Origin of the sequence: Desulfovibrio sp. UIB00 (genome assembly GCF_022508225.1) — a bacterium.
Classification (GTDB): Bacteria; Desulfobacterota; Desulfovibrionia; order Desulfovibrionales; family Desulfovibrionaceae; genus Desulfovibrio.
This window is the reverse complement of record NZ_JAETXJ010000003.1, coordinates 288,358-403,700: the sequence shown is the minus strand read 5'-3', so window position 1 is coordinate 403,700 and position 115,343 is coordinate 288,358. Positions and strand designations below refer to the sequence as shown.

97 protein-coding genes, 2 tRNA genes and 1 pseudogene (1 of these 100 running past the window's edge) are annotated in these 115,343 nt (G+C 57.7%); 54 read left to right on the top strand and 46 right to left on the bottom strand.

Annotated features, from left to right (window positions below):
• Together argH and JMF94_RS07330 are read right to left on the bottom strand one after the other, a co-directional pair.
• On the bottom strand, positions 1–538 hold the 5' end (the start) of the coding sequence (gene argH / locus JMF94_RS07335; protein ID WP_240824494.1) for an argininosuccinate lyase. 863 nt of this gene lie to the left of the window's left edge; the window shows 538 of its 1,401 coding nt (coding positions 1–538); its start codon is at positions 536–538; the stop codon falls past the left edge of the window.
• Between the two features lie 218 nt (positions 539–756).
• On the bottom strand, positions 757–1,962 hold the full coding sequence (locus tag JMF94_RS07330) for an argininosuccinate synthase (RefSeq protein ID WP_192111948.1): 1,206 nt from the start codon (positions 1,960–1,962) through the stop codon (positions 757–759).
• Between the two features lie 279 nt (positions 1,963–2,241).
• Between JMF94_RS07330 and carB the strand changes: the two genes are divergently transcribed.
• The 5 genes from carB (at position 2,242) to JMF94_RS07305 (ending at position 8,498) form a co-directional block, all read left to right on the top strand.
• Entirely contained in the window at positions 2,242–5,484 is a 3,243-nt protein-coding gene (carB, locus tag JMF94_RS07325) for a carbamoyl-phosphate synthase large subunit (RefSeq protein ID WP_240824493.1), read from the top strand.
• A gap of 3 nt (positions 5,485–5,487) precedes the next feature.
• Positions 5,488–6,618: a glutamine-hydrolyzing carbamoyl-phosphate synthase small subunit gene (gene carA, locus JMF94_RS07320; protein WP_240824492.1), complete on the top strand. Its 1,131-nt coding sequence runs from the start codon at positions 5,488–5,490 to the stop codon at positions 6,616–6,618.
• Positions 6,619–6,868: 250 nt separating this feature from the next.
• The gene (locus JMF94_RS07315) at positions 6,869–7,303 is read left to right on the top strand and encodes a hypothetical protein (RefSeq protein ID WP_022659315.1); all 435 of its coding nucleotides are present in this window, start codon (positions 6,869–6,871) and stop codon (positions 7,301–7,303) included.
• Between the two features lie 39 nt (positions 7,304–7,342).
• Positions 7,343–7,582, top strand: a complete 240-nt coding sequence (locus JMF94_RS07310) for a glycine zipper domain-containing protein (protein WP_240824491.1) — start codon at positions 7,343–7,345, stop codon at positions 7,580–7,582.
• A gap of 157 nt (positions 7,583–7,739) precedes the next feature.
• On the top strand, positions 7,740–8,498 hold the full coding sequence (locus JMF94_RS07305; RefSeq protein WP_240824490.1) for a 4Fe-4S binding protein: 759 nt from the start codon (positions 7,740–7,742) through the stop codon (positions 8,496–8,498).
• 199 nt (positions 8,499–8,697) lie between these two features.
• Here the strand turns inward: JMF94_RS07305 and JMF94_RS07300 are convergent, their stop codons facing one another.
• A complete protein-coding gene (locus JMF94_RS07300; protein WP_240824489.1) occupies positions 8,698–9,747 on the bottom strand; it encodes an HD domain-containing phosphohydrolase in 1,050 nt (349 codons plus the stop codon).
• Positions 9,748–9,750: 3 nt separating this feature from the next.
• Positions 9,751–11,169 (bottom strand): pyruvate kinase, encoded by a 1,419-nt coding sequence (pyk, locus tag JMF94_RS07295; protein ID WP_240824488.1) that lies wholly within the window; start codon positions 11,167–11,169, stop codon positions 9,751–9,753.
• Positions 11,170–11,550: 381 nt separating this feature from the next.
• Between pyk and JMF94_RS07290 the strand changes: the two genes are divergently transcribed.
• From JMF94_RS07290 to JMF94_RS07210, 17 genes are all read left to right on the top strand, one after another.
• The gene (locus JMF94_RS07290; protein ID WP_240824487.1) at positions 11,551–11,997 is read left to right on the top strand and encodes a division/cell wall cluster transcriptional repressor MraZ; all 447 of its coding nucleotides are present in this window, start codon (positions 11,551–11,553) and stop codon (positions 11,995–11,997) included.
• Positions 11,998–12,005: 8 nt separating this feature from the next.
• Positions 12,006–12,989, top strand: a complete 984-nt coding sequence (rsmH, locus tag JMF94_RS07285; RefSeq protein ID WP_240824486.1) for a 16S rRNA (cytosine(1402)-N(4))-methyltransferase RsmH — start codon at positions 12,006–12,008, stop codon at positions 12,987–12,989.
• Positions 12,986–13,291 carry a hypothetical protein gene (locus JMF94_RS07280; protein WP_022659322.1) on the top strand — a complete coding sequence of 102 codons (306 nt, stop codon included), beginning with the start codon at positions 12,986–12,988 and terminating at the stop codon, positions 13,289–13,291. Before rsmH ends, JMF94_RS07280 begins: the two co-directional genes overlap by 4 nt.
• Positions 13,292–13,382: 91 nt before the next feature.
• Positions 13,383–15,524: a penicillin-binding transpeptidase domain-containing protein gene (locus JMF94_RS07275; protein ID WP_240824485.1), complete on the top strand. Its 2,142-nt coding sequence runs from the start codon at positions 13,383–13,385 to the stop codon at positions 15,522–15,524.
• A gap of 115 nt (positions 15,525–15,639) precedes the next feature.
• Positions 15,640–17,094 (top strand): UDP-N-acetylmuramoyl-L-alanyl-D-glutamate--2,6-diaminopimelate ligase, encoded by a 1,455-nt coding sequence (locus JMF94_RS07270; RefSeq protein WP_240824484.1) that lies wholly within the window; start codon positions 15,640–15,642, stop codon positions 17,092–17,094.
• On the top strand, positions 17,085–18,533 hold the full coding sequence (gene murF / locus JMF94_RS07265) for a UDP-N-acetylmuramoyl-tripeptide--D-alanyl-D-alanine ligase (RefSeq protein WP_240824483.1): 1,449 nt from the start codon (positions 17,085–17,087) through the stop codon (positions 18,531–18,533). The genes JMF94_RS07270 and murF overlap by 10 nt, the downstream gene beginning before the upstream one ends.
• Positions 18,534–18,685: 152 nt before the next feature.
• A complete protein-coding gene (mraY, locus tag JMF94_RS07260) occupies positions 18,686–19,762 on the top strand; it encodes a phospho-N-acetylmuramoyl-pentapeptide-transferase (protein ID WP_240824482.1) in 1,077 nt (358 codons plus the stop codon).
• A gap of 11 nt (positions 19,763–19,773) precedes the next feature.
• Complete coding sequence (gene murD / locus JMF94_RS07255) at positions 19,774–21,078, top strand: UDP-N-acetylmuramoyl-L-alanine--D-glutamate ligase (RefSeq protein ID WP_240824481.1); 1,305 nt, start codon at positions 19,774–19,776, stop codon at positions 21,076–21,078.
• Positions 21,075–22,253, top strand: a complete 1,179-nt coding sequence (gene ftsW / locus JMF94_RS07250; RefSeq protein ID WP_240824480.1) for a putative lipid II flippase FtsW — start codon at positions 21,075–21,077, stop codon at positions 22,251–22,253. Before murD ends, ftsW begins: the two co-directional genes overlap by 4 nt.
• On the top strand, positions 22,235–23,299 hold the full coding sequence (gene murG / locus JMF94_RS07245; protein WP_240824479.1) for an undecaprenyldiphospho-muramoylpentapeptide beta-N-acetylglucosaminyltransferase: 1,065 nt from the start codon (positions 22,235–22,237) through the stop codon (positions 23,297–23,299). The genes ftsW and murG overlap by 19 nt, the downstream gene beginning before the upstream one ends.
• Before the next feature lie 75 nt (positions 23,300–23,374).
• A complete protein-coding gene (gene murC, locus JMF94_RS07240) occupies positions 23,375–24,748 on the top strand; it encodes a UDP-N-acetylmuramate--L-alanine ligase (protein ID WP_240824478.1) in 1,374 nt (457 codons plus the stop codon).
• Positions 24,741–25,292, top strand: a complete 552-nt coding sequence (locus JMF94_RS07235; RefSeq protein WP_240824477.1) for an FAD-binding protein — start codon at positions 24,741–24,743, stop codon at positions 25,290–25,292. The genes murC and JMF94_RS07235 overlap by 8 nt, the downstream gene beginning before the upstream one ends.
• Positions 25,293–25,363: 71 nt before the next feature.
• Positions 25,364–25,630: a hypothetical protein gene (locus JMF94_RS07230; RefSeq protein WP_240824476.1), complete on the top strand. Its 267-nt coding sequence runs from the start codon at positions 25,364–25,366 to the stop codon at positions 25,628–25,630.
• Entirely contained in the window at positions 25,615–26,499 is an 885-nt protein-coding gene (locus JMF94_RS07225; protein WP_240824475.1) for an FtsQ-type POTRA domain-containing protein, read from the top strand. The genes JMF94_RS07230 and JMF94_RS07225 overlap by 16 nt, the downstream gene beginning before the upstream one ends.
• Before the next feature lie 69 nt (positions 26,500–26,568).
• The gene (gene ftsA / locus JMF94_RS07220; RefSeq protein WP_022659333.1) at positions 26,569–27,804 is read left to right on the top strand and encodes a cell division protein FtsA; all 1,236 of its coding nucleotides are present in this window, start codon (positions 26,569–26,571) and stop codon (positions 27,802–27,804) included.
• A 45-nt stretch (positions 27,805–27,849) separates the two neighbouring features.
• Positions 27,850–29,163 (top strand): cell division protein FtsZ, encoded by a 1,314-nt coding sequence (gene ftsZ / locus JMF94_RS07215; protein ID WP_240824474.1) that lies wholly within the window; start codon positions 27,850–27,852, stop codon positions 29,161–29,163.
• A 604-nt stretch (positions 29,164–29,767) separates the two neighbouring features.
• Positions 29,768–30,115 carry a DsrE family protein gene (locus JMF94_RS07210; RefSeq protein ID WP_240824473.1) on the top strand — a complete coding sequence of 116 codons (348 nt, stop codon included), beginning with the start codon at positions 29,768–29,770 and terminating at the stop codon, positions 30,113–30,115.
• A 447-nt stretch (positions 30,116–30,562) separates the two neighbouring features.
• Here JMF94_RS07210 and JMF94_RS07205 read toward each other — a convergent pair whose 3' ends face one another.
• Positions 30,563–30,829: an RNA-binding protein gene (locus tag JMF94_RS07205; protein ID WP_192111928.1), complete on the bottom strand. Its 267-nt coding sequence runs from the start codon at positions 30,827–30,829 to the stop codon at positions 30,563–30,565.
• Positions 30,830–31,142: 313 nt separating this feature from the next.
• On the bottom strand, positions 31,143–31,379 hold the full coding sequence (locus JMF94_RS07200; RefSeq protein WP_240824472.1) for a hypothetical protein: 237 nt from the start codon (positions 31,377–31,379) through the stop codon (positions 31,143–31,145).
• 359 nt (positions 31,380–31,738) lie between these two features.
• On the opposite strand from JMF94_RS07200, the gene JMF94_RS07195 reads away from it, so the two are divergent.
• Positions 31,739–31,942, top strand: a complete 204-nt coding sequence (locus tag JMF94_RS07195) for a dual CXXC motif small (seleno)protein (protein ID WP_022659339.1) — start codon at positions 31,739–31,741, stop codon at positions 31,940–31,942.
• Positions 31,943–31,981: 39 nt separating this feature from the next.
• On the opposite strand, the gene JMF94_RS07190 is transcribed toward JMF94_RS07195, so the two are convergent.
• On the bottom strand, positions 31,982–33,424 hold the full coding sequence (locus JMF94_RS07190) for an aminoacetone oxidase family FAD-binding enzyme (protein WP_240824471.1): 1,443 nt from the start codon (positions 33,422–33,424) through the stop codon (positions 31,982–31,984).
• A gap of 111 nt (positions 33,425–33,535) precedes the next feature.
• On the opposite strand from JMF94_RS07190, the gene JMF94_RS07185 reads away from it, so the two are divergent.
• Positions 33,536–34,537, top strand: coding sequence for an alpha/beta fold hydrolase (locus JMF94_RS07185; RefSeq protein WP_240824470.1), 1,002 nt, complete (start codon positions 33,536–33,538; stop codon positions 34,535–34,537).
• A gap of 64 nt (positions 34,538–34,601) precedes the next feature.
• On the opposite strand, the gene hrpB is transcribed toward JMF94_RS07185, so the two are convergent.
• Positions 34,602–37,382, bottom strand: coding sequence for an ATP-dependent helicase HrpB (gene hrpB, locus JMF94_RS07180; RefSeq protein ID WP_240824469.1), 2,781 nt, complete (start codon positions 37,380–37,382; stop codon positions 34,602–34,604).
• Positions 37,383–37,498: 116 nt separating this feature from the next.
• Between hrpB and JMF94_RS07175 the strand changes: the two genes are divergently transcribed.
• The 6 genes from JMF94_RS07175 to bioA all read left to right on the top strand — a co-directional run bounded on the left by JMF94_RS07175 (position 37,499) and on the right by bioA (position 47,080).
• Entirely contained in the window at positions 37,499–38,617 is a 1,119-nt protein-coding gene (locus JMF94_RS07175) for a sigma-54 dependent transcriptional regulator (RefSeq protein WP_240824468.1), read from the top strand.
• Positions 38,618–38,828: 211 nt separating this feature from the next.
• A complete protein-coding gene (locus tag JMF94_RS07170; protein WP_240824467.1) occupies positions 38,829–42,107 on the top strand; it encodes a tetratricopeptide repeat protein in 3,279 nt (1,092 codons plus the stop codon).
• A gap of 281 nt (positions 42,108–42,388) precedes the next feature.
• Entirely contained in the window at positions 42,389–43,129 is a 741-nt protein-coding gene (locus JMF94_RS07165) for a DUF4851 domain-containing protein (protein WP_240824466.1), read from the top strand.
• A 332-nt stretch (positions 43,130–43,461) separates the two neighbouring features.
• Positions 43,462–43,872 (top strand): MucR family transcriptional regulator, encoded by a 411-nt coding sequence (locus JMF94_RS07160; RefSeq protein ID WP_240824580.1) that lies wholly within the window; start codon positions 43,462–43,464, stop codon positions 43,870–43,872.
• A 177-nt stretch (positions 43,873–44,049) separates the two neighbouring features.
• Positions 44,050–45,000: a biotin synthase BioB gene (gene bioB / locus JMF94_RS07155; RefSeq protein ID WP_240824465.1), complete on the top strand. Its 951-nt coding sequence runs from the start codon at positions 44,050–44,052 to the stop codon at positions 44,998–45,000.
• A complete protein-coding gene (gene bioA, locus JMF94_RS07150) occupies positions 44,987–47,080 on the top strand; it encodes an adenosylmethionine--8-amino-7-oxononanoate transaminase (protein WP_240824464.1) in 2,094 nt (697 codons plus the stop codon). Before bioB ends, bioA begins: the two co-directional genes overlap by 14 nt.
• A gap of 51 nt (positions 47,081–47,131) precedes the next feature.
• Here bioA and JMF94_RS07145 read toward each other — a convergent pair whose 3' ends face one another.
• Both JMF94_RS07145 and JMF94_RS07140 read right to left on the bottom strand, forming a co-directional pair.
• Positions 47,132–47,341 carry a hypothetical protein gene (locus tag JMF94_RS07145; protein WP_022659350.1) on the bottom strand — a complete coding sequence of 70 codons (210 nt, stop codon included), beginning with the start codon at positions 47,339–47,341 and terminating at the stop codon, positions 47,132–47,134.
• The gene (locus tag JMF94_RS07140) at positions 47,329–47,697 is read right to left on the bottom strand and encodes a hypothetical protein (RefSeq protein ID WP_240824463.1); all 369 of its coding nucleotides are present in this window, start codon (positions 47,695–47,697) and stop codon (positions 47,329–47,331) included. The genes JMF94_RS07145 and JMF94_RS07140 overlap by 13 nt, the downstream gene beginning before the upstream one ends.
• A 255-nt stretch (positions 47,698–47,952) precedes the next feature.
• Here JMF94_RS07140 and JMF94_RS07135 point away from each other — a divergent pair, with 255 nt between their 5' ends.
• The 5 genes from JMF94_RS07135 to JMF94_RS07115 all read left to right on the top strand — a co-directional run bounded on the left by JMF94_RS07135 (position 47,953) and on the right by JMF94_RS07115 (position 56,674).
• Complete coding sequence (locus JMF94_RS07135; protein WP_240824462.1) at positions 47,953–49,731, top strand: formate--tetrahydrofolate ligase; 1,779 nt, start codon at positions 47,953–47,955, stop codon at positions 49,729–49,731.
• 230 nt (positions 49,732–49,961) lie between these two features.
• The gene (locus JMF94_RS07130; protein ID WP_240824461.1) at positions 49,962–52,016 is read left to right on the top strand and encodes an HD domain-containing phosphohydrolase; all 2,055 of its coding nucleotides are present in this window, start codon (positions 49,962–49,964) and stop codon (positions 52,014–52,016) included.
• On the top strand, positions 52,013–54,211 hold the full coding sequence (locus JMF94_RS07125) for an adenylate/guanylate cyclase domain-containing protein (RefSeq protein WP_240824460.1): 2,199 nt from the start codon (positions 52,013–52,015) through the stop codon (positions 54,209–54,211). The genes JMF94_RS07130 and JMF94_RS07125 overlap by 4 nt, the downstream gene beginning before the upstream one ends.
• A gap of 27 nt (positions 54,212–54,238) precedes the next feature.
• Complete coding sequence (locus JMF94_RS07120) at positions 54,239–55,288, top strand: FecR domain-containing protein (RefSeq protein ID WP_240824459.1); 1,050 nt, start codon at positions 54,239–54,241, stop codon at positions 55,286–55,288.
• A 75-nt stretch (positions 55,289–55,363) separates the two neighbouring features.
• Complete coding sequence (locus tag JMF94_RS07115; protein ID WP_240824458.1) at positions 55,364–56,674, top strand: tetratricopeptide repeat protein; 1,311 nt, start codon at positions 55,364–55,366, stop codon at positions 56,672–56,674.
• Between the two features lie 171 nt (positions 56,675–56,845).
• On the opposite strand, the gene JMF94_RS07110 is transcribed toward JMF94_RS07115, so the two are convergent.
• From JMF94_RS07110 to JMF94_RS07030, 17 genes are all read right to left on the bottom strand, one after another.
• The gene (locus JMF94_RS07110) at positions 56,846–57,277 is read right to left on the bottom strand and encodes an ACT domain-containing protein (protein WP_240824457.1); all 432 of its coding nucleotides are present in this window, start codon (positions 57,275–57,277) and stop codon (positions 56,846–56,848) included.
• Between the two features lie 29 nt (positions 57,278–57,306).
• Positions 57,307–57,516: a twin-arginine translocase TatA/TatE family subunit gene (locus JMF94_RS07105; protein WP_022659359.1), complete on the bottom strand. Its 210-nt coding sequence runs from the start codon at positions 57,514–57,516 to the stop codon at positions 57,307–57,309.
• A 160-nt stretch (positions 57,517–57,676) separates the two neighbouring features.
• Positions 57,677–58,972 (bottom strand): transcription termination factor Rho, encoded by a 1,296-nt coding sequence (gene rho / locus JMF94_RS07100; RefSeq protein WP_240824456.1) that lies wholly within the window; start codon positions 58,970–58,972, stop codon positions 57,677–57,679.
• Between the two features lie 183 nt (positions 58,973–59,155).
• Positions 59,156–59,671, bottom strand: coding sequence for a CarD family transcriptional regulator (locus tag JMF94_RS07095; RefSeq protein ID WP_240824455.1), 516 nt, complete (start codon positions 59,669–59,671; stop codon positions 59,156–59,158).
• A gap of 307 nt (positions 59,672–59,978) precedes the next feature.
• Positions 59,979–60,575, bottom strand: coding sequence for an aminoacyl-tRNA hydrolase (gene pth, locus JMF94_RS07090; protein ID WP_240824454.1), 597 nt, complete (start codon positions 60,573–60,575; stop codon positions 59,979–59,981).
• 21 nt (positions 60,576–60,596) lie between these two features.
• Positions 60,597–61,466, bottom strand: coding sequence for an alpha/beta hydrolase (locus JMF94_RS07085; RefSeq protein WP_240824453.1), 870 nt, complete (start codon positions 61,464–61,466; stop codon positions 60,597–60,599).
• A gap of 95 nt (positions 61,467–61,561) precedes the next feature.
• Complete coding sequence (locus JMF94_RS07080) at positions 61,562–62,152, bottom strand: 50S ribosomal protein L25/general stress protein Ctc (protein WP_240824452.1); 591 nt, start codon at positions 62,150–62,152, stop codon at positions 61,562–61,564.
• 109 nt (positions 62,153–62,261) lie between these two features.
• Positions 62,262–63,209: a ribose-phosphate pyrophosphokinase gene (locus tag JMF94_RS07075; protein WP_240824451.1), complete on the bottom strand. Its 948-nt coding sequence runs from the start codon at positions 63,207–63,209 to the stop codon at positions 62,262–62,264.
• Between the two features lie 147 nt (positions 63,210–63,356).
• Positions 63,357–63,431, bottom strand: a tRNA-Gln gene (locus JMF94_RS07070).
• Positions 63,432–63,436: 5 nt separating this feature from the next.
• Complete coding sequence (gene ispE / locus JMF94_RS07065) at positions 63,437–64,315, bottom strand: 4-(cytidine 5'-diphospho)-2-C-methyl-D-erythritol kinase (RefSeq protein WP_240824450.1); 879 nt, start codon at positions 64,313–64,315, stop codon at positions 63,437–63,439.
• A gap of 29 nt (positions 64,316–64,344) precedes the next feature.
• Entirely contained in the window at positions 64,345–64,878 is a 534-nt protein-coding gene (hslV, locus tag JMF94_RS07060; protein ID WP_240824579.1) for an ATP-dependent protease subunit HslV, read from the bottom strand.
• Between the two features lie 2 nt (positions 64,879–64,880).
• Entirely contained in the window at positions 64,881–66,290 is a 1,410-nt protein-coding gene (locus JMF94_RS07055; protein WP_240824449.1) for a M48 family metallopeptidase, read from the bottom strand.
• Positions 66,291–66,349: 59 nt separating this feature from the next.
• A complete protein-coding gene (gene cysS, locus JMF94_RS07050; protein ID WP_240824448.1) occupies positions 66,350–67,801 on the bottom strand; it encodes a cysteine--tRNA ligase in 1,452 nt (483 codons plus the stop codon).
• Between the two features lie 9 nt (positions 67,802–67,810).
• On the bottom strand, positions 67,811–68,254 hold the full coding sequence (rpiB, locus tag JMF94_RS07045; protein WP_240824447.1) for a ribose 5-phosphate isomerase B: 444 nt from the start codon (positions 68,252–68,254) through the stop codon (positions 67,811–67,813).
• A 142-nt stretch (positions 68,255–68,396) separates the two neighbouring features.
• Positions 68,397–69,182: an outer membrane lipoprotein LolB gene (locus JMF94_RS07040; protein ID WP_240824446.1), complete on the bottom strand. Its 786-nt coding sequence runs from the start codon at positions 69,180–69,182 to the stop codon at positions 68,397–68,399.
• Positions 69,179–70,963: a tetratricopeptide repeat protein gene (locus tag JMF94_RS07035; RefSeq protein ID WP_240824445.1), complete on the bottom strand. Its 1,785-nt coding sequence runs from the start codon at positions 70,961–70,963 to the stop codon at positions 69,179–69,181. Before JMF94_RS07035 ends, JMF94_RS07040 begins: the two co-directional genes overlap by 4 nt.
• Before the next feature lies 1 nt (position 70,964).
• Positions 70,965–72,227, bottom strand: a complete 1,263-nt coding sequence (locus JMF94_RS07030; protein ID WP_240824444.1) for an RNA polymerase factor sigma-32 — start codon at positions 72,225–72,227, stop codon at positions 70,965–70,967.
• A gap of 297 nt (positions 72,228–72,524) precedes the next feature.
• On the opposite strand from JMF94_RS07030, the gene JMF94_RS07025 reads away from it, so the two are divergent.
• Genes JMF94_RS07025 through JMF94_RS07005 form a run of 5 tightly spaced genes read left to right on the top strand, consistent with a single transcriptional unit; the run spans position 72,525 to position 77,248 of the window.
• Positions 72,525–74,921: a homocysteine S-methyltransferase family protein gene (locus JMF94_RS07025; protein ID WP_240824443.1), complete on the top strand. Its 2,397-nt coding sequence runs from the start codon at positions 72,525–72,527 to the stop codon at positions 74,919–74,921.
• A gap of 49 nt (positions 74,922–74,970) precedes the next feature.
• Positions 74,971–75,438 (top strand): TlpA disulfide reductase family protein, encoded by a 468-nt coding sequence (locus JMF94_RS07020; RefSeq protein ID WP_022659376.1) that lies wholly within the window; start codon positions 74,971–74,973, stop codon positions 75,436–75,438.
• On the top strand, positions 75,438–75,947 hold the full coding sequence (locus JMF94_RS07015) for an N-acetyltransferase (RefSeq protein WP_240824442.1): 510 nt from the start codon (positions 75,438–75,440) through the stop codon (positions 75,945–75,947). Before JMF94_RS07020 ends, JMF94_RS07015 begins: the two co-directional genes overlap by 1 nt.
• Positions 75,934–76,482 (top strand): hypoxanthine phosphoribosyltransferase, encoded by a 549-nt coding sequence (hpt, locus tag JMF94_RS07010; RefSeq protein ID WP_240824441.1) that lies wholly within the window; start codon positions 75,934–75,936, stop codon positions 76,480–76,482. Before JMF94_RS07015 ends, hpt begins: the two co-directional genes overlap by 14 nt.
• A 43-nt stretch (positions 76,483–76,525) precedes the next feature.
• A complete protein-coding gene (locus tag JMF94_RS07005; RefSeq protein ID WP_240824440.1) occupies positions 76,526–77,248 on the top strand; it encodes a zinc-ribbon and DUF3426 domain-containing protein in 723 nt (240 codons plus the stop codon).
• A 43-nt stretch (positions 77,249–77,291) separates the two neighbouring features.
• Here the strand turns inward: JMF94_RS07005 and JMF94_RS07000 are convergent, their stop codons facing one another.
• Positions 77,292–77,471, bottom strand: coding sequence for a hypothetical protein (locus tag JMF94_RS07000; RefSeq protein WP_240824439.1), 180 nt, complete (start codon positions 77,469–77,471; stop codon positions 77,292–77,294).
• Between the two features lie 81 nt (positions 77,472–77,552).
• Here JMF94_RS07000 and JMF94_RS06995 point away from each other — a divergent pair, with 81 nt between their 5' ends.
• Complete coding sequence (locus JMF94_RS06995; protein ID WP_240824438.1) at positions 77,553–78,953, top strand: amino acid permease; 1,401 nt, start codon at positions 77,553–77,555, stop codon at positions 78,951–78,953.
• 551 nt (positions 78,954–79,504) lie between these two features.
• Here JMF94_RS06995 and JMF94_RS06990 read toward each other — a convergent pair.
• Positions 79,505–79,580 (bottom strand) — tRNA-Lys (locus tag JMF94_RS06990).
• Between the two features lie 83 nt (positions 79,581–79,663).
• Between JMF94_RS06990 and JMF94_RS06985 the strand changes: the two genes are divergently transcribed.
• Together JMF94_RS06985 and JMF94_RS06980 are read left to right on the top strand one after the other, a co-directional pair.
• Positions 79,664–81,586 (top strand): cytochrome c biogenesis protein CcdA, encoded by a 1,923-nt coding sequence (locus tag JMF94_RS06985; protein WP_240824437.1) that lies wholly within the window; start codon positions 79,664–79,666, stop codon positions 81,584–81,586.
• 169 nt (positions 81,587–81,755) lie between these two features.
• Positions 81,756–82,232 (top strand): chemotaxis protein CheW, encoded by a 477-nt coding sequence (locus JMF94_RS06980; RefSeq protein WP_240824436.1) that lies wholly within the window; start codon positions 81,756–81,758, stop codon positions 82,230–82,232.
• 452 nt (positions 82,233–82,684) lie between these two features.
• Here the strand turns inward: JMF94_RS06980 and JMF94_RS06975 are convergent, their stop codons facing one another.
• From JMF94_RS06975 to JMF94_RS06960, 4 genes and pseudogenes are all read right to left on the bottom strand, one after another.
• Complete coding sequence (locus JMF94_RS06975) at positions 82,685–82,915, bottom strand: hypothetical protein (protein ID WP_240824435.1); 231 nt, start codon at positions 82,913–82,915, stop codon at positions 82,685–82,687.
• A gap of 9 nt (positions 82,916–82,924) precedes the next feature.
• Positions 82,925–83,509, bottom strand: a pseudogene (locus JMF94_RS06970) (GDSL-type esterase/lipase family protein); the annotation flags it as partial.
• Between the two features lie 40 nt (positions 83,510–83,549).
• A complete protein-coding gene (locus JMF94_RS06965; RefSeq protein ID WP_240824433.1) occupies positions 83,550–86,225 on the bottom strand; it encodes a TIGR03960 family B12-binding radical SAM protein in 2,676 nt (891 codons plus the stop codon).
• A gap of 163 nt (positions 86,226–86,388) precedes the next feature.
• Positions 86,389–86,730, bottom strand: coding sequence for a hypothetical protein (locus JMF94_RS06960; protein ID WP_192111886.1), 342 nt, complete (start codon positions 86,728–86,730; stop codon positions 86,389–86,391).
• 101 nt (positions 86,731–86,831) lie between these two features.
• On the opposite strand from JMF94_RS06960, the gene rnc reads away from it, so the two are divergent.
• Entirely contained in the window at positions 86,832–87,575 is a 744-nt protein-coding gene (gene rnc / locus JMF94_RS06955) for a ribonuclease III (protein ID WP_240824432.1), read from the top strand.
• A gap of 115 nt (positions 87,576–87,690) precedes the next feature.
• Here the strand turns inward: rnc and JMF94_RS06950 are convergent, their stop codons facing one another.
• The 5 genes from JMF94_RS06950 to JMF94_RS06930 all read right to left on the bottom strand — a co-directional run bounded on the left by JMF94_RS06950 (position 87,691) and on the right by JMF94_RS06930 (position 92,177).
• Entirely contained in the window at positions 87,691–88,599 is a 909-nt protein-coding gene (locus JMF94_RS06950; RefSeq protein ID WP_240824431.1) for a flagellin, read from the bottom strand.
• A 393-nt stretch (positions 88,600–88,992) separates the two neighbouring features.
• Positions 88,993–89,721 carry an amino acid ABC transporter ATP-binding protein gene (locus JMF94_RS06945; protein ID WP_192112092.1) on the bottom strand — a complete coding sequence of 243 codons (729 nt, stop codon included), beginning with the start codon at positions 89,719–89,721 and terminating at the stop codon, positions 88,993–88,995.
• A gap of 20 nt (positions 89,722–89,741) precedes the next feature.
• Entirely contained in the window at positions 89,742–90,419 is a 678-nt protein-coding gene (locus JMF94_RS06940) for an ABC transporter permease subunit (RefSeq protein ID WP_240824430.1), read from the bottom strand.
• On the bottom strand, positions 90,412–91,161 hold the full coding sequence (locus JMF94_RS06935) for an amino acid ABC transporter permease (RefSeq protein WP_240824429.1): 750 nt from the start codon (positions 91,159–91,161) through the stop codon (positions 90,412–90,414). The genes JMF94_RS06940 and JMF94_RS06935 overlap by 8 nt, the downstream gene beginning before the upstream one ends.
• Positions 91,162–91,265: 104 nt before the next feature.
• Entirely contained in the window at positions 91,266–92,177 is a 912-nt protein-coding gene (locus JMF94_RS06930; RefSeq protein WP_240824428.1) for a glutamate/aspartate ABC transporter substrate-binding protein, read from the bottom strand.
• An 864-nt stretch (positions 92,178–93,041) separates the two neighbouring features.
• Here JMF94_RS06930 and JMF94_RS06925 point away from each other — a divergent pair.
• From JMF94_RS06925 to JMF94_RS06915, 3 genes are all read left to right on the top strand, one after another.
• Positions 93,042–94,733, top strand: coding sequence for a bacteriohemerythrin (locus JMF94_RS06925; RefSeq protein ID WP_240824427.1), 1,692 nt, complete (start codon positions 93,042–93,044; stop codon positions 94,731–94,733).
• Between the two features lie 334 nt (positions 94,734–95,067).
• On the top strand, positions 95,068–96,510 hold the full coding sequence (locus tag JMF94_RS06920) for a diguanylate cyclase (protein ID WP_240824426.1): 1,443 nt from the start codon (positions 95,068–95,070) through the stop codon (positions 96,508–96,510).
• A gap of 246 nt (positions 96,511–96,756) precedes the next feature.
• Positions 96,757–100,092, top strand: coding sequence for an EAL domain-containing protein (locus JMF94_RS06915; RefSeq protein ID WP_240824425.1), 3,336 nt, complete (start codon positions 96,757–96,759; stop codon positions 100,090–100,092).
• A 145-nt stretch (positions 100,093–100,237) separates the two neighbouring features.
• On the opposite strand, the gene JMF94_RS06910 is transcribed toward JMF94_RS06915, so the two are convergent.
• The 4 genes from JMF94_RS06910 to JMF94_RS06895 are packed head-to-tail and all read right to left on the bottom strand — an operon-like array spanning position 100,238 to position 104,758.
• The gene (locus JMF94_RS06910; RefSeq protein ID WP_240824424.1) at positions 100,238–101,062 is read right to left on the bottom strand and encodes a lysophospholipid acyltransferase family protein; all 825 of its coding nucleotides are present in this window, start codon (positions 101,060–101,062) and stop codon (positions 100,238–100,240) included.
• 2 nt (positions 101,063–101,064) lie between these two features.
• Positions 101,065–102,288, bottom strand: coding sequence for a replication-associated recombination protein A (locus JMF94_RS06905; RefSeq protein WP_240824423.1), 1,224 nt, complete (start codon positions 102,286–102,288; stop codon positions 101,065–101,067).
• Positions 102,285–103,043, bottom strand: a complete 759-nt coding sequence (locus tag JMF94_RS06900; protein ID WP_240824422.1) for a 16S rRNA (uracil(1498)-N(3))-methyltransferase — start codon at positions 103,041–103,043, stop codon at positions 102,285–102,287. Before JMF94_RS06900 ends, JMF94_RS06905 begins: the two co-directional genes overlap by 4 nt.
• Complete coding sequence (locus tag JMF94_RS06895; RefSeq protein ID WP_192111875.1) at positions 103,040–104,758, bottom strand: hypothetical protein; 1,719 nt, start codon at positions 104,756–104,758, stop codon at positions 103,040–103,042. The genes JMF94_RS06900 and JMF94_RS06895 overlap by 4 nt, the downstream gene beginning before the upstream one ends.
• 275 nt (positions 104,759–105,033) lie before the next feature.
• Here JMF94_RS06895 and JMF94_RS06890 point away from each other — a divergent pair, with 275 nt between their 5' ends.
• From JMF94_RS06890 to JMF94_RS06880, 3 genes are all read left to right on the top strand, one after another.
• Positions 105,034–106,071 carry a GAF domain-containing protein gene (locus JMF94_RS06890; RefSeq protein WP_022659407.1) on the top strand — a complete coding sequence of 346 codons (1,038 nt, stop codon included), beginning with the start codon at positions 105,034–105,036 and terminating at the stop codon, positions 106,069–106,071.
• 3 nt (positions 106,072–106,074) lie between these two features.
• A complete protein-coding gene (locus JMF94_RS06885) occupies positions 106,075–107,100 on the top strand; it encodes a rod shape-determining protein (protein ID WP_022659408.1) in 1,026 nt (341 codons plus the stop codon).
• A 120-nt stretch (positions 107,101–107,220) separates the two neighbouring features.
• Positions 107,221–108,009 (top strand): inositol monophosphatase, encoded by a 789-nt coding sequence (locus JMF94_RS06880; protein WP_240824421.1) that lies wholly within the window; start codon positions 107,221–107,223, stop codon positions 108,007–108,009.
• 83 nt (positions 108,010–108,092) lie between these two features.
• On the opposite strand, the gene JMF94_RS06875 is transcribed toward JMF94_RS06880, so the two are convergent.
• Positions 108,093–108,608: an NUDIX hydrolase gene (locus JMF94_RS06875; RefSeq protein ID WP_240824420.1), complete on the bottom strand. Its 516-nt coding sequence runs from the start codon at positions 108,606–108,608 to the stop codon at positions 108,093–108,095.
• On the opposite strand from JMF94_RS06875, the gene rimI reads away from it, so the two are divergent.
• The 4 genes from rimI (at position 108,607) to JMF94_RS06855 (ending at position 111,412) form a co-directional block, all read left to right on the top strand.
• A complete protein-coding gene (gene rimI / locus JMF94_RS06870; RefSeq protein WP_240824419.1) occupies positions 108,607–109,065 on the top strand; it encodes a ribosomal protein S18-alanine N-acetyltransferase in 459 nt (152 codons plus the stop codon). The genes JMF94_RS06875 and rimI overlap by 2 nt on opposite strands.
• Positions 109,066–109,079: 14 nt before the next feature.
• A complete protein-coding gene (gene tpiA, locus JMF94_RS06865) occupies positions 109,080–109,844 on the top strand; it encodes a triose-phosphate isomerase (RefSeq protein ID WP_240824418.1) in 765 nt (254 codons plus the stop codon).
• A 51-nt stretch (positions 109,845–109,895) separates the two neighbouring features.
• Positions 109,896–110,279 carry a preprotein translocase subunit SecG gene (secG, locus tag JMF94_RS06860; RefSeq protein ID WP_209819245.1) on the top strand — a complete coding sequence of 128 codons (384 nt, stop codon included), beginning with the start codon at positions 109,896–109,898 and terminating at the stop codon, positions 110,277–110,279.
• An 80-nt stretch (positions 110,280–110,359) separates the two neighbouring features.
• Positions 110,360–111,412, top strand: coding sequence for a Smr/MutS family protein (locus tag JMF94_RS06855; protein WP_240824417.1), 1,053 nt, complete (start codon positions 110,360–110,362; stop codon positions 111,410–111,412).
• A 151-nt stretch (positions 111,413–111,563) separates the two neighbouring features.
• Here JMF94_RS06855 and JMF94_RS06850 read toward each other — a convergent pair whose 3' ends face one another.
• The 3 genes from JMF94_RS06850 to JMF94_RS06840 form a co-directional block, all read right to left on the bottom strand.
• On the bottom strand, positions 111,564–111,968 hold the full coding sequence (locus JMF94_RS06850) for a DnaJ family domain-containing protein (RefSeq protein WP_240824416.1): 405 nt from the start codon (positions 111,966–111,968) through the stop codon (positions 111,564–111,566).
• Positions 111,961–114,714, bottom strand: a complete 2,754-nt coding sequence (gene mutS / locus JMF94_RS06845) for a DNA mismatch repair protein MutS (protein WP_240824415.1) — start codon at positions 114,712–114,714, stop codon at positions 111,961–111,963. Before mutS ends, JMF94_RS06850 begins: the two co-directional genes overlap by 8 nt.
• Before the next feature lie 110 nt (positions 114,715–114,824).
• Positions 114,825–115,262: a LapA family protein gene (locus tag JMF94_RS06840; protein WP_240824414.1), complete on the bottom strand. Its 438-nt coding sequence runs from the start codon at positions 115,260–115,262 to the stop codon at positions 114,825–114,827.
• Between the last annotated feature and the right edge of the window lie 81 nt (positions 115,263–115,343).

The window sequence follows — 115,343 nt, the reverse complement described above, 5'->3', positions numbered from 1 at the left end:
GGCGGAACATCCAGGCATAGGCCAGCAGGTGGTGGGCAAGGCTTACGGGCTGGGCCGGTTGCAGATGGGTGCAGCCTGGCAGGATGTCCGTCTTGTGCGCAGCGGCCTTGTCGGCCAGCACGGAGCACAGCAGGGCCGCGCGCTGACGCCAGGTTTCGAGGCGGTCGGCCACAAAGAGGCGGAATGTCAGGCCCACCTGATCGTTGCGGCTGCGGCCCGTGTGCAGTTTTTTGCCCACATCTCCCACAAGCTCGGTGAGGCGCGCTTCAATATTCATGTGCACGTCTTCCAGCTCGGGCTTCCACACAAAGTTGCCAGCTTCTATTTCTTCGCGCACACGGTCCAGACCGTTGACCAGAATCCGCGCCTCGTTCTGGCTGATGACGCCCTGACGGCCCAGCATGCGGGCATGCGCCTGTGACGCGCGGATATCCTGGGCGTAGAGCGCCCTGTCGTAGGATTGTGAATCCGTATACTGGGCCACGGCTTCCTTGGGGCCTTCGGCAAAGCGGCCGCCCCAGCTCTGGTTGGTCTTCATGGTCTGTCCGTTTTCTGTAAAAAATGAATCGGGGGAAGCCGCGTTGCTCGTGGCGAACGCCGCTTCCCCCGGAACCTGTCCCGTCAAATCTCTGCAAAATATGCGGCAATGCCGCTAATGGCCGAGCCCGGGATGGCGCAGGCTCCGGGGAAAGCGCCCGATATACAACACCCCCGCATGCAGCTTTGCGAATACGCCGGCATGCGGGGTGTTTCAGTCTACTTGCCGAGCTTGCTCTGCACTGCGGCGTGCAGGCGCAGGCGCAGGCTGTTGAGGCGGATAAAGCCAGCGGCATCCTTGTGATCGTAGTTGCCGCCTTCAAAGGTGGCCAGATCTTCGGAGAAGAGCGAGTTGGGGGAGGTGCGGGCCAGGGGCCACACGCCGCCCTTGTAGAGTTTGGCGCGCACGGTGCCGGTGACGCATTCCTGCGACTTGTCCATAAAGGCCTGCATGGTTTCGCGTTCGGGCGAATACCAGAATCCATTGTACACGCACTGCGAGTAGCGCACGGCCAGCATGTCGCGGATGCCGAGCAGTTCGCGGTCCATGCAGATGCCTTCAAGGTCGCGGTGCAGGGCAAACAGCAGGGTGCCTGCGGGGTTTTCGTACACGCCACGGCACTTCATGCCCACAAAGCGGTTTTCGACCATGTCGTCGCGGCCAATGCCGTTACGTCCGGCCATTTCGCTGAGGGTCTTGATGATGGCGGCGGGGGAGAGGCGCTGACCGTTGACGGCCACAGGGTTGCCCTGCTCGAAATCCACACTGATGATCTCGGGGGTGTCGGGCGCTTCTTCCACGGGCACGCAGCGCTGATGGCACGAGGCATCGGGCGCGCTGCCGGGATTTTCCAGCTCGCTGCCTTCAAAGCTCGTGTGCATCATGTTGGCGTCCATGCTGTAGCGCTTGGCTTCGCTGGAGATATGGATGCCGTGCTTTGCGGCAAAGGCCGTGAGGGCCGTGCGCGACATGAGATCCCATTCGCGCCAGGGGGCGATGACCTTGAGGTCGGGCGCAAGAGCGCTGACGGCAAATTCAAAACGCACCTGATCGTTGCCCTTGCCTGTAGCGCCGTGGGCCACGGCGTCCGCGCCTTCCTTGCGGGCGATGTCCACAAGGGCCTTGGCGATGAGCGGGCGGGCGATGGAGGTGCCCAGCAGATAGCGGTTTTCGTAGCGGGCAGCGCCGCGCATCATGGGGAATACAAAGTCCTTGGCCATTTCTTCGCGCAGATCAAGCACGTAGGCCTTGGAAGCGCCGGTCTTGAGCGCTTTTTCTTCCACGCCCGTGAGGTCTTCGGGCTGGCCCAGATCGGCGGTAACTGCAATGACCTCACACTTGTAGGTCTCAATGAGCCATTTAAGGATAACGGAAGTATCAAGCCCGCCCGAATAGGCGAGGACGACTTTTTTTACATTCTGCATGTGGTGCTCCCCTTGTGGATTCAAGGGAAAAATTATTGCGCAAAAAAAACTGCGAGGCAAGGGCTTTGTGCCCACGGCATGCCGGCCGGGCAGGGTAAAACCCTCTGATTCAGGCTTGGCGGGCGCGCGGCGGCATGCCTGCAAGGGTGTGTATTCATTTGGCCGAAGGAAAAACTTGACTTTTATACCAGCTGTGGAATAAAAACAATCGTTTTATGCAAATCGGCGCGCCTGTGCCGCGTCATTACCTCTGATCTCCAAAATCCGCAGGAAAGTTCAATGCCCAAGCGTTCGGATTTACACAAAATTCTTGTCATCGGCGCGGGCCCCATCATCATCGGCCAGGGCTGCGAGTTTGACTACTCCGGTTCCCAGGCCGTGAAGGCCCTCAAGGAAGAAGGGTACGAGGTGGTGCTGGTCAATTCCAATCCGGCTACCATCATGACCGATCCGCATATGGCTGACGCCACCTATGTGGAACCCATCGAGCAGGAGACCCTTGCCGCAATCATCCGAAAAGAACGCCCCGATGCGCTCTTGCCTACGCTTGGCGGTCAGACGGCTTTGAACGCCGCTCTTGGGCTTGCCAAGAGCGGCGTTTTGGCGGAATGCGGCGTTGAGCTCATCGGCGCGCGCGCCGACGTGATTGAAAAGGCAGAAAGCCGCGAGCTTTTCCGCGAAGCCATGGAAAAGATCGGCCTTAAAATGCCCGCCAGCGGCATTGCCCGCACCATTGAAGAAGCGCGTCAGCTCGGCAACGTGCTGCCCTTCCCGCTGATCATTCGCCCGGCCTTTACGCTTGGCGGCACCGGCGGCGGTGTGGCCTACAACATGGAAGACCTGGAAGCCATTGCCGCCAGCGGTCTTTCGGCCAGCCCCACCTCTGAAGTCATGATCGAGCAGAGCGTGCTTGGCTGGAAAGAAATCGAAATGGAAGTGATGCGTGACGCCAAGGACAACTGCGTCATCATCTGCGCCATTGAAAACTTTGATCCCATGGGTGTGCACACGGGCGACTCCATCACCGTGGCCCCGGTGCAGACCCTCTCCGACGCCGAATACCAGAACCTGCGCGATGCCTCCATTGCCATCATGCGCGAAATCGGCGTGGAAACGGGCGGCAGTAACGTGCAGTTCGGTCTCAATCCGGCCAACGGCGAGATTGTGGTTATCGAAATGAACCCCCGCGTGTCGCGTTCGTCCGCGCTGGCCTCCAAGGCCACGGGCTTCCCCATCGCCAAAATCGCCGCCAAGCTGGCCGTGGGCTACACCCTTGACGAGCTGCGCAACGATATCACCCGCGAGACCGTGGCGAGCTTTGAGCCCGCCATCGACTACTGCGTTGTGAAAATCCCGCGCTTCACCTTTGAAAAATTCCCCGGCGCCAAGGACGAGCTCACCACCGCCATGAAGAGCGTGGGCGAGGCCATGAGCATTGGCCGCACCTTCAAGGAAGCCTTGCAGAAGGGCCTGCGCTCCATGGAAATCGGCGCAACGGGCCTGGGCTACAGCTTCCGCTCCGAGCTGCCCGACCGCGAAACCATTCTGGAATCCCTGCACCGCCCCAACTCCAAGCGTATTTTTTCGCTGCGGCAGGCCATTGTGGCTGGCATCAGCGAAGAAGAAATCTTTGCGGTTTCCGCCATTGATCCCTGGTTTATCCGCCAGGTGCGCGACATCGTGGAGATGGAAAAGCGCATCAGCAACTTTGGCCTTGCCAACGACATGACCACGGCCAACGCCGCTCTTGCCGACATGCTGCGCGAAGCCAAGGAATACGGCTTCTCCGACCGCCAGCTGGCGGAAATGTGGAAGATGCCCGAGGCCGACATACGCCGCATGCGCAAGGAAATGCACGTGGAACCCACCTACTATCTGGTGGATACCTGCGCGGCGGAATTTGAGGCCTACACCCCCTATTTCTACTCCACCTACGAACGGGGCGAAGAAATCAAGGTGGAAGACCGCCGCAAGGTGCTCATTCTTGGTGGCGGCCCCAACCGTATCGGTCAGGGCATCGAGTTTGACTACTGCTGCTGCCACGCCTCCTTCGCCCTGCGCGATGCGGGCGTGATGGCCATCATGGCGAACTCCAACCCCGAAACCGTTTCCACAGACTACGACACCTCGGACAGGCTCTATTTTGAGCCGCTGACCTTCGAGGACGTGATGAATATTGTGGAAAAGGAAAAGCCCGAGGGCGTCATTGTGCAGTTCGGCGGCCAGACCCCGCTGAACCTTGCCGTGCCGCTCATGCGCGCTGGCGTGCCCATTCTTGGCACCAGCCCGGACGCCATTGACCGCGCCGAAGACCGCGAACGCTTCCAGGCGCTCATTGAAAAGCTTGAGCTGCTCCAGCCGCCGAACGGTACGGCCATGAGCCTTGAAGACGCGCTTGAAGTTGCCGAGCGCATCACCTACCCAGTGGTTGTGCGGCCAAGCTACGTGCTCGGCGGCCGCGCCATGGCCGTGGTGTACGATGCCGCCGAACTGAAAGATTACTTCCATGTTCAGGTGCCGCAAAAGCCGGAACACCCCATTCTTATCGACAAGTTCCTTGAACATGCGGTGGAAGTGGACGTGGACGCCCTTTCGGACGGCAAGGAAGTGTACGTGGCGGGCATCATGGAACACATTGAGGAAGCCGGCATCCACTCCGGCGACTCGGCCTGCGTGCTGCCCTCGTATTCGCTTTCTTACGACCACGTGGCCCGCATTGCGGTTCAGGCCGAGGCCCTTGCCCGCGAACTCAAGGTCGTGGGCCTGATGAACATCCAGTTTGCCATCAAGGGCGATGATATCTACATACTGGAAGTAAACCCGCGTGCTTCGCGCACCGCCCCCTTTGTGTCCAAGGCCACGGGCGTTCCCCTGCCGTACCTGGCAACCCAGGTCATGCTGGGCAAAACGCTTGAGGAACTGGATCCCTGGAGCATGCGCAAGGGCGGATTCACCTGCGTCAAGGAAGCTGTGCTGCCTTTCCAGCGCTTCCCCGGCGTGGACGTGATTCTCGGACCCGAAATGCACTCTACCGGCGAAGTCATGGGCATGGGTTCCAACTTCGGCGAGGCCTTCCTCAAGAGCCAGCTGGGCGCCGGTCAGGTACTGCCGCAGGGGGGCAAGCTTTTCCTGTCGGTCAACGACCGCGACAAACCCTATCTGCCCGAAGTGGCGGATATGTTTGCCAAGCTTGGCTTCCACCTGCTGGCAACGCGCGGCACTGCTGCCGTGCTGCGTGAGCACGGGCTTGAAGTGGAAGAGGTGCTCAAGGTTTACGAAGGGCGGCCCAACATTGTGGATCTGCTCATCAATCATGAGGTGGCTCTGGTCATCAATACGGCTTCGGGCAAGCATACGGCCAGGGATTCCAAGGCCATTCGCCACGCGGCCCTGACATACAAGGTTCCTTACTGCACCACCATCGCCGCAGCGCGCGCCACGGCCACGGCCATCGGTTCGCGGCGGGCAGAGACCCATGTGGAAAGTTTGCAGGAATACTACGCGCGGGAAGCGCGGGGGTAAGTTATGAAAGCATTGCTGGTGCTGGAAGACGGATTCACGTTGGAAGGCAAATCCTTTACCGGAGACTTTGAAACCGGCGGTGAAGTGATTTTCACCACGGGCATGACTGGCTATCAGGAAGTGCTCACCGACCCCTCCTACTATGGGCAGATGGTCTGCATGACCTATCCGCTGGTGGGCAACTACGGCATTTCCGAGGCTGATATGGAATCGGCCCGCGTGCATTGCAGCGCCTTTCTGGTAAAGGAATGCTGCAAGCAGCCCTCCAACTGGCAGTCTGTCATGGCATTGCCCGCCTTTTTGCAGAAGTTCGATACGCCTGGCATGGAAGGGCTGGATACCCGCGCCCTGACGCGCCACCTGCGCATCAACGGGGCCATGCGCGGCATGATTTCCACCAGGGAGCTGAACCCCGCTGCCCTCAAGGAAAAAGTGCTTGCCCAGCCCACCATGAAGGGGCGTAACCTTGTGCCCTTTGTGGCAGCGCAGGAACCCTACGCATGGTTTGAAAACCAGCCGCAAAAGGTCGCTCTCGGCGCAGACGGCGCCTACGCCTGGCGCGGAACGGGCCTGCCCCTGCTTGTGTATGATTATGGCATCAAGTGGAACATTCTGCGCCGCCTGTGCGAGGCTGGTTTTGAGCCTCTGGCGGTGCCGCCGAACTTCAGCGCTGCGCAGGCCAAGGCCAGCGGGGCCAAGGGCGTGTTCCTTTCCAACGGCCCCGGCGACCCGGCCACCCTGACTGCCGAAATCGCTCTGGTGCGCGAACTTGTGGGTTCGTTCCCGGTCACGGGCATCTGCCTAGGGCATCAGCTTATCGGTCACGCCCTTGGCGGCACCACCGACAAGCTCAAGTTCGGCCACCACGGCTGCAATCACCCGGTCAAGGATTTGACCACAGGGCGCATCGAAATTTCGTCGCAGAACCACGGTTTCCATGTGGTGCTGGACGGCGTGAACGATGTGGAAGCCACGCATATCAACCTGAACGACAATACGCTTGAAGGGCTGCGTCACAAGACCTTGCCTGTCATGAGCGTGCAGTACCACCCCGAAGCGGCGGCTGGCCCCCGCGATGGACAGTACCTCTTTGGCCGCTTCCGTCAGCTTATAGGCGAGGCCGCAGGAGCGTAGGGCAGATTGCCCTGCCACCAAGGCATATAAGATACAAAGGCGCACCGTGCGCCACAGTGAATGAAAGCCCGGCTGCCTGTGTAAGACAGCCGGGCTTTTCGTACTTGATATCTCGGTGGTGTTTTGGGTAAACTGCAAGACAAGCTAAGGGCCATGCCCCGAAAATTCTTGCCGCTGGTGTATACCCTCCACGCGGCTGGCTGCCGCGCAAGCGGTATTGCAGAGGGTTCTTCAACTCAAGGAGCATATCGTGAAAAAGTCGGTTTTGTGTCTGGCCTTGAGCCTTGCACTTGTTCTGGCATTCGCTCCGGTTCGCGCTGCCGAAAATACGCCCGAGGCCGAAAATTCCAAGGCGAACCCTGTGGATCAGTTTACGGGTGCCGCGTGGCAAAAAACGCCTGAAGCTGAAAAGCTCGCCTTTCTTTTCGGTGTGGAAACAGCGATCACCGTTGAGTATTTTGTAAACGGAAAAATCGCGGAAAAAGCGACCAAGGAAGGCAAGCGCCCGGTGTACACGCTTTCACCCTTTGAAAAGGGCTGGATGAAGGCCTTCAAGGGTGTGAACCGCGCGGAAGTCGCCAAGATGGTGGACGCGTGGTACACGGCAAATCCGCAGCAGCTTGACCGCCCTGTCATGAGCGTGATCTGGCGCGAAATCATTGAACCCCGCCTGAACGCCAAGTAACAGCAAAATCCGCTACGCGGTTTTTTCAGGAGAGAAAATATGAAAAATTTGTTGATAATCACGTTGCTGGCCGCCTTGTTTGTCAGCGGCATTGGGTGCACCAATATGAGCAAGACCCAGCAGGGTGTTGCCAGTGGCGCGGCCCTTGGCGCGCTTGGCGGTGCTGGCGTTGCAGCCATTGCCGGTGGATCCGCTGCCTGGGGCGCTCTGGCTGGCGCGGGCGTGGGCGCTCTGGCTGGCGGCATAGTCGGGCACGAGCAGAGCAAGAAAGCCTGGTAAGGTCTGTTTGCGTAACGGCATTTGCGGCCTAGGCCGTATGAGGATGCACTCTTCAGGCGGGCTGTATCAACGGCCCGCTTTTTCATGAACAAAGGATATTGTCATGACCCCAAGGCTTCATACTGTCTTTTTCAGCCCAACTGGCAGCAGCCGCAGCATGGCGCAAGAGACTGCCCGTGTTCTGGAGCAGGAACTGACGCAGCATATGCCGCTGGCGCGCGGCGTTGACTGTGACTGGACGTTTCCTGAAGGGCGGGCGGCAGCCCACACGCTTGGGGCGGAGGATGTGCTGGTTTTTGCCTTTCCGGTCTATGCCGGGCGTATTCCCCCATTGCTGATGGAGCCGCTGGCAAAGTTGGCAGGGCATGGCGCGCGAGCGGTTCCGCTTGCTGTGTATGGCAACAGGCACTATGACGACGCCCTGCTTGAAGCGGTTGATCTGTTTGTAGCCAAAGGGTTTTCCGTTCCTGCGGCAGGGGCCTTTGTGGCAGAGCACAGCATGACGGCAAAGGTAGGGACTGGCAGGCCCGATGCAGAAGATATGGCCGCTATAGCGGAATTTGCCCGCAATGCAGCCAGCGTCATCTCCAGCGGAAAAAGCGCAACTGTGGCTGTGCCCGGCAACCGCCCTTACAAGGCGCTGCCCCCAGCGGCGGATATTCGGCCTCAGACCCTTGATTTATGTACGCAGTGCGGCTTGTGCGCCAGGGTGTGCCCTGTGCGCGTGATTGATGCCGACAATGCCGCGCAGGTGGCGCAGGGCTGTTTGCGCTGTTGCGCCTGCGTAAAAATCTGCCCGGAACAGGCAAAGTATTTTGACAATCCGCAGGTGGACAAAATCGTTGCCATGCTTGAAAGCAAGTACCGTGAACGGCGTGAGCCAGAAGTGTTTTTTGCCGCAGCGGGCAAAATGTAAGCAGGCCCGTCCAAGCTGGCAGGTGATTGTACACCGCGCAAGCAGGCCAAGAGGCTTACATAAAAAGCCGGTTCAGAACGCATGGTTCAGAACCGGTTTTTTATGTATCTGCTGGCAGCAGGACAAACTCCCTTGGGGTGGTTGATCTGCGACCAAATGAATTTTTCTTTTTCTTTTGCTGGCCAGCGCCTGGAGTTATCTATTCCGGCTGCGGCGTATCCACCACGGCGTCCATGTCGACCATTTGCCCTATGGTGCCAGCGGCAAAACCACCGAACAGCGCGTTGGCCATTTCCTGATCATAGCGCGGGTCGTTGGCAAGTTCCTTGGCAGACTGCACAATATCCTTGCCCTTTCTAAAAGGCCGATCGCAAATCATGGCGGCAAAAGAGTCGGCTACCGCTGCAAGGCGTCCAACCTTGGTGGTCTGGTTGCCCTTGGTGTGCTGGGGATAGCCCGAACCGTCAAGCCGCTCGTGGTGCTCAAAGCAGGCGCGCAGCAGTTCGTCAAAAGACACTTCCATCTTTTGCATCAACCGAACGCCCACAATGGGATGGGGAATGATTTTTTCCCTTTCTTCCTGCTTCAGAGGGCCAGCCTTGCTGAGCAGGAAAGGGGGAACCTTGCACATGCCCACATCGTGCAGCAGCATGGCAACTGCAATGCGATCCATATCTTTGCGGCGGAATTCACCCGTGCCCTGCAACCATATCCACAGGCCCACAATCATGCTGTTGATGGAATGCCGTGCAAGATTGTTTTTGCGAAACAGACGGCGCATGAATGTGTTGATGTGGTGTTTGTCGCTCCACAAGTACTCAGTAACAACCATAACATCGCGGTACAGCGGTTCAAAGAGCGTTTTGACAGGCTGTTCAAAAAAGTCGCTGCAACGCATAAGCAGGGCGCGGATGCAGATATCTGCGATTTCCGCTTCCTTGAGGTTGTTGTCCTGCAACACAAGGTCAAGCTGCTTGACGATGTGGCGTGAATAAATGTGGTGGTCGGAGCGGGAAACAAAAAGGTCGCCCTCCGCGCACAACTGCGCAACTTCGTCCACCTGATCGCTGGTCAGGCGGCTCCCCTTGACGCAGTAAGGAGCCAGCACCGCGATGTCTTCGCGAAACCTGAACAGATCTACCGGAGGCCGGAACTTGGGAAAGCTCGACAGGATTTCGCCGCTGATCTGATAATATTCCTCGTTGATGTTCATGGGAACATCAAGAACTTTCCTTTGCTCTGCGGCCATGAGCTACTTCCAGTAAATTTTGACAAGGTTTGTGCCACGGGGCGTGGCGGAAGACCCCTTGACCTGACCAGCGGTAATAACCGCGCAGTCGTCAGGTTCAAAATCCGGGCTGTTGTGAATAAAGCTCTCGGCCCGGATAAGGTGGCTTGGTTCTTCCTGCGGATTTTCCACAAAAACCGGCCTCACGCCCCAGACGAAGTTGAGCGCCTTGATGGAAACCGGGTCAGGCGTGAGCGCATAGATGCTTTGCGGGGGGCGGCGGGCAGAGACCTGCCGGGCCGAACTGCCCGAAAGACTGTGCGACACAATGGCCTTGGCCGAAGCCTTGTCTGCCAGCAGGCAGGCGGAGTAGGCCAGAAATTCCGGTATGCCCTTGTCGCTGTCCGGCTCTTCAAGCTTGCGGTTGAGCAGCAGCAGGCGTTCGGCTTCGTCCGTGATACGGCGCATGTAGCGCACCGTTTCAACGGGGAAGTTGCCCATGGCGGTTTCTTCCGAAAGCATCACGCAGTCCGCGCCGTCAAGCACGGCATTGGCCACGTCTGTGGTCTCCGCGCGAGTGGGGGCAGGGCTGTTGACCATGGAGAGCAGCATCTGCGTGGCAACAATCACCGGCTTGGAGGCCTTGTTGCATGCGCTGATGATGCGTTTTTGCAGCGCGGGCAGAAGGGGCAGGGGGCATTCCACTCCAAGGTCGCCGCGAGCCACCATGACGACGTCAGTCTCGTGCAGAATTTCTGCAAGGTTGTCCACGGCGCTCTGCCGTTCAAGCTTGACGACCACTGGCAGGTTTTTGCCGGCAGCGGCGATAAGCTCCTTGGCTTCACGCACGTCGTCCGCAGTCTGCACATAGGAGATTGCCACTGCGTCCACGCCAAGTTTGAGGCCGTCCGCAAGGTCTTTTTTGTCCTTTTCCGTCAGGGCGCGAACCTTGGTGGCCTTGCCGGGCAGGGCCAGCCCCTTGCGCGAGGTGACGATGCCGGAGTTGTCCGCCTTGAGCATCACGAGGCCGTCCGCGCGGCACTCAGTAACCACAAACTGAAGTCCGCCGTCAGCCAGCACCATGCGGTCGCCGGGCTCGAGGCTTTCAAGGATCACATCGTGGTCAAAGGGCAGATAGGGGAAATCGTCCACATGGCGGTCGCTGGGGCCGAGCAGCAGCTCCATGCCCTTGGTGACGGTTATGCTGGTTTCGGGCAGCACTCCAAGACGGATTTTGGGGCCGGAAAGATCCTGCATGATGGTGATGGGCCGCCCGATGGCCGCTTCCACCTCTCGGATGCTCTGGATGATGGCAACAAAGTCCGCCGCGCCGCCGTGCGAAAAATTAAGGCGAAATACACTGACACCGGCCTCTGCCAGTTCGTGCAGTTTTTCTTTGCTGTTGGAGGCGGGACCGATAGTAGCGACAATTTTCGTTCTCATATCTGTTCCTTTTGGCTGAAACCGGTGGCGCAAGGGCGCAAAAGTACAAAATTTACAGTTCCGGCTTGATCCAAATAGTCTTGGTTTTCCCGCATATTGTCAAGGCATTCGGCGCAAACGCGTTGAAACTGCGCCCATGTTGTCCGCCTGGTGGCTTTTTGCTTCTGCGGAAATGATGGGCGTTATTTTTTGCCCTGCATCCCTGAAGGGTTGGCAGTGGTAACTTGCCACTTATTACCACCGCAAAAATGGGCGGAAACTGGCTGGCTGATCGCCAGATAATTCGCAGATAAAGCCAATTTTGCGACATTGCTTGACACGGTGTGGGGCTTGGGGCATAAGTGGGAAAAAGTGGTAACAAGTAGTAAGAAGTGGGAAAAAGTGAAAAAACTGTTCACAAAAAGCCTTTCCCGCAGCCTAGACCCCAAGGGGCGACTCATGCTGCCGCCGGAATACCGCGAAGGACTCTACGCGGACGGCGGCTCTGGGACGTTTTGGCTTACCGCTTTTTACGGACGCCTGGTGGCATATCTGCCCGCCGACTGGGACATGGTTACAGAACAGCTTGGCAGTATTCCCATGCCCTCACCCAGGCTTTCGCACTTCAAAACAAAGGTTATGGGCCTTGCCCAGGAACTTGAACCCGATGCCCAAGGGCGGGTGCGTATTCCGCAGGTGCTGATGCGCGAGGCTGGTTTGCACAAGGATGCAATGCTTGTGGGCATGCTGAACAAATTTGAAATCTGGGATCAGGAACGCTTCAATGCCCTCCAGCTTGAGGATGTGTCCGACGAGCTTTCCGGGCTTGGCATAACTCTCAGTCTATAGGCCGCACCATGACGGAAATTTTGGATAACATCGCAGAACCCGTGCGGCACGTGCCGGTGCTTCCGGCGGAAACGCTGGAGGCTCTTTCGCCCCGCGCCGGGGGCCGTTATCTGGACGGCACCCTGGGGATGGGCGGCCATGCCTCGGCAGTGCTCGGCACCGCCAGCGACATCGAACTGTGCGGCCTCGACCGGGACGAAGACGCCATGGCTCTTGCGCGTCAGCGGTTGGCCCCCTTTGGCGACCGCGCTCACATTTTTCATTGCAATTACAGCAATTTTCCCGATGCGCTGGCAGAACTGGGCTGGAACAAGGTGGACGGCGCGCTGCTGGATATCGGCGTGTCTTCGCTCCAGCTTGATGAGGCCGAACGCGGTTTCAGCTTTCACGGCGATGGCCCGCTTGATATGCGTATGGATCAGAATTCCGGCCAGCCATCGGCCTGGCACTGGGTCAACCGCGAGAGCTTTGCAAGGCTCAAGGAATGTATCGCCATGCTGGGCGAAGAACCACAGGCCGGGCGCATTGCCCGCGTAATTGTGGAATCGCGTCAGAAGGCCAGCATAGACACCACCGCAGAACTGGCGGCCCTGGTGGAAAAGGCCTATCCCGCCGCTTGGCGGGCCAAGGCCAGGCGGCATCCGGCCACGCGCACCTTTCAGGCCTTGCGCATGGCCGTCAACGATGAGCTGGGCGAACTACGGCGTTTTCTTGATAACATCCTGGCATATCTGCCCATTGGCGGCAGGCTTGCCATCATAACGTTTCATTCGCTTGAAGACCGCATGGTCAAGCAGGCCATGCGACATTGGGCAGAAGGCTGCCGCTGCCCGCGCCATGTGCCGGTATGCGTGTGCCATCATCAGCCAGAAGTGCGCATTCTGTTTAAAAAGCCCGTGACCGCCACGCCCGAAGAGCTGGCCGTCAACCCGCGCTCCAGCAGCGCCAAGTTGCGCGCTGTGGAAAAAATAGCCGAGGCCACCGGATCATGAAGCGCAATACAACCATGAACCAGCAACACGGGGGCAGGGGATGGCTTCTGGCGCTGGTTTTGGGGCTTCTGAGCTGTATGGTCATGGGCCTTGTGCTGGTGTGGAGCAACATTGAGCGTATGGACACAACCTATTTCATCAATATTCAGCAAAATACCGTTCGCGAACGGCGCGCCCTGAGGGCCAAGCTTGAAGTTGAGCGCGAACGGCTGCTTTCTCCCTATGAACTGCGGCGCAAGGCAGATGAGTTCGGTATGCGCGAACCCAAGCCCGGCCAAATTCGACGTATGGAACTACAGTAAAAACTCCGGAACGCTCCAATGCCTGACCAGTCAATGCTCAGGCCCGGAAAAAGCCCGGCGTCATCACGGCGACGCCCAGTTTGGAAACGCCATGTTCAAACTCAGCTCTCGCAAACGCAATGTGTCCAGCGCTGGCCCTGCCCGTGCCACCAAGCCGCAGACCACCCGCAACCTTGTCTCTTCGGGCAAGGGCACGAGTTCTCCGGCCTGGATGGGTAATGTGGACTGGGGCCGCGCCCGCATCAAGATAGTTGTATGCATCTTCTGCTTGCTGTGGGTCGGGCTGTGGGGGCGCGCATGGTACCTTCAGATGATGGAGGGGCCGCGCCTTGCAGAGCGCGCCCGTCGGCAGCATACGGCAACGGAGCTGGTCACCGGGCGTCGAGGCATGATCTTTGACCGCAACGGTCAGGTGCTGGCCCGCAGTGTGGAAGCAAAGTCCATTTACGCCCGCCCGCAGGACATCACCGATTTTCAGGCCATGGCCAACACCCTCGGCCCCATTCTGGGCATGGAGCCGCAGAAGCTTTATGACGAACTGGCGCAGACCAAACGCCGCTTTGTCTGGCTGAAGCGCAAGGTGGACGACTATACCGCCGAGGCCGTGCGCAAGGCCAACATTACCGGCATAGGCCTGAGTAAGGAATATGACCGGGTTTATCCCTTCAAGCACATGGCCGGGCAGCTTCTTGGCTTTGTGGGCCTTGACGACAAGGGCCTTGAGGGTATCGAGCGCTCGCTCGATTCACGCCTTGGCTGCATTCCCACGCGCCAGATTGTGCAGCGGGATGCCATGGGCCGCCGTTTTTATCTGCACGAGGAAGGGCAGAGCGAGCCGGTGGGGCAGGATCTGACCCTCACCATCGATATGCAGATCCAGTTTTTTGTTGAAGAAGCAGTGGCGCGTACCGTGCGGGAATATGATGCCCGCTGGGGCGGGGCGCTGGTGGTGGATGTGGCCTCGGGCGAAATCATGGCCTGGGCGCAGTATCCTTTCTTCAATCCCAACAACTACAAGGATTTTTCGCCGCTCGTTTACCGCAACAGGCTGGCTGCCGATGCTCTGGAACCGGGTTCCACATTCAAGCCTTTTGTGATGGCCGCCGCCATTCAGGAACGCAAGGTCACGCCCAATACCCTTATCGACTGCGAAGGCGGCAAGTGGGTGACCAAGAACTTCACCATCCGCGACACCTCGCGGCAGGGAATATTGCCCGCTGCAAAGGTGCTGCGCTATTCGTCCAACATCGGCATGGCAAAAATCGGCCTGTCCATGGGCGCTCCTACCTTCTACAAGTATATGCATGCGTTGGGTTTTGGACAGCGCACCGGCGTACCTGTATCTGAAAGCCGGGGCATCCTGCGCGCACCGCGCGACTGGAGCGAAGTGGACATCATGTCCACATCGTTTGGACAGAGTATTTCGGTGACGGGCCTCCAGATGGCGCAGGGCTACCTGACCCTGCTCAACAACGGCGTGTACAAGCCCCTGCGCCTCACGCGCGAAGACGGCGCAGTGGATGAGGTGCGTCCCCGCATTTATTCTGAAACCGCCGTGCGCGAAGTCATGCACATGATGCGTGATGTTGTTGAAGAACCGGACGGTACAGGCAAACGCGCCCGTGTGGACGGCATTGACGTGGGCGGCAAGACCGGTACGGCCCAGAAGGCCGACCACAGGTCGGGCACCTACGGCAGCAAGCGTCTTGCTTCGTTCGTGGGCTTTTTCCCGGCAGACAAGCCCAAGTATTTTGTAATGGTCATGGTCGATGAACCTTCGCGCAACCAGTACGGCGGCGTGGTGGCAGCGCCCGTGTTCAAGGAAGTTGCCTCCCGCATGGTGTCGTATACGGGCATGTTTAACGAAACCAAGGTAGCGGAAGCGGATACAAAGGCAGCAACTGGCGAAGGCCCGGTCAACAAGACCCGTCAGCGTGGTCTCAAGCTTGCCGCGCTGGAGGTACCCTATGCCACCGACACCAGAAAGCTGGCCCCGCCGCAGCAGGCCGAAGGCATGCGTTTGCCGGGGCATCTGGCCAAGGCCAGCAGCCGGGTGCCGGACGTGATGGGAAAATCTGTGCGCAATGCGGTTGAACTTTTTGCCCGCGCGGGCGTTGTGCCTGAACTCAAAGGATCGGGCAGCAGGGTGGTCAAGCAGACCCCTGCCCCTGGTGTTGCCTGGCCTGAAGAAGGCAAGGACATCGAATATATTCTCTGGCTTTCCGAACGGTAAGAACGGCAGGTTGCTTCCGGCTGGCGCACGCATCGCGCGCGGGGTTGCGGGTTGAATTGCGCGCGCCGCCGGGACTAAATTGGGGTATTTGCCCCGGTTATGCAGTGAGGTTGATATGGAACGGGAATTTGCAGCCCTTCTTGAACAGTGCAGACGCGGCGGTATTGAAGTGCGCGTCGATTCTCGTCAGGTCAATTCCGGCGATATCTTTGTTGCCGTGCCTGGCGTTAACGAAGACGGGGCGCGTTTTATTCCCGCCGCAGTGGCCGCAGGGGCTTCCATTGTTGTTTGCCGCCCCGGCGGAGCGGAGGAAGCCGCAGCACTTGCTGGCGGTTGCCACGTTGTGCACCATTCCGACCCGCGCGAGGCGCTGTGGCGTCTGGCGGAGGCCCGCTGGCGCACCAGTGAACTGCCGCTCAAGATCGTGGGCGTCACTGGCACCAACGGCAAGACCACCTGCTCCTATCTGCTCGAACAGCTCTTTGCGCAGGCCGGGCACAAGCTTGGCGTCATGGGCACGGTCAGCTACCGCTGGCCCGGTCATGCGGAAGCCGCGCCCCTCACCACGCCCGATGCCCTGAGCGTGCACGCCATGCTGGCCGCCATGGCCAAGGCGGGCGTGGATGTGGCGGTGATGGAAGTGTCCTCCCACGCCATTGACCAGCAGCGCGTCTGCGGCGTGCCTTTTTCCGGCGCAGCCTTTACCAATCTGACGCAGGATCATCTGGATTATCACAAGAGCATGGAAAGCTACTTCCAGGTCAAGGCTCGTCTGTTCCTGGAACTGCCCCGGCCTGACAAAGCCATGGCTGTCAACGCAGATGACCCCTGGGGCCGTCGCCTGCTGGAGCTGTGTCCCACGGCGCTTTCCTTTGGTTTGCAAAAAGGCGCGCTGAACAAGCGTCACCTCTGGGGTGAACTGCTTTCTGCCGGAACAGACGGCTGCCACATGCGTATGCATCTTGAGGGCAGCAAGTGGGAACTTCGCTCGCCTCTGGTGGGCGCGTTCAACGCTTCCAACCTGCTGGCCGTACAGGCCGTTGCCCTTGAAATGGGTATTGAGCCTGAGGCCTTCAAATCTCTTGAAAGTTTTACGGGCGTGAGCGGACGGCTTGAACGTGTGGAAAATCCCCAAGGATTAAATGTATTTGTAGATTATGCCCACACGCCGGACGCGCTGGAAAACGTTTTGCAGGCCTTGCGGGGGGCTGGATTCAAACGCGTTGTTACTGTATTTGGCTGCGGCGGCAATCGCGACCGCACCAAACGTCCCCTCATGGGCGAGGCTGTCGCCCGCTGGTCTGACGTGGCAGTGCTGACCTCCGACAATCCGCGTTTTGAAGAGCCGGAAGCTATTTTGCAGGATGTTCTGCCCGGTTTGAAATCCGCCCGCGAAGTCGTGGTTGAGGTTGACCGCCGCGCGGCTACCATCAAGGCGCTGAAAATGCTCGGCAAGGACGATGCATTGCTTATTGCAGGCAAGGGCCATGAGGATTATCAGATCATCCAGGGTGTCAAACACCACTATAGCGACCAGGAAGTAGTTAGGGAGTTTCTTCATTGCGACTGACCTACAATGAAATAGCGGCCCATCTGGGCCTGAGCGCCCTTGAGAGCGACATTGCGCTGACCGCCACAGTGACGGACAGCCGCGAGGCCGCGACCGGGGCTCTCTTTGTCTGCATCCCCGGCAGCAGGGTGGACGGGCATGACTTTGTGCCTGCCGCCGTGGAGCTTGGGGCTTCTGCCGTGTTGGCCTCACGGGCTCTGCCCGGTGCGGGTGTGCCAGTGCTGGTGGTGGAAGATACGGTCAAGGCCCTTGGCAGCATCGCCGCCATGTGGCGCGACAAAACAACCGCCAGAGTTGTGGGCGTTACCGGCACAGCGGGCAAGACAACGCTCAAGGAAGTGCTGGCTCAGGTTCTTTCCGTGCGCGGCAAAACCGCCAAGAATGCCCTGAACAACAACAACCAGATCGGCATGCCCCGCGCCATGCTCGCCACTGACGGCGATGAAGATTTTTGGGTTATGGAGGCTGGCATCAGCCATGAGGGCGACATGGAAGAACTGTCGTCCGTTATGCGCCCCGACATTGGCCTTATACTTAACGTCGGCGCAGGCCATACCGAAGGCCTCGGCAGCAAGGGCGTGGCCTGGCACAAATCGCGCCTGCTCACCAACCTTGCCCCCAAGGGCATAGGCCTTGTGTGCGCCGATTATCCCGAACTTGTACGCGAGGCCAGAGCCACCGGCGCGGAACTGCATTTTTTCAGCGCCACAGGCAGGGCCGTGGAATACCGCGCCTCATACGCAGGGCCAGCGCCTGCACAGGCCGACAGCCGCGATGATGCCGCAACTGGCATTGATGCGCCGGACGACAGGCGCGGCCTGTACCACCTCTGGCTTGACGGCGCGCGGTGCGACGTTACCGCCCCTTTCAGGGGTGAGTACGGCGCGGAAAATGTTATAGCCGTTGCCGCCGCCGCCCATCTGCTGGGCCTGAGCACTGCGGAAATTGCGCAAGGTCTGGCCCAGAGCGAACTGCCCGTGCAGCGGTTCAATCAGACGCGCGTGGGAAAGTGGCTGCTTATTGACGATACCTATAATGCCAACCCGCTTTCCATGCGTCGTATGCTTGATGCAGCGGCAGAGCGCGCTGCTGGCAGGTTTTTTGTGCCTGTGCTTGGCGAAATGCTCGAGCTAGGGGCGCAGGCTGCGGCAGAGCACGAAGCCCTCGGCAAACACCTGGCTGAACTTAAACCTGCGGCAGTATTCTGGAAAGGCGGCCACGGCGAAAATATCCGCGCCGGGCTGACCTGTGGGGGCTATACAGGGCCATGGTTCGAGGTGTATGACGCTGCGGCTTTTGCTGCTGCATGGGCCCAATTGACGGCCAGTGCGTTTGCCGAAAACAAGACCGGCGGCGTAGCCCTGTTCAAGGGATCACGCGGCAACAGGCTGGAATGTCTGCTCCAGACTCTCACAGAGCCGGAGGCCGTGCGGGGCTGAGGGCCATGATCAAAAACGCCGCCTGCTGGAGCGTTGCTATTTGAAACAGGCATTGGCGGATTACTCCGCTCAAGCCCGGTTTCAGGGTTTAACTGCTTTAAAGAACGGGCATAAAACGGTCTGCACACGACCAAAAGAACGGATTACGCTGCATGTTCTATAATCTCTTTGTCCCCCTTGCGTCCGAATGGACGGTATTCAACGTTTTTCGGTACATCAGCTTCCGCTCGTTGGCCGCGCTCATTACTGCTCTTGTGCTTTCGATTCTCATTGGTCCCCGTTTTATCGGCTGGCTCCGCAGCCTCAAATGCGGCCAGTATATTCACGAAGACGTTGCCGCCCACGCCTGCAAGGCCGGCACCCCCACCATGGGCGGCCTGCTCATGCTGTTTACGCTCACTGTCAGCCTGCTGTTGTGGTCTGATTTGACAAATCCCTATATCTGGCAGGCTTTTCTTGTTTTTGCGGGTTTCGGAGCCGTTGGCTTCTGGGACGACATTACCAAGTTGCGTCACCACAAGAACAAAGGGATTTCCGGCAGGTCCAAGATGGCGGGGCAACTGGTCATTGCCTGCGCGGCAATGGTGCTGCTCTACATTAACCCCGATTACAGCAGCAAACTGACCATACCTTTTCTGAAAGAAGTTACCTTTGATCTGGGCTGGTTTTATTTGCCCTTTGGCGTGTTTGTCATGGTGGCCTCTTCCAACGCCGTTAATCTGACGGACGGTCTGGACGGCCTTGCAATCGGGCCTTCCATTGTGGCTTGCCTTGTTTTTTCCATCTTCATCTATATAACGGGCAACGCCCGCTTTGCCGGATACCTGCTGCTGCCCTACATGCCCGGCGTGGGCGAGGTCACAGTGTTCTGCGCGGCGCTTGTGGGCGCGGGCCTTGGTTTTTTGTGGTTCAACGCCTATCCGGCCCAAGTATTCATGGGCGATGTGGGTTCGCTTTCGCTCGGCGGCGTGCTGGGCTATCTGGCCCTGCTGTGCAAGCAGGAACTTGTTCTTTCAGTGGTGGGCGGCCTTTTTGTGGCCGAAACGCTTTCGGTCATTCTACAGGTCGGCTACTTCCGCTGGACAGGCGGCAAACGTATTTTCCGCATGGCACCCTTGCATCATCATTTTGAGCTCAAGGGCGTGCCTGAATCCAAGATCATCATCCGGTTCTGGATAACTTCCATCCTGTTGGGCCTTGTGGCGCTTTCTGTTCTGAAGCTGCGCTGAGGAGAGGGGATATGGCACTGGAGAAAAATCGCGGCAGACGTATTGAATCCGGCGAACTGGCAGTTGTTGTGGGGGCGGGCCGTTCAGGCCTTGCTGCCGCCAGACTGTTGCGGCGCGCCGGGGCGAGGGTTCGGCTACTGGACAGCAACCTCAAGGCGCTGGCCGGAAGGGAGGTGCTCGCCGCTGAACTTGCTGCCCTTGGTATTGACGTGCAGCTTGGCGAGCATTCTGCCGCGCAGTTTGCAGGCGCAGCCTTTGTGGTGCCCAGCCCCGGCATGCCTGTAGCCAGGCTTGCAGGGCTGGTGGACACGCAGGTTTCTGAAATTCTGGCCGAAATGGAACTGGCCTGGCGCTACCTTGATGATGAGCCAGTGCTGGCCATTACCGGCACCAGCGGCAAAACCACCACGGCCTCTCTGGCTGCCGCCATGCTGCATGAGCAGGGCTATTCCGTGTTTTTGGGCGGCAACATCGGGACGCCGCTTTCGGAATATGTTCTCGGCGGCAAAAAAGCCGATGTGCTTGTGCTTGAGATCTCCAGCTTCCAGTTGCAGGCCTGCACTACTTTTTGTCCGCGCGCGGGCATCCTGCTCAACATCACGCCCAACCATCTTGATTACCATAAGGACATGGCGGAATACACCGAGGCGAAGTTCCGCCTCTTCCGCTGTCAGGACGAAGGCGATCTGGCCGTGCTGGGCGAAGACCTGCAAGGGCTGGCTGACGCTCACCGCCTCAAGGCCCGCAAGGTTTTTGTAAAAGCCACAGACCGCTTTCCCACAAGCTGCCTCATGGGGGCGCACAACCGCATCAATGAAGAAGCCGCATGGCAGGCCTGCCGCCTTTTCGGCGTGACGGAAGCCAGCGCCACCAAGGCCGTTGAGCGCTTTCAGCCTTTGCCGCACCGCCTTGAACGTGTGCGCGAGCGTGGCGGCGTGCTGTACGTCAATGATTCCAAATGCACCACGGTTTCCGCCCTTCAGGTGGCGCTGGAGGCTTTTAACCGCCCAGTGCGGCTGCTCTGCGGCGGCAAGTTCAAGGGCGGCGATCTGGCCGGGCTTGCCGACCTGTTGCGCGCGAAGGTGCAGGAAGTTGTGCTTTTTGGCGCCAGCCGCGAGCATTTTGAAAAGGCCTGGCAGGGGATTGTACCCATAAGCTGGCACGAAACAATGGAACCGGCAGTGCGTTTTGCCTCGGCAAATGCCAAAAGCGGCGACGTGGTGCTGCTTGCGCCCGCCACCTCCAGCTATGACCTGTACAAAAATTATGAACAGCGCGGTGAAGACTTCAAACAGATCGTGGGTAAGCTGTCATGAAGAACATCTTCAGCGGTAAGGAAAAAGCGCCCAAGGTAAACAGCGCCATGGCGAGAGCCACGGAGGAGGGGCCGTTCGCGCCCTTTGACTGGTGGCTTTTCACCATCATGCTGATTATCCTTTCCATTGGTCTTGTGATGGTGCTTTCGGCCAGCGGCATCGTGGCGGAGCAGGTCAACGGCGACAAATACTTTTTCTTCAAGCGTCAGGTCATTTTTGCCCTCGGCGGCGGCGTTGCGCTGTGGAGCGCCGCACTCCTGCCAAGGCACTGGCTGTACCGCATGCAGTATCCTGCGCTCTTTCTTGCGCTGCTCCTGCTGCTGGTGACGCTCTCGCCCCTTACCCCTGCCATCAACGGTGCAAAACGCTGGATCCCGCTGGGTTTTATCTCCATTCAGCCCATGGAATTCGTCAAAATTGCGCTGGCGCTGTACCTTGCGTACTTTATGAGTTCCAAACAGGAACTTATCAAGACGTTCAGCCGGGGTGTCATTCCTCCCTTTGCCGTTACGGGGCTGTTTTGCTTTTTGCTGCTTTTGCAGCCTGACTTCGGCAGCGCCGTCGTTCTGGCAAGTATTCTGTTTTTCATGTGCGTGGCGGGCGGCACCCGCTTTGTCTATCTGTTCTTTTCGGTGGCGCTCGCATGCGGCGGCGCTATGGCGCTGGCCATTTCTTCTCCGTATCGTCTGCGCCGTCTGCTGGCCTTTCTTGATCCTTTTCAGGATGCGCACAACACAGGCTACCAGCTTGTGCAGTCGCTGCTTGCCATTGGTTCGGGCAGCTTCTTTGGCGTAGGCGTTGGCGCAAGCAAGCAGAAGATGTTTTATCTGCCTGAAGCGCACAACGACTTTATCATGGCCGTGCTTGCCGAAGAAATGGGCTTTGTGGGCGTAAGCGCAGTGATGATTCTGTTTGCTCTGCTTTTTTGGCGCTGCTACAAAATCATCATGGGCCAGCGCAATCTGCGTGACCGCTTTACCGCATTCGGCATTACCACCATTCTTGCAATGGGTTCGGTCATGAATCTGGCCGTGGTCATGGGGGTTGCGCCGCCCAAGGGCGTGCCTATGCCCCTCATGAGTTACGGCGGCAGTAACCTTTTGGCCACCATGCTGTGCGTGGGCCTGCTTATGAATTTTTCAAGGACGGCGGACACATGGACAACATCATCCTGACGACCGGCGGCACGGGCGGGCATATCTTTCCGGCATTGGCTGTGGCAGAGGAATTGCGGCGTCGCAATCCCAATGCCAACTTGCTGTTTGTTGGCTCGCTCTACGGGCCGGAAGAACGGCTGATGCGTCAGGCGGGCATTCCCTTTGAGGGACTGCCTGTGCGCGGTCTTTTGGGGCGCGGCTTCAAGGCTGTGGGCGCAGGCGCGCAGATGGCCCTTGCCGTGGGCAAGGCCGTGGGCATTCTACGCCGTTTCAAGCCAGATGTTGTGGCTGGATTCGGCGGGTATGCCGCATTTGCGCCCATGCTGGCCGCACGTATTCTTGGCGTGCCCGGCGTGCTGCACGAGCAGAACGCCATCGCCGGTGCCAGCAATCGTTTTCTGGCGCGGCTTGCGCGGCGCGTGTGTATTTCTCTGCCCAACACAAGCGGCTTTGATATGAAAAAATGCGTGTTTACGGGCAACCCTGTGAGGGCGGCCGTAAGCGCGGTGGGGCAGGTGGATCGCCATCGGCAGACGCGCCGTCTGCTGGTCGTGGGCGGTTCGCAGGGCGCACATGCGCTCAATGCCTTTATGCTTGAAAATCTGGCGGAATTTCGCGGTGCCGGGGTGGAGATTCGCCACCAGACCGGCATAACCGATGAGGGGAGTGCGCGCGCGGCCTATGTGGCGGCGGGGTATGCGCCCGAATGCGTTTCCGCCTTTATTGACGACATGGCCGGGGCCTATGCCTGGGCCGACGTGGCACTGTGCCGCGCCGGAGCCAGCACGGTGGCGGAGCTTTGCGCCGCAGGCCTGCCCTCGGTTCTTGTGCCTTTTCCCTATGCCATTCACGATCATCAGACCCGCAACGCCGAAGTGCTGACCCGTAGCGGCGCTGCCGTACTGGTGCCGGAAGGGCGCATGGCCGTACAGGGGATGTCTGACATCCTGCTGCGGCTCCTGACCATGCCCGGCGAACGCGAACCCATGGCCGCAGCCGCGCTTGCCGCAGCCCGGCCTGACGCGGCAGAGCGCGTGGTCGCCGTTCTGGAACAAACAGCGTAAACAGGGCTTCAGCTTTCAATATCCAAGGGTGGATTCAACCCTTTAAATTATCTAGACTTTCTTTAAAGGTAGAGCATGAACAGCAAGATTCGGCGTATTCATATGGTTGGCATTGGCGGCGCGGGCATGAGCGGCATTGCCGAGGTTCTTCTCAATCAGGGCTACGAAGTTTCCGGCTCTGACATGAGTGATTCTGCCGTTGTGCGTCATTTGCGCGACCTTGGCGCACACGTTGCCGTGGGCCATGCAGCGGAAAACGTGGGGGATGTTCAGGTACTGGTAAAGTCCACCGCCATCAACGATGAAAATCCAGAGCTTGTGGAAGCCCGCCGCCGTAATATTGCCATAATCCCCCGTGCCGAAATGCTGGCCGAGCTGATGCGTTTGCGGCAGGGCATCGCCATTGCCGGTACGCATGGCAAGACCACTACAACATCACTTACGGCATCAATCTTTGATACTGCGGGGCTTGATCCTACAGTTATTATTGGCGGCAGGCTCAATGCGTATGGTACCAACGCGCATCTTGGGCACGGCGAATATCTGATAGCCGAAGCTGACGAATCAGACGGCTCTTTTTTGTGCCTTCTGCCCATCATCAATGTTGTGACCAACGTGGACGAAGACCATCTGGACCACTACAAAACCCGGCAGGGCATTGATGACGCCTTTGTGCAGTTCATGAACAACGTGCCCTTTTATGGCCTGAATATCGTCTGCGGCGACGACCCCGGCGTGCGCGCCCTGCTTGCCCGTGTGAAGCGCCCTGTGCTTACCTACGGCTTTGCGGAAGACAACGTGCTGCGCGCCGTACCTCTTGACTGCGGCGTGCGCAACAACTTTGAAGTGTGGCGCAATGGCGTCAAGCTCGGTCAGGTCAGCCTGCCGCAGCCAGGCCGCCACAATATGCTCAACGCTCTGGCCGCCATTGGCGCGGCTATGGAAGTGGACATCAGCTTTGAAAAATGCGCCGAGGGCCTGAATGGTTTTGGCGGCGTGGGGCGGCGCTTTGAATTCAAGGGAGAAAAGGGCGGTGTGACCGTGGTTGACGATTACGGTCATCACCCGGCGGAAATTGCGGCTACTCTTGCGACGGCGCGGCAGGTTTTTCCCGGTCGGCGCATTGTGGCGGCTTTTCAGCCGCACCGTTTCAGCCGCACACAGGCCCATTTTGGCGAGTTCTGCAAAGTTTTTGACAGTGTGGATCAGCTGCTTCTCACCGAAATTTACGCCGCGTCTGAAAAGCCCATTCCCGGCGTTTCAGGCCAGAGTCTCGCTCAGGGCATCCGTCAGGTTTCCACAACTCCGGTGGAATACTACCAGACCCTTAATGACCTTGCCGCAGCCCTGCCCAATGTGTTGCGCGAGGGTGATGTGCTGCTGACCCTTGGTGCTGGCAGCATCACCCGCCTTGGCCCCGCGTGGCTGGAGGGACAAGACCATGCGTGAGATGCCCGCTCCTTTTCTTGCCCCCCGCACCACACTGAGAGTGGGGGGTACCGCCATTGCGGAGATAATACTCGAGCGGAGTGAAGACCTTTATCTGCTGCCCGATAAACTCAAGGCCCTTGGCGGCACACCTCTGGTACTGGGTGCGGGCAGCAATATTCTTGCACAGGACGGCGAATTGCCGCTGGTTCTGATTCGTCCTTTTTTCAATGACGGCCCGGTCATTGTGGGCGAGCACGAGGGCAAGGTTCTGGTTCGTGCAGGAGTGGGCGTTCCCATGGCCCGGCTGCTGCGTTTCTGCGCTGTAAACGGGCTTTCCGGCCTTGAGGGGCTGGTGGGAATACCCGGCAGCGTGGGCGGGGCTGTTGCCATGAATGCTGGCTCGCTGGCGCGGAAACATGTAAAAATATTTATAACATTCAGATATTTGCTGACAACACCATTGAGCGCATCAACGGAAATGCACTGCAGTACGGCTATCGTACCCTCAAAATTAACGGGAAAAAGAATGATTTTATCGTCTTGGAAGCCACATTTGGCTTGACCGTTGCTGAAAGGGATGGCATCTGTAATTGCATGCGTCACAACTTTTTTAAGAAAAAGTCTAAACAACCTGTGACGGCCTGGAGCGCGGGGTGCGTATTCAAAAATCCCACGCCGGAAATGTCTGCCGGGAGGCTTCTTGACGAGGCTGGTTTCAAGGGCAGACAGCTTGGGGGAATGGCTTTTTCAAGCCTGCATGCAAATTTTTTGATTAATGAAGGCAAAGGCAGCGCCACTGCGGCCTTGGCCTTGTTGCAAGAGGCCCGGCAAGCTGTGCGGCAACGGTTTGGCATTGAGCTTGAGCCGGAGGTCAGGATAGTGCCATGCCCCTTGCCCTGAAAAAAAGCGGACGCAAGGCCCGTAACTCCTACACACGAGCATCTGCCCCAGTAAAGAAAAGCGGCGGTGGATCAAAAGTGCGCGGGGGCGGTGTTATTGCGGGGATTTTCAAAAAGCTCAAGGGCTTTAGCGGGCTGAAAAGCCTTGCCGCACTGACAGTGCTGCTGGCCTGCCTGGGGATGATCCTTGCGGGTGTGTGTTATTCATCGCTCTGGCTCTACAACAAGGCCATAACCAGCGATTTTTTCACCACACGCCATGTTGACGTGACCGGCAATGTGCGCCTCTCGCACGATATGGTGCTGCAATACGGCGGCATACGCGAGGGCGACAACAGCCTTGCGGTCAGTATTGCCAAGGTTGAAAGAAACCTGCGCAAGACACCCTGGGTTGAGGAAGTTTCTGTTAAGCGCCTTCTGCCGGACAGGTTTGTTATACGGCTGAAAGAGCGGTTGCCTTCTTTTTGGGTGCATAAGGACGGGGTGCTGTATTACGCCAACGAGCTTGGAGAAATTATAGCGCCGGTTGAGAGCAAGAACTTTCTCTCGCTGCCCACCTTGCGTGTTGATCAGGGGGCAGAAGACGCCCTGCCGTACCTGACGCGCCTGATGAAGGGCATGCAAAGCGGTTTGCTTCCCATAGAGGCGGGGGCGGTTTCGTCCGTCAGCGTGAGCCCCGGCAAGGGCATCGAAATTTATCTTGAAGACAGGGAGATGCGGCTTTCCATCGCAACTGACGATTGGGAGGGCAATCTTTCCCGGTTGAGTCTGACCCTGGGCGATCTGGCCCGCAGACACGAACTGCGCAATGTTCGCGAAATTCGGTCTGTTAACGGCAATGTTTGGGTTTTACTTAACCAGCCAGCGTAAGAAACTTGCGGCATGCGCCAGAGTGGTATGCCGTTGCGACCCGGAGACAGGCGTTTTGAGGAGAATGGCATGAATAAGTCCGAGCTCATCGTTGGCCTCGACATCGGCACCACAAAGATATGCGCTGTGGTGGGCGAGCTGTCGGAGTCGGGTCTTGTAGATGTGGTGGGCATCGGCACCAGTGTTTCCACAGGGTTGCGCAAGGGCGTAGTGGTCAACATTGAACAGACCGTCCAGTCCATCCGCAAAGCTGTGGAAGATGCGGAACTTATGGCAGGCTGCGAAATCCACTCGGTATACGTGGGGATTGCGGGCAGTCACATCATGGGCATCAACAGCCACGGCGTCATTGCCGTCAAGGGCGGCGAGGTTGCACAGCGCGATATTGAACGCGCACTTGACGCAGCCAGGGCTGTGGCCATTCCTGCCGACCGCGAGGTCATCCACATTCTGCCTCAGGAATACATTGTTGATAACCAGCGCGGCATTGCCGACCCGCTCGGCATGGCAGGTGTGCGCCTTGAAGTGAAGGTGCACATTGTTACCGGTGCTGTTTCTTCGGCCCAGAACATTGTGCGCTCGTGCCACCGCAGCCAGCTTGAAGTTGCCGATATTGCCCTTGAATCGCTGGCATCGGCCAAAGCCGTGCTGACCGAAGAAGAACGCGAAATCGGCGTGGCTCTTGTTGATCTGGGCGGCGGCACCACTGATATCGCCGTTTTTGCCAACGATGCCATCAAACATACGGCTGTTCTGGCGCTTGGCGGGCAGAACCTTTCCAACGACATTGCCTTTGGTCTGCGTACTCCCATAGCCTCTGCCGAAAAAATCAAGCTCAAGTATGGTTGCGCCCTTGCCGACCTTGTGCGCAACGATGAATTTATTGAAGTTCCCAGCGTGGGGGGGCGCGAGCCGCGCAGGCTTTCGCGCCAGGTGCTGGCCGAAATATGCGAACCCCGCATGGAAGAAATTCTTTACCTTGTGGATCAGACCCTTGTGCGCTCCGGCTACAAGGACATGATCGGTGCTGGCGTGGTACTTACGGGCGGTACGGCGCTGATTGAGGGTTGCCAGGAACTGGGCGAACAGATTTTCAATCTGCCCACGCGCATTGGCTACCCGCGCAACATCGGGGGTCTGAAAGACGTGGTCAACAGCCCCAAGTTTTCCACAGCGGTCGGACTGTTGCGTTACGGCGCGGAAAAGGAACTTTCCGGCCAGAAAAAATTTACCACACGTAGTGAAAGCGGCGTTTTTGACGGCGTGCTTTCGCGAATGAAAAAGTGGTTTGCGGACATTTCATAACAACCTCAAGCGGGCATTTTGAGGATAGCACAGAGGAGAGGTGTAATGGCTCAGTCTATCGTTGATGATATCGATACCTCGTTGGCCAGCAATGCCAAGATCAAAGTTATTGGCGTAGGTGGTGGCGGCGGTAACGCAGTGCAGAACATGATTGCCTCTGGCCTGCGCGGAGTGCAGTTTGTTTGCGCCAACACCGATGTGCAGGCGCTGAACAAGAACGGTGCCTCCGTTAAGGTGCAGCTTGGTGAAAAACTCACCAAGGGTCTTGGCGCTGGCGCCAATCCCGCCATTGGCCGCGAGGCGGCGGTGGAAAGCGTTGGCAGCATTCGTGAAGCCATCGGCGATGCCGATATGGTCTTTGTTACTGCTGGCATGGGCGGCGGCACCGGTACCGGCGCTGCTCCTGTGGTTGCTCAGGCTGCCAAGGAAATGGGCGTCCTCACCGTGGGTGTTGTGACCAAGCCCTTCAGCTTTGAAGGCGCCAAGCGCAAGCGCGCTGCTGAAGCCGGGCTTGAAGAGTTCAAGCAGCATGTGGATTGCCTGATCACCATCCCCAACGACCGTTTGCTCGCCTTTGCCCCCAAGAAGGCTCCTTTCTCCGAAATGCTTCAGAAGGCTAACGATGTGCTGTACTACGCCGTCAAGGGTATTTCTGACGTCATTGTGGGTGAAGGCCTTATCAATCTCGACTTTGCAGACGTGCGCACCACGATGGCCGAAGCCGGTATGGCCCTGATGGGCACGGGCATCGCCTCTGGCGAAAACCGCGCCCGCGAGGCAGCCCAGCGCGCCATCATGAGCCCGCTGCTTGAAGATGTTTCGCTCGAGAGCGCCAAGGCGGTTCTGTACAACATCACCGCCCCCACAGACATCACGGCCGAGGAAATTGCCGAAATCGGCGACATCATCGGCGACGCTACGCCTGAAGAAGCCAACATCATCTTTGGTGTTGTGTTTGACGACAATATCGGCGACGAAATCCGCCTCACCGTTATTGCCACCGGCATTGATTCTCCTCAGGTTATTCAGCCCGTGCAGGCTCCTGCGGCCACTGTCACCAACTTCCGCAAGCCCGGCCCTGACGCCGTGGTTGCCGAACCGCGCCGCATGAATTCCCGCGCAGCCCAGCAGAGCATGATGGACGAGCAGGAACGCGCCGAGTCACGTTTGCCGCAGTCTGCCCGCCGCACTGAAGTGGAGCGCTGGTACGATGAAAACAGTAACCGTCCTCCCTATCTGCTCAAGCGTGAAGTTGTGGGCCAGCCGCGCCGCCGTGCGCATAATCCCGGCCACGAAGACTTCACCTACGATGAGGATGATTTTGAAATTCCTACCTTCATCCGCACCCAGGCAGACTAATACTGTTGTTGCCTGAGCGCCATGGCAGAGTGCTTTCTGCCATGAAGGCCCATGATTTTCAGGGCTTGCCTCTTCGGCCCTGAAATGCCCGCCGGGAGGCCCATTGGGGGCCTCCCAGAGCTGGGCGTAAATGTCCGCTATAGTCCGTGAGACCTAGGTTTCACGGACTTTTTTGTTGGGGAGCTGTCCACGGGATTCCGTCCACCATTTAAAATAGACTGGACTCGTGTTGCTCTCAGGATACATGATTTGCCAAAGAAGGACGGGAATCGGTGCTAATAACACCGTCCTTGCGCAGCATGATTGGCATTGCCATGTACCAGACAGACATTTGCGCGTCGCAAAGCGTAGATTTGCACGGCCGCCAGCCTGAGCGTTGCATGGAAAAGCTGCGGGCATGTAGAGCGGTAAAATCCACAACGTAGGCACAGCATTCCTTTTTACACCTGGCTAAATATTGGACTGTTGTTGTGCGTTAGCAAAAATGCGCTTGTGCACCTGTCGTGCTTGCCATATTTAGCTGGTATTGTGAGGTATGTGTTTCTTCTTGGGAGTGGTCCTTCTGACACTCCTCGCCCAACCCTTTGACCGATGGGGTATATTCATGAGTAAAAAGTGTCTGCATATACTATGGATTAACGATAATCCTGTCACCGCTGAGAATATGGTCTTCATGTATGCCACAAATTCCTTGCTTCAAGGCTGGTGGGGAGAAGTGCATCTGATTCTCTGGGGTGCAACCGTTCAATTGATTTGTGAAGACGTGAAGCTGCAGGGTCTTCTAAAAAAATTTCATGATGCTGGCGGGCATGTTTCAGCATGCAGAAAGTGCGCTGAAAACCTCGGCCTCTTTGAGCAACTAGAAACGCTGGAAGGTGTTGATGAAGTCTTTTACATTGGGGAGGCGTTTACGAAAATCCTTAAGGATGATGAAAAGCTTATTACCATTTAGCTCAGCCATATAATTAAGGCCTGTCCATGGAAAGGGTTCCATTGATCAGGCTGGCAGGTCTATATTTGTTTTTGCGGCGTGGCAGGTCTGGGAGACAGAACCTCATTATGCCAGGTGCGGATTTTTGCAGCGTATGGATTAAACCGTGTGGCTTTCATTACAAAAGGATGCTCTTGGTGGTTGCATGGCAATCAAGCATATTTTGACAATTTTGCGGTGTATGTTTTTGCCGCAGCGGCGCAATGCTTGTCCGCACTGCGGCGGCATCCGTTGTATCGGCGCATGTCAGTTCAACGCTTCTGATTCTGGCGCTGTGGTTGGGCAAGAGAGCAAAAAACAGAACGTGCCTGCCCAGAGCGAGGGCAAGAAAGGCTAGAAGTGGTTCGTTGCTACAAATAAAAAAAGCCGCTGCGTGAGCAGCGGCTTTTTTTCAAGGAAATTTGTGGTCTACCAGCGGCGGGGCGCGGGGCGACGTTCTTCGGCCTGGTTGATGCGCAGGGTGCGACCGCCAAAGTCAACGCCGTTCAGGGCTTCAATGGCCTTGTGGGCATCGGCTTCGTCCATTTCAACAAAACCGAAACCACGGGGGCGACCGGTTTCGCGATCCATGATGAGCTTGACGGAAAGGGCTTCGCCGTAGGGGGCGAACAGGGCTTCAACGCCTTCCTGGGTGGCGGAAAAAGGCAGATTGCCGACATAAATGGAAACAGCCATAACGACTCCGTTGTTGAGGTGGGTAAACTTTCCGCTTGAAGCCTTACCCACGCAAAGTCTCTGGCAAAAAGAAATACTGCACCCTATGAATAAGGGCGAACAGTACTGTTAAGCAAAAAAATCGTCAAGTATTATCTGCATTGGCTTCAAAAATGATTGCCAAACGATGAACTTTGACTAAATTGCTCCGCATTAGGTGGTATTTTTACATTCCCGCGCGTGCATTATTCTGCTGTTAGCTGATTATGCACTCAATAGCGCATTAATATAAACTGTAAAAGGCCGGTTTAACCGGCCTTTTTGACAGCAAGAACTAGATTGCCTGCGTCTTTTTCTTTGTAGGAGCTTTCTTTGCCTTGGCGGGAGCCTTGGCAGAAACTTTTTTTGCTTTGGCGGGAGCCTTTGCCTTGCTGGCCTTGCTGGCTTTGGGTGCCTTGGTTCCACTTGCAACAGTTGCCGGAGCGGTGTTAGCGGCGTTGGCTTCAGTGCTGAAGAGGCAGGGAGCAGTCATCAGCGAAAGGGCCACGGCAGCCATAAGGAGCTTTTTCATGTTCGTATCCGTTTCTTCTGGTTATGCCACATCTACAACAATATGGCTGTACGTCTATGGCATGAGCGGACGGCGGACGCAATAACAAATTTGAGCCTAGGGAGCCGGGCATTTGCGGGCATTTTTTATGGCCTGCCCAACATGGTGGCAGGGGGGTTGCTGCATCTGGCCCATGTTGACAAAAATATGGGGCAAATGCTCTAAGGATAAGCTACGCTGCGCCACCGGATTTGAAGGGCAGATGCGGTTTGCCCCAGTTTCATGACCAATAGCCCTGCTGGGGGATAAAAGCAGCCCTTACAGCGCCAGCCTCAGACAGGCCAGCACTTCAAACAATACTTCTAACACAAAGAATCGCCATGGCTTTTTTTGCACCCCGTGATGTCAAGACTACGCTTGTATGCCCGACCTGCGGCGCGCCCCTGCATATCGCCCGCACCTGCCACGAAGTCTATATGTACTGCCCGGCCTGCAAGGCCCAGTTTCCGCTCCAGGACTACATCCGTCAGGCGGATGAAGCCATGGAGCATTTTTTGGAAAACGTCTACTGCAACCGCATCTAGCGTTGCCACTCTAGGGGCATGCAGTGAGCTGCCAGCCGTTTAATCCGTGACAGGCGCAACTGCCTGAGCGGTAGTGCTGCGGGTCAGTTCTCTGGCAGCCGCCATGCCGCTGGCCCATGCCCAATGCAGATTGTAGCCGCCCAGCAGGCCTGTAACGTCCAGTAGTTCGCCCACCACAAACAGATTTTTTTGCAGCAGGCTGCGCATGGTCTTGGGGTCTATTTCGTCGGTATTTACGCCGCCGGAGCAGGCCTCCGCCTTTTTTAGCCCCGCAGTTGCCTGCGGCGTCACCGCGTACCGTTGCACTGCCTCCACAATCGCCAAACGGGCCGCGCGCGAAAGCTCCGCAACTTTGCGCCTCGCGGTTTCCTCCGGTAGCAGGGCGTCCACAAGCCTTTGGGGCAGAAGCCTTGCCAGCAGGGCGCGCGGGGTTTGCTTGCCCGCCTGCGGCGCATCCATAAGGGCGGCAACATCCTGCTCCGGTAAAAAATTCAGCGTGATTGCAGCGCCTTCAGCCCAATAGAGGGATGCTTTGAGGGCTGCTGGCCCGCTGAGTCCCTCATGGGTGAAGAGCAGGTCGTCCACCCAGTGGCGTTGCCCAAGTGTAACTCCCACAGGCAGGCTGATGCCCGTCAGGTCGAGCAGGGGCGAATCCGAATTAAGGCGAAGCGGCGTGAGCACTGCGCGTGGCAGAACAATGCTGTGCCCCAGTTCTTCCGCCAGCCGATAGCCAGCACCGCTTCCACCAGCCTGAGGCCATGCCGGGCTGCCTAGCGCCAGCACCAGAGCCTTGCCGCGCCATGAGCCGCCCTCCGTCTGCACAGAAAAGCCATCCCCCTGCGCCTCCACTGCTGATACTGTAGTGCCGCAGGCAATAACGCAGCCGTGTTTGCGGCAGTCGTCTGTCAGCGCTCTGACCAGCCGTTGCGCAGAAACAGTCAGAAAAAGCTGTCCGTGGGTACGTTCTTCAAAGGGCAGGTTCCATTCCTGCACAAGACGCAGCATGCGCTCCGGCGTAAAGCCTTTGAGTGCTGGGGCGCAAAATGCATTGCCCCTGCTTCCGTCGCACCGATAGTCCTTGGGGCTGACTGTGCGGTTGGTAAAGTTTGCCTTGCCGCCGCCGCTCACAGCCAGCTTGCGCCCGGGCACAGACCCACGCTCAAGCAATACAACGCTCAAGCCTTTTGACGCCGCCTCGCGGGCGCACATAAGCCCCGCAGCGCCAGCGCCCAAAATCAGCACATCTGCCATACCAGGGCAGCGTTGCCCGCCGTTGTGCACGGGCTGCGCGCTTTTTCTTTTGGGGTGCATGGATTGTACAGCATCCTTGCCTCTGGGCTGGGCTGGCTGCGCGCTTACAGCCGCTGCTGCAGGCGCAGCGGGTGCGGCCTTGGGGCTGGGTATTTGCTGGGTAAAGGCCTGACGTGCCGGATTTGACAGAATTTTGCGCGTGGCGCTATTTTGGGGAGCTTTGTTGTGCATGCGGCGAAGGTATACGAGGCCTTGGCGGCTGCCAAGCCCTTGTATGCCGTCAAACCGCCATTGTCTGAATCTGCCAGCGCGGCTGCGCCGCCATCTTTTACCGGGATTGTCATGCCAGTTCTTGTTTCAACATACATTGCGCCGTGGTTTGTGCGCAACGGCCACGCCAACACCATGTGGCCCGTGCTTTTTCGTGAAAAGCCGCAAATGTCGCCCTCTGTGCGCCGGGTGCGCCTGGAAACGCCTGATGGCGACTTTCTTGATGTTGATCAGCATCCCTCATTTGGAAAGGACAGGGCGGAGCGCCCTTTTGGGCAGGGCAGGGGCATGGCTGTTATTTCGCACGGGCTCGAGGGCAACAGCCGCCGCAAGTATGTACTGGGCATGGCCAATGCCCTGCGGGCCGAAGGCTTTGACGTGCTGGCATGGAACATGCGCTCCTGCTCGGGTGAGAGCAACCGCACTGCACGCCTGTATCATATGGGTGAGATTGAAGATTTGGGAACTGTGGTGCGCTTTGCCGAGCAGTTTGACCGCCCCCTGCTGTTGGCTGGCTTTAGCATGGGGGGCAACCAGATTTGCCGTTATCTGGGACGTGGGCCGGTTTCGCCACTGGTGCGGGCGGCTGTGGTTGTGTCTGTGCCGTGCGATCTTTCCGCCGCTGCACCGGTCATGGACGGCCCTGCCTGCCGCATCTACATGAGCTATTTTTTGCGCACACTACGTAAAAAAGTCCGAGAGAAGGCCGAGCGTTTTCCTTCCTATCCTTCAGTTGACGGTGTGGAAAAAATCCATACTTTTGCGGAGTTTGACGAGCGTTTTACCGCGCCTGCCTTTGGTTTTGCATCAGCCAAAGATTATTGGGAAAAGAACACGGTTTTGCCCGACCTGCCCTTCATAGACGTGCCGACCCTGTTGCTTATGGCAGCGGACGACCCTTTTTGCGCGCCTTCGTGTTATCCGTGGCAGACGGCGGAGCAGAGCGCGCACCTGCATCTTGAGGTTGCCCCGCACGGCGGGCATGTGGGTTTTGTGCAACAGAAGCAGGAATACTACAGCGAGCAACGCGCGCGCGAATTTGTGCGCCAGTTGACAGAGCGCGATGTTTTTTAGGCGCTTGGTATCGCGACCGGGCGCAACAGCAAAGGGCTTGCTGCGATGGAAATTTGCGGGCGCGTCAGCTTTTTTGCCGCTCGGCAAGCCGTTTTTTGGTCAGAACCGTGGCCACGGCGTTAACCGGATCTTCCGGCCAGGGATGCTTGGGATAGCGGCCCCGCATTTCTGCGCGCACTGCGGGGTAGCCGTTGCGCCAGAAGTGGGCCAGATCGCGCGTGACCTGCAAGGGACGCCCTGCGGGCGAATTGAGACGCAGCACCAGAGCTACGCGCCCATCAGCTATGCGCGGCGTGTCCACGCACCCGAATAATTCCTGCAACTTGGCGGCCAGCCAGGGGCCGCCGTCTTCACCATACACAATGGGTCGCATGGCCCCTGACGGTACCTGCCACTCCGTGGGGGCCTGCCGTTCTAGTATCCGGTGAAGATTACCCGGCAACAGACGGCGCAGGGCATCCAGCAATTGCTCCGGCCCGAGCGCCGCCAGCGAATTGGCCCGCCCCTGCTTGCCTTGCCCGGCTGACCTTTCGAGTGCCTGCTGCAAGGCTGGTGCGAGCCAGTCATTGATGGTCGCCAGCAGGGCGGCATCAGAAACATCGGGCCATGCCTCGCCGTCCAGCTCGCGCAGCAGGCTTACCCGCGCGCACCACTGCTTTGCGGCATCATCCCACGGCAGACATTCCAGCCCCTTGTTCTGCACATAGGCGCACAGGGCAGCCGCGCATTGATGGGGTAGAGGTCGGGGCAGGGGGGCATCCTCAAGAACCAGAGATCCCAGAACTCGCTGCCGCCGGGCGCTGACCAGCCCGGCATCCGAAACCGTGAGTTTGTCTTCGTTGCAAATATCAGCGCTGAAAAGCGCTGCAAGATCATCGGGCGAAAGTGCGGCGGCAAGGCGGATGCGCCCGCGTGGCGCTGCGCCGTCAACTTCTGCAATGGCCAGAAAGGGCAGGCGCGCCAAGGGATCCTCGCTGGCTATCTGGGCGGCCCGTCCGCTGCGCAGGAGATAGGGCGTCATGGGAGCCGCCCCTCCCGCAAAATTTCCATTGCTGCTCTGCGGCTGACCGTCTGTCTGCCGCATGGCGACCTGTTCCGGCCACGCCACAGCCAGTAGTTGCCCGAGGCTTGCGGCCAGAGCAAGAGCTGCGGAAAAAATGTTGCCCGTTTTGTTGGATTGCCCCTGTGCCGCAGACCGGGAACCTTTCTCCTCATGCCGATCAATCTGACGCATGAGGCGTTGCGCCAGACGGCGTACCCGCTCGCGGGCGGCATCCGCATTCTTGCCCGCCGCGTTATCGCGGCATAGCCAGTCGAGGCGGCGCAGCACATCGCATCCCGCACCAGCGGCAGGCATGCCGCCCTTGCCTTTACCAGCGGCAAAGGCCAGAGGGTCGCGTTCTTCCAGTAGCGCGGCGATACAGGCAGCCAATGCGGCAAGGGATTTGTCGCGTCCCCACAGCAGCAGGCGCGCCGTGCGCGGCGCAAGGGGCAATGCGGCCATGCTGCGGCCCAAAGCCGTTGGCCGCAACTGGTCATCCACCGCGCCCAATGCCAGAAGGTTTTGTCTGGCAACAGCCAGATGGGCCGAGGGCGGCGTGTCGAGCCAGGCGAGCGAGGCCGGATCGTTCACGCCCCAAACCGCCAGTTGCAAGGCGAGCCCGGTGAGGTCGGCATCCAGAATTTCAGCGCGAATGTGCGGGCGCATGCCGTTTTCCTGCTCTTTTGCCCAAAGTCGGCAACAGATGCCAGGTTCAATGCGTCCGGCGCGTCCGGCCCGCTGGGCAGCGCCAGCCAGCGACACGCGCTCTGTCACAAGGCGGGTGAGGCCGCTGGCCGGATCAAAGCGCGTCAGGCGCGCAAGGCCGCTGTCCACCACGAGCCTCACGCCCTCAATGGTCAGTGAGGTTTCGGCAATGGATGTGGCAAGCACCACCTTACGGTGCCCCTGCGGGGCGGGCGCGATGGCCGCATCCTGCTCTCTGGCGCTAAGATTGCCATAGAGCGGGCAAAGGGCCACATCAGCGGGCAAAGCGCCCTCAAGCAGGCTGGCAAGATGGCGGATTTCGCCTGCGCCGGGTAAAAAAGCCAGCAGACTGCCCTGTTCTGTACGCAGCAGGTGCAAAATGACATCAGCCATATGCCGCCACAGCAGCGGCCCTGCCCCGGCAGCAGGCAGAGGGCCGCCCACAATCTGCCCCGCGCGAATTTTAGGCGGCAGGTGCCGCATCTGCACGGGAAAGGTCTTGCCTTCGCACACAACAGAAGGGCAGTTTTCCATGAGTGTTGCCACGGCCTGCACATCCAGAGTGGCAGACATGACGATCAGCCGCAGGTCGGGGCGCAGTGCCGCCTGACTCTCAAGGCAGAGGGCAAGGCCGGTATCGGCAGTGAGCGAGCGTTCATGGAACTCGTCAAAAATCACACAGGCTATATCCGGCAGCTCGGGATCCTCCTGCAACATGCGCGTGAGCACGCCCTCGGTGACAACCTCCACGCAGGTGCGGCTGCTGACGCGGCTTTCGTCACGCATGCGGTAGCCCACCGTGCCGCCCGGTTCCTCACCCAGCAGGGCCGCCATATAGCGCGCCAGCGCACGGGCCGCCACGCGCCGTGGCTCAAGCAGCAGAATGCGGCGATTCTCAAGCCAGGACTGCCCCATGAGCCAGAGGGGGACGCGGCTGCTTTTGCCCGCTCCCGGCAGGGCGCTGAGCACCAGATTGTGGCCCTGAGCCAGTGATTCCAGAACTTCTGCGCGCGAAGCGTCGAGTGGGCACTGTGGCAGGGCCGGGCAGCAGGCAAGGGTATTTGAGGGGGCGGCAATGCGTATCGGCAAATCGGTCATGGCTAAATGCGGCATGGCTGAGGGTAAATGCGGTAGAATAGGCGCATTTTTACTGGTAATCCAATGCGTGTCAGTGTATTGACACAGGAAAGGATATGCACGCGGAGAATGCACACATGGAGTTGAATACCAGCGGCATTATCGGCCAGAGCACCAGCCTCGCCGAAGTCTTCAAGGTTCTCGGAAAGGTTGCGCCCACGGACAGCACTGTGCTTGTAACTGGTGAATCGGGAACTGGCAAGGAATTGCTGGTTCGCGCGCTTCACGCCAACAGTCGCAGGGCTGACAAGCCCTTTGTACCCATCAACTGTGGGGCCATCCCTAAAGAGTTGCTTGAAAGCGAACTTTTCGGTCACGAAAAGGGCGCCTTTACGCACGCCATCCGCTCGCGGCAAGGCCGTTTTGAAATGGCTGACGGCGGCACCATCTTTCTGGATGAAATCGGCGAGATGGAGTTAAGTCTTCAGGTCAAGATTCTGCGTGTGCTGCAAGAAAAGGAAATCGAGCGCGTGGGCGGCACTGGCTGCAAAAAGGTGGATGTGCGCATTGTGGCCGCCACCAACCGCGATCTTGAGGTGGAAGTTGCCGCCGGGCGCTTCCGCGAGGATCTGTACTATCGCCTGAACGTCATTCCCCTGCACTTGCCGCCGCTGCGCCAGCGCGGTAACGATGTACTGCTGCTTGCGCGCTATTTTCTCAACCATTTCTGCACCAAAAAAGCGCGCGATCCCATGCTGCTTGATGAAACAACGCGGCGTATTCTGGCGGCCTACAACTGGCCCGGCAATGTGCGCGAGCTTGAAAACTTCATGGAGCGCCTGAGCATCCTTGTGGATGGCGACACGGTGTGCATGGATGATCTGCCGCACAAGATTCTGGATCAGGTAGGTGATGTGTCGCTGCTGCCCCCGGTGGCGGAGGATGCCCCGGCGTGCGAACCTGAGGCGGAGCCTCTCGCCGAACCCACCGCTGATGACGGCGTGGAGCAGGCACCCGCCCCAGTGCCGCAGGCTGAAGCCGCAATGCCCGTTGCAGCCAACGGAGCTTTTGTGTGGCCCAATCTGGGGGTTTTGGCGGCTCAGGGGCAGAACCTGAAAGATTTTCTTGATGCTGTGGAAAGCCGCCTTATTGATGAGGCTCTGGCCAAGGCAGAGGGAGTAAAAAATCAGGCCGCCGAGCTTTTGGGCATCAAGCGGACAACACTTATTGAAAAGCTCAAGAAACGCAGTATGTAGCGGCATAAAATTTGCATAAAATTTGCGTTGGATTTTGCGGCTCAGACGCCACGACATATCCTGCGAAGTGCAAGTGAACACACAACTTTTCGCCGCCGCGCCACGGCCTCATATTTCTGCCCGCAAGGGTGCGATCCCCCAACGCTGCTCACGTGTTGGGGCTTTGCTGCTGATTGCGAGCCTTTTGCTGCCCGCCCAGCCTTCATACAGCATGAGCTGGAACTGGGCGCCCATTGCAGATACTGACGCAGCCGCTGCTGCCGGGCAACAGTCAAAAAGTTCACAGCCAGCTGGGGAAAGGCTGCGCCTCACGCTCGACAGCCCCGGTCAGGTGCACAGGCTCTTGCGCACCGGCAATACCCTGCTTCTCTACCTTGACGATCTTTCCGCAACGCTTGAACGCAGCGGTGCAGCGCCTTCTGCGGGCGCGCTGCTCGACAGCATCGGGCTTTCCAACGGCCAGTTGCGCATTACGCTTTCTCCCAAGGCCGTTAACCATGTCATGCGTCGGCCTTCTCCTTCTGAACTGGATATAGAAATTTTTGCCGCCGGAACCCAGAAAGGGGAAAATTCCTCTCGCCTGGATGCGGCGGGTGTGCCTGCGGGCAACGCCTCTGCTGATTCAGACGGGCAGGGTGCTTCTTTTGCCGTTAACCTGCCTGAAGATGCCGCAGTGGGGTTTTTGCAAAAGACCCAAAAGCTGCTGGCCGATGTGCAGCAGGGTGTAAAGGCCTTGCCCATCGCTGGCCTGTTTACCGCTGACCTGTTTGACGCGGGCAAGGCAAAGCTGGCGGAATTGAGCCAGAAATTTTCTGCCCTTGGTTCGACCAAAACCGCCGAAGCCGCCGAGGTGCCGCAAGCCGCAGGCGGTGCGGGCAGCCTTGCCGTAACGCTGGACGGCCAAAGCCTTATGAGCCGGGTGAACCCCGGCGGGCCGGAAAATTGGCCTGACAGTAAGGGGCTTTCTACATCAATTCCCAGCAATGTTCCTGTTGCGGCTCCGGCCACAGCGGCAACGACGGCACCAGCGGCTCCGGTTGCGCCTGCGAGCCAACCCGGAACTCAGCCTGCGCCTGCCCCGCAAAATGGAGTCCAGCGCGCGGCAGCGCCCGCAACGCCGGCCATTGCACAACCGCAAGCTCAGCCCGTTCCACAACCTGTTCAGCAGGTTGTGCCGCAGGCCATACCGCAGCCTGTACTCCAACCAGCGCCGCAACCAGCGCCGCAGGTAAAAACTGCACCGGCTCAGCAACCTGCGCCCGCCGCAGCTTCCGCACCTGCGCCTGTCCCCGTGGTCGGTCAGGCAAAGCCGAACGGCGCGGGCGGCAATGTATCCGGCAAGGTTTCGGACAATGTGGTAGGTCTGCCCCATGCCGAAGAAAAAGGCGGTCACGGGGCCGCTGCTCCCAAGGAAGAACCCCGGCCCGTGGTCTATGTGGACGAACAGGGCAATCCTGTTGCCAAGCCTGCTGACCCGGAAAAAATGATGGAAGAGGCAGAGAGGCTCATCAAGGAACGCAAGTTCGTTGAGGCCTTGCCGCAGTTGGAAAAACTGAAGGAAATGCCCACCATCAGCGCCGAAATGCGCCTCAAGACGCTGTATTACATCAGCGATTGCGTATGGGCCAGATATGCCGATAATCCGCTGGCTGGCTTTGAGCCTATTGTTTCAGCCACCAGTGAAGCCATGAATTTTGACCTGCGTTCTCCCCGCGTGCCGGAGGCCCTCCTGCGGCTGGGGCTGGTAAACGTCAATGTGGGCAATCTGGTAGACGCCGGGGGCTACATTGTTGCCATGTATCGGCGCTATCCGGATTATCCTGGCGTAGCACAAGGTTTTACAGCCTTGGGCAAGGCGCAGCTCAAGCGACACATGGATGCCCAGGCGGAGCAGTCCTTTGCCATCGTGCTCGACAAGTACCCTGAATCTTCCTTTTTGCAGGAGGCGTCCGTGGGGCTTGCCCAGGCGCTGAACAACCAGCGCAAGTACACCAATGCGCAGGTTATTCTCGACTTTATAAGCAAACGTTGGCCCCGCTATTATATTGAAGACCCTACATTCCTGTTTTTGCAGGGCGCCAATGATGAAGCTCTGGACAAACCCGTTGCGGCCCTGACCCTGTACTGGCTGTATTACAACCTTGTACCCGGGCAAAAGGGCAATGACGACCTGCTCCTTAAAATGGGCGACATGTACACTCGCCTTGGCAACAAGAGCGGGGCAGAATTTCTGTACTCCTATCTGACGCGGCACTTTGCGGGAACTCATGCGGCAAATATGGCAAACCTGCGGCTGGCCGAGGGCGGCATTTATGATTCGCCCATCAATTACGAGGCCATGACCCAGGTTTTTGCCAGAGCCGCCAGTGGTAATCTGCCCAAGGTTTACGCCAACCTTGCGGCGGCCTCGCGCACTGCGCCGGAGTCTGTACTTGCGCGGCTCAAGGAGGCCATGTGGCTCTATTGGAGCAAGCGTTATACCGAGGCCATGGGCAAGGCCGCAGATTTTATTGATGGCTACCCAGAAAACGCCAACGTGGCGCAGGCCCGCGATATTATCTGGCTTGCTTTTCAAAAAGAACTTGCCAATTCCATGGCTGAAAAAAATTATGGGCGCATTCTCATTTTGTGGAATGGCTTTCCCCTGGTGCGCGAGCGCTACGGGGCTATAGACCCGCGCATGCGCTATGCCTTGGCGCAGGGATTGCTTGAACGGGGCGATACGGAACAGGCCCTTGGCATGCTTGCGGAATTTTTGAAGTCGCCCATGGATCCCCAGTATGGGGAAGCGACTTTTACGGAATTTTTCAACCGCTATCTTCAGGCCGGGGCCTGGGCAAAGATTCTTGATCTTGGCAAACTGGTGTCTACCTGGCCGCTGAACCCCCAATTGCGCACCCAGCTTGACTACGCCATGGCGCTCTCGGCCCAGAACCTCAATCTGAACGGGGCTGCTCTCGCCATGTGGCAAAAGCTTGCCGAGCGGCAGGATATCCCGCTCTATCAGCGGGCCTACGCCACGTACTTTCTTGCCCGTGATGCCGAACGCCGCAAGGACATTCGCAATTCCTACACGCTGAACCGCAAGGTGATTGATCTCTTTACCCAGTTGCAGAACGAACGTTCCGACAAGGCCGACCCGCAGCGCATCAAGGATGCCATTCTTTCACTGATGGATATCTGCGAGGTGGGCAACCGTGTACCGGAAGCCCTGGAATGGCTTGCACGATACAATGCCTTTGTACCCAAGGAATCGCCGGAATATCCGGGCTTGCGCTTCCGCGAGGCCCGGCTGTATCGCAAGCTGGGCGATGCCACGCGGGCTCAGGCTTTGCTTGAGGATATCGTGCGCAACTATGCCGATTCGCCTTTTGCCAGGGCAGCCACGGCGGAACTTCACACCTTCGAGGTTTCGCGCGATTTGCAAAACTACCTGCCAGGCGGGGCGGGCAGTCAGGCTGCGCCCGCCGCAAAGCCCGCTGCTCCCTAGCTTCTCCGGTTTTCATCCTTTGTGTCTGTGCCCCTTGCCTGCAGCTGCCGACCCCGGCGCGTCATGCATGAGGGCACTGAACCCTTCCATATGTCGGTCAGGCATGGGAGGGCGCATTGCATGCGTTCACTCCTTGGAATATGATAAGCCACGACAGCAGTTCCGCCGTGGGGTGGAATTGTTTGTCGGATGCAATTTTAATGGATAAGTGCGATGGAACGTCCCGCAAGCTTCACACGATGACGCAGGACGTAATGTGCGCCGTCAGCCTTGGAGGGCATATGAACAGAGTGCTTCTTTCTGTTACACTCGGCCTGCTTGCCTTGATGGCCGGATGCACCGGCGCATTGCAAAGGGGAATGCAGAACACGGCCTATATTTCCACAGCACGTCCGGCCATCAGCATCAAGGCCGTGAACATGCCCCTGCTTACCGGCGGAGAGACAAGCGTCAGCCTTGATGACGCAGGCATTATCGGCGGCTTGCCGTTGCATGCCTGGGTTGCTGTTTACGGCAAGGGTGATCCCCAAAGCCCCCTGGCCATTGTGGGATTGGCTGAGGTGCCGCGCGGCTGGTACTGGGACAGCGACGGGCAGCGCCCCTTTAGCGTTGATAAGGGTGTGGAGATTTTCAACAATGACGGCTTTGCGGCCAGCACCTATATTGTGGACAGCAAAAGGGATGCATTTTCAGCCATTGCAGGGCTGACGGACGACGCAAAGCCCATGCGCTGGCTGACGCGCGGTTTTGCCGCCAGATACAATTTTAATGACACCAAGGTCATACTGGAATACAGAGAACCCCTGCCTGAAAATCTTGCCGGGCAGGAAAGCCTGACAGAAAGCCAGACAGACCAGCTCCGTGCCTTTGAGCAGCGTGCAAGCGCCGCCTTTGCCGTTGCTTCTGTATCCGAAAATCTGACTGGAATTACGCAAGGATACGCAAAGAACATTCGTGGGCAGTATCTGGATCACCGCTTCTGGGGAACTGCATCAAAGTATGACACATTTGTCTTAAAGTAGCATGTTCTCGCGGTAATCTGACTTTACACCGGGATTCCGTCCGGGAGGTCGCTTGGGAAAGTTTTTTCAAGCGGCCTCCTTGTTTTTTACGTTTGTTGCGCCTGCACCGACACTAAGTAACTGCAACAAGTTAATACATTCTGGATTAATGGTTATGTAAAATTTGCAACACAATTTTATATTATAGGGTATAGTACATTGACGAAACAATAGCTGCTGTGTATGTTCTCACCATCAGGATGGGAGGGGGACCGACTGTTCTGTCAATGAGCCGATCAGGCGGGTACGCAGCGCGTCAGATTGAGTATGTTGAAGACAATAAAGGGGTAGTTATGGATGATTATCTGAAAGAGGCGCTGGAAATTACCAGAGCACAAGCTGGCGTTCGCGTTATGAGCGAAGAAGAAATAGCCGCCTTTATACAGAAAGTGGCGCAGGGCATTAAAGCAGTTGCTGAAGGCGAAACGCCTGTGGAACTGGACAGCGGCGAAATGGCCGTTGAAGCACGCAAGTCGGTCAAAGAAAAGTCCGTCACCTGCCTTGAGTGTGGAAAGAGTTTTAAGATCCTTACCAAACGTCATCTGGCCAGCCACGGCATGACCTCGGCTGAATACCGCGAAAAGTGGGGCTTCAAGAAAGATGCACCTCTGGTGTGCAAAGCCCTGCAGCGCGAACGCCGCAAAAAGATGAAAGACATGAAGCTGTGGGAAAAGCGCCGCAAGGTTCAAGAATCTCCGGCATAAAACCCGCAATAGCAGGCTTTGTCATTGGTCTGAAAGTCCGCCCCTGAGGCGGGCTTTTTTTTTAGGCCAAAAAATGGCATTGTACCTGCCTGTATGACGGCATGGCTGCCATTCAGGGCGGTTACGGCCAGCAAATGATTTTTGCTCTGCATCATTGTTCTTTTTCAGGGTTATATCATGATTGAATCACAGGCGGCTGCAACGCCCGCCGAAGCCCTCGCGCTTTTGTCCCTGCCGCAGGAACACTTGTTTGCCAGGGCCACTGCGCTGCGCGAAGCGGCCTTTGGGCGCGGTATTGTTTTGTGCGCCATCATCAATGCAAGAAGCGGCAACTGCTCCATGGATTGCCGTTTCTGCTCCCAAAGCAGGCACAATCACACCCCTATTGAGGTTTTTCCTCTCTTGCCGGACGATGAACTGCGCGAGCGCATTCTGCATCTCGCAGCCCTGCCTGTAGCGCGCATTGGCGTTGTTACCAGCGGTTCGGCCCTGAGCGGCAGCGAATTGCAGCGCCTGCGCACGGTAATTTCCGGCCTGCCGGATGCCGTGCGCCCGCGCGTCTGCGCATCGCTGGGCAAACTCACTGCCGAAGATTTTGCGCTTTTGTCCGGGGCCGGGCTTACCCGGTTTCATCATAATATGGAAACCTCGCAGGGTTTTTACTCCAGCGTCTGCACCACGCAAACCTGGGAGCAGCGGCGCGACACTGTGCTGCGAGCCAGCGAGGCGGGCCTGAGCGTATGTTCCGGCGGCCTGTTCGGCCTGGGTGAAAGCTGGGAAGACCGCGTGGATTTTGCCTTCAGTCTTAAAAAGATGGGCGTGGGCCATGTGCCCATGAATTTTCTGCATCCGCACCCGGAAACGCCGCTGGCAGGGCAGAAGCCCCTCACCGCCGATGAAGCGCTGACGCTCATTGCCGTGTTCCGGCACATTTTGCCCAAGGCGACCTTGCGCATTTGCGGGGGTAGGCCCCTGGTGCTGGGCAACCGCCAGAATGAAATTTTCGCCGCCGGGGCCAATGCCCTCATGACGGGCGATTATCTTACAACCCACGGGCAGAGCCTTGCGCATGATCTTGAAATGATCGCCGCGCAAGGGCTTGAGGTTCGCTGCAATGCAAACTGCTGAGGGAAAAACTGATCGGCCGCTAAGGGGCCTTTTTGTAGCCGGTTCCGGCACTGATGTGGGCAAGACCGTTGTGACGGCGGCCCTGCTGCGGGCCTTGCTGTTGGCCGGAGTCAATGCGCAGGCTGTAAAGCCTGTGCAGACAGGTGTTGCGCCGGAGCAGGCCACTACGGCTCCCCTGGCCGATGCGCGCGTGTACGCTGCCGCCGTTGCGGGCATGCCGCAAAGCGCCGTCATGCTGCCTGCCACGGCCCTGCATTGCTTCAGCCTGCCTGCTTCACCGCATCTGGCCGCCGCCCGCGAAGGCGCTCGCCTGACCTGCGCAGGGCTGCGCAACGACATCATTTGCCACAGCCGCGCCAGCACCGCTGAAATGCTGCTTCTTGAGGGCGCTGGAGGCTTGCGGGTGCCGCTCAACGAGCGTGAGGACATGCTCGACCTCATGGCCTCGGTGGGAGTGCCCGTGCTGCTGGTGGGCGGCAACTATCTGGGTGGGCTGAACCATATTCTGCTTTCGCTGGATGCGCTGCGGCATAACGGCCTGCAACTGGCTGGAGTGGTGCTCGTCCCCTCTGCCGATCCGGCAGCGGGTTGCCCCGGTGTGGATGTGGACGTCATGCTGGCCGACAATGCCGCCATGCTGCGTGGGCGGCTGGCACAACAGGGCCTGACTGCGCCTCTGGTGGAATTGCCGCGTGTAGCACAGCTGGATGCACAGGGCTGGCAGACGCTGGCTCAGGGGCTTGAGCCGCTGGTGCGGCATCTGCAATCCTCACAGGATGCTGCTTGCGACTGTGGCGCAGATGTTGTGCGCCGCGATCATCAGACCATCTGGCACCCCTACGCCTCAGCCATGCAACCGCCCTTGCTCAGCACGGTGGCATGCACCAGAACCAACCGTATTGTGCTGGCAGACGGCAGGGAACTTGCGGACGGCATGTCATCCTGGTGGGCTGCCGTCCATGGATACAATCATCCGCGCCTCATGGATGCCCTGCACGCACAGGCCGGGCGCATGCCCCACGTAATGTTTGGCGGCCTGACGCACGAACCGGCGGTCAATTTGGCCGAAAGGCTGCTGCGCCTCATGCCTGCGGGGCTTGAGCGCGTGTTTTTTGCCGATTCTGGCTCGGTGGCGGTGGAGGTTGCGCTGAAAATGGCTCTGCAATACCAGCAGGGCAGGGGCCAGACCGGGCGCAGCAAGTTTCTAACGCCGCGCGGCGGTTATCATGGGGATACCTTTGGCGCCATGTCTGTGTGCGACCCGGTGACGGGCATGCACAGCCTGTTTACAACCATGCTGCCCCAACAGATATTTATGGAACGGCCAAGTTGCCGCTTTGACCAGCCCTTTGATCCCGCGAGCCTGAACGATGCCCGGCGCGTTTTTGCCGGGCGCGGGCACGAGATCGCGGCGGTGATTCTTGAACCAGTGGTGCAGGGCGCGGGAGGCATGTGGTTTTACCATCCCGAATACCTGCGCGGCCTTGCGCAACTGTGCCGCGAGGCTGGCGCGCTGCTGATATTTGATGAAATCGCCACGGGCTTTGGGCGCACTGGCAAGATGTTTGCTGCGGAATGGGCCGGTGTTTCGCCCGATATTCTCTGCTGCGGCAAGGCGCTCACGGGCGGGGTGCTCACCCTGGCTGCCACGGCCTGCACAGCCAGTGTGGCGGAGGGCATCTGCGCCGGGGGCAATGTGTTTATGCACGGCCCCACCTTTATGGCCAATGCTCTGGCCTGTGCCGTGGCCTGCGCCAGCCTTGACCTGCTGCAGGAGGAAGACTGGCGGCAGAAGGTGGCAAATCTTGAAAGCGGCCTGCGCTCAGGGCTTGCCCCCTGTGCGGAATTGCAAGGCGTTGCCGATGTGCGCGTGCTGGGCGGCATAGGCGTTGTGGAAACGTGCGAACCCGTCAATGCACTGGCATTACAGAAATACTTTGTGCAGCACGGCGTCTGGGTGCGGCCATTTAACCGCCTCGTTTACCTTATGCCGCCGTATGTTACCCCGGCTGAGGATGTGGCCCGGCTCTGCGCAGTGGTGACAGGGGCCTTGGAATCTGGAGCGCATCTGCAAGGATAAAGGCTGTCGCCCTGGCCTCCGGCTGACGGCTTCTAAAGTCAGTCTCGCAGGTTATTTTTCTGTGGGCGGCGGCGGAACGGGCAACCCTTTGAAGATGAGCCGTGTGGCGGCGGCGTCTGCCAGTTCTGAGACGTCCATGAGCTTTTCCAGCAGTTCAAGCAGGTAGAAGCGGTCGTTTTCGCAGCCGTCCTTGAAATCGGCTTCAAGTTCGCCGCTGCGTATGTAGTTTTCCAGTTCTGTAAGGTCTTTTACCGTGAGCATGGAGAATCCTTTTGCAGCGCGGAGATGCAACGCTCCGTCAGGTCGTGGACCATCTGCTCGACCTGCCGGATTTCTTCGCGGGTTATGTTGTCGTAGTGGATGCCCGCGCTGACGCACACGGCGCAGTTCAGGGCATGAGCCATGCGCTCGGCCATGCGTTGGGCGAGAGCGTCTTCCTTGTGGCCGGGCAGGCCCGCCAGATGGCTTTGGGCCTCTACCTGCCCATGCGCAGGCGCGGCCAGAGCCACAGCGCCGATATGGGTTGCGCCGCCGCCGCAAAGCACCTGCAGGTCGCGTCCCTGGCGATAAACGTGCAGATGTATGCTCAGGCGGCCCTGCTGGGCGGTGAATCGCATGGCTGCTCCTGTGCTTTGGCGGCAAATTGGGTGCCGTGCCGCTGCATATGTTACGCTTCTGACTGCGAGTCCGGTGAAATTTCCAGCCTGCCAGTTACGGTGGGCAAACCCGCTCATGAACATGGCGGAATTGTTGTGATATATATATGATGCGGCCCACAGCCGCAAGGCCGCCACTATGCCTGATGCCTCGGGCTTGACGCCCCAGCTGGCGGCCCGTACCATTTTGCCAATTCTTTGTTGTATGGAGACAGCATGACTCTTGATCCCACCAAGCACCCGGACTGGCAGATAGCCCTGGATGCCGAACAGAATATGAAAACTTTTGAAGCCCTGACCGCCGAGATGGGGCTGGAACCTTCAGAAGTGCTGCCATATGGCCGATACATGGGCAAGATTGAGCAGCAGGAAGTGCTGCAAAGGCTTGAGAACCGGCCCAACGGCAAGTATGTTGACGTTACGGCCATCACCCCCACGCCCCTTGGCGAAGGCAAGTCCACCACCACCATTGGTCTGGTGCAGGGGCTTGCGCGGCGCGGTTTGCGGTCTTCTGCCGCCATCCGCCAGCCTTCGGGCGGCCCCACCATGGGCATGAAGGGCTCCGCCGCTGGCGGCGGCCTTTCGCAGTGCATCCCGCTCACGCCGTATTCCCTCAACTTTACGGGTGATATCCATGCCGTGGGCGCGGCCCACAATCTTGCCATGACGGCCCTCACGTCCCGCATGCAGCATGAGCGCAACTATGACGACGCAACGCTTGAGCGGCTTTCGGGCATGCGCCGTCTGGATATTGACCCCACGCGCGTCAGCACCGGCTGGGTGATGGATTTTTGCGCCCAGGCCCTGCGCAACGTGATTATCGGCATGGAAGGCGACGGCAGACGCAACGACGGTTTTATGATGCGCTCGCACTTCGACATCACCGTTGCTTCCGAGGTCATGTCCATTCTTTCCGTGGCGCGCGACCTCGCCGATCTGCGGCAGCGCATGGGCCGCATGGTGCTTGCCCTTGACCGCAACGGCAGGCCCGTGACCACCGCCGACCTTGAAGTGGACGGCGCCATGACCGCCTGGCTGGTGGAAGCCATCAAGCCCAACCTTATCCAGACCATCGAGGGGCAGCCCGTGCTGGTGCACACTGGCCCCTTCGGCAATATCGCCCTGGGCCAGAGTTCGGTTATTGCCGACAGGGTTGGGCTGAAGCTTGGCGACATCCATGTGACGGAATCCGGCTTTGCCGCAGAAATGGGCTACGAGAAATTCTGGAACCTCAAGTGCCGATACAGCGGTCTTGCGCCTGACGCGGCGGTGATCGTGGCCACCGTGCGGGCGCTCAAGCACCACGGCGGCGCGCCGCAGCCCCGCCCCGGTCAGCCCCTGCCCGAAGAATACCTGCGGGAAGATGTGGGTCTGGTGGAGGCCGGTTGCGTCAACCTGCTGCACCATATCGGCATTGTGCGCCGTTCCGGCGTGCCCTCTGTGGTGTGCATCAACAAGTTTTATACCGACAAGCCCGCTGAAATTGCCGCTATCCGCCGTATCTGCGAAAAGGCCGGGGCAAGCGTGGCAGTTTCGGAACACTGGGAAAAGGGCGGCGAAGGCGCGCTCGAACTGGCAGATGCCGTCATGGACGCCTGCAATTCGCCCAAGCGGAACTTCCGCCCGCTCTACGACTGGAAGCTGCCCATTGCCGAACGCATTGTCTGCATTGCCCGTGAAGTGTACGGCGCTGACGGCGTGGATTTTGAACCCATGGCCGCCCAGCGGCTCAAGACGCTTCAGGAACGCCCCGATGCGGACGAGCTTGGCGTGTGCATGGTCAAAACCCAGTATTCGCTTTCGGACGATGCCAAGCGTAAGGGCGTGCCTTCATCCTGGCGGCTGCACGTGCGCGATGTGCTGCTTTTTGGCGGCGCTGGCCTTGTGGCCCCGGTGGCGGGCGATATCAGCCTTATGCCCGGTACTGGCTCCAGGCCCTCCTTCCGCAACATCGATGTGGATGTGGCAACCGGGCGCGTAACCGGCGTGTTCTAGACGAGCAATACAATAAAAGCGTTATCCGGTCAGTTGGTTGGCCGGATAACGCTTTTATTGCCTTTCATAAGCAAAAAAAAATTTTTCAGAAATATTTTTCCAACCTACTCTATTTATAGCTAATAATATTACTGCATATCAGATATGCCGGTTTTTGCCGCTTGAAAAAAATTACGAAAGACATAGGGTTAGCACTATAAAACACCGTATTGATCCATCAGGAGGATCACATGGAAGTAGTGCTCAGAGGCGTGCGCGGCAGTATTGCCGTGCCAGCTCCGGCCATGTCATTTTACGGTGGCAACACCTCATGCGTTGAGCTGCGCTCCGACAACGGGGCGCTTATTTTTTTTGATGCTGGTACAGGGCTGCGGCAGGCTGGCGAAAACCTGCCGGAAAGCGGCACCTGCCATCTTTTTATTTCGCACGGGCATACAGACCATATTCAGGGACTGGGGTTCTTTCCGCCCCTGCATTCCCCACGCTGGACAACCCACATCTATATTCCCGCCTGGCTCGAAGACGTGCTGGACAATCACTTTGCCCACGGCATGTTCCCCATACCCTTCAGCGACTTTGCCGGAAACGTTGTGCGGCACAGCCTTGAACCCGGTGACGAGGTGCATCCCGCCGATGGCGTCGCGGTTGCGGCCATAGCGGCCAATCATCCCGGAGGCGCGCTCGCCTACAGGGTTTGCGCCGACAAAGCCGTTTTTGTGTACTCTGGCGATTATGAAATCACCCGCGCCCCCGAAGTGCAGCAGGCGGCCCGCGAACTGCTTGAAGGCGCGGATCTGGCTGTTGTGGACAGCATGTACAGCAATGCCAGCTATATCGAAGGCTGGGGGCATTCCCGCTGGGAAGACTGGCGTGATCTGGGCCATGCTGCCGGGTCAGGATGCATTGTGCTTTCACACCATGCGCCGGATATGACGGACGCGCAGATAGACGCCCTACAGCGCGAGGCCTTGCACAGTTGCCAGACAAGCGGGCAGCGCCTGTGCTTTGCGCGGGAGGGCATGCGGTTCAGCCTGCCCATGCCCAGGCAGCAGGCCTGTGGAGAATGTGGTCTGGTTCAGTTCAGCGACTGGCTCGACAGATTTCTGGACGACCTTTCGCAGTACCAGGACGAGAACACGCTGCTCGACCGCATACTCGCCAAATCCCGAGAGATCACGCGGGCAGATGCCGGAACCATTTTTCTTGTTGATGGGGAAGATCTGCTCTTTGCCTACACGCACAACGACAGTCTGTTTTCTGTAAATACTGCCTCAAAGTTCGCCTATTCTTCGGCGCGGCTGCCCATCAATCCCCATTCCATTGCGGGCTATGCGGCCTGTACGGGCGAAATGCTCAATATTGTGGATGTGCGCGCCATGCCGAAGGATTTGCCGTTTTCGTTCCGTGATGATTTTGACAAGGCCACGGGATATCATACGGAATCCATGCTCGTGGTGCCGTTTCATGACCACGCGGGGCGTATATCCGGTGTGATGCAGCTCATCAACAGCCTTGACCCGCGCACGGGCAAGCCCCGCAAGTTCACCCACGACATGGAGCGACACATACGGGTGCTGGCCCGCGAAATCGCCAATATCCTTGAACGCAGCCATCTGGTGCGGGCAAGCATCAACAGGCTTGTGCGGCTGGCCTCCGTGCATGACCCGCTTGAAACTGGCCCCCATGCCGAGCGCGTGGGCGCCATCGCCGCAGAAATGTATCAGGCGCGGGCCAACCGCCTGTGCCTTGACCCGGACGTGACCCTGCACGTCAAAAGCCAGATACGCCTTGCCGCCATGCTGCACGACATAGGCAAGGTAGGCGTGAGCGATCTGCTGCTGAAAAAACCGGGCAAACTCTTAGATGATGAAATGGCTATCATGCGGTCGCATACGATTATTGGCGCGGGCATTCTGGAAGCAGAGGCCCAAAGCGGGGGATTCATGACCTTTGCCCGCGAGATAGCCCACCATCACCACCAGAAATGGAATGGCAAGGGCTATGCAGGCCCAAGCGACGCGGGCAGGCTGGAAGGGGAGGATATCCCCCTTGCGGCGCGTATAACCGCCATTGCCGATGTGTTTGACGCGCTGGTTTCTCCCCGTTCGTACAAGGCCGCATGGCCGCACGAAAAGGCTCTTGCACTCCTGCGCGAGGAGGCGGGCAGTCATTTCGACCCGCAGCTTGTGGAATGCCTTGAAGAAATCATGGACGTTGTGGCCAAGATTTATGAGCGATTTCCTGATGCGGAGCCGGAACAGACAAACCGCGATACTGCTTCATGAACATTGCCGATGCCCTGAAACGGCTGCTGCGGCAGCCGTGGATTTTCACAGCCCTTGTGGGGCTGTGCGGTGCCCTTGCCATGCTGGCGCTGTATGTGGTGCAGCCAGTGGCGCTGCAACGCCTTGATCTGAGAATTTACGATGCGCTGCTGCCCCTGCGGCGGCAAAGCGAGCCTTCTCCAGTTCCTCTTGTTGTCGATATAGACGAAGAATCTCTGGCCCGTTACGGGCAGTGGCCCTGGCCCCGGTATCTGGTGGCCGACCTGGTGGACAGACTGGCGCAGAATGGCGCTGCATCCATCGGGCTGGATATCATGTTTGCTGAGCCGGACAGAACCTCGCCGACACGTCTACGCGAGGGCCTTTATCTGGAGCGGGGCGTAACGCTCGAAATCGTGGGCCTGCCTTCTTTTCTGGCGGATTTTGATACGCTGTTTGCCGCCTCAGTGCGCGCCGCGCCTGTGGTGCTGGGTGCATTTGCCCGCTATGCGGGCGAGCCGTATTCCGGCCCCATGCCGCAGCCTCCGGCCATGATAGCGCGGGGCGGCAAGGATGCCCCCCCATTCGATGCCTATTTGCCGACAGCCCGTGGTGCTGTGTTGCCCCTGCCGCAGCTTTTTGCAGAGGCCCCCGTGGGTTTTGTGAATGTATCGCCCGATGCGGATGGCCTTGTGCGGCAGGTACCACTTCTCCTCAAGCTTGGGGATGCAGTTTATCCCTCGCTGGCCTTGCAGGCCCTCATGCGCGCGCTGGGGACAGATGCCCTGCGGCTGTATACCGGGCCAGACGGGCTTTTCAGCGTGGCGGCGGGGGAGTTCAAGATTCCGGTTTCGCGCGAAGGCTATATGCTGGTTCCCTTTCAGGGGGGGCGGCATACCTATCGGTATATCAGTGCCGCCAAGGTGCTGGATGGCAGTGCAAAGCGGGCTGATGTTGACGGTTGTATCGCCTTTGTGGGCACGTCTGCACCCGGTCTGGCCGACATCCGCGCAACGCCCTTTGACAGGGTGATGCCGGGGGTGGAGGTGCATGCGGCGGCCATAGACGCCATGATCAGCGGAAATTTTGTGCAGTTGCCATCCTGGGGGCCGGGGGCGCAGGCGCTGATAATCGCCTTTATGACCTGCGCGGCAACGCTTGCCTTTGGCTTTGCCGGGCCGCGCGTATATGTGCCGTCCTCGCTGGCGTTGATGGGCGCTACGGTCGCGGCCTCACGGCAGCTGTTTATGGGCGGTCTGTTTCTTTCGCCCCTGTATGGTCTGCTCACCACAATGCTGTGCGGCGGATTGCTGCTGAGCGTGCGCTTCTGGCAGGAGGAAAAGCAGAAGATCGTTCTGCGCCGTGCGTTTTCGCGCTATGTATCGCCGGAGGTTGTCAAACGGATCAGCAGGCGGCAGGGTGATCTGCTGGCGGGTGAAAATCGTGAGCTTTCCATCCTGTTCACGGATATTCGGGGTTTTACAAGCCTTTCTGAATCGCTTTCGCCGCAGGATGTGGTGCAACTGCTGAACCGTTATTTTACGCCCATGACGGCCATTGTGCGCAGTCGGCAGGGAACGCTGGACAAGTTCATCGGTGATGCGCTCATGGCCTTCTGGAACGCGCCCCTTGATGTGCCTGGCCATCCCGCGCTGGCGGTGGACGCCGCATTGAGCATGCAGGAGCAGCTTGAGGCACTGAACGGCGAAATAGAGGCGAGCTTTGGAATACGTCTTGCCATGGGCGCGGGCATTCACACCGGGCAGGCCTATGTGGGAAACATGGGGTCAGAAGACCTTATCAACTACACCCTCATAGGCGATAATGTGAATCTTGCCTCGCGCCTTGAGGGGCTGTGTAAACGCTATGGCGCGCCCGTGGTGGTGAGTGGGGATACCAGAGAAGGCTGCGGGGACGCCTTTGCCTTTGTTCATCTTGACATGCTGCGGGTCAAGGGCAAGACGAAGCCTGTAAGCATCTACTGGCCCATGAGGTCGGGTGCGGATGCAATTTTTCAGGCGTCCATGCCGCAATGGAGCGCGGCGCGCGCGCTGTATGAACAGGGGGATTTTGCCGAGGCGACGGCTGGTTTTGCCGCGCTGGCAAAAAGGTATCCCGCCGTTTGTCTGTTTGGTCTGTATCATGAGCGATCGCTCATGCTTGCGCAGAATCCGCCTGCCCAGTGGGACGGCATCTGGACAATGGAAGGCAAGTAGAAACATTCTGTTGCTGTGGGGGAAAACATGATTCGTTCAATGCTGGGGCGCGGGGCTTTGGCCCTGTGCCTAACTTTGCTGGCTGGGGGCGTATGCACGGCCAAGGATGTGGGACAGGTAATTTCCTTCAAGGCTGGCGTTACTGCCCAAAGGGATGGACAGGCCGTGCCGCTGGACATGAAAAGTCCGGTCGGGGATCGGGATACGCTGACGACAGACGCCACGGGCCGGGCGCAGATTCTTTTTGACGACGACACTACAGTGTCGCTTGGTTCCAACACGTCACTGAGCCTTGAAACTGTAGTCGCAGAAGGTGCGAATCCTGCCTTCAAGGCCAGAATGGGGCAGGGCATAGCCCGGTTTATCACGGGCAAAATTGTGGAAAAGAATCCTGACGGGTTTTCTGTGGTTACGCCGGATGCTACCGTTGGCATTCGCGGCACCATGCTTTCCCTTGAGGTGGATAACGCCGGCACAACCGTATGTGTAGCCAATACCTCCAAAGAGGTTTTTGTTAACGGTGTGCGGGTGCCGTCCGGTTTCAAGATCACCCTGCCGCAGGGTACGGTTGCCCCCATGACGCCAGCAGACCACAACCTGGTATCTGAAAGCGTGGCAGCCAACAGACCCGCCTCTGGCGGAACAGCGCAGCTGGCGCCGCCTTCCCCCGCAATGGGGAACCCAATTACGCCAACGAGCCTGGCGCAGACGCCTATTGTAGCGCAGGGGCTGGGCGAGGGATTCCGGCAAACGGGCAACGCCAACGTATCTGGCGGGCTGACAAGTGATATGTACTCCGGCTCGTTCAGCTTTCAGGTTAATCTGACAAACGGCGGTGTGAGCAACGGGGTCATGCGGTCTGGCAACTCTGACATTCCCAATGCGCTTACTGGAGGTACGGGCAGCATCAGCGGTTCAAGCCTGAATGTGGGGGGATTTGCTGCTGATGGAGTGACAGGCTCCATGAACGGAACTGCCGCGCGCTCCTCCTCGGGGCTGTCTGTTGCTGGTGGGTACCAGATCAGCAATACTGATGGAGTTCTTGAATCTGGTTCATTTTCTGGCAAACAACGATAGGTGGAACAAACAATGATACGTAATCCATTCCACCCGTTGCAGCTCTGCTGTAGGTTCGCGCTTGTGCCCCTGTGCATGCTTTTACTGGTCAGTGCGGCCATCGCTGCGGATGATTCCCCTGCACTGCGCACGGCGGTGGGATCCGCCAAGGCAGATGCCGCTGCCCTCATGCAGCAGGGCAAATATGCTTCCGCATATGATATGTACATGCGCCTGCTGCGTGAAGCGCCGGACGATGATGAAATCAACCTTAACCTGGCGCGTAGCTCCATGCGCAGCGGGCGGTACAATCAGGCTGTAATGGCCTATGAACGCCTCACGGAAAAGTATCCTTCGGAACCAGTACTCTATAGCGAACTGGCGCAGGCCTACATGGCGCTTGAAGACCGCGTAAGCGCGGAGCAAGCCATGGCAACCATGCGGTCGCTGAATCCCAACATCAGCAAGGCTGATAATGACCGACTGCTGGATGCGCTTGAAAAGCGCTACGATCACTGGCAGGTGCACGGCAAACTCCGTACTGGGCTGTTGTATGACTCAAACGCGACATTTGGCCCTTCAAGCACCACCATGGATCTGGGTACGTGGCGCGTCAGCCTGCCGGATGCGGAAGCCAAAAGCACCTTTGGCGCGTATTTCGGGGCAAACCTTGATGTGGGCTGGAAGTCCGAGCGGGATACGCCTTGGTGGATCGTAGGCGATGCGCAGGGCATGGCGCGCGGTAATGGAGATTCCTCGCTGGATGATGTGCACAGCCGCACATCCGAATGGGGCAGGGCGGCTGTGGGCCTTCGCCATCTCACGCCTACAACCATGTTTGATCTGCGCCTTAAGAGCGAAGTTTTTGATTATCAGTGGTACCAGAATGTCACGGCATCCGGCCCGGAAGCCACATGGCTTTGGGCGGTCACGCCGTCATGGCAGCTCATTACGCGTGGTACCCTGGATTCGCGGGCATACTCCAGAGATGGCGACCGCAACGGCGCGTACTGGACACTAGGCCAGTATGTGCGGCGTTTTTTTGGCGAGAGCAACCATGAAATCATGGTTGGGCTGAGTTATGTGGGCGGCAATACGCCTGAAAAGGCCGATTACTGCTACACCGGATGGGAAGCCAGCGCCAGGCTTTCACTCAAACTGCCCAAGGGCTTTGAGCTTGCCCCCTTTGTTTCCTTTGAAAACGATTGGTACAACGGCCCGGCAACGGCCCTTGAAACGTCCAACAGGCTTGATCAGAAATGGCGCACCGGCGCGGCCCTTACGTGGCATATTACCGATGCCTGGTCTGTTGAAACTTCGTACCAGTATACCCACAATAATTCAGAAAGCCCGCTGTACAGATACGACCAATCCCTTGTTTCGCTGGGAGTTGCCTGGTCGTTCTAGGGTCGGTTAGAATCGTGGTATTGACGCCCAAAGGGCACGTTATTCGCAAAAAAATGGCTTGTGGAAACCACAAGCCATTTTGCGTAAAATCTGCCAAAGAGCTTGAACAAAAAGAGCCGCAGGTTACTGCGGCTCTTTCAGCTTGAAAATTCTGTGGCCTGCGTAAATGCCCTAGCGGGCGCAGAGGCGCTCTGCCGGGATAATGACAAAGTCGTGGGCCTTGAGCACTTCAATGGCCTGATCGACCTTGTCAAAGCGGAAGATCATGACGGCGCTTTCAGCTTCGCGCTGCACAAAGGCGTACATGTATTCCACGTTGATGCCGTTCTTGGAAACCGTCTGAAGGACGGAATCAAGGCCGCCGGGAACATCGGGAACTTCCACGGCCACAACGCTTGTGCGGCCAAGGGTGAATCCCTTTTCCTTCAAAACAACCTTGGCTTTATCATGGTCGCATACAATCATGCGCAAAATGCCGAAATCAGAAGTATCGGCCAGAGAGAGCGCGCGAATGTTGATGCCAGCCTCTGCCAGTGTATGCGTAACCTCGGCCAGACGCCCGGCCCGGTTTTCCAGAAAAACTGAAAGCTGTTCCGTTTTCATGACAAATCCTTATGTTTCGACGGGCGGTTCTATGCCTTGTGATTGGGATCGTCAGTAGACGTGGGCTGCTTTTTATCCTTGGGGGTTATGTCAATTTCATCCGGCTCGGTTGAAGAGCGGCGAAAGTTGCGGATTGCCCGACCCAGCCCGCCGCCGATTTCCGGCAGTTTGTTCGACCCGAAAACAAGCAGAACCACAACAAGTAAGAGCAATAATTCAGGCATGCTTACGCCGAACATGCGGGGAGCCTCCGTTGAGAGTTGGGCAATAATGCAAATTACACCCTAAAAGATAAGCCTTGCTAAACCCAAGGTCAAGGCGAAACCTGGAGCCGACCGGGTTGCCGGCTCCATGCACGCGCCGCAGAGCGGCCATTTGCCTTGATTGGCTGCCGGGGCCTTACTTGCCCATGGCGTTCATGAAATCCTTGTTGGATTTGGTCGCGCGCATTTTGTCCAGCAAAAATTCCATGCTGTCGATGGAAGACATGGGCGCAAGAATCTTGCGCAGAATCCACACGCGGTTGAGCACATCGTCGGCCAGCAGCAGGTCTTCCTTGCGGGTGCCCGTGCGGTTGATGTCGATGGCGGGGAAAACGCGTTTTTCCGAAAGGTGGCGGTCGAGGTAGATTTCCATGTTGCCGGTACCTTTGAATTCTTCAAAGATAACTTCATCCATGCGGGAACCCGTGTCGATAAGCGCCGTAGCAATTATGGTGAGGCTGCCGCCTTCTTCAATATTGCGGGCCGCACCAAAAAAGCGTTTTGGCCGTTGTAGGGCGTTGGCGTCAAGACCACCGGAGAGCACCCGGCCGGAAGAAGGGGTTACAGCGTTATACGCGCGCCCCAGACGGGTGATGGAGTCCAGCAGGATGACAACATCGCGCTTGCGTTCCACAAGGCGCTTGGCTTTTTCAAGCACCATCTCGCACACCTGCACGTGGCGCTGCGGCGGTTCGTCAAAGGTGGAGCTGATAACCTCGGCCTTTTTGACTGTGCGCTCCATGTCGGTAACTTCTTCCGGGCGCTCGTCAATCAAAAGCACAATGAGGTATACATCGGGGTTATTGGCATTAATGGCATTGGCCAGCGCCTGGAGCAGGATTGTTTTACCCGTGCGCGGCGGGGCCACGATAAGGCCGCGCTGTCCGCAGCCAATGGGGGCCATGATGTCGATAACGCGGTTGGAAAGATTTTTCTCGCCATTTTCCATGACGAGCTGGCGGTCGGGATAGATTGGCGTGAGGTTGTCAAACAGAACGAGGTTCTTGGCGTGTTCCGGCGGTTCAAAGCCGATCTCGGTGACCTTGAGAAGGGCAAAGTAGCGTTCGCCCTCTTTGGGGGGGCGGATCTGGCCGGAAACTATGTCTCCCTTGCGCAAAGAAAACCGCCTGATCTGCGAGGGCGACACGTAGATGTCGTCCGGGCCGGGCATATAGCTGCACAGCGGCGACCGCAAAAAGCCAAAGCCATCGGGCAGAATTTCAAGCACGCCATCACCGTAAATGGCGCCGTTTTGTGAAGCACAGGTGGAAAGCAGAGCGAAAATGAGTTCCTGCTTACGCATGGAACTGGCATTTTCAATTTCATACTGCTCAGCCAGCTCCATGAGTTCCTGCATGCTACGCGTCTTCAGATCCGTGAGGCTCAAGGCGCTGTCGGTCAACAGTGTGGAAGTAGCTTTCTTTTTGCGCATAACAGTCCGATATTTTGATAAGACACAGGGTAACGCTTACAACATTTGCATATTGTAGCGTGGTAGGCGGATGATATTGGGAACAAAAAAGATGTGTGAAAATGCGATTAGCCCATCTTTTCTGTAATGGCAAGGAAAAAATACGTCGCTGTTCACAAAAAAATCGGTCTGGGGGTGAGCGGGCTAGCTGGCGGTTTCTTCAGGGGCTGGCGGGGGGGCATAAATTTCAAGCAGTTCGTCGCGCACCTTGTCTTCTGCGATTTCCAGAACTTCTGACAGTTCTCCGGTCACAAGGCCCATGGCCTGCTCCTGAAGCCGCCGTTCGCCAAAAGAAAGCTCCTTGCTGCGCCCAATAAGCAACAGCTCGCGCAGCACTTCGGCCACAATAGCAAGGCTGGGGCTTTTGAGCCGCTCGGAGTATTCGCGGAAGCGGCGGTTCCAGTTCTGGCCCGTGTACACAACCTTGCCCGAATCATTGCGAAGCGATTCAAGAATCGTGGAGGCTTCATCCTTGGGCGTGAGGGTGCGCAGGCCCACATGCGCGGCATTATTCACCGGAACCATCAGCGTGACGTTGTTTGCCCGGATGCGCACAATATAGAGCTCACAGACAAGCCCCCCAACGGTTTTGCTGTCTATGCGTTCTATTTGGCCCACACCTTGGGCAGGATATACAACGAGATCGTCCGGAGTGAACATGATGCCACCAAAACGCCCCAAAAGGCGCAAATAAACGAGACCTGGAGCGATAGCTGGAAGTCGCGAATTAAATGAAGTATTGAAGGGTCGGAAACCGACTCTTCAAATATCCTAGTCCAAGAATGAGCAGGAGTCCAGTTGAAAAAGTATTTTGCTCATATTTGGGGCAATGGGCATTTGACCGGGCCAGCAAGGCGGTGCGCAGATACTGTTGCAGCGTGTTTACAGCATTGGCCCCATGCAAATTGATTGCAAAACCGGCGGTTACAGAAAGCCATTATCAAAAGGCAGCACTGCACGGTACCGCTCAGGATGCCTTTCGCGCAGCACGAACAGCACTGTCGAGCCCTTTATCGGCAAAGGCAAACAATGTATCGGCGGCAAGTTCCATCGATTCTTCAATGTTTTTTGCCTCTTCGCCTTCCGGTCGGCCCAGCACCCAGTTTGTCACGTCACCCTTGTGAGGGGGCCGGCCAATGCCCATGCGTAAGCGGTAAAAATCTGGCGTTCCCAAGAGTTCTGTGATGGATTTCAGCCCATTGTGCCCGGCATTGCCCCCGCCAAGCTTGAAGCGAAGTTCCCCGGCGGGGATGTCCAGTTCGTCATGTACAACAACAAGATCATGCGGCTTGAGTTTGTGCCAGGCGAGCAGCGGCTGCACGCACTGGCCGCTGAGGTTCATGAATGTCTGCGGCTTGGCCGCAAGCCATAAGCCCCCAAGCTTTGGCAGGCGCAAGCGCCACAATTCGCAAGAAAATTTGCCGCCGTTTTGTTGGCTCGCTTCGCCGTCTCTGGCGGCAAGCTCCACAAGATAGCTCACAAAATCAAAGCCGCAATTATGACGTGTGTGGTCGTATTTGGCGCCGGGATTGCCCAGGCCTACGATAACGCCTTTATAGTCCATCAGTACGCCTCCAGAGGCGATTTATATGCGCTCAAGGTGCAGGGGCAGGCCAAGCCCCGCGCATGCCGCTGCTGCGGTGCGTGCCATAAAATGGCACAGCGGGGGATTCATGGCGGCCAGATGCCCGCCGCCGGGCAGCCAGACCAGTTTTTTGGACGGTGCCTTGAGGCAGTCAAAGGTGGTCCGAATAATAGCTGGCGTAAACAGGGCATCATTTCGAGCGCTGAAAAAATACAGGGGGCACTGCAGGTTCTCGGGCAGACGCGTACTAAACAGGCTGGCCAGAAAACTCAGGGGATATGTCAGCCGTGTTTTGCGACGGTTGCTCACAGTTCGCCGCGCTCCGGAAATGATCCGCCAGGAATCAAGGTAGGCCTGCAAGGGCATGGGCAGCCACGGCAGCCAGCGTGCCAGCCTACAGAAAATACGTTCAATATCCGCTCTGCGGTCAGCCAGCCCGGCAAAGCGTGTCAGATAGACAGCTTCGCGCATCTGGGGCAGCACCCCGGTAATGGGAAATGCCGCTGTAAGGCCGGGGGATGCAGCCGCGTGCGCCAATGCGAGTATGCCGCCTTGGCTGTGCCCGCACACCGCAATGTGGGCATGGCCTGCACCACGCAGCCATGCCTCGGCGTCCAGGCAGTTTTGCCGCAGGTCGTCAAAGCTGAAGCTCACGCTGTGGCGGTTCAGACCGTGCCCGGTAAAATGCACTGCGGCAACGGCAAAGCCAGCTTGCTGCAAGGCGGCAATCATGGGCCGATACTGAATGGGCGACAGCATGGTGCCAGGATAAAACAGCATGACCCCGGCCCCATGATTGGGCCAGAGTTCGAGCCGCAGTTCCCGGTTATGGGCAGACAGCTTGTGCGTAACAAAGGCTGGTTTATTCATGGCGCCATGCGTACATAAAATGAGGCCGGTCCCGCAAGGAACCGGCCAATACAGTCGCACAAAGGCCCGATGACCGGGCTTTGCGTCAAACAGTCTTATTCGGCGGCCTCAGCGGCTTCCTTGGCCTTGGAAAGAACGCTGACGATGGCGAAGTTCTGGTCGTAAACGGCCTTGACGTTTTCGGGCAGGGGCAGGTCGCCCACGCAGATGGTGGTGTTGATGTCCATGGGGGTCACATCAACAACGATCTTTTTGGGCATGTCCAGGGGCTTGCTGCACAGACGCACGATTTCGCGGTAGGTTTCAAGCTGGCCGCCGAGCTTCACGCCGCGCGACACGCCCACGAATTCCACGGGCACGTCAACGGTGACGGGCTTTTCCAGATCCACGCCGTAGTAGTCGATGTGGCTGAATTCTTTCTTGTAGGGATGGTACTGCACGTCCCAGATGATCACAGGATGCACGGACTTCTGACCGTTGTCGTCAATCTCGAGGTTGAACACCGAGGTACGACCGGCTTCGGCAAAAATCTTTTCCAGCGGCAGGGCAGGAGCCTGCACAGAGATGTTGTCACCCTTGGCGGTGTAGAACACGCCGGGGATCAGATCCTGGGTACGCAGACGGCCACTGGCGCCTTTGCCGCTACCATCGCGCTTCTGCACGCTCAAAGTCTTTTCAATATTCATGTCCTGCTCCTTGGCTTACCGCAGCCGAAGCGTGCGGAAAAAGTTCTGTTATTATGGAACCGGCCCTTGCGGGCAGGCTTGGGTCTATACGCAATCCGCATAAAGCGGGTTACACAAACAACACGCTCACCGATGAACCGGTATGGATGTTGTGGATAGTCTTGCCCAGAAGGGCAGCCACAGAAACAACCTCCAGCTTGGGGCAACGTTCAAGTTTGTCGCCCATGGGGATGGTGTCTGTGACAAATACCTGCGAAAGCGCCTCGGTGCTGTTGATGCGGTCAATGGCGGGGCCGGACAAAACAGCGTGAGTGGCGCAGGCCACAATCTTGGTAGCGCCGTTTTTGAGCAGCACTTCCGCACCGGCGCACAATGTGCCAGCGGTGTCGATCATGTCGTCCACCACAATGGCAAGGCGGCCTTTCACATCGCCGATAACATGCATGGCCTGAGCCTGATTGGGCTTGTCGCGGCGCTTGTCCACAATGGCCAGCGGCGCGTTGAGCCTTTTGGCATAGGCGCGGGCGCGTTCAACACCGCCGGCATCGGGCGACACAATCACGATGTTGTCGTCGTGCAGCCGCCGCAGCGATTCAAGCATGACAGGCACGGCAAACAGGTTGTCCACCGGGCAGTCAAAGTAGCCCTGAATCTGTCCTGCGTGCAGGTCAATGGTGACCACGCGTTCCGCACCGGCAACGCTGATAAAATCGGCCACCATTTTGGCGCTGATGGGCGCACGAGGGCTGACCTTGCGATCCTGGCGCGCATAGCCGTAGTAAGGAATAACGGCGGTAATCCTGCCTGCGCTGGCCCTTTTGAGGGCATCAAGCATGAGGCAGAGCTGCACCAGATTGCGGTTGATGGTCGGGGGGCAGGTGGGCTGCACCACAAAAACGTCATCACCGCGAACATTGTCGCCTATTTCGATCCGCAACTCGCCGTCGCTGAACGTGGTCGCCAGCGTGGGCGTGAGTTGACACCCCAGATGGTTGCAGATGGCCTTGGCCAAATCCGGATTGGAAGACCCGGTGACGATCTTAAGATCGCTGTACATGAACCGCCCTGCCTTGCGCGCCAAAGAGCACTTACGGTTATACATCCTTGCTGCCGTCGCCGGAAGAAAGGCGGCGCTTTATTGCCAGGCCGCCGACAAATCGACGGAAGGCGCGGTCAGACGCCCCAGGCGCGATACAGCAGCGTGTGGCTGGGATGGAAGGGTTCGAACCTTCGAATGACGGAGCCAAAACCCGTTGCCTTACCACTTGGCTACATCCCAGTATTTCACAGCACGTGCGCGTATACGCGCCTGTTCTCTCCTTGCAGCATGGCGGCAGCCGCCTGCGATTCCACATGGAATTCGTGTGCGAAAAGCGCCACAATGCTTGAGCCGCTGCCACTCATGGCTACGGCTCCAGCCCCAAGGCGCAGCAAGTTCGCCTTGATTTCTGCAAGCTGTGGATGGCGAGAAAATACAACGTCCTCAAGGTCGTTGTGAATGCTCAACTCTGTCCGCACCCCGGAGAGAAAAGTTCCATTAGCCTTGCTTTCTGTCTTTGTCAAGCAATTTTGCCCAGAAACCGTGTTTGACGCCTTGAGCGCTGCGTCATAATCGGCGTATGCCTGGGGGGTGGATGCATGAATTTGGGAGCATACCAGAACAAGGTGTATGCCTGCAAGCGCATCATCCCTGCAAGGCTCGATGATCTCGCCAATGCCACGCACCCGGCAGGGTTTGTTTATGAGAAAAAACGGCGTGTCCGCGCCAACTGTGAGGGCAACCTCTGCCAGCGCCTGATCGTCAAGCGGGCTGGATAGCCTGCTGTTGAGCCAGCGCAGCAGGGCCGCCGCATCGCTGCTGCCGCCGCCAAGCCCTGCACCAGCGGGAATGCCCTTGTTCAGGCGCACTTCAAGCCCGGGCAGGTTGGGCACACGTTTGGCGAGGGTGGCGTAGGCCTTGGTGAGGGTGTTGTTCTCAAGGTCAATGCCGGGCGTATCACACTGTACAACCAGACCGGCTGTGCCGGTTTCACGTATGTGCAGACGGTCGCAGGGGCGGGGCAGGGGCCAGAAAAGAGAATCCAGCTCATGATACCCGTTTTCCCGCACGCCCGTGATGCGCAAACCAAGGTTAACCTTGCACCCGGCAACAACTACGCTCATGAATTTTTCCGCTCCTGTGGCAGTGATGGCTACAGCGTTTCAACCGTAAGGTTGCCGTTGGTGTACACGCAGATTTCCGAGGCAATGCGCATGGCCTCGCGGGCAATGGCCTCCGTATCCATGTCGCTGTGCCGGGCAAGCGCCCGCGCTGCCGCTAGGGCATAGGGGCCGCCGCTGCCAATGGCTGCAACCTCGTCGTCCGGTTCAATGACATCGCCCGTGCCAGACAGAACGAGAATGTGTTCGCTGTCTGCCAGCAGGAGCATGGCCTCAAGCTTGCGCAGGTATTTGTCCTTGCGCCACTCCTTGGTCATTTCGACGGCGGCGCGAACCATGTTGCCGCGCAATTCCTTGAGCTTGGCTTCAAAAAGCTCAAACAGTGTAAAGGCATCGGCTGTGGCCCCGGCAAAACCCGCCAGGATTTTGCCGTCGTACAACCGCCGCACCTTCTGCGCACCGTGCTTCATGATCATATTCTGGCCCAGGGTCACCTGACCATCGCCAGCAATGGCCACGCGGCCATTCTTTCTTACTGCCAGTATGGTTGTGGCATGCGTATCCAGCATCAGTTCTTTTCCCATATTTCCTTGCGTTCTTTATAGGCGGCCTCAAGCTTCTGAAAATCACGCGGATTCGCAGATTTGCCCGACAAGGCCTTGGCCTGATTAAAGTAACGCTCGGCCTGTTTTTTGTTGTTGGAATACAGGGCGCTGTACGCCATGTGGATATAGGCCCCGGCAGTGTCGCCCGTTTTACCGAGCGAGCGGGCATAGGCCTCGTGAACTTCGGCGTCTTCCGGCACGTAGCGCAGCACATCTTTATAATACTGCGCGGCCTGCGCCTGCCTGCCCGTTTCGTCAAGCATGCGGGCATAGAAAAAAGAGGCCATATAGTCGCGCGGGTCCAGGCGCATGGCCTGACGCAGCAGGCCATCAGCACGGCTCATGTCGCCCTTGCGGTAGTGGAATGCGCCAGCCTCGCGTAGTACCAGCGGGTCGTTGGGCGAAGCGGCGAGGGCTTCGTCAAAGGCCTTGCTGGCCTCGTTAACCCGGTTGGTGCGGGCCAGCACAATGCCGCGCCCCATGCACGAAAGGCCGTCCTTGCCCGAAAAACGCTGCTGCGCAGCCTGCGCGTCGCCATAGCGCGCCCAGAGGAGCGTTTTGACGCGGACAAATTTGGTGTTGTCCTGCGTACGCCCCTGAACGGATTTGCCCATGCCCTCAATGCGGGCCTGAAGCCCGTTGATGCGGTCGCCGATGGCAGGGTGGGTAGAAAGGTAGGTCGGCACGCTGGTACCGCTCATCCAGCTTTTCTGGCGCAGCACCTTGAAGCCGCCCACCATGCCCTGCGGAGGATAGCCCGCAGCCACAAGGTATTGCAGGCCAATCTGGTCGGCCTCGGTTTCGTCCATGCGGCTGTAGTTGAGCATGGCCGACTGCCCGGCCCCCAGCGCGCCCACAGCAATGGCGCCGCCGCTGGAGCCGCCCACCGCCACGCCCGCAATGGCCAGCAGCAGGGAGCCTAGGGTCACAAACTGCGCGCGCTCAAGGCGTGAGGCCACGTGGTGCTGGGTTACGTGCGCCAGTTCGTGGGCAAGAACGCCTGCGAGCTCTTCTTCCTTTTCCATGTTCATGATGAGGCCGGTGAACACGTAGACGTAGCCGCCGGGAATGGCAAAGGCGTTGAGCGAATTGTGCAGGATAACGGCGGCTTTGAAGCTGAAGGGCTGCGGCGGAATCTTTTTGACCAGACGATCCACTATCTGGTTGACGTACTGGCTTACCTCAGGGTCTTCCACAATGGGCATGTTTGCGCGGATCATCACGTCAAACTTGTGGCCCATCTCCTTTTCGTCCTTGATGGTGACGCCGCCGAAAAAGAAGGCCTGAGCCGGTACGGCCACAAGCTGGGCTGACAGAAATGCCAGCAGAACAAAGAGCGCCATAACACGGCGCAGGGCAACACGATGTAACATGGCGTCCTCATGATGCCGCAGTAAAAGCGCCCGCGCCGGAGACCGACGCGGGCAGCGGCTTATTCCAGATCCCAAACCTGACCTTCGGGGGTGTCGCGTACGCTGACGCCCAGATCAAGAATTTCCTGCCGTAGCGAATCCGAGCGGGCAAAATCCTTGCTGGCGCGGGCTTCCTGACGGGCGAGCATCAGTTCTTCCACTCGGGCCACGTCAATCTTGCCGCGTGTGGCGCGCTGACCGCGCAAATCAGCCAGAAAATCCTGCGGAGCCTGCCCAAAGAGGCCAAGGCGCTTGTCCCATTCCTGCGCGCGGGCAAGAAATTCCTGAAGGAGGTCGCGTCCGGCTTCGGCAGCGCGCAGGGCCTTGTCTTCCAGCAGACGGTTCACAAGGCGCACCTGGGCAAAAACCTGTCCGAGAGCCTGCGCCGTATTGATGTCATCCTCAAGGGCGGCGTCAAAAGCCTTGGGCAGCGCGGCCCATTCCTCGGTCATTTCCTGCGGCAGGGGCGTTTTTTTCCACTTGTCGCGGGCAAGGGCCTTGCCCGCCTCGTGCAGGGCTGTATACACGCGGTGCTGGGCTTTTTCCGCTTCGTCCATGCTGTCGGCGGTAAAGTCGATGGGGCTGCGGTAGTGCTTGCCCAGCAGGAAAAAGCGCAGGGTTTCAGGCAGATAGTTTTCGAGAATATCGCGGATGGTCTTGAAGTTGCCCAGGGATTTGGACATCTTTTCCGCATTTACCTGCACAAAGCCGTTATGCACCCAGTAGCGGGCCAGCGAGCAGGCGCAGGCGGCTTCGGACTGGGCGATCTCGTTCTCGTGGTGCGGGAAGATAAGATCCTGTCCGCCGCCGTGAATGTCCAGCGGCAGGTAGGGCTGGCTCATGGCAGAGCACTCAATATGCCAGCCGGGGCGGCCCTTGCCCCAGGGGCTTTCCCAGAAAGGTTCGCCGGGCTTGGCGGCCTTCCACAGGGCGAAATCCAGGGGGTCTTCTTTTTCTTCGCCGGGCGCTACGCGCGCGCCGGAGAGCAGATCGTCGAGGCTGCGGCCAGAGAGTTTGCCGTAGGGTTCGTAAGCCCGCACACGAAAATACACGTCCCCGGAGGGCGTGGAGTAGGCCTTGCCCGAATCAATAAGCGTGGAGCAGATGGCCTGAATCTGTGGGATAAAGTCGGTGGCGCGGGGTTCTTCATCGGCCCGCAGCACGCCGAGCCGATCCATGTCTTCGTGGAAGGCTGTTATGTAGGTCTGGGCAACCTCGCGCCAGTCCCGGCCTTCCTTGTTGGCGCGGTTGATAATCTTGTCGTCCACGTCCGTAAAATTGCGCACAAAGCGGACCTCAAGCCCTGTATGGCGCAACTGCCGCACGAGCACATCAAAAACAAGGGCGGAACGCGCATGCCCGATATGACAAAGATCATAGGCCGTTATGCCGCAAACATACATGTTTGCCTTGCCCGGATGAACAGGAACAAACTCTTCCTTCTTACGGCCCAGGGTATTGTAGAGCAGCATGTATATCCCTTACCCGGCCTGACCGGGAAGATTGATCATGTCGATGCGGCGCTGGTGTCTGCCGCCTTCAAAGGAAGCGCCCAGAAATGCCTCCACAATGGCCTGAGCCAGCTCCACGCCGATGATGCGCGCGCCGAGGCAGAGCACATTGGCGTTGTTGTGCTGGCGCGAAAGGCGCGCCTGAAGCTCTGTGGCGCACAGGGCCGCGCGGATGCCGGCGTGGCGGTTGGCGGCAATGGAAATGCCAATGCCTGTACCGCAAATGAGAATGCCTGCGCCCTGCTCTTTTTCCACAGCGGCGCAAAGCTTGTGCGCCAGCACGGGGTAGTCGCAGCTTTCGGTGGAGTGGGTGCCGTCGTCCACCACGTTTATGCCCTTCTGGGCAAGAAACTGGACAAGGTGTTCTTTCAGTGCATAGCCAGCGTGGTCTGAGGCAATGTGAATAGTCTGCATGTATACTCCTGCAAAGGTACGCACGGTGCGCCCGGACTGGCCGGACGCACCGCTAGAGCATTTAACACTTCTGTAGTGGCGGTTAAGGCGGGTTGCCCCGATACCGGGCCGCAGCCGTCAGGCGCGGCCCGACAGGCCAAAACTATTGCTGCTGCTTGAACTTGGCGAGCGGCAGCAGGGGTGCGTCATCAGGAAGGGTTAAGGCCATTTGCTCTTTTGTAAAGGGCTGGGAAACCTTTTCTCTTTCCTTGATAAGCACAATGGCGCGTTTGCCGTTGCTGTGGGCAAGGTTCAGACGGCGGGGCAGCGGCTTGGGATCATCCGAATACAGGATTTCCATGCTCCAGCCCTTGCCGTTGGCCTGTTCCTGCCATTCCACGGGCAGCCCCTGCTCGTTGATGATCAGGCGGCCTCCAGGCTGGCCCTGAAGGTCGTACAGGGCCTTGCCGTCGGCGGAAAAGGCGGTTTTGTCAAACTGGTTGCCAAATACCGCCGTGTAACGGCCATTGAGCAGGTCGGCCAGGTGCACAAGGTTGAGGGGAACCGGCACGCCAACCTGAAGCAGGGGCTTGGTAGCGCCCTGATAGAAGTAGGCCTTGTTTTCGCTGGGGCTGTACACAAGAAAATGCTGCCCGTCTTCAAGTATCTTGGCAACAGTGGTGCCCACGCCCGCCATAACGTCCAGTCGCAGCTGACGCTGGCTATTGCCCCAGAACAGGGCCGTGACGCGCCGCGTATCGCCATCGGTGCCAAAGCGCAGGCTCAGTTGCAGGCGATAGGGTTCAGACTTGTCGGCAGAGCTGACAGCCGCAAACTTTTGCCAGCGCTGTTCAAGCACCGCGCGGTTTTCGGGCGATGTTTCCAGTACAGGCTGACGGGCGCAGGCGCACAGCAGCGCCAGACAACAAAAAATAACTAATTTTTTCATAGATGTGAAAGCCGCTGCCGCAATGCTTCCGCATTGTCGGGTTTGAGTTCCATGGCCTTTTGATAGGCAGTGCGGGCTTCGTCCTTAAGGCCAGCCCGCGCGGCGATATCGCCGTAGTGCTCCCATATGGAGGCATCCGTATGCTCGTCCAGCGTAACGGCGCGGCGGATTTCCTTCAGGGCGTCATCGAGTTTTCCAGCCTTGAAATAGGCCCAGGCCAGAGAATCTATAATATAGGACTGGTTGGGGGCCAGATCGTTGGCCCGCACAAGAAGTGTCAGGGCGCGGTCAAGGTCGCGGTCTTCTTCGGCCAGGGTGTAGCCCACGTAGTTGAGCGCCTGATAATTGTCAGGATGCAGAGCCAGAAGCTTCTCCATGGTTTTGAAAGCGGCTTTTTTGTCGCCGGTTTCATCCTGAAGAGAGCCGAGCAGAAAGAACATTTCCGCATTGTTGGGCCAGCGCTTTATGGCATTCTGGGCAACGTCCAGGGCCTGCTTCATCTGCTTTTGCCGCGCAAGCAGGCGCACCTCGACCTCCACAAGCTCGGAGGAGTCGGGATTGGCGCTTGTGGCCTTGCGCACGGCGTCAAGGGCCTCGGCATCACGGCCAGCCTCTGCCAGCAGCTGGATGCGCAGCAGCACGCCCCGCACGGCAGCCTTGCTGGAGGCCGGGATTTTATCCAGCCAGGAGAAGGCCATATCCAGATCGCGGCGCTGGTCGTATGCCAGCTCGGCCAGCAGAAGATACACATCGTGGGGCGCATCGCCCTGGGCCACTACCTGCTTGAGCAGGCTTTCCGCCTGCAAAAAGTGGCGTGAATCCATAAACATGCTGGCGACGGTCAGTTTGAAAGGCGTACTGTCCGGCCCCTGCTGCATATACTTGAGCGCCCGTTCGGGCTGGCCCATGCGCAGCGAGATATTGATGAGCCTCAGCAGAACATCCTGCGATGAAAAATTGAGTTTGAGCAGCTTTTCATAAACGCCGCGCGCGGCCTTGAGGTCGGGCTTCTGCTCATAGATGAAGGCCAGTTCCGCCAGGGCCTCCACAAAATCGGGCGTATCCTTGATGGCGCGCTGCAGGTAGGCCACGGCCTCGCTGGGCCTGTCCATGCCAATGAGCGCCCGGGCGTGGTAATAGTCCACCAGCGGGGTGCGCTGCTTGCCCGTAACGCTGTTGAGCAGCTTTTCGGCTTCGGGATACTGCTTGGTTTTGACCAGCAGCAGGGCCAGCTCCATGCGGGCATCCACAGATTCGGGATGCTTTTTAAGGTATTCGCGCATGAGCTTGACGCCAAGCTCGGGCGAACCTTTTTCCATGAGGGCTTCGGCGTAAAGCAGATTGAGCGAAATATCATCGGGCCAGACACTCAGGGCCTGCTCCATGACCATCGCGGTATGGGGAGACTTGCGGCTGAGCAGCCACACGCCGCCTTCAAGCCAGATGTTGACCGGCATGTGCGCCTTGGCCAGCAGCGGAGACGCGGCTGCAAGGGCGTTGTCGTCCTCATTGTTCATGGCCTGCGCAAAAACAAGAAAGGCATATGTGTTGAGCGCATTGGGCGTAAGCTCTGCCTCAACCGGTCGCAGCGATACGCCCTTGAGGTCGTGCTGCTGGGCCTTTGCCGTGGCAGAAGGCGCGGTAGATTCCGCTGCGGAAGTGTCCGATTTTTCAGCAGTCTGGTGCCTGGCGCCGGAACAGCCGCCGCATCCCAGCAATGAAAAGGAGGTAGCGGCAGTCAGGGCCAGGGCGCATAGCAGCGCAACGTGGTTACGTTTCATATCAGGATTGTATCCATGTGTCTGAAAAGTCTTTGATATCCACAGCTAGATGCTGCCGGATCTTTTCCAGCAACCGCGCCTCAAGCTGGCGGACTCGTTCCCGCGTGACGTTATACCGTTCGCCTATCTCGCGCAAGGTTACAGGTTCATCCGTGAGCAGGCGGTTTTGCAGAATATACAGCTCTTTTTCGTTCAGCTTGGGCAGTATGGTCTTGAGCTTGCTGCGCACAAGCCCGGCGATTTCATCGCTGGCAAGGCTGTCTTCAATGCCGGGGCCGAGCGCGGGCAAAAAGTCCATGCGCGTTGCGCCTCCGGCATCCTCGCCCACAGGCACGTTCAGCGACATGTCGGTGGAGGCAAGGCGCTGATCCATCTCGTTGATCTGGTCTTCCGTAACGCCGAGGCGCTCGGAAAGCATGGCCGCATCGGGGTCAAAGCCCTGCATGATCAGCTTTTGACGCTCGCGGTTCAGATTGTAGAACAGCTTGCGCTGCACCTGGGTGGTGCCGATCTTGACCATGCGCCAGTTGTCCATGATGAACTTGAGTATGTAGGCCTTGATCCAGAACGAAGCATAGTACGAAAACTTGATGCCCTTGTCGGGGTCAAATTTGTTGACCGCACGCATGAGCCCCACATTGCCCTCCTGTACGAGGTCGAGCACGTTCTGCATCCATCTGCGCTGAAAGTCCATGGCAATGCGCACCACAAGCCGCAGATGCGATGAAACAAGCCGAAAGGCCGCGTCCGCATCGTTGTGGTCGCGCACACGCAAGGCAAGCTCGTGTTCTTCATCCGGCTTGAGCAGGGGGAAGCGGCTTACTTCGCGCAGGTAAAGGTGCAGGCTGTCGCGCGGGCCAACTGCAGGCAGGCGCGTTGTGGACGGCGCAGGCAGGCCCTCATGGTCGTCTTCAAGAACAATGGGGTCGAGGTCATGATCGCTGGCGTCCAGCTCAACGTCCACATCTTCCGCAGAATCAGCAATCGCATCGTCATCGTCCTGATCGTCAGATACGGAATCTGCTGGAACCTCGCGCACGGCGGAGCCATCCACATCAAGAATGCTCTGCTTGGCGGCCTTGCCTTCGGTCGAACGGGTGCGCGCCTTGGTGGCAGCGCTACGTGTGGCGGCCCCGGCAGGGGGTGTCCGCTTGCGCGAAGGGGGAGCATCCAGAATTTCCACCTCAGGCGAGGAAATTTCGGTTTCTTCCGCTTTTTGCGCGCTGCGCGGGTTTTTGGGAGCTATCGGACTATCTTTTTTCATGATATTTATGTCTGAGCATCGCTGCCTTCAACGGGCCGCAATGTTTAATGCTATAGTTTTGGTTTGTTCTTTTCAGTGTTTTTCAGTAGTAAAAGGCCTGCCGGGTTTAATGCGCGGCGCGTTTTCGCGGCCCCGGCGGCGTTCAGCCCCGGTTCGGCCCGCATGTTCCGGTTCGCAAAATCCTTACGGAATCAGCGGCCTCAAACAACGGAAGCCCCAGCATACAGGTATTGCAGGCGGAAGGCAAAGGTGCACTTTGGCTTGCGGCGACTGTGCTGGGAACAGAGCGAGACGACGATGACATTTCGACAAGCCCTCGGCCTTGGCAGGCCTCTTTTGCTCGACGGTGCCATGGGTACCATGCTTCAGGCCTCGGGCATGCCCGCCGGCGCGACTCCCGAAGAATTTTGCATGGCAAACCCCGACACCCTGCGCGGCATCCACAAGGCCTATCTGGACGCGGGCGTTGATCTGCTGACGTCGTGCACCTTTGGCGGCAATATTTACAAGCTGCCAAAAAGTCTGGACGTTTTTTCGTTCAACCGGCGCATGGTCGAAATTGCCAAAGAAGCCGCCGCGCAGGCTGGCCGCCCTGTCTTTGTGGCGGGCAATGTGGGCCCCACTGGGCATTTTGCCAAGCCCCTCGGCCCTGTGGAACCGCGCGATCTTATCGCGGCCTTTGCCAATCAGATTCGCGGGCTTGTGGCGGGCGGGGCCGACCTCATATTTATTGAAACACAGTTCGACCTTGCCGAAGCAAGAGCTGCCGTGGTGGCTGCCCGGCAGGAATGCGACCTGCCCATCATGGTCTCCATGACTTTTGAACAGGGCGTGAGCCTTACCGGCTCTACCCCCGCAATTTTTGCCGAAACCATGCAGAACATGGGCGTGGATGTGGTCGGCACCAACTGTAGCCTCGGGCCGGATCAGATGCTGCCAGTGGTGCAGGAACTGCTCAGCGTGTGCGAATGCCCGGTCATGGCCGAACCCAATGCCGGTTTGCCCGAGCTGCGCGGCAACGAAACCGTGTTCCCTCTTGGGCCGGAAGATTTTGCGCAAAAAACCGCCCCCTTCGCCCACCTTGGCGCGCGCATACTTGGCGGCTGCTGCGGCACAACGCCCGCTCATCTGGCGGCGCTTGCGCAGGCCTTGCGCGGCATGGACAGCGTCACGCCCCCCACGGTATCGCGCAAGGGCATCTGCCTGACCAACCGCTCCCAGATGGTGCGCATCGCTGTGGGCCAGCCCCTGACCATCATTGGCGAACGCATCAACCCCACGGGGAAAAAAGCTCTTACGCAGGAGCTTCAGGCTGGAGCTTTTGACGTTGCCATGCAACTTGCCGATGCTCAGGTGGATGCCGGGGCCACTGTGCTTGACGTGAACGTGGGCGCGCCCCTGGTGGACGAAACCCAGCTTTTGCCCGAACTGGTGCAGCGTCTTGTGGGGCGGCTGCCCCTGCCGCTCTCCATAGATTCTTCCAATGCGGATGCCATTGCCAACGCATTGCCGTACTGTCCTGGTTCGTTTCTGGTGAATTCCATCAGCGGCGAGACTGGTCGCATGGAAGCGCTCGGCCCCTTGTGCCGCGATTTTGGCGCGCCCTTTATTCTGCTGCCCCTCCAGGGGGCGCATCTGCCGGAAAAAGCCGCAGAGCGCATCAGCACGGTGGAGAGCCTGATCGAAAGGGCCGAGGGCATGGGCATTTCACGACGGCTGATGATGGTGGATATTCTGGCGCTGGCTGTATCCTCCAGCGCGGACAGCGCCCTCCAGTGTCTGGAAATGACGCGCTGGTGCGCTGCCAATGGCCTGCCCACAACGCTTGGCCTTTCAAATCTTTCTTTCGGCCTGCCGGCGCGCGAACTGCTTAATTCCACGTTTCTTTCCCTTGCGGCTGGCGCGGGGCTTACATCGTGCATCGCCAACCCCTCTGCCCAGCGGCTGCGCGAGGCGGCAGACGCGCTCAAGGTGCTGTGCAACCACGATGCCCACGCATCCTCGTTTATAGCCTCCTATTCCGGCTGGAAGCCCGGCGAAGGATCCGTGCAGGTGCGCCAGGGCGGCGGGGCTGCGGCCAAAACCCTTGCCGAAGCCGTGCTCAACGGCGACAAGGAAAATGTGCTGACTCTGCTTATGGCAGAGCTTGACGCGGGAGCCGACCCCTTTACCCTTGTGCAGGAAACGCTCATTCCGGCTATCACGGAAGTGGGCGCGCGCTATGAACGGCGGGAGTATTTTTTGCCCCAGCTCATCCGCGCGGCAGAAACCATGCAGACGGCTTTTGCGTATCTCAAGCCTTTGCTGGAGGCCGGGCGCGGTCCGGAAACGCGCCCTGTCGTAGTGATGGCCACGGTAGAAGGCGATATCCATGATATTGGCAAGAACATTGTTTCGCTGCTGCTCGGCAACCACGGCTTTGACGTGGTGGACGCGGGCAAGGACGTTCCGGCAGAAGCCATTGTTGCTTGCGCACTCAAGCACAACGCGCGTATCATCGGCTTGTCGGCATTGATGACCACCACCATGGTTCGCATGGAAGACACCATCAAAATCGTCAGGGAGCGCGCTTTGCCCATCAAGGTACTGGTGGGCGGGGCTGCCGTTACGCAGGCTTTTGCCGATGCCATCGGCGCAGATGCGTATTGCGCTGACGCCGTAGGTGCGGTAAAGGCCGCCAAGCAGTTTGTTTAGCCGCGCCCTGGCGCGGCCTTTGCTCCTCATTCAAAACTTCGGGTAAACTATGAAGAAACTCATCCTGGCCTTATTGCTGTGTCTGGCTTTGCCGTGCTCGGCGCTGGCGGCCTCGTCATCGGTTCCTACCCTGAATTTGGCCGGGCTGACGGATATGCTTGCCAAAAACAAGGGCAAGGTCATCATGCTCAATTTCTTCGCCACATGGTGCCCTCCGTGCCGCGTTGAAATCCCCGAACTTGTCAACGTTCGCAAAAAGTACGCGGAAAAAGACGTGCTTATTGTGAGCATCTCCCTTGATGAAGACTCCAAGGTTGTGCCCCCCTTTGTGGAAAAGATGAAGATGACATACCCCGTCTTTGTCGCTGACCGCGAAGTGGCGCGGGCGTTCAAGATTTCGCAGATTCCGCACAATGCCTTCTACAGCAAGGATGGTCAGCTCATTCTTTCTGAACCCGGCATGGCGGACGCAGAAATGGTCGAAATGGTCTTTAAAAAGCTGCTGGAACAGAAATAATGGAAAATACCCTTGTGGTGCGCAAGGCCCACATGGACGATGTAAAGTCCATGCATGGGCTTTTGCTGCAATGCGCCCAGAAAGGGCTTTTGCTGCCCCGCGCGCTGATCCATCTTTATGGACATGTGCGCAACTTTATGGTTGCAGAAAATACTGCTGGCGAGATAGTGGGCTGCTGCGCCCTTGCCCCTGTGTGGGAAGACCTGGCCGAAATATGCTCGCTTGTGGTGCGTGAAGACGTCCGCCGCCTGGGAACAGGCAGGGAGCTTGTCGACGCCTGCCTTAGTGAATGCCGCGATCTGCATATTCAGAAAGTGTTTGCGCTTACATACCAGGAGGCGTTTTTCGCCCGCCTGGGTTTCAGGGTTGTGGACAAGGATGTTTTGCCGCAAAAAATCTGGGCCGACTGCGTGCACTGCGCCAAGTACCCCAACTGCGACGAAACAGCCGTCTATTTTGAACTGGATTCCGCTGCAAAGGACGTAGGAGAGGTGCATGTCCAAGGCTAACGACATCAAGGTAAAAGAACTGAAACCGGTATTCACGCCGGAACAGATTGCAGCCCGGATCCAGGAACTGGCCGCAGAGATCAACGCCGAGTACGGTGATGAGCCGATGGTGGCAGTGTGTGTGCTCAAGGGTGGCTTCATGTTTTTTAGTGATCTGGTTCGATTTTTGCAAAACAAAAATCTGGAACTGGATTTTGTCCGTTTGTCCAGTTATGGCAAAGGGTCTTCCAGCTCCAAGCATGTGATCTTCAGCAAAGATGTGGAGATTGACATTTGCGACAAGCATGTGCTGATTGTTGAAGATATCGTGGACAGCGGGCACAGCATGCGTTTTCTGCTCGGGCAGTTTGCGGCGCGCAAGGCGCGCAGTCTGCGTCTGGCTGCACTGGTGGACAAGGATGAACGCCGGGAAGTTGACGTCAAGGTCGATTTTGCGGGCTTCAAGCTGAACCAGGGGTTCATTGTGGGCTATGGCCTGGACTACGCCGAGCATTACCGTATGTTGCCCGGCGTGTTTGAAGTGATTCCCGAATAGGCTTTTCCCGGCTCCGGCAGCCGGTAGGTTTTGGAGTAATGGCATGGAAATAAAGTGTCCCAATTGCGGTAGCCGCTTCAATTTGCCGGATCAGCTTGCCAAGCCGGGCGTCAAGCTGCGTTGCTCGGTCTGCAAGACGGTTTTCACCTATGAGCCGGAAGTTCCCCTGGCCGAACAGGGGCCGCTGCCGGAAATGCCCATCAAAAAGAAGCTGCCACTGGTCAAACTGGCGCTGATTTTTGTGCTGGTGCTGGCCTGTGCAGGCGGCGGCTGGTATTATTATTCGCTCAAGAATGCTGCCAAGCAGCCTAGTGAGCAGGAAATTGCCAAGCAGGTCGAACTGCTGACCATGCGCAATGTGCGGCAGTATTATGTTGATAATGAAAAGGTGGGCAAGGTTTTTGTGATAGAGGGCAGGGTGGTTAACGAGTTTCCCCAGCCAAAGGAACTTATTACCATTGAAGCCGCCATCTACGACAAGGACAAGAAAGCCCTGGCTGTCAAAAAACAGCTCGGCGGCGTGCAGCTTTCACTTTTTCAGCTCCAGGTGCTGAGCGAGAAGGAAATGGAATCCTTCCTCAACAACAAGGTTGAGATTCTCACCAACAACACCAATGTGCCGCGCGGCGGCGAAGTACCGTTTATGGTGCTGTTTTACGCGCCGCCCGATGGCGTGGCCGAGTTTGGCGTGAGGATCATTGACGCCAGGGATGTGTCTGAACAGGGCGGCTCCGGTACGGGTACCCCCGCAGAGCAGCCTAAATAACTGTCCTGACGCAAAACGCCGCTTGTTTTCGAGCGGCGTTTTGTTACTGTGTCAGGCGCAGGGCCGCATACGTAGTTTGCCCACCGCAGTGCCAATAGCTGCGGCGGGCTGAGTTGCGGCCTGTGGAATGTTGGGTCAGCCGTTTGCCGCTGACCGGGCAAAAGGCGAATGTGCGCGAAAGGTCGGTTTTGTTGTGGAAGCCGCCTTTCGTTTTTAACGACACGAGGATTGGCCGGCCGCATACCGGGTTTTGTGCAACAGGGCGACTCTGGCGGGGAGTGGCCGCATAGCCAAATTTCTGCAAATGAAAAACGAAACACCAGAATTGAAAAGAGCCTTGAAAAACAGGCATGTACAGCTCATTGCCCTGGGCGGAGCCATTGGCACCGGCTTGTTTCTTGGCTCGGCCGGCACCATCCAGATGGCTGGCCCAGCTGTTCTGATCAGCTACTCGCTTGGCGGCTTCATTGCCTTCATGATCATGCGCCAGCTTGGCGAAATGATGGCGCAAGAACCCGTTGCCGGATCTTTCAGCAATCTTGCCCACAAGTACTGGGGTGATTTTCCCGGTCTGCTCTCTGGCTGGAACTACTGGATTCTGTATGTTCTGGTGGGCATGTCCGAGCTGTCGGCTGTTGCCGTATATGTGCAATACTGGTTTCCCAGTATTCAGCCATGGCAGACCACGGCCTTTTTCTTCCTGCTTATCACCGGAGTAAACCTTTGCCATGTGAGCCTTTTTGGCGAAATGGAATTCTGGTTTGCCTCCATCAAGATTGTGGCCATTGTCTCCATGATCCTGCTGGGGTCTTTTTTGCTGTTCAGCGGTCATGCTGGCCCTGATGCGGCGGTGAGCAACCTGTGGATGCACGGCGGCTTTTTGCCCCACGGCTGGGAAGGCGTGTTTACCGCACTGGCGGTCGTGGCCTTTTCGTTCGGCGGGCTTGAGCTCGTGGGCATTGCCGCTGCGGAAACCGACAATCCGCGCGTGACCATCCCCAAGGCTGTGAACCAGATCATCTACCGCATTCTTATTTTTTACATCGGCGCGCTGCTTGTGCTGCTGACCCTGCACCCCTGGAGCCAGCTTGGCGCACCCGTGGACAAGAGCCACTGGGCCCAGGCCATGGTGGCCAGCCCCTTTGTGCAGATTTTTGACCTCATCGGCATTCCTTTTGCCGCGCATGCGCTGAACTTTGTGGTGCTCACTGCGGCCCTTTCCGTCTACAACGGCTGCGTGTACTGCAACAGCCGCATGCTGTTTGGTCTGGCCCTTCAGGGCAACGCCCCCAAGGCATTAGGCACTGTCAGCGCTCGCGGCGTGCCGGTGTACGCCCTGCTTATTTCTTCTCTTGCCACGCTGATCTGCGTCATCATCAACTACGCCATCCCCGGCAAGGCTCTTGGCCTGCTCATGTCGCTTGTTGTGGCCGCTCTGGTCATTAACTGGGCCATGATCAGCCTGACGCACCTCAAGTTCCGCGCTGCCATGGTTCGAGCTGGCGAACTCGTTCATTTCAAGGCGCCTTGGCATCCTTTCACCAACTACCTGTGCCTGCTGGTTATGGTTATGGTGCTTGTTGTCCTCGTGATTATTGGCGAAAGCCTTGCGGTAATGCTTGCCCCCATCTGGATTGCCTTTGTATGGCTGGGCTACAAGCTGAAAAAGCAGAGTAAGCATCTGCCTCCCAGCATGAGCAAATAACGCTCTGGCATCGTTTTCAGGCTGTAAAGGCCCGCTTGGCGTGCGCGTCCCTCTGGGGTCGGCATGTCCAGCGGGCCTTGTTTTTTGCGGCGTGATGCTTTGGTTTGGGGCAGGGGGGGGCGTAGCCAGTCGAACAAATTGGGCAGCGCTCGGCAAGTTGTTGAAAATTTTTTTTGGCACAAGCAGAAAGATGAAAGAGTGACTTATTACGTGCTTCGGCAATAAATCCGTAACTGCGGCGTAGCGTCTGCACCTGCCATCAGGCTTCAGGCCCGGTGTTGCCGGGAATATTTATCCTTGCAAGACTGTTAGGAAAAATCGGCAGCAGAAGGGGCAGAATCTGCCTGTGATGGGCTGGCAAATGGCTGTAGCAGGCAAATGCGAACAAGAAAGGCCGTAAGCTGCGGTTTTCACAAGTGGCGTGACCGAAAAGCGCTTGTCTAGACTTGCCTTCGAGGAGCGGCTATTGTCTTGCAACAGGTGAACGCCATGAAAAAACATAAAGCAACAACAAAAAAAGGTTCGCGGTTGAACCGCGAACCTGAATTTTCTGGTGGGCCATCAGGGACTCGAACCCCGAACCAACTGATTAAGAGTCAGCTGCTCTACCAATTGAGCTAATGACCCGCATTGCGTGAAAAGGTGTTTACGCTCATGCGGCCCTGCCTGTCAAGCAATTTGAAAAAAATCAGCTAAAAAGAGACAATGCATTGAAATATGACAAACTGGCCGTAGCTTCCGCCATGCCGCTTGCCCCGGTCTGGAGAGCACTGTGTGCAGGCCTCGTAGTGCTGTGCACCGCTGTTTTTATGAGTTTTGGGGCGCGGGCCGAGGATCTGCAACCAAGGCTTGAAACTGCCCGCGACGGGCAAAACCTGATTGCTGCGCTGCATATTGTTATTCCTGCGGAATTTCACGCCTACGGGCACGAACCGGGCGAGGCGGGCAGACCCACCACTGTGGCTTTTTCTGTAGCAGGGGGGCGGGCTTTGCCAGTCTATTACCCTGATGGAGCAGTTCAGCGCGATTATTACGATCCAGCGGCCACTGTGAACGTGTACGAAGGCAACGTGACCTTTTACATCCCCTTGCCGGCAGATGCTGCGGGAAAGCCCTTTGTGGCTGATTTGAGCATGCTTTTGTGCTCCAGCCGTAAGTGCATGCCCGTCAATGAACAAGTGTCGGGCGTGGTTGCGCGCGAATCCGCGCCCCTCAGCGGCATGCCCTGGCGCGTACAGTGGCAGGAATTGCAGCGTCGCGCGCCTGCGGTGCCGCCAGCAACCCCGGCGGAGGAGGACGGCAACGATGATGCGGCGGGCGATGCGTGGGCCAGGGAGTCCGCGCAGGCCACCACCAGTGGATGGGCAGAGGAAGGCATGGAAAAACTGCCGCCGCCGGATGGTTTTGACGTGCGCCTTTCGCCGCGTTTTCTTGATGATTCCATGGAAATTTCCGGCTTGGGCAAGGCCCTGCTGTTTGGCATACTCGCAGGCCTGCTGCTCAACGCCATGCCCTGCGTGCTGCCGGTACTTACCTTCAAGGTCAGCGGGCTGCTCATGGTTGGCGGGCGTGATGCCGCCGGGCTCAAGCGCTTTCGGCAGCACAACCTCTGCTTTGCAGCTGGGGTCATGACGCTGTTCAGCGCGCTGGCCCTTGTGCTGGGGCTTGCAGACCTCATGTGGGGGCAGCTTTATCAAAATCAGGCTGTGCTCATGGTCATGCTGTTGGTGGTCTTTTTGATGGGATTGTCCACTCTTGGCGTGTTCAGTCTGCCGGTTATTGACCTCAAGACCGGGGCCAACAGCAAAAATCCCTGCTTGCAGGCATATTTTACGGGGCTTGTTTCGACCTTTCTGGCCACGCCTTGCAGCGGCCCACTGCTGGGCGGTGTGCTGGGCTGGGCTTTTACCCAACCGCTCATCATAGTTGTTGTGGTTTTTTGGGCTGTGGGGCTGGGCATGGCCCTGCCGTACATCCTGTTTTGCATCTGGCCCGATCTGGCGCGTATTTTGCCAAAACCCGGAGCATGGATGCACGTATTTGAGCGCATAGTGGGCTTTATGCTCATGGGCACAGCGCTTTACCTGCTTTCTGTGCTGCCTGTTGAGCGGCATATGCAAGTGCTCACCGTGTTACTGGTGCTTTCGCTCTGCGCCTGGCTGTGGGGGCAGTATTGCGGCATAACCGCGCCGCCCCTGAGGCGCAAGATCATGGGCGTGCTGGGCGTGGGCCTGCTTGTGGCGTCTGTGTTCTGGGTGCTGCGCCCGGTTGCGCCCCTGCCCCAATGGCGACAATTCACGCCGGAGGCTTTTGAGGCCAATCTTGGCAAAAAGCCCATGCTGCTTGAGTTTACCGCCAACTGGTGCCCCAACTGTAAATTTATGGAAGCCACAGTGCTGACGGACGAGCGCATGCGCAAACTTCAGGCCCGGTACGGCATGGAACTCGTACGCGTGGACCTGACCAACGCCAATGCCTATGCGGTGCGCCTGCTGGACGCTTTGGGCAGCAAAAGTATTCCGCTCACAGCCATTTTCCCCGCCGGGGATGAGGCCGGGCAGCCGCTTGTGTTGCGCGATGTGTATAGCGCCCGGACACTTGAGCAGGCCCTGAACGAAACTTATGAAAAATAATGGCCTTTTTCGTAGATTGCCCTATGGTTCTTTACTGCCCTGCCGATATTGTCTAATGTGTGACCATACAGCAGTGCTTGAAATGGAAAAGAGGTCCACGGCCCAACGGTTGTCCCTCATGTAATTTTTCTGCACACGACTGCGGCCTACTTGCGACAAGGGAGCAGACATGGATCTGAGTCAAAAAAAACAGGAAGACGAACTTCTGCAACTGGTGACGTTCAGCATCGGTGAAGAAGAGTTCGGGGTGAACATCCTGAAAGTTCAGGAGATCATCCGCACCATGGAAATCACCAAGGTGCCCCGTGCTCCAGAATTTGTGGAAGGCGTCATCAATCTGCGCGGCAAGGTGATCCCCATCATTGACCTGCGTCGGCGTTTTGGTCTTGCCCCCAAGGGGCATGACAAAAACACGCGGATTATTGTCATTGAAATCAACAACATCATCGTGGGCTTTGTTGTCGATGCCGTCTCCGAGGTATTGCGCATACCCGCAAGCACGGTGGAACCGCCGCCGCCTGTTGTTGCCGGGGTGGACTCGGACTACATCAGCGGCGTGGGCAAGTTGCAGGATCGTCTGCTTATCATGCTTGACCTTGATAAGCTGCTTTCTGGCGACGACATGGAGTTGCTGACCTCCATCTAGCCCGTAGCCCGGCATCTGGCGCGGCATTGCCAGCAGAGTCGCGTGTGGAGGCTTGCGCCTGCGCCGATTTCTCTGACTGCGCCCGCAGTTTTCGGCATCCGTAGCGTAGCCACGTATACCTTGGCTGCTTGGTTGCCGTGTCAGCAGATTATGACAACATGCCGAAAGGGTATTTAAAACAGGCCGGGCGCAAGCTCGGCCTGTTTTAAATGGTGACGCAGTCAAACACTGCATTTGATCTCGTGGTGAACCGGGAAAAGAGGGGAGACGCGGAGGCGCGCCAGCGGCTGCTGTCTGCTGCAGAAAGCGCGCAAGCCTTTTATCTTGTGGCGGGATGACTGGTTGGCGCGTTTTGTCACGCGCAGGGAACCTGCACTACAAGGCAAACGCCGCAATGAGAAAAACGGCCCCGGCACTATTGCGCAGGAGCCGTATCAACAGAAAAAAGAGAATTATTTGCCCAGCGACTGCTGCCGTACCCGGCGGCTCGACCGCAGAAAAAGTTCCTCCACAATGACCTTTTCGTAATCAGGAGCCAGGGCAAGGTCTGTGTGCAAGGCATTGCACAACATGCTTTCAAGCTGCTGGGTTTCTTCCCAGATTTCGAGTAGTTCGTCATCAGCCATTGTTTTGACACGTTCTGCAAAAGGCTGTTCGTCAATAAAGGGAATACATGAACCCATTGTGTTCTCCTACTGCGCGGCGCGCATGAATTCACTTACGCATTGCTGCGCCAGCAGCGTTTGCGCCATCTGGGCGCAACCCTGTGATCCTGGGTGCAGCCCATCGCTCAGATCGTCCATATAGACGGAATTGGTTATCAAAAGCTCATGCACCTGCGCAAACGGAATGCCGCGCTGGTCGCACAGCATTTGTTGCAGCTTGCACAGTTGCGCGATGCGGGTGTTCGTTTCCGCTGCCGCAACGGGCGGCGGGCTGATCACCAGTGTGGGTGCGGTTGCCGTCGCTTGTTCCAGCACGGGTTGCAGCAGTGCTGCCGTCAATGCCGGGTCTGCGGGCTGGCCGCCGCCTGGGGCAGCCATATCCACCACGCCCACGCAAAAAACAAGGTGCGGCTTCATGCCGGGTATAAGCCTGTTTTCCAGCTCCTGCCGCCAGCGGGCGGCAATGTCAGCCGTGCCGTGCCGCCGTGCGCCCAGATTATAAAAGGTGGCGCGTGGTATGGGGCAAAGGCCTGCTGTGTGCGCAAGCACCGCCAGCCTGCTTACCCACCCGCCCGGCATGAGGCCATCGTTAACGCCTTGCGTCAGCGAATCGCCAAAAAAGAATCAGGCTGGTGTCGTATGCGGCATATGGTTACTCTGGATAGGATTGACCATCCGCAAATATCTGCGCTGTTTTAAGCAAGCCTATGCGCTGGCGCAGAATTTCGGGTGTTCCCAGGGTTTCAAGCACTGCCATGCAGAAAACCAGAGGAGACAAGTAACCGTTACTCCAGTCTGCCACAAATGTCACGGCCTCCACCTGACCCGCTGCATTGGTCTCTGTAGACCAGTCGCGCAACATCAGTCGGATATCTGCTGTGCGCGGGCCTTTCTTGGTATCGCGGGTAAACATGCGCTCGGGCAGCTTTGCAAATTCGGCAAAACAGCTGGCCGCATCTGCTGTTTCTTCCTGAGTGGGCATGCGCAGGGTAAAGGCCTCGGCAACGGCCTGTTCTGTGCGGCGGCTTTTTTCCACAGGTTCCACCCGCAGAACGTTCATGCCGGGGGGCAGCAGGGGGGCCAGGCGCGCGGCAACTTCTTCCGGCGGCAAATTTTTGTGAAGTGTAAGGGCAAACCACTCCGCCTGGCTTTCCACGCCCACAGGCAGCGCACGGCCAAAGGAGAGCAAGGGCATGGGGTGGAAACCCTGCGAAAATGCCAGAGGCATGGCAGCCCTGCGCAGAGCGCGGTCAAGCACGGCCTGCAATTCAAGCTGGCTCAAATATGCGCTACCCCCGGCCTTGCTGTGCCACAGGCGGTACTGGGCCGCCTTGACGGTCAGCTCCGCCGTGATCTTGGGCGGGCGGCTGGTTTGCGGACGACATACAAGGCGGCCTTCCTCGTCCAGGGTGGGCGCGTGGGCCATCTGGTCGCGCTGCGGCAAAATAAGCCTGTTGCGGTGCAGGGGCTGGCCTGGTTCGTCCGAGTCTGCCGGGGCGGATGCGTGTTGCATGCGTGAGGGGCCAGCCTTGGTGTCGCAGGCGCCGCACTGGCGGCACGCGCCGTAGCGGCAGTCGTCGGTAATTTTTTCCGTCAGGGCGCGTTCACGTTCACGCAACAGAAATTCCTCGGAAATGCCAGCTTCAAGGTGGCTCCATGGCAGGGCCGCGCCGGGTTCGCGCGGGCCGGTGCATTCCTGCGCGCTGATGCCGCATTCTTCAAGGGCTTCAAGCCAGGGCGGCAGAGAAAAATGTTCCATCCAGCTCGTGAAGACCGCACCCTTGCGGTAGGCCTTTTCCACCACGTCGGCCATACGGCGGTCTGCGCGCGACAAAACTCCCTCTAGGTGGCTCATGGCGGGTTCGTGCCAGCGCAGCTTGAGGAACTTCTGCCCCTTGAACTGCGTCCGCACCAGATTGACGCGGCGCTGGATTTCATCCTGCCCGATCTGCGGCACCCACTGGAAGGGCGTGAATGGTTTGGGCACAAAGGGCGAGAGGGCGGCTGTCACCTGTAAGCGGGGATTGCCGCGACCGGCGGCATCGCGCACCTTGCGGCAGATATCCGCAATGGCCGACAGATCTTCATCCGTTTCTGTGGGCAGGCCGATCATGAAATAGAGCTTCACAAGCCGCCAGCCGTGTTCGACCAGCTTCTGCGCGTGCAGCAGCAGGCCTTCTTCGGTAACGCCCTTGTTGATGACATCGCGCAGGCGCTGGCTGCCAGCCTCGGGGGCCAGCGTCACGCCAGTGCGGCGCAGATCGGCCATGCGCTCAATGATTTCGTCATCAATGGAGCCAACGCGCAGCGAGGGCAGGGAAAGGCTGATCTGCTCGCGGGCGCAGCGGTCAAGCACGCCGAAGCTCAGGGTCTTCAATGCGGAAAAATCGCCCGTACTCAAAGAAAGGAAGGAAATTTCGTCAAAGCCCGTTTCGTTCAGGCATTTGCTCAGGAGTTCATTGATATTGTCGAGCGAGCGCTCGCGCACAGGGCGGTAAACCATGCCCGCATGGCAAAAACGGCAGCCGCGTGTGCAGCCGCGCGCAATTTCGAGCGAAAGGCGATTGTGCACCGCGCCCACAGGCACAACCTGCCGCGTGGGGTAGGCCGCATTGTTGAGATCGGCCACAATGCGCCTCGTGGGACGCTGATAGTCATCGCGCAGGGGCTTGAGCGGGAACACGGGCGCGCCTGTGGCGTCAAATTCCTGCTGGAAAAGGGACGGCACGTATACGCCGGGAATGGTGCGCGATTGCAGCAGCATTTCATCGCGCGTCCAGCCCTGATCCAGAGCTTTTTCGAGCATGCGCAGCACGTCCGGCAGGCTTTCTTCGCCATCGCCGAGCACCATGATATCCACAAAGGGGGTCAGCGGTTCCGCGCTCAGCAGCGCGCCGCCGCCAGCAATAACCAGGGGGCATTGGGTGAGGCTCTGCGGCCTGTCTGCCGTGCGTAGTGGAATGCCCGCCAGATCAAGCATGTAGAGCACATTTGTATAGCAGAGCTCGTGCGTGATGGAAAAGCTCAGGCAGTGCATGCTGCCTAGGGGCGTGTCTGATTCCAGCGTGGCAAGAGGCGTATTGTGGGTGCGCAAGATATCTGCGGCTTCCTTTTCAGGAGCCATGACGCGTTCTGCCCACCAGCGGGGTTCGCTGTTGACGATATTGTAAAGAATTTTTTGCCCAAGGTAGGACATGCCCACATCATAGGTATCGGGAAAGGCCAGGGCCACGCGCAGGCGTACGTCTTCGGGGTTCTTACGGCAGGCGTTGTCCTCAATGCCCGCATAGCGGCTGGGTTTGGGCAATAGGGGCAGCAGTGGGCGCATGTCTATCCTTGTGTGGGTTGGAGAAAAGGCGAAGGGTGCAAAAAGGGCGGCGTTTTGCGCCGCCCCAAGAGTGATAGCAAACCCCGTTTCTCGGGTATTGCGCCGTTAAAGTCGGCAAAGCCGCCTGGCGCAAAGGGGTTTGCTGCAAGAGTTCTTCTTGTAATTACTTGATCAGGCCGCTGCCGGAACCGCCAAAGGGTTCGGAGCTGAACTGCATCTTGCCGAGGCCGCCGGCCACGGTCAGATTGGTGCAGGCTTCAATGTACTTGTCCTGCAGTTCCTTGGGGGTGTTGGCATAGCGGTAGAGGAAATTTTTTCCCTCAATGCTGCCCGTAAAATCAGGTTCAAAGGGATAGCCGTAGGGCAACAGCATCATCTGCACACCCTGCTGGGTGGGGACAGTCTGAAGGGTGGCCACCTCGTTAAGGCAGTCCTTGTCGGCGTCATACTTGCCGATGATCAGTTCGCCCGTCACCAGCTTCATCAAACGGATATCATAAGCCATGCTCAACTCCTCGGTAGTCGTTGGTTTTACCTAGGCATTGGCGCAACGCATGTCAAGGTATTTTATGTTGCCAACAGTTTTGAAATGACTACAGTACGGACATGCAGAATTTTGACGCACCCATCAATACAGACCCCGCAGCAGCGGCCAAAGTGCTGGAACCAGTGCTCGGGTATGTCTTTACAAAGCCCGCGCTGCTGGATCTTGCCCTGACGCACAGCTCGTGGGCCAATGAATGCGGCACAGGGCAAAACCATAACGAACGCCTTGAATTTTTAGGCGATGCCGTGCTTGAACTGTGCGTCTCTGCCCAGTTGTTCAGGCGGTTTCCTGACGCACGCGAAGGCGAGTTGACCAAGATGCGGGCGCATCTGGTGAGCACCGTAAGCCTTGCGGAGCGGGCACGAAAGATTGGGCTTGTTACCTTGCTGAAACTGGGACGGGGAGAAGAAAGTCAGGGGGGCCGCAATCGCGATGGCGTGTTGAGCGATGCGCTGGAGGCAGTGCTCGCCGCCGTGTATGAGGACGGCGGTTTTGCTGCAGCCCAGAACGTGGTAGCGCGGCTTTTTGCCGACCGCTGGCCCACGGCTGCAAGCAAGACCATGCCCAAGGATTATAAGACCAGGCTTCAGGAAGCTTCGCAACAGCGCTTTGGCGAAGCGCCGCTCTATACCCGCATGGGCAGCCAGGGGCCGGAGCATGCCAAAATTTTTGAGATAGCCTTGCGGTTGCCGGATGGAACCGAATTTGCCGCCACTGGCAGCAGCTGCAAAAAGGCGGAACAAAATGCCGCCCAGCAGGCGCTTGCCGTTCTTGAATCTACTGCAATACCAAAAAAGAACTGACAAATCCCCAATATGCCGCCGCAAAGCATGCGGGCATAATCGGGATTGTCCCGGCCCGGGGGCACAGCCCCCGGGCCTCCCATCTTTGGTCCACCACAGCCTAGTTTATGATGGCCTAACCGCCGATAAGCTTCATGGCCATCTGCGGCAAGGAGTTGGCCTGCGACAACATGGCCACCGCAGACTGGGTGAGAATCTGGTTGCGGACAAAGGACGTCATTTCTGTCGCAACGTCCACGTCGGAAATACGGGATTCAGCAGCCTGGAGATTTTCAGCCTGGGTATTCAGGTTGGTAATCGTATTTTCCAGACGGTTCTGCACCGCGCCAAGGTGCGCGCGGATTTTATCCTTGGACACAATGGCCTTCGTGATGGCCTCAAGCGACTGCTGCGCGGCCTGCTGCGTGGAAACTGTGCCGCCCGCGCGCAAGGCGTTGGTAGCGTTGTCGATGGCTTGGTTGCCAATACCAAGGGAAGACGCGGTGGTGCTGCCGATGGTGATATAGTAATAGTCTTCTGCGGAATCGTTGCCGGTGCCAAAGTGAACCTTCAGCTTGCCTGAAGACGTCATGCCGCTGCCATCGTGCGTGTCAGAGGACAACGTGCCGTTCAACAGGTGGATGCCGTTGAAATCGGTGGCGTTGGCGATACGGGTAATTTCCGAAGCCATTGCCTGGTACTCGGACTCGATCATCAGGCGCTGCGTGGAATCATAGGTGCCGGTGGCAGCCTGTTCCGCCAGTTCCTTCATGCGCGTGAGCTTTTCGTCGATGATGCCAAGCGCGCCGTCGGCGGTCTGGATCATGGAGATAGCGTCATTCGCGTTACGCGCACCCTGATGCAGGGTGGTTATGTCGGCGCGTTGCAGTTCTCGAATTGCCAGTCCTGCGGCATCATCAGCGGCGCTGTTGACGCGAAGACCAGACGACAAGCGCTGCATGGATTTTCCCAGTGCCGAGTAATGCGCGTTTAAATTTCTGGCCGTGTTGTCGGCCATCATATTATGGTTAATGACCAAAGACATGGGACACCTCCTGGTGGTTACTAAGCTGTACTCGCCAAGATGCAATCCATGTGCCAATAAAAAAAATTGTTATAATTTAAATAGTTATAAGATTAGAATTCCCAAGGGAAAAATTTTCCCTCTCCGGAGAGGAATTTTTGACAGTATATCAAGGCATTCGCTCAGACCACTTTGCTTGCTTCAAACATGGAGGCTGACTGCAGAAGGATTTTGTATGATGAGGCAACTTCTGCGCACGATGCACAGGCAGCCTTGAGCGCAGGCATACGCTTTAGGAAAAGGTATTCGTTAAGGTCGTGAGCCGTGCGCACCACACAGAAAAACCCCGGCCTGTTCCCCCATGTATCAGGGAACAGGCCGGGGTATGCTGTTGTCAGCGCCCTAATGCGGCGATTAGTGCGGAATGATGTTGGCCAAAAAGTCCTTGGCGCGCTGGGTTGCTGGATTGTCGAAGAATTTGTCCTTGGGGGAGTCTTCGAGAATCTGGCCGCTTTCCATAAAGAGAACCCGGTTAGCGACCTTGCGGGCAAAGCCCATTTCATGGGTAACGACCATCATGGTCATGCCTTCGTAGGCCAGTTCAACCATGACATCCAGCACTTCGTTAATCATCTCGGGGTCAAGTGCGGAGGTTGGCTCGTCAAAAAGCATGGCCACGGGATCCATGCACAGGGCGCGGGCAATGGCAACGCGCTGCTGCTGCCCGCCGGAGAGCTGTGAAGGATACTTTTCCGTTTGCTGTTCAAGACCGACCCGCTTGAGCAGCATGTGGGCCTTTTCCATGGATTCTTCGCGGTTGCGCTTGAGCACCTTTTCCTGAGCCAGAACAAGGTTATGGATGATGTTCAGGTGCGGAAAAAGCTCAAAATGCTGAAAAACCATGCCAACGTGGCTGCGGAGCTGGGCCAGGTTGGTCTTTTTGCTGGTTACTTCTGTGTTGTTTACAAAAATCTTGCCAGACTGCACGGGTTCAAGGCCGTTCACGGTTTTGATCAGTGTGGATTTTCCCGAACCGGAAGGCCCGCATACCACAACAACCTCGCCCTTGTGTATGCGCGTGCTACAGTGGCTCAGCACATTGAAGTCACCGTACCACTTGGATACGTTTTCCAGAATGATCATGGCTTCATCGGTGGGATTAATCATTGATTGAGTCTCTTTTTTACCATGGTTACGGTGGCTGACACACAGAGGCAGACCACAAAGTAGCCGGATCCTGCAATCAGTACCATATCAATTTCATAGCCTGTTGTTTTGCCAATGTTGGAAGCGGTGCGGAAAAAGTCGGCAAGGCCGATGATGTACACCAGGGCGGTATCCTGAAAAAGAATCATGCCCTGAGTCAGCAGCAGGGGCGTCATAACGCGGAATGCCTGCGGCAGGATGACATAGGTAATGGTTTGCGACTTGGTCATGCCAAGCGCAAGGGATGCCGCATACTGGCCGCTGGAAACACTGCGCATGCCCGCGCGGATAATTTCTGCATAGTAGGCCGCCTCAAATGCGGTAAAGGCCACTATGGCGGAAACAAGCCGGATGTCTGTTTGCGGCGAAAGATTGAAAAATGAAGTCAAAAACTGCGGCACAATAAGGTAGAACCACAACAGCACCATCACAAGGGGGATGGAGCGGAAGCAGTTCACGTAGGCGGCAGAGAGCCAGCGCATGGGCGCGTAAACAGAAATGCGCGCCACTGCCAGCAACGTGCCTAGCACCATGCCAAAGGCAATGGCCGTGATGGTGATCTTGAGCGTTACCATTGCCCCCTGCGCAAGCAGGGGGAGGCTCTGCTGGATGATGCTCCAGTCTATGCTAAACATTTTTGCCTCCTGTGCTCATGGAGGGCAAACGCATTTTGTTCTCCAGCAGTTTCATGGAACGCATGACCACAAAATTCAGGAAGGCGTAGGCAAGCGTAACCGCAATGAACGATTCATACGCGTAGCCGGAAAATTCCAGAAGGCGGTTGGCCTGCGCGGTCAGTTCGATAAGCCCCACAGTTGAGGCAACTGCGGAGTTCTTGACCATATTGAGCATCTCGGAGGTCAAAGGCGGAATGATAATGCGGTAGGCATTGGGCAACAGAACATGACGATAGGTTTGCGGCAGCGTAAGGCCAAGAGCCAGGGCTGCGTAGCGTTGCCCGCGCGAGAGGGCCTGAATGCCAGACCTGACCTGCTCACAGACGCGCGCCCCGGTAAAGAAACCCAGCGCGCAGGTGGAAATGATAAAAAATTGGATGTTGGGGTTCAGTTCTGCCTTAAACCATACACTTGCTTTGTAGGGCAGCAGGTCTGGTGCTGCAAGGTACCATATGAAAAACTGAACGATAAGAGGTATGTTGCGAAAAATGGTCACATAGGCTGCGCCAATGTTGCTCAAAATCTTGTTGGGCAGAGTGCGGAGAATACCGAAAAAAGAGCCCAGAAGAAAAGCCAGAATCCAGGCACAGACAGACAGGGCCACTGTCGTCAAAAAGCCGTCCACCAGCCAGCTAAAGTAGGTGACGTTTCCGAACGGCGCCTGCTCAAAAAAAATGCCCCAGTTCCAGTTAGCCTGCATTCGTTGGTTCCATCCCTGTGTAAAAAACGTATCTCATTGCAGCGGGCTTAAACGCATGCCCGGGAGCGCCCGCTTGCGCCTGAAGCTCCCGGGCATGCCTAAAATCAGTTCAGGGCCTTATCGTTGGGGGCCTTGAAGAGAGCCTTCATTTCATCAGACATTTCAAAATTCATGTTCATGTTCTTGGGCGGAATGGGCTGCATGAACCAGCGGTTAAAGGACTTTTCGGCATTGCCGTTGCCCTGTTCCGCAGCGATCACGTCGTCGAGCAGCTTCTTGAACTGGGCATCACCCTTGCGCACCATGCAGCCGTAGGCTTCAAAGCTCTGCGGGGTACCCACGATGATCCAGTCAGCGGGCTTTTTGGCCTTGGCGCGTTCGCCGGCAAGCAGGGCGTCATCCATAAAGAAGGCCACAGCGCGGCCAGATTCCACTGTACGGAACGCATCGCCGTGGTCTTTTACGCTGATGATGTTGATGGCGAGGCCCTTCTCGTCATTCATCTTGTTCAGCAGTTTTTCAGACGTGGTGCCGGAGGTCACGGCAACGTTCTTGCCCTTCAGGCCGTCAAAGTCCTTGATGCCGGAGTCTTTGTTGACCAGCAGGCGGGTGCCGATGATAAAAAAGGTGTTGGAGAAGTCAACCTGCTGCTGACGTTCCAGGTTATTGGTGGTCGAGCCACACTCGAAATCAAAGGTGCCGTTCTGCAGCAGGGGAATGCGGTTCTGCGAGGTGATGGGCACAAAACGCACCTGGAGGTTGGGCATGTTCAGCTGTTTTTTAACGGCTTCCACAACCTTGTTGGAATAATCCTGTGCGTAGCCGATAACGTTCTGCTGAAGATCGTAGTAGGAAAAAGGCACGGAAGATTCACGGTGACCCACAACAATCACGCCAGTATCCTTGATTTTTTTCAAGGTCCCGGTGAGTTCCTCTGCCTGCGCCTGGCCGCCCTGAACAGAGGTCAGCAGAAGCAGAGCCGCAAGAGCGGACAAAATGGATTTCTTCAGCGCCATGGTTTCCTCCTGGAATGGCATTTACGGAAGACGGCGCCCCGTTGCCAAATAGCAGCGCCGCCCAAGAAAACTACCTGGAAAATGGTGTTTGCCAAACCCATAAAAGCAAAGCCTCGCACTCGTTGTTTACGGTGCTCTGGTTTTGATGGGGTGCCGTTGTGCAAGAGCACGTCTACGGCAAACAGTTTCCCTGAGTCTCTGCCAGAGTGCAGTGTCTGCGCTCATCGGGCGCGCCGATGCTGGCAGGCAAGAAAGCCGGGTGCGCTATCGTGGTTCAGCGCACGCCGCTTCACGCTTCTGTGAACGATACGCGGCAACCGACAAAGAAAAATACCAAACCATGCGGCGCTTAGCGGTGCATGATCCATCGCTGACTGGTGCCTTGGGGGGGAGGCGTCGCTGCGTTCTTGAGCACTTAAATGATGCGAAAATGTATTCGCAAAATTTTACGTCACATGTTCAGGCGTTTACCCCGGCGGGTAAAAAGCACTCGCGCCTCATAATCAGGCGCTTGCTCGCACAGCCTTAAGAGCGATTACAAGGTGAAATCGCTCCTAGAATACAGGAACCACAAGCAGTTATGTTTGCGGCAGGATACCTGCATCAAAATTTTCATTAAAATACCTCGGCATCATTATAAATATTGGCTTTGGTGTCAATATGACATCCGCTTGTGTTGACCTCGCACGTGCTGCCGTCCCAATTGAGGGCAGACTCATAAATGTAACATTTTTTTAAATTTGGCGCTATTGGTGCGGCTTGTAATGTCCGATAAACGATAATATGATCGTTCTGCTTGGTTTACTGAGAGGCTGTTTTTTTAACCTCGGGCACAATTATCCGTTTTCCGACAAGGGTGGGTTTATGGTTTTTATTTCCCATGCGTTTGCTTTTGCCATGCTGGTTATTTTCGCGGTTGTTGGAAAAATTGACGGATTGTTGTGGCTTGCCTTGGGCGGCGTGGCTGCCTGCCTGGTGGTTGATGCAATTATATGGCTACGCGCCCTGGCTGAGGCCAGGCAAATGCGCGAGCAGATGGATGAGGTCGCCAGCCGCGCTGGCGAATCCGGCGGCGCAAATAATCTGGAACGCCTTGCCTATTGCCTTGGGCGGCTGCGTTCGACGGAAGATAATCTGGCTGCCGAGCGGCAACGCACTGCCGGGCTTGAAGGCAACAATGCGGCGCTTCAGGCAAAGCTGCAAGCGGCGCAGGCCGAAAATGCGGCCTTGGTTGAGAAATTTGAAAAGGGCGATGCCGTGCTGCACAAGGCGCATACTGTTTGCGCCAAACTCTCTGCCGAAGCACAGAACCTCGCAACTCTGGTTACAGAAGTGAACCAGGGGGTTGCCGTGCAGCGCGACCGCCTGAACGAAACCGGCGGCGCTATGGATACGGTCTCTCAGGGTGCTCACGAATCATCCATGCGTGTGCGCGAGATTTCGGAAAACGCGCAAACGGCCAGCGGCAGCGCATCTGCGAGCAAGGAGCAGGTTGACGGCGCTGTTAGTTCCATTGAGCAACTCAAAAATACCATTGTGCAGCTCAAGGAAGCCATGGCGGGGCTTGGAGAAAAAGCCAGTAATATCGGCAAGGTGATGGCTGTCATCAATGAAGTTGCCGACCAGACCAACCTGCTGGCCCTTAACGCAGCCATTGAGGCAGCGCGGGCTGGCGAGGCCGGGCGCGGTTTTGCCGTTGTGGCCGACGAAGTGCGCAAACTTGCGGAAAAAACCATGGGAGCCACGCGGGAAGTTGAAGACGCCGTAAAGGCCATTCAGCATGAGGCCCACCGCAATGCCGAAACAGTGGATGCCGCCGCGCGCCTCAGCCTTGAAGGCGCCAGTTCCGCCTCTGTGGCTGGCGAGCGCATGCGCGAAATTCTGGAGACCATGTCCGGTACAGCCCTGCATTTGCAGGCTGTGGCCGCCACCGCCGGAGTGCAGTCGGAAAATATTGAAGACGCCAATAAAGCCCTGGACGAAATCCGCATAGTGGCGGAGCAGACCTCCGGCAATATGAAGGTGTTTACTGCTGCACTGCTGGCATTTCAGGGCGGCATGGAAGAACTGGACATGATTGTAGGCGCTCTGGCAAGCGGCGACTATGATCGTGCATCTTCAAGCAAGTTTGTGCAGTGGACGCGTAATATGGATCTTGGCATAAATGATATAGACAGCCAGCATCGCCTGCTTGTTGACTATATTAACGAGCTGCACAGCGCCATGACCAATAACAGCAGCGCGCAAGAGATGCTTGGCATTCTGCGCAAGCTCCGTGACTACACAAGTACTCACTTCAGGGATGAAGAAAAGCACTTTGTTCACACCGATTACCCTTCCATCAAGGAACATCTTCAGATTCACCGCGACTTTGAGGCCAAGGTCAATGAGGTGGAGCAGGGCCTCAAGCAGGGAACAATAACCCTGAGCATGGATCTGCTGTCCTTCCTAAAAGACTGGCTTGTGGAGCACATTATGGGCATGGATGCGCAGTACGCGCCCTATGTCAAAAAAGCTGCCAGGCTTGGCACGACCCGCAAGGGGAGAGTTGCCTGATTCCATTTTTTCGCCAGTTTGTTAACGGCCCGTTCCGGCCTGAAAGCGCAGTAGTATGCGGTTTCAGGCCGGAACGGGTTTTTTTGTATGGCGCGGCAGTCACAGGTTGTTTCGTTCCCCTGCGTACGGTCTTCAGGTTTTGGAGAATATGCGTGGATCCCCATTCCACCATTGCAGGACTGGAGAAAATCATTCATATGCAGATTATGAAATGATGGTTTTGCCGTGACGGATCGGCCGCACGTACTGCTTTGATTCGCACGCTTTTATGGCTGAGCATGCCAGCGGTCTTGCTTTTGCAAAAAGTGACAAGAGTTCAAGTCTGGGGGAATGGATGCCTATCCAACGAGCCAACGCGACCAAACGCACCATCAAATTATTGTGTAGCGGGCTTGTCTGGCTCATTTTGCAGGCATTGCCGGGTGGGGCATGCGCGTTTGATACGGCTATCGCTCATATTGGTGATGTGAGCCTCACCCCTACCGAACAGACCTACCTGCGCGAACATAAAAAAGTTACCCTGTGCGTTGACCCTGACTGGGTTCCCTATGAGCAGATAGACGCATCGGGCAAACACGTGGGCATTGCAGCCGATCTTCTGGCGCTGGTTGCAGACAGAACCGGCCTTGAGTTTGAACTGGTGCGCACCGCCGACTGGAATGAAAGCCTGGCTTTTTCCAAAAGCGGGCAGTGCAAGGTGCTGAGTTTTCTCAATCAGACCACAGAACGTAGCGAATGGCTTATCTTTACCTCGCCCCTGTTCAGTGACCCCAACGTGTTCATAACCCGCGAAGAACATCATTATATTTCTGATCCTGCAGCGCTTGAGCACGAATCCATCGTCTTTCCCGAAGGCACTGCAATGGAAGGTCTGATCAGGGAGCGCTATCCCAATCTTGAGATCAAGCTTGTGCGGTCAGAGGATGAGGCCATGAAAATGGTCTCAAGCCGCCGCAGCTCCATGACCATGCGTTCCCTGATGGTGGCCGCCTACACCATACGCAAAAATGGGCTGTTCAATCTGAAAATTGCCGGGCAATTGCCCATGTACATGAACCACCTGCGCATTGGCGTAAGCAAAAGTGATGTCACCCTGCGCAATATTCTGGACAAGGGCGTGATGTCCATAACACCGCAGGAACGGGGAAGGGTGGTAAATCAGCACATTTCCATCAATGTGCAGTCAGCCATCAACCCCATGTGGTTTCTTTTTGGCGGCGGGATAGGCGCTGTCATTGCCCTGCTCTGGGGTTACTGGACGTACCGGCTGCGACGGCTGAATGCAGTGCTGCTACATATTTCAAATACCGACAAGCTCACAGGCCTTGCCAACCGGCAAAAACTTTCTGGCGATATGGCCGAGGCCATGCTGCGTGCGCACCAGCGGGAAGTTCCTCTTTCCGTGCTGTTGCTGGATGTGGACAACTTCAAAAATGTCAACGATACCTTTGGGCATCTTGCTGGTGACGCAGTGTTGCAGGCCCTGAGCGCCCTGGCTGTCGATGTGATGCGCCCACAGGATATTGCCGGGCGTTGGGGTGGGGAGGAGTTTCTTGTGCTTTTGCCTGAAACAGGCGCCAATGAAGCCGGAGAAATTGCAGAAAAGCTCCGCCGCCGGATTGAAGAGTTCAGCTTTGCAGACGGCCTGCACTGTACAGTGAGCATTGGCCTTGCAGAAATGCGCCCCTATGATACCCAGGACAGCCTGATCCACAGGGCGGACACTGCGCTTTACCATGCAAAAAGAATGGGGAAAAACAGAGTTTCAGTGGGTTGATTTCTTGAGCATTTAAGGTGTTAAACTGCGTAATTATGCCATACCAGTTTATAATATCGGGTCATGAACTTGCTTGGAACAAAGATTTGGAGTAGGTTTATTGCTATAGGTTTTTAATTTTCATATTTCCGTAACAGCCTCTTGTCGTTCACTTTTTTTGAATACTGCATGGTCTCCTTTGCCTCCACTTGCTGCCAGCTGTTCTGTTTCTTGGGAGTTGACGCATTCTGCCGATGCGGGGTTCATATGACTGCTTCCCAGCCAAACCTTCGTTCAGAGTCTGAACGCAGCAAATCATCCCGGCTGCATTCCCGCAAGCAGCTATGGGTCATTGCCGCAATCAATTTGCTTGTTCTGGGCATTATCATTTTTGCCCTTGTAGGCAGCAGGCAGCAGGAACTCGACAAAGCCTCCAACACGCTTGAAAGTGTTTCCCGATCCATTGATGATGTTCTTTCCTGGCGTTTTGAGAAAATCAATCTTGCCCTGCTGGGCGCAGTTGATGAAGCGCAACAGCAGGCACTGAGCGGCGATGTCTCCTGGGAACGTTTTGAAACATACGGTAAAAATCTTGATGAGCGCTTGCCGGACACCCTTGGCTTTTTGCTGACAAATACGCAGGGGCGGGTAGTGTACGCTTCTCCCCGCGCGCTTTCTGGCGAGATGTCCATCACCAACGCCGACCACTTTGTTCAGCTGCGCAATAATCCTTCCCCCGGGCTTGTTATTTCCCACCCATTTTACAGCCAGTTGTGGACGCGCCCCATCATTGTGCTTTCCATGCGCTATTTGTTGCCCGACGGTTCGTTTGGCGGCGTTGTGGCCTGCGCTGTCTCCATCGATATGTTTTCGGACATCATGGCTTCAGCCGTCATTGTGGGCACAAGCGCCGTGGCCACCCTGTGGGACAAAAAGCTTGGTCTTGTCACGCAGTACCCGCGCGGACGTTTCTGGCTTGACGCCAAGCCATCGCCCCCGTTGCGAAAACTTATTGAACACGATGCCGCCCCAAGCGTCTACCAGCACAGGCGTGCAGATTTTGGCGATAAAAAAAGGATCGCGTTTTATCGCAAGCTTCGCCAATGGCCTCTGTATCTTTCTATTGGCCTGTATGAGCAGGCCGTACTTGCCAAATGGCGGCAGGACATTATTTCACTGGGTTTATTATGGATAGTCTGCGTGTTTATTTCATTCTGGAGCGGCATGAGCTACACCCGTCAGCTCAAGGCACTTGAATTGGGCGAAAAACGCTACAAGGGCCTTTTTGACAATATGCAGGCAGGCATGGCCCTGTGCGAGCCGGTCTTTGCGCCAGATGGAAAAATTTGCGACTTCAAACTGGTTGAGATCAACCAGGCCTACTGCGACGTATTCAAGGCGGAGCGGGAAGATGTTATCGGCAAAACACTGCTGCAAAGAATCAGCCCCAAAACCAGCGAAACAGCCCGTTGGGTGAATCCGCTCATAATCACTGCGGAAACCGGTGAACCGTCTCATTTTGAATTTTACCTTGCTGGCAACAACCTGTGGGCAGATATTGTTGCCTATCGCTCAGAAGATGGAATCATAGCATTTCTGTGTACGGATATAAGTGAAAGAAAGTTTGCTCAGGCGCGGGCAAACCGTATTTCACAAATGTACGCGGCGCTCAGCAGATGCAATCAGGCCATTGTGCGCTGCTCTGGCAGAAACGACCTTTTTGCAGAGGTCTGCCGGGCTGCTGTGGAAGCTGGCGGCATGAAGGGAGCCTGGATAGGCCTTGTTGAAAAGCAGACAGGCAACGTGCAGCCCGTTGCGTCATTTGGCCTGAGCAATGCCGATCTGCAAAAGCTTGACATATCTGTATGGGCGTCTGACCCCAAAGGGTCCGGGCCAACTGGCTGCGCAATCCGAAACAACGAATCTGTCTGGTCAGACGACACCACAACTGACCCCAGGCTTGCGCCCTGGTGGCAGCTTGTGCGCAAAACGGGTTTTCTTTCTGTTGGGGCGCTCCCCTTGCGCCAACGGGGAGAAGTTGTTGGAAATTTGACACTCTACACCAACGATGCCGGAACCTTTGATGCAGAGGTGCGCGAACTCTTGGGGGAAATGGCCCTGAACGTCAGTTTTGCGCTGGATAATTTTACCTGGGAGGAGGAGCGTCGCCGCAACGAAGCCCGCATCAATGAGCTGGCCTACTACGATCAACTGACCGGTCTTGCCAACCGCCCCCTGCTTACGGACCGCATCCGGCAGGCAGTTGCGGTTGGCATGCGCACGGACAAGCTCAGCGCGATGCTGTTTATTGACCTCGACCGGTTTAAGACGATCAACGACACGCTTGGTCACGCACACGGAGACAATCTGCTCAAGCAGGTCGGGCAGCGCCTGCTTGCCATTGTTCCAGCAGACGACACTGTGGCGCGCTTTGGCGGCGACGAATTTGTTTTGTTATTGCACGGTCTGTCGGGTAACAGCGAGGAGGCGGCTGAGGCCGTGGCGCTTGTCTGCCGCAAAATTCTCACTGCCGTGCGCGAGCCAATTATTGTGGAGGGCATTACCTGCAACTGCACAGCCAGTATCGGCGTCGCCCTGTTCGGCAAGCAGAGCATCACTCCGGATGAATTGCTCAAGCAGGCGGACCTTGCCATGTATCAGGCTAAAGATGCCGGGAGAAATACCGTGCGTTTTTTTGATCCGGCCATGCAGCAAACCGTCATGGAGCGCATAGAGCTTGAGCGGGATCTTGAGGAAGCCATACGCCTTGAGCAGTTTGTGCTGTATTATCAGCCTCTGATCAGCGTGGATGACACTGTGTTTGGCGCAGAAGCGCTGATTCGCTGGCAACACCCCAAACGTGGTATTGTGCCGCCTGCCGATTTTATTCCCCTTGCGGAAGAAAACGGCATGATTGCCCGCATAGGGGCATGGGTGGTGCGGGAGGCATGCAGCCAGCTTGGGCGCTGGGCTGAGATACCCGAGTTCTCAAATCTGACAATTGCCATCAACGTAAGCGCCCGCCAGTTTCGTGAAAGTGATTTTGTACGAGATGTTACGGCAGCGGTGCGGCAAACTGGCATTGACCCCGGTCTATTGAAGCTGGAACTGACCGAAAGTCAGCTGGCCGTGAACATGCAGGAAATCATAGCGTCCATGGTCAAGCTGAGCAATCTGGGCATCCGGTTTTCGCTGGATGACTTTGGTACGGGCTATTCGTCCATGACGTATCTCAAGCTGCTCCCGCTGGATCAGCTCAAGATTGACCGTTCTTTCATTCGCGATCTGCTCACAGACCCCAACGATGCCGCCATCGCCAGCATTATCATCGCGCTTTCGCAAAGCCTTGGTTTAACCACCGTGGCCGAGGGCGTGGAAAACCGCGAGCAGAAAAGGGCACTGCTGAATATGGGCTGCACGTTGTTTCAGGGGTACCTGTTCAGCGTGCCGCTGGCGGTGAAGGACTTTGAGCGGTATCTGGCGCTCAGAAATGCAGCGACAGCCGCAGATGGGCATGACAATCAGGCCGAACAACCGGAGAGCGCTGAGCAGACCGACAGTGCTGAACAGGCAGCAGCGGACGAGGGCAGAGGAACCGCCTGAGCTGGGTGAAAACTTTGGGGAGGGCAAAGTGCAGGCCTGCTGAGCGCTTAGACATGCCTGAAAAAAACTGAGTGCTTCCCAAAACAAGGGCGGGGTAAACCCCGCCCTTGATCGTTATATCCGCAAAATATCCACAAAAATTCGGCTACTCGTTGATGCCGTCCTGTTGCTGCCATTTGCCGAGGTGGCTTTCAATATGCTGACATATTGCCGCCTGTTCTTCCTTGCCTTGCCCGGCAATGGTGAGGGGGCTTGCAAAGGTGTAGCGTATGGTCAGGCCGGGTTTGACCGGGCCAAGTTCCTTGATTTTTTTGCCCTGTCCCCAGGCATCGGTCTTGAGGGCCAGCGGCACAATGGGCACTCCGGCTTTTTTGGCCAGCTTGACGCCGATGGAGTTGAACTGCTGAGGATTAAATTCGCGCGAGCGGGTGTGCTGCGGAAACACAATGATCGAAATGCCTTTTTTCAGGCGCTCCAGCCCGCCGTTCAGTACTGCTGTGAGGTCTTCACGCGGATTTGTGCGCCCAACCACGATGGGGTCGCGCGAGCACATCACCGGGCCAAAAAGCGGCATGGTGGTGAGGCTTTTTTTGACCACAAAAGTCACCTGGCGGCGGGGCCGGATCATGGCTGGAAGCATGAATGTTTCCAGCGTGCTCATGTGGTTGGCCACAAACAGGCAGGGGCCGTCCACAGCTTCAATAGCGTCCATGCCCTCAATCTGGATGGGGCAGCCCATGCGCTCCACAAGGTCTGCCACCCACGCGCTGGCATATACCCAGGCGGCATCGTCGCACTGCCCCTTGGAAGCTCTGGAGCACAGCCAGCGCACCGGGCCGAGAAACAGGCGGCTGTAAAAGCTGAGCGAGGGCAGCATACGGCTGAAAAAACCCGCACTGGCAGGTTGACTGCTGTATGTGTCGCCCGTGAGAAACTTGGCTTCAAAAGCGCCGTCAACAAAGGGGTTCATGCCTATTCGTCCGTTTTTTTGATTTTATGCAGTTTGCGCCACCACTGGCTGAGTCGTGGCTCTTCGCCATTTTCGCGCGGCTGGTAGAACCTGCGGCCTTCCAGTTCTGTCGGCAGATATGACTGCTCGATCCACGATTCCGGGTAATTGTGGGGATACTTGTATTCCTTGCCGTAGCCCCATTCCTTGTGCAACTGGGTAGAAGGATTGCGCAGATGCAGCGGCACCGGGCGCGCTCCGTTAAGTTTGACCTCGCGGGCGGCGTTGAGATAGGCCGCGTAGGAGGTATTGCTCTTTTTGGCAAGAGCCAGATAGGTGACGGTTTCCGCCAGCGGAATGAACCCTTCCGGCATGCCCACAAATTCCACGGCCTGCTGGCAGGCCACAGCCAGCCCCAGCGCGTCCGGGTCGGCCAGCCCCACATCCTCGGAGGCGGAAAGTATCAGGCGGCGGCATACAAAGCGCGGGTCTTCGCCGCCTTCAAGCAGGCAGGCCAGATAGTACAGGGCCGCATCCACATCACTGCCGCGAATGGACTTGATGAGCGCCGAGGCCAGTTCATAGTGGTTATCGCCGTCCTTGTCGTGCCGGATAAGCACTTCGGGCAGCGCCGCCTTGATATGCTCCAGATCGCGCCGGTCTTCCGGCAGAGCGCCAACATACTCCACAAGATTCAGCAGGGTGCGGGCATCACCGTGTGAAACCCCGGCCAGCAGGTCGGCCACATCATCGGTCATTTCAAGCTGCAGGTCTTTTGCGCCGCGCCGGGCAAGCTCCATAAGCTCAGGGCGGCCCAGGGGACGCAGCCGCAGCACATGCAGGCGCGAAAGCAACTGGCGCGTGACGCTGAACGAGGGGTTTTCCGTGGTTGTGGCAAGCAGGGTCAGTTCGCCCGATTCCACCAGCGGCAAAAAAAAGTCCTGCTGCGCCTTGGAAAATCGGTGCAGTTCGTCCAGCACAAGAATTTCCACACCCGTCAGCGAGCGCCGCAGATGCTGCAAGCCAGCCTCGGGCGCGCTCAAACGCAGATAGGGCTTGCCGGATGATTTAGCCAGCAGCAGGGCCAGGGTTGATTTGCCGCAGCCGGGCGGGCCGAAAAAAAGCAGGCTGGGCAAACGCCCGGACTTCATAAGTGAGCGCAGGCGGTCGCCAAGATGGGTCTGACCCAGAAAAAGCGCCAGATCATCAGGCCGCATGCGCTCCGGCAGCGGCTTGCTTACGGTCACTTTCCGCTCCCTTGGGTGGCATCGGCCTTGCCGCCAAGCTGCGAACCCCACCAGTGCAGGCCAAGGCAGAGCGTTGCGGCGGTTTCACAGCGCAATACGCGCGCGCCAAGGCTCACGGCGGTAAAGTGGGCGGCTTCCAGGGCTGCCAGCTCCCTTTGTGAAAAGCCGCCTTCGGGGCCGATCACGTAGACGGTAAGGCCGGGCTGACCCGCCATTTCCGGGGTGAGCATATGCACGCCGTCCTGAAGTTCCCAGGGCAGAATACGGTGGTCAGCAGTGTGCGAAAGATGGATGAGTTGATCCACGCCGCCCGAGAGGGCGCGTACTTCTGGCAGCCATGGGTTGCCGCTCTGCTTTGCCCCGGCGATCATCTGCCCAAGGCATGCTTCTTCTGCGGCGGCAGAAAGTTTGCCCTGGCTGTGATCGCCCTGCCACAGCCATACGCCATGCGCGCCAAGCTCCACGGCCTTTTCCATAAAAAAGCCGCGCCGCACGGCCTTGCTGTAGGCCAGCGCCACAATGGCCCGCGAATGCGGAGCCGGGGTGACAGTTTCAGAAACGCGCTGGAGCTGCACGTTTTTTTTGCCCACCTTGCAGACCACAAATATGCCCGAGCGGCCCCGGCCATCCAGAAGCCCCACTTCGGTGCCGGGTTCCGCGCGCAGAACCTGCCCCAGATGCCGGGCTTCCTGCCCTTCAAGAAGAGGTGTATCGCCCCAGAGTTCAGGGGCCAGATAAAAAAACGGTACGCTCATGCCACCACGTTTTCCTTGCCGCTGCGCGCCTTGCGCACAGCCTTGAAACCGTCCTGCAATGAAACAAGACGTCTGTAATTTTTACGAATTTCCTGACCGGCCGGGGTAAGGGTATCTTCCGGCGGTTCAACGTATTTGCGTTGCAGATAACTGTCGCGCAGGATTCTTTCCACACAGTCGATGACGGCGTCAACCAGGCCGGGGAAGAAGCTGACGATTTCAAACTTCAGCTCGTTGAGCAGGTTCAGGGCCTCCCGGAACATCTGCTGGTAGGTGATGCGCGCACCCTTGAAGGTGCGCTGGCAGAGGTCTTCCAGTATGCGCACGCGCCGGGCCTGTTGGATGTAGCTGAACCGGGTGCAGACTTCCTGATACAGTTCGCGCAGGTTTTCAAAGGCCTCGTCATTGTCTGGCGAAAAGAGGTAGTTGGTCAACACCTTGCTTACATTGGAGAAAAATTCGTCACTGTAGCTGATCATGCGCCGCTGATGCTTGGTCAGCCAGCTATAGAGGAACTTGAGCCGCTTTTCGTGCGTGCCAGTGTTTTCCACCACCTCGGTGCGCTTGTAAATGATGCGCCCCGTGTATTCGCCGCGCACAATGTCGTTGAGGCGCAGGAACATGTTGGAGGTGTCCTTGATGATATTAAGACCGGTGAGCGCTTCACCCGTGATGGGGTGCAGCACCTCCTGCGCCACCACGGAGAGGGCGCGGTCCTGCCGCACGTTGCTGGCGTCAAAGGTGTGCTGGCGGTATTTGATGCGCAAAATGACCACCCGGCGCGGCTTGTCCAAAAAAAACCCATCACGGTCAATGGCGCTCAATGCTTCGTCCTGATCGGCGTCCACAGCCACAAGGGCCACTTTTTCCAGCAGGGGATAGCGCGTGTTCTCACCATTGGCCATGTAGGTGGTGATGGTTCTGTCCGTCTGCCCCAGCACGCGCAGCAAAAAGCGCTCGCCCATCTTGTGCAGCTTGCGGGCAAAAAGCGCGCTCGAGGTGCGGCGTTCTGAAACAATGGGGAAGCCGTAAAGCTCCATGAGGTACTGGTACACAAACATGCGGTTGCGTTCGTAAATATCGCTGTCGCCGTACACGAACTTGCCGATGCGGATGCCAAAGCGCTTCAGTTCACTGTCGATATCCGACGGAAAGGAGGCGAATATTCCGGCCAGATGAAACTGCTTGTCAGCGCCCCAGGCCAGCACGTGCGCCCTGTCCATGCTGAGCAGGTAGGGCATGAGGGCCGGGTATGTTTCAAGCACAACCGTGTCGGTCGAGCGGAACTGCTGGCGAAAAATATCCTGATGCACGCGCGGCAGCCGCGAGGCCAGAGTTTGCAGGTTCTGCACCATGACCTGATTTTCCAGGGGGCAGCATGCGCCGTCGCCTTCGGTAATTACGGGGTGCAGGCGATCGAACTGAAAAATTTCTGAAAAATAGTCAAGCTGGCGGGCAAAGGCCACCATGGCAAAGCCGGGCAGCTCTTTGTATTCAAACATGTCGTTGTCAAACGAGGGCAAAAGCTCGCGCGCTTCCACAAGAGGGTAGTTCTTGTTTTCCTGATAGGGTTTGACAAGACACAGGCGGATATGCACGGCATCAAGCATTTTCTTGAGCTGCGGCAGGTCGCTTACGGCAATCGAAGAGGACAACTGGGTAGCGTCCTGCCAGGGCAGACCGTCCTTGCTGAATACCTCTTGCCATTTAATCATCCGTACATCCCTTATAGAAATTTGTTATTTACTACCTGCTTTTCAGAATATTTTCCAGTGGGAATGATGCAGGTTCCCCGAAAAACGGCATCAACCGGGCCTGCCAAGCTTGATGTAAGCGGGTGCAGGCGCTGCCTGCCAAGGGCTCGGCACCGGAACAATGAGCACAAGCAGCGCAAAAGAAGTTGCGGCGGCGCATGCCCTTTGCTACAAGAAATGCGTTACCCGAGAGCCGTCACGCCTGTGGGCGGCATCACCATCAACCCCATGTGCCCATGACCGCCAACTCTGTTGAAAAGCATATTCTGAGCATCGTTTGCAGCGTTTTTGACGCTTATTCCGTAGTCCTTTTTCTGCCTGACGAAGAAGGCGAAGCGCACCACCTTGCAGCTGCCTTCAGCCTGGGGGAAAGGATAGCGTCCAACGCATCGGTGCTGCCCGGCAAGGGCCTTGTCGGCTGGATTGTTCGCAACCGGCAACCTCTGCTTGTGCCGAATTTTGACCAGCGCCAGAGCAACCTTGGCTACTACACCGGCGGCGAAGAGGCCAACATCAAGGCCTTTATGGGCTGCCCCGTGCCCACTGGCGGCGCGCTCTGCGTTGACAGCAAGCGGCAGTACTCTTTTTCAGACAAAGACCACAAGATCCTGCAAATGTTCGCAGAGCTTATTTCGCGCCAGCAGGGTTCCACCGGACGGCAGGAGCTTGCGGGGGATATTCCGCGTTATTTTGCGGAATTGTCCGTTATTCAGGATCTGCGCTTTCGTTACAAGCGCTGGCCCCAGTTTTTGCAAAACTATCTGCGCATCATGGTTGAAGCCACGGGCTTTGACTACTGCGCCTTTGCCTCGGTGGACGAACCGGGCGAAACATATTGCGTTGAGAGCGAATCTGCCCGCCTGCTGCTGACCGGCGAAGAACCGCTTATCCTGCCCATGGGCAGCGGCATTACAGGCTGGGTTTTTCGCAACGATCAGCCAGTGATCGCCGAAGGCGTCGAGGGCGCGCCCGCCACGGTGCTGTTTGGCAAACTGCCGGATATGCCTGATTTTCAGGCTGCCATATGCATGCCGGTTATGGTCAACAAAAGCACGCGCGGCGTACTTTGCCTTGCGCACACCAATCCTCGCCAGATAGACGAATCCCTGCGCAGTTTTGTTCGTCAGTCTGTGGATCATCTGGCCCTGTTTCTGGAAAATCTGTATCTCAAAATGCGGCTCAGAACCATGTTGCCCAGAGCGCGGGTGCATAACGACGGCCCCCAGGCCTATGACCCCGACACCGCGCCCATTCCGCCAACAAAAGAATACTAACATATGATTCTACGGCGTTTCTTCAGATTCTTGTCCAAAGACATTGCCATGGATCTTGGCACAGCCAACACCCTGCTCTACACTAGGGCGGATGGCATTGTGATCAATGAACCATCGGTGGTGGCCATAGACACGCACAAGAATTCTGTTCTCGCCGTAGGCGCTTCAGCCAAGGAATATCTGGGGCGCACGCCCCAGCGCATCAAGGCCGTGCGTCCCATGAAGGACGGCGTCATCGCTGATTTCGACATCACCCGCGAAATGATCTCCTACTTTGTGCGCAAGGCCATTACCGGGCTGCGGCTGGTCAAGCCATCCATGGTTATCTGCATTCCAACGGGCATCACCCAGGTGGAAAAACGCGCGGTCATCGACTCGGCCATTCTGGCAGGCGCTGCCGATGTGGCCATGGTCGAGGAACCCATGGCGGCGGCGATCGGCGCTGACCTGCCCATTCATGAGCCTCTGGGTAATCTGGTGCTCGACATTGGCGGCGGCACAAGCGAGGTGGCTGTTATCACCATGGCGGGCATTGCCAACGCGCAGTCTGTGCGCGTGGCTGGCGATGCCATGAATATGGCCGTGCAACGCTACATGCGCGATGTTTTTCGCATGGAAGTTGGCGACAACACAGCGGAAAACGTGAAGAAGATTCTTGGTTCCGCCATGCCCATGCCCAATGCTCCGGTGCTCGAAGTTTCGGGCAAGGATCTGGTGCGCGGCGCGCCCCGCGTGGTCAAGGTGACGGAAGGGCATGTGCGCGAAGCTTTGCGCGAGCCCGTGCTGGCAATCCTTGGCGCAGTGATGCGCGCGCTGGAAAAAACACCGCCGGAACTGGCTGCGGATATTTACCGTAACGGCATGCTTATGGCTGGCGGCGGTTCGCTGCTCAAGGGGCTGGATCAGTTTATCGCCAGAGAAACGCGCCTCAAGGTTTTTGTGGACAAAGACCCACTGACCACCGTGCTGCGCGGCACGGCCCGTGCCATGCTTGACCGCCAATTGTACCATTCTGTCTTTATTAACTAGCTGCGCGCCAACCCGCTTGCCGAGAGGCCGTGACAATCCATTTTCTGAAAACTGTCTGCTGCGGGGTGGCCACCCTGCGGCATTTTGCGTTGCAGAACTCGCACGCGTAAAGGAAGCCCCATGTTTGCATCACAGGATATCTTGCAGGGATGTCTGGAAATTGTGCGCCAGAGCGGCGACATCGTGCGCGAGCACTGGGCAAAGCCCAGCAACGTACGCCACAAGGGCCGCATTGATCTGGTCACGCAGACAGATCTGGCGGTGGAAGCTTTTTTGAAGGAAAAACTGGCAAACCTTGTGCCCGGCGCCGCTTTTATGGCTGAGGAAAGCAGCGAGAGCGAGAAGGAACCGGACGGCCTGTGCTGGATCATCGATCCGGTGGACGGCACCACCAACTTTGTGCACCGCATCCCGCAGGTGGCTACTTCGGTAGCGCTGTGGAACAAGGATCATGTGGAACTTGGCGTGGTCAACATTCCCATGATGAACGAATGCTTCAGCGCGCAGCGCGGTCAGGGCGCGTACCTCAACGGTGCGCCGGTAAGCGTGAGCAAGGCTGAAAATCTTGGCGATGCGCTGGTGGCCACGGGCTTTCCCTATGACTTTAGCGGGCGGCTCGACAGAATACTGGAACGCCTCTCCCTTGTGCTGCCCAAAAGCCAGGGCCTGCGGCGCATCGGTGCGGCGGCGGTGGATATGGCCTATGTGGCCTGCGGCAGGCTGGATATGTTTTATGAAGAAGGGCTGAAACCCTGGGATTTTGCTGCTGGCTTGCTGCTGGTAAAAGAAGCCGGGGGCAAGGTAACCAATTTGCGCGGCGAGGCCTTGCATTTTGGTGATGTGCTCATGGCCTCCAATGGCCTGGTGCATCAGGAAGCTGTTGATCTGCTTGGCCCCACAGCCGTATAAGACAAAGCGCTGTATGGCCGCCCTTGGCGGCAGTTTTTTGCAACTGGCAGGCCGCGCGGGTAAATTGAGGCGTGCGGGCAAGGTCAGCGCGGGCGCACAAGGCCAGACTGCACCGCCTGCCGCAAAAAGGGCGAAAGCAGTTCGCCAAAGTGTACTCCAAGGCCCCGCAATTCATCATAATCGACCAGCATGTGCTGATCCGGGTCGCGCACGGCGGCGGCAGCCAGCGAGGAGGGCATGCGGCCCTCATACAGCGCCACAAAAGCATTAAAGTTGTCCGGCCCCGGTGGGGAAACGCCGAGCGGCAGTATGCGCCCTTCGTGGTTCCAATCGCTGTTAAACAGCTCCTGCGCCTTGTGCTCGCTTGATTGCCCGGCGGGCAGCCTCCCGAAGGACGAAAATCCCCAGCCAAGGCCAGGGCGGTGCGTCAGCAGGGCGCGCCCAAGCCGGTCGCGCACGAGCAGGCCCACTGCCCGGTGCCGCAGGTTCTGCCGCAGTATGTCCTCGCCGCGCATGATGCACAGGGGTATGTTGTTGTGGTCTACAACCTCCTGCAAGTCAGGAGTGTTGCCTAATAAAGGATAAAGGCTGATTTTCATGAATGCTTCCACAGTGCGGGACGAACGCCTTCAAATGCTTGGGCCGCAGCATGCCGCCGCCATGTACGAGATTGAGCGCCAGTGCTTTCCTCTGCCCTGGTCAGAAGAGCAGTGCGCTGCCGCCTTTGGGCAAAAGGCTTTTTCGGCACTGGGAATGTTTCGGCATGAGGCGCTGATTGGCTATATATCAGTATATCACACGCTGGATGAACTGGAAATACTCAATCTTGCAGTTTTGCCGGATGAACGTCGCAGAGGTTACGGACGGCGTATATTGGGCGTGGTCTTGCGCCTTGCGCGTAAAATGGCTATAAACAAAATCTTGCTTGAAGTCAGGGTGGGCAACAGGCCCGCTATTTGTCTGTATGAGAGTTGCGGTTTCAAGCGAGAGGGCGTGCGCAAAAAGTATTATACCGATACTGGCGAAGACGCGCTCATTTATCTTTGTTCCATCTGATCCTTGAGGACGCCATGCAAAAAATATTTGCCGCCAACTGGAAGATGTATAAAACCCGCGCTCAGGCTGCCCAAAGCGCAAGCGATCTGGCCAAAGGCCTCGGAAACATGCCTGCGGGGCAGGATGTGGTTGTTTTTGCACCCTTTACGTCCATAAGCTGCGTGTCAGACGCTTTCAAGGGCGTTGCGGCGCTTTCGGCGGGCGGACAGAACTGCTATCCCGCAGAAGAAGGGGCTTTTACGGGCGAAACTTCGCCCGCCATGCTGCTTGACGCTGGCGCAAGCTGGGTGCTGACCGGGCATTCCGAGCGGCGGCACATCATGGGCGAGGATGATGCCCTTGTAGCCCGCAAAACAATTTTTGCCCTTGAGCACGGCCTCAAGGTGCTGTTCTGCATTGGCGAAACACTTGACGAGCGCGAAGCTGGCAAGCTGAACACCGTGCTTGAGCGCCAGCTCGCCGCAGTTTTTTCGGCCATGCCCGAGAACCTGCGCGGAGCGGCCCTTGTGGGCAAGCTCGCCATTGGCTACGAGCCTGTGTGGGCCATTGGCACGGGCAAGGTTGCCGGGCCGGAAGAAGTGCTCGATGCCCACGCCGTCACGCGGGCCTTGCTGAAAAAACTTGTGGGTGAAACCGCAGACATGCTGCCCATTCTTTATGGCGGCAGCGTTAAGCCAAACAATGCCGCAGGGCTTATGGCCCTTGACAACGTGGACGGCCTTCTGGTAGGTGGAGCGTCTTTAGAAGCGCAAAGCTTCTTACAAATTATCGGGGCCTAACCCCACTTCGGGCGCGCCATCGGGCAGTGGCCGGACGGCGAGGAGGAATTCGTGCAGACTCTCATTCTTACGCTGCATATCATTGTGTGCGTGTTGCTGGTTATTCTTGTGCTGCTTCAGGCGGGCAAGGAAGGCATGGGCGTGATTTTTGGCGGTGGCAACAGCTCTGTGTTCGGCAGCGGCGGCGCAGGCGGCATTCTTGCCAAACTGACTGCCCTGATGGCCGTGATTTTTGTTATCACGTCGCTCAGCTACACCCTCGTGACCAGCTCGCGTCCTTCCAGTCAGTCTACGATTCTTGACGTGAAGATTGAAGAACCTGCTGCTCCCAGGCCCGCCGCCCCGGCTGTTAAGCCCGGTGCGGAAGCGACCCCGGCTCCTGTGGTGCCCGCTGCTCCTGCCGAGCAGAAGGCCCCGGCGCCTGCGGCTCAATAAGCGCAGCACCTGTTTTACTGCTAAAGCCGCGGCCTGTGCTGCGGCTTTTTTTATTCGCATACCTTATGAGTGGAGCCGTTATGTCTGACGCAGACGCCTTTGGGGCAAATCCGTTCCGCGCGCTCAATGCAAAAAAATTCCCCGAAAAGCAAAAAAACGGCGGCAATGAGCGCAAGCCTGCGCACCACGGGCAGGGCAAGGGCAAGCGCGTTATCGCGTCTGCTGGCACAACGCAGGCTGCTGACGTTTCGGATGAAGACTGCGATCTGTTTTTGAACGCCGTGAGCAGCGTGACCCCTGCCAAAAACAGCCGCAAGGCTGCAAATCCGGGTTTTTCGCTGGAAGAACGAGGCACCATGACCAGCATGGCAGATGCACTGGCTGAAGAACGCAGCAAGGGCAAAAAAACTGCGGTCAGAGGCGCAACAGCTGAAGCTGGCAAACCCAAGGGCGCATCTCCGGGAGCGGTCCAAATTTCGGGCGGTCAGGCCTCGTCTACTCCGGCGTGTTCTGGCAAGGCGGCTCCTGCCAGCGCCGCTGACCCCTCTCTGCATGAGGACGATGACGAAGCTGCGGCCTTTCTTGCCGCCATGGGCACGGTAAGCCCCCTCACTGGCGGCGGGCGTGATGTTGTTCCGGCTCCCGCCCCTGCAACGCCACCGCCTCACGGCGAGCTGAGCCTTCAGGATTTCATGGACGGCAAGCTGGAATTCGCGCTGACGTTCTCTGATGAATACCTCGAGGGTCATGTGGTCGGCCTTGACCAGATGATTCTGAACAAACTCCGTGCTGGCGGCCTCAGTCCGGAGGCCCATCTTGACCTGCACGGCCTCAATGCGATGCAGGCATTTGAAGCACTGCGCGGTTTTTTTAAGGGTAGCTGGTACAAGGGTCTGCGCACGGTGCTGGTGGTGCCGGGCCGTGGCCGTAATTCGCCTGACGGCATGGGGGTTCTGCGCGAAAAGCTGCAAAGCTGGCTGACACAGGATCCCTTCAAGCGTGTGGTGCTGGCCTTCTGCACAGCTCAGCCCCATGACGGCGGGCCGGGCAGCGTCTACGTGCTGCTGCGCAAGTATCGCAAAAAAGGCCGTATTTACTGGGAAAGAATGCCTGCGGATGCTGACCTGTACTAGGGCAGGTCATGGGGAAGTTTTATTTCTTTTTCAATCCATAGGGCGTCACATGGTCAGAATCGGAGATATGCAGATTTGATGCAAAAAATGGCCGGGATGTTCCCGGCCATTTTGTTTTTTGTGGGGCTGGCGTCTGACAATGCTGTCTGTATCAGCCCGCCTTGCGCGGATTGGCAGACAGTCTGTCCAGCAGGCGGTCGTAATAGGGGTCGTCCTGCTCAATCTGCATGGGCCGCTGAAAGCGCATTTTGGCCCGCGTGACCATAAAGCGCACCTTCTGCATCTGGCGCACTCGTTCCTGCTCGTCCTCGCAGTGCTCCAGCAGGTCAACAAGCCTGTTCAGCTCCTTGCGCTCCTCAAGCTCGGGCGGCAGGCAACCCGCATTGCGCAATATCTTGTAGGCCATGCGCATGTCTTCCGGCACATGGCTGAGGTCTTCAAGCTCAAGGGGTTTGCCAGCGCCGGGCAGATTGTCAAAGGCCCCTTGCGACAGGGCTTCCTCAATGCGGCGTTCCGCCACAAGCTGGATGACAGACCAGGGATTGGCGTTACTCATGACTATCCTCGTCCGGCGGCAGGGCGTCTGCTTGCGGGGCAGATTCCGGGCTGTCGCTCCACAGTTTTTTCCATTCCATGAGCAGCCGCAGGGCGTCCAGCGGGCTGAGCTCGTCAGGATTCAGCTCGCGCAGCAGCAGCACAAGCGGGTGTTCCGAGCGAGGCGGCGCAGCGGCAATTTCCGGCAGTTCCGGCTCTTTTTTTGCTGGCTCAGGCAGGCTCAGGCCTGGCAGAGACACCGCAGAAACCACGGTTTTTCTGGCGCTGTCACGCCCCCGCTCAAGCCCCTGCAATATGGCTCTGGCCCGCTGCACCACGGGGCCGGGCACGCCCGCAAGGCGTGCCACTTCCACGCCGTAGCTGCGGTCAGAAGGGCCGGGAACCAGCTTGTGCAGAAAAAGAATATCGTTGTTGTATTCGCGGATGGCGATATTCATGGTAAACACGCCCGCTATGCGGCCTTCCAGCGCGGTCAGTTCGTGGTAGTGGGTGGCAAAGAGGGTGCGCAGGTCGCCGCCAGCCCGTTTTGCAAGGTCTTCCACCACGGCCCAGGCCAGGGCCACGCCGTCATAGGTGCTGGTGCCCCGGCCAATTTCGTCTAGAATCACAAGGCTGCGGCGGGTGGCCTGACGCAGAATGCGGGCCGTTTCCATCATTTCCACCATAAAGGTGCTCTGCCCCTGCGCAAGGTTGTCTGATGCGCCCACGCGCGAAAACAGGCGGTCCACCAGCCCGAGGCGGGCGGCGCTGGCAGGAACCATGGAACCCATCTGCGCCAGCAGGCTGATGATGGCAACTTGCCGCAGCACGGTGGATTTACCGGCCATGTTGGGGCCAGTGAGCAGGCACAGGCGGCGTCCGGCATCAAGGCGAAAGTCGTTGGGCACAAAATTGGCGCGGCCAAGCATGGCTTCAACCACAGGGTGCCGCCCCTCGCGGATGTCCAGATTGGCCTCCGCGTCAAGCTCCGGCCTGCACCAGTTGTTGGTGCGGCCCACCTGCGCGAGGCTCTGCCAGTAGTCGAGCTGGGCGACCATATCCGCCGCGTGAATAATGCGTTCGCGCTGGGCGGCCATGTGGGTGCGCAGATCCTGAAACAGCGTGTACTCCAGCGTCTTGCGCTTGTCTGCGGCAGAGAGAAGCTCTTCTTCAAGCTCTTTCAGCTCCACCGTGGTGAAGCGCTCGGCGTTGGCAAGGCTCTGGCGGCGGATAAAATGGAAGGGCGCAGGCCCGCTGTGGGCCGCGCGCGTAAGCTCATAATAATAGCCGAACACACGGTTAAAGCCCAGCTTGAGCTTGCTGATGCCTGTTTTTTCCTGTTCGTCGGCCAGCATGTTCTGGAGCTTCTGTTCGCCGTGTTCCGCCAGATCAAGCAGACGGTCAAGTTCCGCATTATAGCCGGTTTTGAACAGGCCGCCCTCGGTAATGACCGCAGGAGGGCTGTCCACCAGGGCGCTTTGCAGCAGGGCTGCGCAGTCTTGCATGTTGTCCCACGACTTGATCACATCTGCAACGCTCTTGGGCATCTGGCCCGCAGGAGCGGGAGCTGTGTCAGAAATCGCCCCGGAAGGCGTTCCAGCCCCTTGCAGGGCGGCATACACATCCGGCAGAGCCGCAAGGCTGTTGCGCAGGGCGATAAAATCACGCGGCGCGCCCTGATTCAGGCTGATGCGCGTGGAGAGGCGCTCAAGGTCGTAGACATTTTTCAAAGCTTCACGCAGTGCGGCGCGGCGGGCGTCGTCCGCATGAAAAAAGGCCACAGCATCCTGAACGCGGGTGATGGGGCCAAGCTCTCGCCAGGGGTGGCGCAGCATGTCTTCAAGCAGCCTGCCGCCCATGGGGGTCATGGTGTCGTCCAGCACATGGCGTAGGGTGCCCTTGCCCTTGCGGCCATTAAGGCGGCAAAAAATTTCAAGGTTCCGCTCGGTCACATCGTCAATGAGCAGGCGGCGGCCAAGATCAAGGGGGGCAAAGGGCATGAGGTGATCGGGGTTGCGCATCTGCGTCTGGCTCAGATAGACCAGCAGCGCGCCGCAGGCCCGCATGAGCTCCGGCTTGCCTTCAAGCCCAAGAGCGCCAGCCTCGCGTACCCCCTGAGCGGCCACAACGCGCTCTGTGGCGCGTTTAAGGTCAAACTGGGGTACCGGCATGCGCACAAGCCTAATGCCTTCCAGAATGCACCGTTGGGGCGGCTCGACCCCTTCCGGCACCAGCAGTTCGCGCGGGGCAAGTTTCTGCGCCCACTGCCACAGCTCGGCCTCGCGCTTGAACTCAACGCCTGACCACTGACCCGTGGAAATGTCCGCCCAGGCAAGGCCGCCAGCCCCACCGGAGGCGGAAAGGCACAGCGCACCCAAAAAATTATGGCTCTTGCTGGCGAGGTTGGCGTCTTCCAGTACGGTACCTGGCGTGATAACGCGCGTAACGGCCCGCTTGACCAGCCCCTTGGCGGCTTTTGGGTCTTCTGTCTGATCGCAGATGGCGACGTGGTAGCCCTTGTCGATGAGCTGGGCCACGTAGCCCTCCACCGCATGCCACGGCACGCCGCACATGGGAATGGGGTTTTCTGCATCCCTGCTGCGGCTGGTGAGGGCAATCTGAAGCTCGCGGGCCGCGACCTTGGCGTCTTCAAGAAACAGTTCATAAAAGTCGCCCATGCGGTAAAACAGCAGGGCATCGGGATGTTCGGCCTTGATGCCCATGTACTGCTCAAACATGGGGGTCAGTTTTGCGGGGGCTTCAGACATAGTAATTCTTGGGGTGACGGTGACGGGTGCGGTTTACCGCAGCCATAAAAAAATTGTGGCGCTGCCCAGACCCTCAGCCGAACAGCGCCACAAAGCGGATTGCAAAACGTCTAGTGCTGCTTGTCAGGATCCGGAACCAATGATTCTTCGGCAGCAGCAGTTGCGGCAACGGGGGCCACAGGCGCGGGCTGGTCGTCGGCCTTGCCGTTCTTGCTCAAAAACTGCGCGCGGGCTGTGTCTGCGCCAAGCTTTTTCTTGGACTTTTCCAGTTCACGCTCAAGGCTGCTGATCTGCCATTTCTGCTTCATCAGGCGGGCGGTCAGATTGACCTTGTCCCACACCAGAAAGCCCAGAGTCATCAAGGCGCCACAGGCGAAGGCCGCGATGACCAGAAAATAGAAGGGCAGGGCGATGGAAGACATGGCGGGAATAAAGAACAGGTTGAGCGTGAGCACCATGCTCTGGGAGAGCGCGCCCTGGTTCTGAAAAAAGAACACAAGGGCGAGGAAAAAGAGAATGGCGAGCAAAAATACTTTGATATACCGCATAGACATACTCCTCAGGCTAAATAAAGCTATCTCAAAAAAACTTCACGGGCTTTTTGAGAATGCCGCATCGCCCAAGAGGGC

Coding starts and splice junctions, on each gene's coding strand:
- JMF94_RS07330 (WP_192111948.1), bottom strand. CDS start 1,962: ATGCAGAATGTAAAAAAAGTCGTCCTCGCCTATTCGGGCGGGCTTGAT.
- carB (WP_240824493.1), top strand. CDS start 2,242: ATGCCCAAGCGTTCGGATTTACACAAAATTCTTGTCATCGGCGCGGGC.
- carA (WP_240824492.1), top strand. CDS start 5,488: ATGAAAGCATTGCTGGTGCTGGAAGACGGATTCACGTTGGAAGGCAAA.
- JMF94_RS07310 (WP_240824491.1), top strand. CDS start 7,343: ATGAAAAATTTGTTGATAATCACGTTGCTGGCCGCCTTGTTTGTCAGC.
- JMF94_RS07305 (WP_240824490.1), top strand. CDS start 7,740: ATGGCGCAAGAGACTGCCCGTGTTCTGGAGCAGGAACTGACGCAGCAT.
- JMF94_RS07300 (WP_240824489.1), bottom strand. CDS start 9,747: ATGGCCGCAGAGCAAAGGAAAGTTCTTGATGTTCCCATGAACATCAAC.
- pyk (WP_240824488.1), bottom strand. CDS start 11,169: ATGAGAACGAAAATTGTCGCTACTATCGGTCCCGCCTCCAACAGCAAA.
- rsmH (WP_240824486.1), top strand. CDS start 12,006: ATGACGGAAATTTTGGATAACATCGCAGAACCCGTGCGGCACGTGCCG.
- JMF94_RS07280 (WP_022659322.1), top strand. CDS start 12,986: ATGAAGCGCAATACAACCATGAACCAGCAACACGGGGGCAGGGGATGG.
- JMF94_RS07275 (WP_240824485.1), top strand. CDS start 13,383: ATGTTCAAACTCAGCTCTCGCAAACGCAATGTGTCCAGCGCTGGCCCT.
- JMF94_RS07270 (WP_240824484.1), top strand. CDS start 15,640: ATGGAACGGGAATTTGCAGCCCTTCTTGAACAGTGCAGACGCGGCGGT.
- mraY (WP_240824482.1), top strand. CDS start 18,686: ATGTTCTATAATCTCTTTGTCCCCCTTGCGTCCGAATGGACGGTATTC.
- murD (WP_240824481.1), top strand. CDS start 19,774: ATGGCACTGGAGAAAAATCGCGGCAGACGTATTGAATCCGGCGAACTG.
- ftsW (WP_240824480.1), top strand. CDS start 21,075: ATGAAGAACATCTTCAGCGGTAAGGAAAAAGCGCCCAAGGTAAACAGC.
- murG (WP_240824479.1), top strand. CDS start 22,235: ATGGACAACATCATCCTGACGACCGGCGGCACGGGCGGGCATATCTTT.
- murC (WP_240824478.1), top strand. CDS start 23,375: ATGAACAGCAAGATTCGGCGTATTCATATGGTTGGCATTGGCGGCGCG.
- JMF94_RS07235 (WP_240824477.1), top strand. CDS start 24,741: ATGCGTGAGATGCCCGCTCCTTTTCTTGCCCCCCGCACCACACTGAGA.
- JMF94_RS07225 (WP_240824475.1), top strand. CDS start 25,615: ATGCCCCTTGCCCTGAAAAAAAGCGGACGCAAGGCCCGTAACTCCTAC.
- ftsA (WP_022659333.1), top strand. CDS start 26,569: ATGAATAAGTCCGAGCTCATCGTTGGCCTCGACATCGGCACCACAAAG.
- ftsZ (WP_240824474.1), top strand. CDS start 27,850: ATGGCTCAGTCTATCGTTGATGATATCGATACCTCGTTGGCCAGCAAT.
- JMF94_RS07210 (WP_240824473.1), top strand. CDS start 29,768: ATGAGTAAAAAGTGTCTGCATATACTATGGATTAACGATAATCCTGTC.
- JMF94_RS07205 (WP_192111928.1), bottom strand. CDS start 30,829: ATGGCTGTTTCCATTTATGTCGGCAATCTGCCTTTTTCCGCCACCCAG.
- JMF94_RS07200 (WP_240824472.1), bottom strand. CDS start 31,379: ATGAAAAAGCTCCTTATGGCTGCCGTGGCCCTTTCGCTGATGACTGCT.
- JMF94_RS07195 (WP_022659339.1), top strand. CDS start 31,739: ATGGCTTTTTTTGCACCCCGTGATGTCAAGACTACGCTTGTATGCCCG.
- JMF94_RS07190 (WP_240824471.1), bottom strand. CDS start 33,424: ATGCACAACAAAGCTCCCCAAAATAGCGCCACGCGCAAAATTCTGTCA.
- JMF94_RS07185 (WP_240824470.1), top strand. CDS start 33,536: ATGCCAGTTCTTGTTTCAACATACATTGCGCCGTGGTTTGTGCGCAAC.
- hrpB (WP_240824469.1), bottom strand. CDS start 37,382: ATGACCGATTTGCCGATACGCATTGCCGCCCCCTCAAATACCCTTGCC.
- JMF94_RS07175 (WP_240824468.1), top strand. CDS start 37,499: ATGGAGTTGAATACCAGCGGCATTATCGGCCAGAGCACCAGCCTCGCC.
- JMF94_RS07170 (WP_240824467.1), top strand. CDS start 38,829: ATGAGCTGGAACTGGGCGCCCATTGCAGATACTGACGCAGCCGCTGCT.
- JMF94_RS07165 (WP_240824466.1), top strand. CDS start 42,389: ATGAACAGAGTGCTTCTTTCTGTTACACTCGGCCTGCTTGCCTTGATG.
- JMF94_RS07160 (WP_240824580.1), top strand. CDS start 43,462: ATGGATGATTATCTGAAAGAGGCGCTGGAAATTACCAGAGCACAAGCT.
- bioB (WP_240824465.1), top strand. CDS start 44,050: ATGATTGAATCACAGGCGGCTGCAACGCCCGCCGAAGCCCTCGCGCTT.
- bioA (WP_240824464.1), top strand. CDS start 44,987: ATGCAAACTGCTGAGGGAAAAACTGATCGGCCGCTAAGGGGCCTTTTT.
- JMF94_RS07145 (WP_022659350.1), bottom strand. CDS start 47,341: ATGCTCACGGTAAAAGACCTTACAGAACTGGAAAACTACATACGCAGC.
- JMF94_RS07140 (WP_240824463.1), bottom strand. CDS start 47,697: ATGCGATTCACCGCCCAGCAGGGCCGCCTGAGCATACATCTGCACGTT.
- JMF94_RS07135 (WP_240824462.1), top strand. CDS start 47,953: ATGACTCTTGATCCCACCAAGCACCCGGACTGGCAGATAGCCCTGGAT.
- JMF94_RS07130 (WP_240824461.1), top strand. CDS start 49,962: ATGGAAGTAGTGCTCAGAGGCGTGCGCGGCAGTATTGCCGTGCCAGCT.
- JMF94_RS07125 (WP_240824460.1), top strand. CDS start 52,013: ATGAACATTGCCGATGCCCTGAAACGGCTGCTGCGGCAGCCGTGGATT.
- JMF94_RS07120 (WP_240824459.1), top strand. CDS start 54,239: ATGATTCGTTCAATGCTGGGGCGCGGGGCTTTGGCCCTGTGCCTAACT.
- JMF94_RS07115 (WP_240824458.1), top strand. CDS start 55,364: ATGCTTTTACTGGTCAGTGCGGCCATCGCTGCGGATGATTCCCCTGCA.
- JMF94_RS07110 (WP_240824457.1), bottom strand. CDS start 57,277: ATGAAAACGGAACAGCTTTCAGTTTTTCTGGAAAACCGGGCCGGGCGT.
- JMF94_RS07105 (WP_022659359.1), bottom strand. CDS start 57,516: ATGTTCGGCGTAAGCATGCCTGAATTATTGCTCTTACTTGTTGTGGTT.
- rho (WP_240824456.1), bottom strand. CDS start 58,972: ATGCGCAAAAAGAAAGCTACTTCCACACTGTTGACCGACAGCGCCTTG.
- JMF94_RS07095 (WP_240824455.1), bottom strand. CDS start 59,671: ATGTTCACTCCGGACGATCTCGTTGTATATCCTGCCCAAGGTGTGGGC.
- pth (WP_240824454.1), bottom strand. CDS start 60,575: ATGGACTATAAAGGCGTTATCGTAGGCCTGGGCAATCCCGGCGCCAAA.
- JMF94_RS07085 (WP_240824453.1), bottom strand. CDS start 61,466: ATGAATAAACCAGCCTTTGTTACGCACAAGCTGTCTGCCCATAACCGG.
- JMF94_RS07080 (WP_240824452.1), bottom strand. CDS start 62,152: ATGAATATTGAAAAGACTTTGAGCGTGCAGAAGCGCGATGGTAGCGGC.
- JMF94_RS07075 (WP_240824451.1), bottom strand. CDS start 63,209: ATGTACAGCGATCTTAAGATCGTCACCGGGTCTTCCAATCCGGATTTG.
- ispE (WP_240824450.1), bottom strand. CDS start 64,315: ATGAGCGTAGTTGTTGCCGGGTGCAAGGTTAACCTTGGTTTGCGCATC.
- JMF94_RS07055 (WP_240824449.1), bottom strand. CDS start 66,290: ATGTTACATCGTGTTGCCCTGCGCCGTGTTATGGCGCTCTTTGTTCTG.
- cysS (WP_240824448.1), bottom strand. CDS start 67,801: ATGCTGCTCTACAATACCCTGGGCCGTAAGAAGGAAGAGTTTGTTCCT.
- rpiB (WP_240824447.1), bottom strand. CDS start 68,254: ATGCAGACTATTCACATTGCCTCAGACCACGCTGGCTATGCACTGAAA.
- JMF94_RS07040 (WP_240824446.1), bottom strand. CDS start 69,182: ATGAAAAAATTAGTTATTTTTTGTTGTCTGGCGCTGCTGTGCGCCTGC.
- JMF94_RS07035 (WP_240824445.1), bottom strand. CDS start 70,963: ATGAAACGTAACCACGTTGCGCTGCTATGCGCCCTGGCCCTGACTGCC.
- JMF94_RS07030 (WP_240824444.1), bottom strand. CDS start 72,227: ATGAAAAAAGATAGTCCGATAGCTCCCAAAAACCCGCGCAGCGCGCAA.
- JMF94_RS07025 (WP_240824443.1), top strand. CDS start 72,525: ATGACATTTCGACAAGCCCTCGGCCTTGGCAGGCCTCTTTTGCTCGAC.
- JMF94_RS07020 (WP_022659376.1), top strand. CDS start 74,971: ATGAAGAAACTCATCCTGGCCTTATTGCTGTGTCTGGCTTTGCCGTGC.
- JMF94_RS07015 (WP_240824442.1), top strand. CDS start 75,438: ATGGAAAATACCCTTGTGGTGCGCAAGGCCCACATGGACGATGTAAAG.
- hpt (WP_240824441.1), top strand. CDS start 75,934: ATGTCCAAGGCTAACGACATCAAGGTAAAAGAACTGAAACCGGTATTC.
- JMF94_RS07005 (WP_240824440.1), top strand. CDS start 76,526: ATGGAAATAAAGTGTCCCAATTGCGGTAGCCGCTTCAATTTGCCGGAT.
- JMF94_RS06995 (WP_240824438.1), top strand. CDS start 77,553: ATGAAAAACGAAACACCAGAATTGAAAAGAGCCTTGAAAAACAGGCAT.
- JMF94_RS06980 (WP_240824436.1), top strand. CDS start 81,756: ATGGATCTGAGTCAAAAAAAACAGGAAGACGAACTTCTGCAACTGGTG.
- JMF94_RS06975 (WP_240824435.1), bottom strand. CDS start 82,915: ATGGGTTCATGTATTCCCTTTATTGACGAACAGCCTTTTGCAGAACGT.
- JMF94_RS06965 (WP_240824433.1), bottom strand. CDS start 86,225: ATGCGCCCACTGCTGCCCCTATTGCCCAAACCCAGCCGCTATGCGGGC.
- JMF94_RS06960 (WP_192111886.1), bottom strand. CDS start 86,730: ATGGCTTATGATATCCGTTTGATGAAGCTGGTGACGGGCGAACTGATC.
- rnc (WP_240824432.1), top strand. CDS start 86,832: ATGCAGAATTTTGACGCACCCATCAATACAGACCCCGCAGCAGCGGCC.
- JMF94_RS06950 (WP_240824431.1), bottom strand. CDS start 88,599: ATGTCTTTGGTCATTAACCATAATATGATGGCCGACAACACGGCCAGA.
- JMF94_RS06945 (WP_192112092.1), bottom strand. CDS start 89,721: ATGATCATTCTGGAAAACGTATCCAAGTGGTACGGTGACTTCAATGTG.
- JMF94_RS06940 (WP_240824430.1), bottom strand. CDS start 90,419: ATGTTTAGCATAGACTGGAGCATCATCCAGCAGAGCCTCCCCCTGCTT.
- JMF94_RS06935 (WP_240824429.1), bottom strand. CDS start 91,161: ATGCAGGCTAACTGGAACTGGGGCATTTTTTTTGAGCAGGCGCCGTTC.
- JMF94_RS06930 (WP_240824428.1), bottom strand. CDS start 92,177: ATGGCGCTGAAGAAATCCATTTTGTCCGCTCTTGCGGCTCTGCTTCTG.
- JMF94_RS06925 (WP_240824427.1), top strand. CDS start 93,042: ATGGTTTTTATTTCCCATGCGTTTGCTTTTGCCATGCTGGTTATTTTC.
- JMF94_RS06920 (WP_240824426.1), top strand. CDS start 95,068: ATGCCTATCCAACGAGCCAACGCGACCAAACGCACCATCAAATTATTG.
- JMF94_RS06915 (WP_240824425.1), top strand. CDS start 96,757: ATGACTGCTTCCCAGCCAAACCTTCGTTCAGAGTCTGAACGCAGCAAA.
- JMF94_RS06910 (WP_240824424.1), bottom strand. CDS start 101,062: ATGAACCCCTTTGTTGACGGCGCTTTTGAAGCCAAGTTTCTCACGGGC.
- JMF94_RS06900 (WP_240824422.1), bottom strand. CDS start 103,043: ATGAGCGTACCGTTTTTTTATCTGGCCCCTGAACTCTGGGGCGATACA.
- JMF94_RS06895 (WP_192111875.1), bottom strand. CDS start 104,758: ATGATTAAATGGCAAGAGGTATTCAGCAAGGACGGTCTGCCCTGGCAG.
- JMF94_RS06890 (WP_022659407.1), top strand. CDS start 105,034: ATGACCGCCAACTCTGTTGAAAAGCATATTCTGAGCATCGTTTGCAGC.
- JMF94_RS06885 (WP_022659408.1), top strand. CDS start 106,075: ATGATTCTACGGCGTTTCTTCAGATTCTTGTCCAAAGACATTGCCATG.
- JMF94_RS06880 (WP_240824421.1), top strand. CDS start 107,221: ATGTTTGCATCACAGGATATCTTGCAGGGATGTCTGGAAATTGTGCGC.
- rimI (WP_240824419.1), top strand. CDS start 108,607: ATGAATGCTTCCACAGTGCGGGACGAACGCCTTCAAATGCTTGGGCCG.
- JMF94_RS06875 (WP_240824420.1), bottom strand. CDS start 108,608: ATGAAAATCAGCCTTTATCCTTTATTAGGCAACACTCCTGACTTGCAG.
- tpiA (WP_240824418.1), top strand. CDS start 109,080: ATGCAAAAAATATTTGCCGCCAACTGGAAGATGTATAAAACCCGCGCT.
- JMF94_RS06855 (WP_240824417.1), top strand. CDS start 110,360: ATGTCTGACGCAGACGCCTTTGGGGCAAATCCGTTCCGCGCGCTCAAT.
- JMF94_RS06850 (WP_240824416.1), bottom strand. CDS start 111,968: ATGAGTAACGCCAATCCCTGGTCTGTCATCCAGCTTGTGGCGGAACGC.
- mutS (WP_240824415.1), bottom strand. CDS start 114,714: ATGTCTGAAGCCCCCGCAAAACTGACCCCCATGTTTGAGCAGTACATG.
- JMF94_RS06840 (WP_240824414.1), bottom strand. CDS start 115,262: ATGCGGTATATCAAAGTATTTTTGCTCGCCATTCTCTTTTTCCTCGCC.